94 protein-coding genes, 1 tRNA gene and 2 rRNA genes (1 of these 97 running past the window's edge) are annotated in these 115,343 nt (G+C 54.7%); 49 read left to right on the top strand and 48 right to left on the bottom strand.

Going from position 1 to position 115,343, the window contains the following annotated elements; genetic code table 11:
- The 3 genes from PYL13_RS24910 to PYL13_RS24900 all read right to left on the bottom strand — a co-directional run.
- Window positions 1-1,109: the 5' portion of an amino acid ABC transporter permease gene (locus PYL13_RS24910; RefSeq protein WP_275642654.1), read on the bottom strand. Its footprint begins 40 nt before the window's first position; the window shows 1,109 of its 1,149 coding nt (coding positions 1-1,109); it begins with the start codon at window positions 1,107-1,109; its stop codon lies off the left edge, out of view.
- Between the two features lie 68 nt (window positions 1,110-1,177).
- Window positions 1,178-2,206 carry an amino acid ABC transporter substrate-binding protein gene (locus PYL13_RS24905; protein ID WP_275642653.1) on the bottom strand — a complete coding sequence of 343 codons (1,029 nt, stop codon included), beginning with the start codon at window positions 2,204-2,206 and terminating at the stop codon, window positions 1,178-1,180.
- 231 nt (window positions 2,207-2,437) lie between these two features.
- On the bottom strand, window positions 2,438-3,115 hold the full coding sequence (locus PYL13_RS24900) for a GntR family transcriptional regulator (protein WP_275642652.1): 678 nt from the start codon (window positions 3,113-3,115) through the stop codon (window positions 2,438-2,440).
- 131 nt (window positions 3,116-3,246) lie between these two features.
- Between PYL13_RS24900 and PYL13_RS24895 the strand changes: the two genes are divergently transcribed.
- From PYL13_RS24895 to PYL13_RS24885, 3 genes are all read left to right on the top strand, one after another.
- Complete coding sequence (locus PYL13_RS24895) at window positions 3,247-3,876, top strand: flavin reductase family protein (protein ID WP_275642651.1); 630 nt, start codon at window positions 3,247-3,249, stop codon at window positions 3,874-3,876.
- Window positions 3,877-3,896: 20 nt separating this feature from the next.
- Window positions 3,897-4,598 (top strand): aspartate/glutamate racemase family protein, encoded by a 702-nt coding sequence (locus tag PYL13_RS24890; RefSeq protein WP_275642650.1) that lies wholly within the window; start codon window positions 3,897-3,899, stop codon window positions 4,596-4,598.
- A 332-nt stretch (window positions 4,599-4,930) separates the two neighbouring features.
- Window positions 4,931-5,722 carry an endo alpha-1,4 polygalactosaminidase gene (locus tag PYL13_RS24885; RefSeq protein WP_303299151.1) on the top strand — a complete coding sequence of 264 codons (792 nt, stop codon included), beginning with the start codon at window positions 4,931-4,933 and terminating at the stop codon, window positions 5,720-5,722.
- A 49-nt stretch (window positions 5,723-5,771) separates the two neighbouring features.
- Here the strand turns inward: PYL13_RS24885 and PYL13_RS24880 are convergent, their stop codons facing one another.
- Entirely contained in the window at window positions 5,772-7,091 is a 1,320-nt protein-coding gene (locus PYL13_RS24880; RefSeq protein ID WP_275642648.1) for an LLM class flavin-dependent oxidoreductase, read from the bottom strand.
- 386 nt (window positions 7,092-7,477) lie between these two features.
- Between PYL13_RS24880 and PYL13_RS24875 the strand changes: the two genes are divergently transcribed.
- The 7 genes from PYL13_RS24875 (at window position 7,478) to PYL13_RS24845 (ending at window position 15,618) form a co-directional block, all read left to right on the top strand.
- A complete protein-coding gene (locus tag PYL13_RS24875) occupies window positions 7,478-7,666 on the top strand; it encodes a hypothetical protein (RefSeq protein ID WP_275642647.1) in 189 nt (62 codons plus the stop codon).
- Window positions 7,667-8,447: 781 nt separating this feature from the next.
- Window positions 8,448-9,434 (top strand): substrate-binding domain-containing protein, encoded by a 987-nt coding sequence (locus tag PYL13_RS24870; RefSeq protein WP_275642646.1) that lies wholly within the window; start codon window positions 8,448-8,450, stop codon window positions 9,432-9,434.
- A gap of 111 nt (window positions 9,435-9,545) precedes the next feature.
- Window positions 9,546-10,568 carry a galactitol-1-phosphate 5-dehydrogenase gene (locus PYL13_RS24865; protein ID WP_275642645.1) on the top strand — a complete coding sequence of 341 codons (1,023 nt, stop codon included), beginning with the start codon at window positions 9,546-9,548 and terminating at the stop codon, window positions 10,566-10,568.
- Between the two features lie 62 nt (window positions 10,569-10,630).
- Window positions 10,631-12,142, top strand: coding sequence for an FGGY-family carbohydrate kinase (locus PYL13_RS24860; protein WP_275642644.1), 1,512 nt, complete (start codon window positions 10,631-10,633; stop codon window positions 12,140-12,142).
- 2 nt (window positions 12,143-12,144) lie between these two features.
- Entirely contained in the window at window positions 12,145-13,131 is a 987-nt protein-coding gene (locus PYL13_RS24855; protein ID WP_275642643.1) for a sugar-binding transcriptional regulator, read from the top strand.
- Complete coding sequence (locus PYL13_RS24850) at window positions 13,131-14,621, top strand: sugar ABC transporter ATP-binding protein (protein WP_275642642.1); 1,491 nt, start codon at window positions 13,131-13,133, stop codon at window positions 14,619-14,621. Before PYL13_RS24855 ends, PYL13_RS24850 begins: the two co-directional genes overlap by 1 nt.
- Window positions 14,614-15,618: an ABC transporter permease gene (locus PYL13_RS24845; RefSeq protein WP_275642641.1), complete on the top strand. Its 1,005-nt coding sequence runs from the start codon at window positions 14,614-14,616 to the stop codon at window positions 15,616-15,618. The genes PYL13_RS24850 and PYL13_RS24845 overlap by 8 nt, the downstream gene beginning before the upstream one ends.
- A gap of 145 nt (window positions 15,619-15,763) precedes the next feature.
- Here the strand turns inward: PYL13_RS24845 and PYL13_RS24840 are convergent, their stop codons facing one another.
- Window positions 15,764-22,243 carry a type I polyketide synthase gene (locus PYL13_RS24840; protein ID WP_275642640.1) on the bottom strand — a complete coding sequence of 2,160 codons (6,480 nt, stop codon included), beginning with the start codon at window positions 22,241-22,243 and terminating at the stop codon, window positions 15,764-15,766.
- A 241-nt stretch (window positions 22,244-22,484) separates the two neighbouring features.
- Here PYL13_RS24840 and PYL13_RS24835 point away from each other — a divergent pair, with 241 nt between their 5' ends.
- Window positions 22,485-23,687 (top strand): glycosyltransferase family 2 protein, encoded by a 1,203-nt coding sequence (locus PYL13_RS24835; RefSeq protein WP_275642639.1) that lies wholly within the window; start codon window positions 22,485-22,487, stop codon window positions 23,685-23,687.
- A gap of 5 nt (window positions 23,688-23,692) precedes the next feature.
- On the opposite strand, the gene PYL13_RS24830 is transcribed toward PYL13_RS24835, so the two are convergent.
- The 3 genes from PYL13_RS24830 to PYL13_RS24820 are packed head-to-tail and all read right to left on the bottom strand — an operon-like array spanning window position 23,693 to window position 27,441.
- Complete coding sequence (locus PYL13_RS24830; protein WP_275642638.1) at window positions 23,693-24,691, bottom strand: glycosyltransferase; 999 nt, start codon at window positions 24,689-24,691, stop codon at window positions 23,693-23,695.
- A gap of 1 nt (window position 24,692) precedes the next feature.
- On the bottom strand, window positions 24,693-26,054 hold the full coding sequence (locus PYL13_RS24825; protein WP_275642637.1) for an oligosaccharide flippase family protein: 1,362 nt from the start codon (window positions 26,052-26,054) through the stop codon (window positions 24,693-24,695).
- 58 nt (window positions 26,055-26,112) lie between these two features.
- On the bottom strand, window positions 26,113-27,441 hold the full coding sequence (locus PYL13_RS24820; protein WP_275642636.1) for a glycosyltransferase family 4 protein: 1,329 nt from the start codon (window positions 27,439-27,441) through the stop codon (window positions 26,113-26,115).
- A 288-nt stretch (window positions 27,442-27,729) separates the two neighbouring features.
- On the opposite strand from PYL13_RS24820, the gene PYL13_RS24815 reads away from it, so the two are divergent.
- From PYL13_RS24815 to PYL13_RS24800, 4 genes are read left to right on the top strand one after another with little or no spacing between them, the layout of a single operon-like run.
- Window positions 27,730-32,280: a MupA/Atu3671 family FMN-dependent luciferase-like monooxygenase gene (locus PYL13_RS24815; RefSeq protein WP_275642635.1), complete on the top strand. Its 4,551-nt coding sequence runs from the start codon at window positions 27,730-27,732 to the stop codon at window positions 32,278-32,280.
- Complete coding sequence (locus PYL13_RS24810) at window positions 32,281-32,958, top strand: 4'-phosphopantetheinyl transferase family protein (RefSeq protein WP_275642634.1); 678 nt, start codon at window positions 32,281-32,283, stop codon at window positions 32,956-32,958.
- Window positions 32,959-32,962: 4 nt separating this feature from the next.
- Window positions 32,963-34,234: a glycosyltransferase gene (locus PYL13_RS24805; RefSeq protein ID WP_259148547.1), complete on the top strand. Its 1,272-nt coding sequence runs from the start codon at window positions 32,963-32,965 to the stop codon at window positions 34,232-34,234.
- Window positions 34,231-35,355, top strand: a complete 1,125-nt coding sequence (locus PYL13_RS24800) for a hypothetical protein (RefSeq protein ID WP_275642633.1) — start codon at window positions 34,231-34,233, stop codon at window positions 35,353-35,355. The genes PYL13_RS24805 and PYL13_RS24800 overlap by 4 nt, the downstream gene beginning before the upstream one ends.
- A 59-nt stretch (window positions 35,356-35,414) precedes the next feature.
- Here PYL13_RS24800 and PYL13_RS24795 read toward each other — a convergent pair whose 3' ends face one another.
- From PYL13_RS24795 to PYL13_RS24785, 3 genes are all read right to left on the bottom strand, one after another.
- A complete protein-coding gene (locus PYL13_RS24795) occupies window positions 35,415-36,992 on the bottom strand; it encodes a nucleotide-binding protein (RefSeq protein ID WP_275642632.1) in 1,578 nt (525 codons plus the stop codon).
- Window positions 36,993-37,108: 116 nt separating this feature from the next.
- On the bottom strand, window positions 37,109-38,242 hold the full coding sequence (locus PYL13_RS24790) for a polysaccharide biosynthesis/export family protein (protein WP_275642631.1): 1,134 nt from the start codon (window positions 38,240-38,242) through the stop codon (window positions 37,109-37,111).
- A gap of 244 nt (window positions 38,243-38,486) precedes the next feature.
- Window positions 38,487-39,638 carry an O-antigen ligase family protein gene (locus tag PYL13_RS24785; protein WP_275642630.1) on the bottom strand — a complete coding sequence of 384 codons (1,152 nt, stop codon included), beginning with the start codon at window positions 39,636-39,638 and terminating at the stop codon, window positions 38,487-38,489.
- A 374-nt stretch (window positions 39,639-40,012) separates the two neighbouring features.
- Here PYL13_RS24785 and PYL13_RS24780 point away from each other — a divergent pair, with 374 nt between their 5' ends.
- The 4 genes from PYL13_RS24780 (at window position 40,013) to PYL13_RS24765 (ending at window position 46,231) form a co-directional block, all read left to right on the top strand.
- Window positions 40,013-42,634, top strand: coding sequence for a glycoside hydrolase family 9 protein (locus PYL13_RS24780; RefSeq protein WP_275642629.1), 2,622 nt, complete (start codon window positions 40,013-40,015; stop codon window positions 42,632-42,634).
- Between the two features lie 50 nt (window positions 42,635-42,684).
- Entirely contained in the window at window positions 42,685-43,770 is a 1,086-nt protein-coding gene (locus tag PYL13_RS24775; protein ID WP_275642628.1) for a polysaccharide deacetylase family protein, read from the top strand.
- Between the two features lie 138 nt (window positions 43,771-43,908).
- On the top strand, window positions 43,909-45,105 hold the full coding sequence (locus PYL13_RS24770) for a glycosyltransferase family 2 protein (RefSeq protein WP_275642627.1): 1,197 nt from the start codon (window positions 43,909-43,911) through the stop codon (window positions 45,103-45,105).
- Between the two features lie 289 nt (window positions 45,106-45,394).
- Entirely contained in the window at window positions 45,395-46,231 is an 837-nt protein-coding gene (locus PYL13_RS24765; protein WP_275642626.1) for a WecB/TagA/CpsF family glycosyltransferase, read from the top strand.
- A 739-nt stretch (window positions 46,232-46,970) separates the two neighbouring features.
- Here PYL13_RS24765 and PYL13_RS24760 read toward each other — a convergent pair.
- Window positions 46,971-47,327 carry a hypothetical protein gene (locus PYL13_RS24760; RefSeq protein ID WP_250984094.1) on the bottom strand — a complete coding sequence of 119 codons (357 nt, stop codon included), beginning with the start codon at window positions 47,325-47,327 and terminating at the stop codon, window positions 46,971-46,973.
- Between the two features lie 556 nt (window positions 47,328-47,883).
- Window positions 47,884-48,657, bottom strand: coding sequence for an SDR family oxidoreductase (locus PYL13_RS24755; protein WP_250984023.1), 774 nt, complete (start codon window positions 48,655-48,657; stop codon window positions 47,884-47,886).
- A gap of 87 nt (window positions 48,658-48,744) precedes the next feature.
- Between PYL13_RS24755 and PYL13_RS24750 the strand changes: the two genes are divergently transcribed.
- Window positions 48,745-49,356: a TetR/AcrR family transcriptional regulator gene (locus tag PYL13_RS24750; protein WP_275642625.1), complete on the top strand. Its 612-nt coding sequence runs from the start codon at window positions 48,745-48,747 to the stop codon at window positions 49,354-49,356.
- Window positions 49,357-49,394: 38 nt separating this feature from the next.
- On the opposite strand, the gene PYL13_RS24745 is transcribed toward PYL13_RS24750, so the two are convergent.
- The 6 genes from PYL13_RS24745 to PYL13_RS24720 all read right to left on the bottom strand — a co-directional run bounded on the left by PYL13_RS24745 (window position 49,395) and on the right by PYL13_RS24720 (window position 55,475).
- Window positions 49,395-50,357, bottom strand: a complete 963-nt coding sequence (locus tag PYL13_RS24745) for a YihY/virulence factor BrkB family protein (protein WP_275642624.1) — start codon at window positions 50,355-50,357, stop codon at window positions 49,395-49,397.
- Window positions 50,358-50,460: 103 nt separating this feature from the next.
- Window positions 50,461-50,703, bottom strand: a complete 243-nt coding sequence (locus PYL13_RS24740) for a DUF2934 domain-containing protein (protein WP_275642623.1) — start codon at window positions 50,701-50,703, stop codon at window positions 50,461-50,463.
- 81 nt (window positions 50,704-50,784) lie between these two features.
- Entirely contained in the window at window positions 50,785-51,852 is a 1,068-nt protein-coding gene (locus PYL13_RS24735; RefSeq protein ID WP_275642622.1) for a lipocalin-like domain-containing protein, read from the bottom strand.
- Window positions 51,842-54,250, bottom strand: coding sequence for an ABC transporter permease (locus PYL13_RS24730; RefSeq protein WP_275642621.1), 2,409 nt, complete (start codon window positions 54,248-54,250; stop codon window positions 51,842-51,844). The genes PYL13_RS24735 and PYL13_RS24730 overlap by 11 nt, the downstream gene beginning before the upstream one ends.
- Window positions 54,247-54,906, bottom strand: coding sequence for an ABC transporter ATP-binding protein (locus PYL13_RS24725; RefSeq protein WP_250984029.1), 660 nt, complete (start codon window positions 54,904-54,906; stop codon window positions 54,247-54,249). The genes PYL13_RS24730 and PYL13_RS24725 overlap by 4 nt, the downstream gene beginning before the upstream one ends.
- 179 nt (window positions 54,907-55,085) lie before the next feature.
- A complete protein-coding gene (locus PYL13_RS24720) occupies window positions 55,086-55,475 on the bottom strand; it encodes a response regulator (RefSeq protein WP_275642620.1) in 390 nt (129 codons plus the stop codon).
- Between the two features lie 159 nt (window positions 55,476-55,634).
- On the opposite strand from PYL13_RS24720, the gene PYL13_RS24715 reads away from it, so the two are divergent.
- The gene (locus PYL13_RS24715) at window positions 55,635-56,348 is read left to right on the top strand and encodes a Crp/Fnr family transcriptional regulator (protein WP_275642619.1); all 714 of its coding nucleotides are present in this window, start codon (window positions 55,635-55,637) and stop codon (window positions 56,346-56,348) included.
- Window positions 56,349-56,352: 4 nt separating this feature from the next.
- Here PYL13_RS24715 and PYL13_RS24710 read toward each other — a convergent pair whose 3' ends face one another.
- Both PYL13_RS24710 and PYL13_RS24705 read right to left on the bottom strand, forming a co-directional pair.
- Window positions 56,353-56,598: a DUF6894 family protein gene (locus PYL13_RS24710; RefSeq protein WP_250984031.1), complete on the bottom strand. Its 246-nt coding sequence runs from the start codon at window positions 56,596-56,598 to the stop codon at window positions 56,353-56,355.
- Between the two features lie 52 nt (window positions 56,599-56,650).
- Window positions 56,651-57,367, bottom strand: a complete 717-nt coding sequence (locus PYL13_RS24705; protein ID WP_275642618.1) for a Crp/Fnr family transcriptional regulator — start codon at window positions 57,365-57,367, stop codon at window positions 56,651-56,653.
- Between the two features lie 207 nt (window positions 57,368-57,574).
- On the opposite strand from PYL13_RS24705, the gene PYL13_RS24700 reads away from it, so the two are divergent.
- From PYL13_RS24700 to PYL13_RS24680, 5 genes are all read left to right on the top strand, one after another.
- Window positions 57,575-58,024, top strand: a complete 450-nt coding sequence (locus PYL13_RS24700; RefSeq protein ID WP_275642617.1) for a hypothetical protein — start codon at window positions 57,575-57,577, stop codon at window positions 58,022-58,024.
- A gap of 148 nt (window positions 58,025-58,172) precedes the next feature.
- Window positions 58,173-59,399 carry a PQQ-dependent sugar dehydrogenase gene (locus tag PYL13_RS24695; RefSeq protein WP_275642616.1) on the top strand — a complete coding sequence of 409 codons (1,227 nt, stop codon included), beginning with the start codon at window positions 58,173-58,175 and terminating at the stop codon, window positions 59,397-59,399.
- Between the two features lie 247 nt (window positions 59,400-59,646).
- Complete coding sequence (locus PYL13_RS24690) at window positions 59,647-61,716, top strand: ATP-dependent helicase (RefSeq protein ID WP_275642615.1); 2,070 nt, start codon at window positions 59,647-59,649, stop codon at window positions 61,714-61,716.
- Window positions 61,717-61,728: 12 nt separating this feature from the next.
- Complete coding sequence (gene dinB / locus PYL13_RS24685) at window positions 61,729-62,817, top strand: DNA polymerase IV (protein WP_275642614.1); 1,089 nt, start codon at window positions 61,729-61,731, stop codon at window positions 62,815-62,817.
- Between the two features lie 41 nt (window positions 62,818-62,858).
- Window positions 62,859-63,077 (top strand): DUF6500 family protein, encoded by a 219-nt coding sequence (locus PYL13_RS24680; RefSeq protein WP_275642613.1) that lies wholly within the window; start codon window positions 62,859-62,861, stop codon window positions 63,075-63,077.
- A gap of 98 nt (window positions 63,078-63,175) precedes the next feature.
- Here PYL13_RS24680 and PYL13_RS24675 read toward each other — a convergent pair whose 3' ends face one another.
- On the bottom strand, window positions 63,176-63,745 hold the full coding sequence (locus tag PYL13_RS24675) for a hypothetical protein (protein WP_275642612.1): 570 nt from the start codon (window positions 63,743-63,745) through the stop codon (window positions 63,176-63,178).
- Window positions 63,746-63,883: 138 nt separating this feature from the next.
- The gene (locus PYL13_RS24670) at window positions 63,884-64,639 is read right to left on the bottom strand and encodes a FadR/GntR family transcriptional regulator (RefSeq protein WP_275642611.1); all 756 of its coding nucleotides are present in this window, start codon (window positions 64,637-64,639) and stop codon (window positions 63,884-63,886) included.
- Between the two features lie 453 nt (window positions 64,640-65,092).
- Between PYL13_RS24670 and PYL13_RS24665 the strand changes: the two genes are divergently transcribed.
- From PYL13_RS24665 to PYL13_RS24625, 9 genes are all read left to right on the top strand, one after another.
- Window positions 65,093-66,241, top strand: a complete 1,149-nt coding sequence (locus tag PYL13_RS24665) for a mandelate racemase family protein (RefSeq protein ID WP_275642610.1) — start codon at window positions 65,093-65,095, stop codon at window positions 66,239-66,241.
- A gap of 47 nt (window positions 66,242-66,288) precedes the next feature.
- A complete protein-coding gene (locus PYL13_RS24660; protein WP_275642609.1) occupies window positions 66,289-67,893 on the top strand; it encodes an ABC transporter substrate-binding protein in 1,605 nt (534 codons plus the stop codon).
- An 84-nt stretch (window positions 67,894-67,977) separates the two neighbouring features.
- Complete coding sequence (locus PYL13_RS24655; protein ID WP_250984041.1) at window positions 67,978-69,009, top strand: ABC transporter permease; 1,032 nt, start codon at window positions 67,978-67,980, stop codon at window positions 69,007-69,009.
- 83 nt (window positions 69,010-69,092) lie between these two features.
- A complete protein-coding gene (locus PYL13_RS24650) occupies window positions 69,093-69,929 on the top strand; it encodes an ABC transporter permease (protein WP_275643061.1) in 837 nt (278 codons plus the stop codon).
- Window positions 69,904-70,785: an ABC transporter ATP-binding protein gene (locus PYL13_RS24645; protein ID WP_275643060.1), complete on the top strand. Its 882-nt coding sequence runs from the start codon at window positions 69,904-69,906 to the stop codon at window positions 70,783-70,785. The genes PYL13_RS24650 and PYL13_RS24645 overlap by 26 nt, the downstream gene beginning before the upstream one ends.
- Entirely contained in the window at window positions 70,782-71,576 is a 795-nt protein-coding gene (locus PYL13_RS24640) for an ABC transporter ATP-binding protein (protein WP_275642608.1), read from the top strand. Before PYL13_RS24645 ends, PYL13_RS24640 begins: the two co-directional genes overlap by 4 nt.
- Window positions 71,573-72,637, top strand: coding sequence for an Ldh family oxidoreductase (locus PYL13_RS24635; protein ID WP_275642607.1), 1,065 nt, complete (start codon window positions 71,573-71,575; stop codon window positions 72,635-72,637). The genes PYL13_RS24640 and PYL13_RS24635 overlap by 4 nt, the downstream gene beginning before the upstream one ends.
- Before the next feature lie 36 nt (window positions 72,638-72,673).
- A complete protein-coding gene (locus tag PYL13_RS24630; RefSeq protein ID WP_275642606.1) occupies window positions 72,674-73,504 on the top strand; it encodes an NAD-dependent epimerase/dehydratase family protein in 831 nt (276 codons plus the stop codon).
- A gap of 77 nt (window positions 73,505-73,581) precedes the next feature.
- Window positions 73,582-74,493: a lactonase family protein gene (locus PYL13_RS24625; protein WP_303299149.1), complete on the top strand. Its 912-nt coding sequence runs from the start codon at window positions 73,582-73,584 to the stop codon at window positions 74,491-74,493.
- Window positions 74,494-74,499: 6 nt separating this feature from the next.
- Here PYL13_RS24625 and PYL13_RS24620 read toward each other — a convergent pair whose 3' ends face one another.
- Entirely contained in the window at window positions 74,500-75,333 is an 834-nt protein-coding gene (locus PYL13_RS24620; RefSeq protein WP_275642604.1) for a PhzF family phenazine biosynthesis protein, read from the bottom strand.
- Between the two features lie 117 nt (window positions 75,334-75,450).
- On the opposite strand from PYL13_RS24620, the gene PYL13_RS24615 reads away from it, so the two are divergent.
- On the top strand, window positions 75,451-75,915 hold the full coding sequence (locus PYL13_RS24615; RefSeq protein ID WP_275642603.1) for an Lrp/AsnC family transcriptional regulator: 465 nt from the start codon (window positions 75,451-75,453) through the stop codon (window positions 75,913-75,915).
- Window positions 75,916-76,079: 164 nt separating this feature from the next.
- Entirely contained in the window at window positions 76,080-76,997 is a 918-nt protein-coding gene (locus PYL13_RS24610; protein ID WP_275642602.1) for a LysR substrate-binding domain-containing protein, read from the top strand.
- Here the strand turns inward: PYL13_RS24610 and PYL13_RS24605 are convergent, their stop codons facing one another.
- The 7 genes from PYL13_RS24605 to PYL13_RS24575 form a co-directional block, all read right to left on the bottom strand.
- Complete coding sequence (locus PYL13_RS24605; RefSeq protein WP_275642601.1) at window positions 76,998-77,516, bottom strand: gluconokinase; 519 nt, start codon at window positions 77,514-77,516, stop codon at window positions 76,998-77,000.
- Window positions 77,516-78,796: a TRAP transporter large permease gene (locus PYL13_RS24600; RefSeq protein WP_275642600.1), complete on the bottom strand. Its 1,281-nt coding sequence runs from the start codon at window positions 78,794-78,796 to the stop codon at window positions 77,516-77,518. The genes PYL13_RS24605 and PYL13_RS24600 overlap by 1 nt, the downstream gene beginning before the upstream one ends.
- Window positions 78,793-79,341 (bottom strand): TRAP transporter small permease, encoded by a 549-nt coding sequence (locus PYL13_RS24595; protein WP_275642599.1) that lies wholly within the window; start codon window positions 79,339-79,341, stop codon window positions 78,793-78,795. The genes PYL13_RS24600 and PYL13_RS24595 overlap by 4 nt, the downstream gene beginning before the upstream one ends.
- A 145-nt stretch (window positions 79,342-79,486) precedes the next feature.
- The gene (locus PYL13_RS24590) at window positions 79,487-80,485 is read right to left on the bottom strand and encodes a DctP family TRAP transporter solute-binding subunit (protein WP_275642598.1); all 999 of its coding nucleotides are present in this window, start codon (window positions 80,483-80,485) and stop codon (window positions 79,487-79,489) included.
- Between the two features lie 53 nt (window positions 80,486-80,538).
- Window positions 80,539-81,405: an NAD(P)-dependent oxidoreductase gene (locus PYL13_RS24585; RefSeq protein ID WP_275642597.1), complete on the bottom strand. Its 867-nt coding sequence runs from the start codon at window positions 81,403-81,405 to the stop codon at window positions 80,539-80,541.
- 17 nt (window positions 81,406-81,422) lie between these two features.
- Window positions 81,423-81,728, bottom strand: coding sequence for a putative quinol monooxygenase (locus tag PYL13_RS24580; RefSeq protein ID WP_275642596.1), 306 nt, complete (start codon window positions 81,726-81,728; stop codon window positions 81,423-81,425).
- Window positions 81,729-81,738: 10 nt separating this feature from the next.
- Complete coding sequence (locus PYL13_RS24575; RefSeq protein WP_275642595.1) at window positions 81,739-83,091, bottom strand: NAD(P)H-dependent oxidoreductase; 1,353 nt, start codon at window positions 83,089-83,091, stop codon at window positions 81,739-81,741.
- 588 nt (window positions 83,092-83,679) lie between these two features.
- Between PYL13_RS24575 and PYL13_RS24570 the strand changes: the two genes are divergently transcribed.
- Together PYL13_RS24570 and PYL13_RS24565 are read left to right on the top strand one after the other, a co-directional pair.
- The gene (locus PYL13_RS24570; protein ID WP_275642594.1) at window positions 83,680-84,063 is read left to right on the top strand and encodes a pore-forming ESAT-6 family protein; all 384 of its coding nucleotides are present in this window, start codon (window positions 83,680-83,682) and stop codon (window positions 84,061-84,063) included.
- A gap of 297 nt (window positions 84,064-84,360) precedes the next feature.
- Window positions 84,361-85,533, top strand: coding sequence for a pyridoxal phosphate-dependent aminotransferase (locus PYL13_RS24565; RefSeq protein ID WP_275642593.1), 1,173 nt, complete (start codon window positions 84,361-84,363; stop codon window positions 85,531-85,533).
- 69 nt (window positions 85,534-85,602) lie between these two features.
- Here the strand turns inward: PYL13_RS24565 and PYL13_RS24560 are convergent, their stop codons facing one another.
- Entirely contained in the window at window positions 85,603-85,884 is a 282-nt protein-coding gene (locus tag PYL13_RS24560; protein ID WP_275642592.1) for a hypothetical protein, read from the bottom strand.
- Between the two features lie 245 nt (window positions 85,885-86,129).
- Between PYL13_RS24560 and PYL13_RS24555 the strand changes: the two genes are divergently transcribed.
- Window positions 86,130-87,455, top strand: a complete 1,326-nt coding sequence (locus PYL13_RS24555) for a DUF882 domain-containing protein (RefSeq protein ID WP_441296704.1) — start codon at window positions 86,130-86,132, stop codon at window positions 87,453-87,455.
- A gap of 102 nt (window positions 87,456-87,557) precedes the next feature.
- Here PYL13_RS24555 and PYL13_RS24550 read toward each other — a convergent pair whose 3' ends face one another.
- On the bottom strand, window positions 87,558-88,661 hold the full coding sequence (locus PYL13_RS24550) for an NADH:flavin oxidoreductase/NADH oxidase (protein WP_250984059.1): 1,104 nt from the start codon (window positions 88,659-88,661) through the stop codon (window positions 87,558-87,560).
- A gap of 201 nt (window positions 88,662-88,862) precedes the next feature.
- On the opposite strand from PYL13_RS24550, the gene PYL13_RS24545 reads away from it, so the two are divergent.
- On the top strand, window positions 88,863-89,222 hold the full coding sequence (locus PYL13_RS24545; RefSeq protein ID WP_250984060.1) for an ArsR/SmtB family transcription factor: 360 nt from the start codon (window positions 88,863-88,865) through the stop codon (window positions 89,220-89,222).
- A 33-nt stretch (window positions 89,223-89,255) separates the two neighbouring features.
- Here PYL13_RS24545 and PYL13_RS24540 read toward each other — a convergent pair whose 3' ends face one another.
- Both PYL13_RS24540 and PYL13_RS24535 read right to left on the bottom strand, forming a co-directional pair.
- Window positions 89,256-91,325: an FAD-binding oxidoreductase gene (locus tag PYL13_RS24540; protein WP_275642591.1), complete on the bottom strand. Its 2,070-nt coding sequence runs from the start codon at window positions 91,323-91,325 to the stop codon at window positions 89,256-89,258.
- Between the two features lie 65 nt (window positions 91,326-91,390).
- Window positions 91,391-92,002, bottom strand: coding sequence for a glutathione S-transferase family protein (locus tag PYL13_RS24535; RefSeq protein WP_250984062.1), 612 nt, complete (start codon window positions 92,000-92,002; stop codon window positions 91,391-91,393).
- A gap of 121 nt (window positions 92,003-92,123) precedes the next feature.
- Here PYL13_RS24535 and PYL13_RS24530 point away from each other — a divergent pair, with 121 nt between their 5' ends.
- Window positions 92,124-93,023 (top strand): LysR substrate-binding domain-containing protein, encoded by a 900-nt coding sequence (locus tag PYL13_RS24530; RefSeq protein WP_250984063.1) that lies wholly within the window; start codon window positions 92,124-92,126, stop codon window positions 93,021-93,023.
- A 641-nt stretch (window positions 93,024-93,664) separates the two neighbouring features.
- Here the strand turns inward: PYL13_RS24530 and purU are convergent.
- Genes purU through PYL13_RS24500 form a run of 6 tightly spaced genes read right to left on the bottom strand, consistent with a single transcriptional unit; the run spans window position 93,665 to window position 101,000 of the window.
- On the bottom strand, window positions 93,665-94,549 hold the full coding sequence (gene purU / locus PYL13_RS24525; protein ID WP_250984064.1) for a formyltetrahydrofolate deformylase: 885 nt from the start codon (window positions 94,547-94,549) through the stop codon (window positions 93,665-93,667).
- Window positions 94,550-94,587: 38 nt separating this feature from the next.
- Complete coding sequence (locus PYL13_RS24520; RefSeq protein ID WP_250984065.1) at window positions 94,588-95,121, bottom strand: sarcosine oxidase subunit gamma; 534 nt, start codon at window positions 95,119-95,121, stop codon at window positions 94,588-94,590.
- Window positions 95,114-98,074, bottom strand: a complete 2,961-nt coding sequence (locus PYL13_RS24515) for a sarcosine oxidase subunit alpha family protein (protein WP_275642590.1) — start codon at window positions 98,072-98,074, stop codon at window positions 95,114-95,116. Before PYL13_RS24515 ends, PYL13_RS24520 begins: the two co-directional genes overlap by 8 nt.
- Window positions 98,071-98,337, bottom strand: a complete 267-nt coding sequence (locus PYL13_RS24510; protein ID WP_275642589.1) for a sarcosine oxidase subunit delta — start codon at window positions 98,335-98,337, stop codon at window positions 98,071-98,073. The genes PYL13_RS24515 and PYL13_RS24510 overlap by 4 nt, the downstream gene beginning before the upstream one ends.
- Window positions 98,338-98,346: 9 nt before the next feature.
- Complete coding sequence (locus tag PYL13_RS24505; protein ID WP_275642588.1) at window positions 98,347-99,603, bottom strand: sarcosine oxidase subunit beta family protein; 1,257 nt, start codon at window positions 99,601-99,603, stop codon at window positions 98,347-98,349.
- Window positions 99,600-101,000 carry an aspartate ammonia-lyase gene (locus tag PYL13_RS24500; protein WP_275642587.1) on the bottom strand — a complete coding sequence of 467 codons (1,401 nt, stop codon included), beginning with the start codon at window positions 100,998-101,000 and terminating at the stop codon, window positions 99,600-99,602. The genes PYL13_RS24505 and PYL13_RS24500 overlap by 4 nt, the downstream gene beginning before the upstream one ends.
- A gap of 186 nt (window positions 101,001-101,186) precedes the next feature.
- On the opposite strand from PYL13_RS24500, the gene PYL13_RS24495 reads away from it, so the two are divergent.
- Window positions 101,187-102,167, top strand: a complete 981-nt coding sequence (locus PYL13_RS24495) for an asparaginase (RefSeq protein WP_250984070.1) — start codon at window positions 101,187-101,189, stop codon at window positions 102,165-102,167.
- Here the strand turns inward: PYL13_RS24495 and PYL13_RS24490 are convergent.
- Window positions 102,155-103,156 (bottom strand): LysR family transcriptional regulator, encoded by a 1,002-nt coding sequence (locus PYL13_RS24490; RefSeq protein ID WP_275642586.1) that lies wholly within the window; start codon window positions 103,154-103,156, stop codon window positions 102,155-102,157. The genes PYL13_RS24495 and PYL13_RS24490 overlap by 13 nt on opposite strands.
- Before the next feature lie 185 nt (window positions 103,157-103,341).
- On the opposite strand from PYL13_RS24490, the gene PYL13_RS24485 reads away from it, so the two are divergent.
- The 5 genes from PYL13_RS24485 to folD are packed head-to-tail and all read left to right on the top strand — an operon-like array spanning window position 103,342 to window position 107,442.
- Window positions 103,342-104,172, top strand: a complete 831-nt coding sequence (locus tag PYL13_RS24485) for a transporter substrate-binding domain-containing protein (protein ID WP_275642585.1) — start codon at window positions 103,342-103,344, stop codon at window positions 104,170-104,172.
- Between the two features lie 59 nt (window positions 104,173-104,231).
- Entirely contained in the window at window positions 104,232-104,990 is a 759-nt protein-coding gene (locus PYL13_RS24480; protein WP_275642584.1) for an amino acid ABC transporter permease, read from the top strand.
- A complete protein-coding gene (locus PYL13_RS24475; RefSeq protein ID WP_192490911.1) occupies window positions 104,987-105,673 on the top strand; it encodes an amino acid ABC transporter permease in 687 nt (228 codons plus the stop codon). The genes PYL13_RS24480 and PYL13_RS24475 overlap by 4 nt, the downstream gene beginning before the upstream one ends.
- 9 nt (window positions 105,674-105,682) lie before the next feature.
- Window positions 105,683-106,432 (top strand): amino acid ABC transporter ATP-binding protein, encoded by a 750-nt coding sequence (locus PYL13_RS24470; RefSeq protein WP_275642583.1) that lies wholly within the window; start codon window positions 105,683-105,685, stop codon window positions 106,430-106,432.
- Window positions 106,432-107,442, top strand: a complete 1,011-nt coding sequence (folD, locus tag PYL13_RS24465; protein WP_275642582.1) for a bifunctional methylenetetrahydrofolate dehydrogenase/methenyltetrahydrofolate cyclohydrolase FolD — start codon at window positions 106,432-106,434, stop codon at window positions 107,440-107,442. Before PYL13_RS24470 ends, folD begins: the two co-directional genes overlap by 1 nt.
- Window positions 107,443-107,537: 95 nt before the next feature.
- Here the strand turns inward: folD and PYL13_RS24460 are convergent, their stop codons facing one another.
- Entirely contained in the window at window positions 107,538-108,404 is an 867-nt protein-coding gene (locus PYL13_RS24460; protein WP_275642581.1) for an aldo/keto reductase family oxidoreductase, read from the bottom strand.
- A gap of 129 nt (window positions 108,405-108,533) precedes the next feature.
- Here PYL13_RS24460 and PYL13_RS24455 point away from each other — a divergent pair, with 129 nt between their 5' ends.
- Window positions 108,534-109,424, top strand: a complete 891-nt coding sequence (locus tag PYL13_RS24455) for a LysR substrate-binding domain-containing protein (protein ID WP_441296703.1) — start codon at window positions 108,534-108,536, stop codon at window positions 109,422-109,424.
- Window positions 109,425-109,449: 25 nt separating this feature from the next.
- On the opposite strand, the gene PYL13_RS24450 is transcribed toward PYL13_RS24455, so the two are convergent.
- From PYL13_RS24450 to PYL13_RS24430, 5 genes are all read right to left on the bottom strand, one after another.
- A complete protein-coding gene (locus PYL13_RS24450) occupies window positions 109,450-109,935 on the bottom strand; it encodes a hypothetical protein (RefSeq protein WP_275642579.1) in 486 nt (161 codons plus the stop codon).
- 136 nt (window positions 109,936-110,071) lie between these two features.
- Entirely contained in the window at window positions 110,072-110,656 is a 585-nt protein-coding gene (locus tag PYL13_RS24445; RefSeq protein ID WP_275642578.1) for a TetR/AcrR family transcriptional regulator, read from the bottom strand.
- Window positions 110,657-111,339: 683 nt separating this feature from the next.
- Window positions 111,340-111,416, bottom strand: a tRNA-Met gene (locus PYL13_RS24440).
- Window positions 111,417-111,880: 464 nt separating this feature from the next.
- Window positions 111,881-111,995: ribosomal RNA gene (gene rrf / locus PYL13_RS24435) — 5S ribosomal RNA — on the bottom strand.
- Window positions 111,996-112,090: 95 nt separating this feature from the next.
- A 23S ribosomal RNA gene (locus PYL13_RS24430) occupies window positions 112,091-114,891 on the bottom strand.
- Window positions 114,892-115,343: the final 452 nt, after the last annotated feature.

Below are 115,343 nucleotides of genomic sequence, written 5' to 3'. Positions count from 1 at the left end.
ATGAACAGCGAAATTATGATCGACAGGGTGAGATAAGCCCCCATGAAGATCGCAATCGTTTCCATGGCCTGCCCGGTCTGGTTCATCACGGTGTTTGAGACCATGACAAGATCGGGATAACCGATGGCAATCGCCAGTGAACTGTTTTTGAAGACGGTGAGGTATGTATTGGTCAACGGTGGGATCATCAAGCGAGATGCCTGTGGCAGAATAACAAGCCGCATGGTGCGGCGGCGCGGTAGGCCAAGCGCCATCGCCGCTTCCCACTGGCCCTTGTTTACAGCCTGAATGCCCGCGCGAACAATTTCCGCTACATTGGCCGATACGCTGAGAGACAAGCCGAACAGCAAGGCGACAAATTCTGGCTTGATCTGCACGCCGCCCGTGAGGCGAAAGCGGCCTTTCTCTGGCAAGTCGAAAGTCATGTCTATGCCGTGCAGCAGCAGGACCAGCGCAACAGGCAGGAAACCGAACATCACGGCAACCAAAGCCCCGTTATTGGAAACGCCGGTCGCTAATCGCCTGCGCAGTGCAAAACGCCTGATGACCACTGCACCTATGATGCCAACAACAATGGCCGCAAAAACAAAGGCAAAACCACGTTCAAAGGTGACGGAGGGAATGACGAGGCCGCTATTGGAAAGATAGACATGGGGCGCTAGTGCCAGGGCTTCCCGCACCGGTGGCAGCACATTGATGATCACCGCGTACCAGAACAGCAAATAGAGCAGCAGCGGCACGTTTCGAAGCGCCTCGACATAGCCCAGCATGAGCCGCTGCAACATCGGATTGCGCGACATGCGACCAATCCCGACCAGAAGCCCGATGATGGTGCCGAAAATGGCGGCCAACAGCGACACCTTGACGGTGTTGGCAAGACCAACCAGCAGCGCATGGGCCACTGTGTCGCTCGGCCCATAAGGAATTGCCGCTTCACTGATGACAAAACCAGCCTGTCGCGACAGGTAGCTGAACCCGGTCGCAATATCGTGTTTGGCAAGGTTTTGGCTTGCAGTCGTAAACATCGACCAGGCAATCAAGGCGATGACACCGATTGCCAGCCATTGGTAAAAAAGCGCGCGAAAGCGCACATTGCTCAGCAAAGCCATCGGAACCCTCCGTCGAGACGGCCGCAAGAGGTATTCGCGCCCGCAGGAGCGGGCGCGACGATCTCGATCTAGCGGATTGGCGGAGCGTAAAGCAGGCCGCCCTGGTTCCATTGAGTGTTCGGGCCACGGGTCATGCCAAGCCGGGTCTTTTCACCAAGCGCACGGTCAAAAACTTCACCGTAATTGCCGACCGACTTGATGATGTTGTAGCCCCACTTGTTGTCGAGCTTCAGCATCTCGCCGAGATTGTCAGTGACGCCAAGCATACGCTGGATTTCCTGGTCGTCGCTTTTGACCTTTTCATCGACATTGGCCTGGGTGATGCCCTTTTCTTCTGCCGCCATCAGCGTCCAGATCGACCAGGATACGATATCGCGCCAGTTGGAATCGTTCTGGCGAACGCCAACTGCCAGTGGTTCTTTGGAGATGGTTTCCGGCAGAACGACATAGTCGTCGGGATTGTTGGCAACGGCGCGGATCGAGGCAAGGTCGGAACGGTCAGACGAGATTGCATCGCAACGACCGCTGAAAAACGCTGCACGGTTTTCGTCGGGGCTTTCAAACACAACAAGTTCAAAATTGGCGCCAAGCTTGCCGAAGAAGTCGCTGAGGTTCTGTGCCGTCGTAGTGCCGGGCAGGGTGCAGATGGCTGCATCCTTCAGTTCCTCGGCGCTGGTTACGCCAAGCGATTTCTGCACCATCAGGCCCTGACCGTCATAAAACACGACAGGCCCGAAATCGATACCGAGAGAGGCATCGCGGGTAAATGTATGGGTTGTCTGACGCGACAGCACATCGATTTCGCCGGACTGAAGTGCTTGGAAACGGGTATTGATGTTGGTCGGGACATATTCGACCTTTTCACCATCCCCAAAAACGGCGGCGGCAATGGCGCGGCAGATATCCGCATCAAAACCTTCCATGCGACCCTTGTCATCAGGTGCAGCAAAACCGGGTGTGGAGAGAGAAACGCCGCAAACCAGCTTCCCGCGCTGCTTTACCGTGTCGAGTGTATCGGCGTTGGCAACGCCTGCTGTGACGACTGTCAGAATTCCGAGGGCTGCACCGATGCAGTTCCCAACTGTCCATCTATTCATTTCAGTTCCCCTTTTGATTGGATGCACTTCCCTAGAATTTTGTTATTTTTGGTGGAGATAATGCGTACAGCATTGTCTACAATATCTTCCCATGATTGACAACACCCATCTCTGTCGCTGCGCTGAATTTTCCGAAGCAGGCAGGCGCAGCTGATCGCCACCACGAACGACAGACGCATTCGTGCGTGATGCCAAGCCAGCGGGATTTCACAGCCGATACCACAGCAAATATCAGGCGAGGGCGGCGCGCAGATCGTGGGAGAGATCGCGGATTTCGCTCAGGTCGAGTTCGGATTCGACATGCTCGAGATGATGCGCCATCAGACGAATTGCCTTTTCGGCATCGTTGGCGGCAACCGCCTCAACGATCTCGGCATGTTCATCCGGCCCACAATTGAAGCGGTTGGTATTGCGGTAGACGGCTGTTATCAGCGATGAGCGGGCAATCAGGTCCCGCATTGTCGTGAACAGGAAGTCCGAACCCAGAGTTTCCGCCAAAAGCAGGTGAAAACCACCAGAAAGCTTGATGATTTCACTCGTAATATCTTCCGTATTAGCGACACGTTCTTTGGCGACATGATCACGCAATCGCTTCAGATCCGCCTTGGAAATCGACTTGCACAGACGTTCGATCACACAGCGCTCAACCGTTCGGCGCACGAAAAATACGTCCCGCGCTTCTTCTACCGATGGCTTGGAAACAAAGGCGCCGCGGTTGGGAATGATGGTGACAAGGCCATCGCGCTCCAGTGCGGTGAGAGCCTGGCGAACCTTGGCGCGACTGACATTAAAGATCGTCGCCAGTTGCTCTTCCTTGAGCTGCACGCCGGGACGAAGCCGGCGCTCAGCGATGGACAACCAGACTTTTTCGACAATGTGTTGTGTGGACGGTCCGGCCTGCGCGGTCATCAAATCTGTTCCCTATTGCCGTTATAAAAACGCGATGACACGAGAAAAGTCAATGATATTGTCATGATTTTCATTGCTATATTGTCGACAATATGAGACATCATTGTAAATTATGAAATTGAGATCTCACCATGGAATTCGACTTCACCGAACTTGAGCCACAAAGCCGCTACCGCCTGCTCACGAATTTCATCGGCCCGCGACCGATAGCGCTGGTGACGACCCGTTCGGCAGCAGGCCATAACAACGCGGCGCCCATGAGCTTCTTCAACGTGTTTTCACACGACCCCCCACTTGTTGTGCTTGGCATCCAGCCGCAATCTTCGGGTGAAGAAAAAGACACGATGGTCAATATTCGCCGCACCGGTGAGTTCGCCATCAACATGGTCGACATGACCTTGTCGCAGCAAATGCTGGTCTGCGGACTAGGCTTTGATAATGAAGTCGATGAACTCTCCATGGCTGGACTAACAGCCAGGCCATGCGCCAAGATCGACGCAAGTTATGCCGCGCAATCGCCCTGTGTCTTTGAGTGCCGGGTGGAACGTCTGATCGATTATCCCCGCCGCACCCTGGTGATTGGCGAAGTCCTCCACATGCATGTTCACCGAGAGTGCCTTGATGCCGAGGGACGTTATGTCGATCCAGAACGGTATCAGCCGATCGCGCGTTTGCATGCCGACAATTACATCACTTCGGATCGCCAGTTTGAACTGAGCGCACCACCGATCGCAGATTTCATCAAACCGCAGGACAAATAGGCCCTGAGAGATTCACGACGATGCATATTCGCCTGATCAACCCAAACTCCACGGCTTCGATGACCAGCCAGGCGCTGGCAAGTGCGTTGCGGGTAAAACAATCGGGCACCGAGGTTTCTGCCGTTAATCCGGCAAACACCCCCATCAGCATCGAGGGTGGCGCGGACGAGGCAATGGCTGTGCCAGGCATGCTGGAGGAAATTCGCAAGGGCGAACGTCTGGGCATTGAGGCCTATGTCATCGCCTGCTTCGATGATCCCGGCTTGCACGCGGCCAGAGAAGTTGCGCGCGGCCCCGTCATCGGCATCTGCCAGGCGGCGATACAGGTGGCGATGACCATCAGTCGCCGCTTTTCGATCATCACCACATTGCCCCGGTCCATCCCGATCATCGAAGATCTGGTGAGTGATTACGGCGCAGATCATCACTGCCGTAAAGTCAGGGCAATCAATTTGCCTGTCCTTGGACTGGAGGAAGACCCAGCCATGGCAGAGCAGTTGCTGATCCGTGAAATTGAAACGGCCAAACAGCAAGACCGCGCCGAGGCCATCATTCTCGGTTGCGCTGGCATGTCGGCGCTCTGCGATCGTCTGCGCGAGGCGACCGGTGTTCCGGTGATTGATGGCGTGACGGCAGCAATCAAGATAGCCGAAGCCCTCGTCGGTGCTGGTTACGTCACATCAAAGGTCAATGCCTACGACTATCCGCGCGTCAAGGGGTGACGGGCAGATCTCCGGCTGACACCGGGCCGTCTTACGACTGAATTCATCTGGTCAACATTCTTCCCATCATTTGCTCGCGAGAGACTTGTGGCGGCGGATCATTATCTTCCAGCCGAGAAAGCGACCGCCTGTCGTGCTTGGCACCAGATCATCACAGATACAGACAATAAAAAGGCAACACATTAGGTTGTCACTTCCCCCATGCTTTTCGAACGAACGTCCGTACTCTACTCGGCATCGAGCCTGCCGTTTCAACTCGCCACGACAACGGCTAAAGTCTTGCGCACACGTCTGATTAGGCCAAGGGATATTGAAAATTGAAGCGATTTTTTTTGGCAACAACTCTTGTTCTGCTCCCACAAGTCGCGTTCAGCCTTGAGCAAAATCAGCGTGTTAAGCCCATACCAAGTAGGGCAATTCCAGACTATCAACTGGGCGGCAGTTATGAACCTCCCCTTGGCGTTACTGTTGTGGCGCGAGACAGCACGGCGATGCCAGCCGAAGGCCTTTACAATATTTGTTACGTGAATGGTTTTCAGACCCAGCCGGACAGCCAGTGGCCAAATGAGCTTTTGGTTATTGGCAAAAACGGCAAAGCATTTGCCGATCCCGGCTGGCCAGATGAGTATCTTCTGAACATCTCGTCTGCAGCGCTCAGAGAACAGATCGCAAAACGGCTTAGCACCGGCATAGCGCACTGCGCAGAGGCCGGCTTTGACGCCGTCGAATTCGATAATCTCGATTCCTTTAGCCGCTCTAAAGGGGCGTTGACGCAGGAAGATGCGGTGGCATTCGCGCGCCTGCTTGTCGAGATCGCACACAGCAGTGGATTGGCCGCAGGTCAGAAGAACACACCGCAGCTTTCCCACGACGAGCGCCGCACAATCGGATTTGATTTCGCCGTTGCAGAAGAATGCCATCGTTTCGATGAGTGTTCCGAATACACACGCTTCTACGGAGATCAGGTCATCAACATTGAATATACCGATGACCTGCGCGGAAAATTCTCCGCTGTCTGCCGTGACAAGAACACGCCCAAAGCCACGATCCTGCGTGATCGTATGCTGAAAGCGCCGGGACAAAAAGGCTATTACTACGCCCATTGCCCGGCAGCATCTCGCTGACACCTCCGCTTGTCGCGGCAACTTCTGGCATCAACCGAACCACAAAGCGTCACGCAAAAAACCGGTTGGTGGGACGTGGCAACCCGAGATGGTCTCGCAACGTTGTTCCTTCGTAATCCTGGCGGAACAGACCTCGCCGTTGCAGTTCCGGAACCAGCCGAAGTACCACATCGTCCAGCCCTTGCGGAAGATATGGTAACACAACTGTAAAGCCGTCACTGGCGTCCACGGCCAACCATTTTTCCATCTCATCAGCGATGGTTTGTGGCGTGCCCACAAAGGCGAGGCCAGCATAACCACCATATCGCTGTGCCAACTGACGCACCGTCAGCGCGTCCTCTCTTGCAAGCCTTATCGCTTGCTCGCGACCGGTCTTGCTTGCATTCGTATCGGGTATGTCAGGCAGCGGGCCATCCGGATCAAAACCGGACGCATCATGGCCAAGAGCAATCGACAGTGACGCGATAGCGCTGTCATAGTGCACCAGACTATCAAGCTTGGCGCGCTTAGCCTTGGCTTCTTCCACCGTGTCCGCAATCACGATGAGAGCAGCGGGCAGTATTTTGAGCTGTTCCGGACGACGGCCGAAGGCTGGCATCCTGCCTTTGATATCGGTATAAAGAAGCTTTGCAGCGGCGAGATCGCGAGGCGAGCAAAACACCACCTCTGCGGTTTCAGCCGCCAGTTGACGACCGGGCTCTGATTGTCCGGCCTGCACGATGACGGGCCAGCCCTGGACAGGCCGGGCTATGTTCAAAGGCCCCTTGACCTGCAGGGCAGGGCCTTTGTGATCAAGCACGTGCATTTTATCGGGATCAAAGAAGATGCCGCTTTCCTGATCGCGAATAAATGCATCATCAGCAAAGCTGTCCCACAGGCCCGTGACGACATCAAAAAACTCACGCGCTCTCGCATATCGATCACCATGATCAACATGGTTATCCAGACCAAAGTTGAGCGCGGAGTCAGGGTTTGCCGTTGTAACAATATTCCATGCAGCGCGTCCGTCGCTGATATGATCGAGCGAGGCAAACCGGCGAGCAACGTGATACGGCTCGTCAAAAGTCGTCGACGCCGTTGCGGCAAGGCCAATCTTTTCAGTCACGGCAGCCAGCGCCGAAAGCAAAGTGAACGGCTCAAAGGATGTAACAGTGTGGCTGCGTCTCAGCGCCTCCACTGGCATGTTCAGAACCGCCAGATGATCCGCCATAAAAAAAGCGTCAAATTTCGCAGCTTCGAGCTTTTGAATGAATGACTTCAAATGGGAAAAGTTGAAGTTCGCATCGGCATAGGAACCCGGATATCGCCACGCGCCGGTATGCAGACTGACGGGACGCATGAACGCGGTGAGATGCATCGACTTTGCCATGGCGCGGCTCTCCTTGGAGCATGTTGGGAATATATTGGCGATAGAAATAGGGACAACCTCCCGAATATTTATTCCCTAATTTTAACCGAGATAAGATAAATAACTCTATATCCAACCACATCATTGAAAATTTAGATTTTTCTTCCGAAAATTCGAACTTTCGACATTACATCATGATCTGAATAGTATATATATTTTATAGACAATAGCCGGGTGAGGATAAATCATGGTTCACGTTTCATTTGATCGTAAATATGACGCAACCCGCAATATGACCGACATCACGCAAAACCGTTGTTGCCGTTTTCCATTACGAATGCACGCACCTGTGAAATCGCAGAGGTGGATTAGTTCGAGGTCAAAAAACGCGCTGAAAAGAGACGGATATGCAGAGACACGTTATTGAACACGCCGGACTGCCGGTCGGAATAGCAATCCCTGAAGACAACAAGTTGCGGTTCATTGCCGTGAAGTTCCATGTGATTGATCTCGACAATCGCAGATATGCGAACTTGCACGATCTGACGGCAGACATCCGCAGCCATCTGGCAACACCCAGCGCTTTTGCGGCGTGATCCTTGGCGGACCATGATTTTTCAAAGACGAGCGGATGTGCGGCGAAACTTACGGATGCGCGCAGAGAATATTTGTCCTTGCTTCGACGATATGCGCAGACATATGGTTTCCCGTAGCCAGACTGTTGCGGTCCTTGAGGCCATTAAGGTTTGATTTTTTGCCGATGTCGTTTTTCATCCGCTCCGCGATTAGGGACACTTCGCCATCCGTCGCCAGAGATTTCCCGCTTGGTCGTCGTTATCAAGCCAATCTGCAATCTCCCAAGCATCAATCAGACCCCGGCGAGTGTGACATTCCAACTTTGCAGAAACCACGGGCATTATCATCTTCGCTGCATTTGAAAATGGAATCTGCCCGGCTACAAACATAAATCGCATAAGGTTTGTTATGGAACTTATGTATTCCATGTCCTTATGTTCAGACGGTATCAGCTGTTCGGCCGGTCTTGCTCAAAAGCGCTGCGGACAAATAACTAAAAACAAAATCATCCCTCGCAAAGAACCCTCAATTCCGTCATTTGTTGTTTTTAGCGATTTTTGTTGCAATGCACAGACTTTGAAAATGCCAGCGCTGAAGTCATAAATTTTGGACTTCCGTCAATTTAGGCCGTAAAATATATATTAATTACAATAGGATAGATTTTAGTTTAACAAAAATTATCCTTCCCGTTGACAACTACAGACGAGAAATGTTGCCCTTAAATCAGCAGAAGTGAATAAATATCACATATGCTGATTGCCGGGAGGGCAATCGTCACGTTCACGATCATGGGAGGATCATATGAACAGTCGTCGTCATTTCCTGGTTACCTTATCGGTAGCCGCTTCCACTGTCGCAATTCTCGCATTTGGCGGCCAGGCCGCCTACGCCAAAGATCTCAAAATCGGTTTTAGCCAGGTTACCCTGCAATCTCCATTTTATGTTCAGTTGAAGAATGGTGCAGAGTCAGCAGCAGCGGCATCAGGTGACACGTTGGTGTTTCTGGATGCCAACGGCGATGTGTCGAAGCAGAACAATGATATTCAGGATCTCATTACACAGGGCGTCAACGCCATCATTATCAATCCGGTCAACCCGGATGCCGTGGCACCGTCTTTGGATGCAGCAGCAGCGGCAGGTATTCCTGTCATAACGGTCGACCGACCTGTGCGTGGTGGCACCGTGGCGGCCCATGTCGGGCGCGACAACAAGGCTATGGGCAAACTGGTTGGAGAAGCCGTCGTTGCGAAACTGAAGGCAGATGGCATCAGCGATGCCAAAATCATCGAAATCCAGGGTGACGCAGGTGGCGCCGTGATGATGGACCGTCGAGACGGCTTCCACGATGCGATCAAGGATAGTGGCCACAAAATCGTCGAAGGGCCTTACGCTGAGTACATCCGCGCCAATGCGGTCACCGCAATGCAGGACCTTTTGCAAGCCCATCCTGATGTCAAGGTTATCTACGCCCATAATGATGACATGGCACTTGGTGCTATGCAGGTCTTGAAGGAAAACAACCGGGACGATGTTCTGGTTGCAGGTGTCGATGGGCTGTCTGAAGCGCTGCAGACCATGAGCTCCGGCGGCAAATATGTGGCGACCGCTCTCAACGATCCGCAATATCTCGGTGACGTCACCATTCAAGTCGCACTTGAAGCCGCCGCCAAGAAAACGGTTCCGGCCTTTGTCGATGCCGGCACGGCGCTGGTAACACCAGAAAATGTGGGCAAGTTCCCGCATTCTGCACTGTTTGCGGAATACCGTCCGCAGGTTCTCAACCAATAACTCCCAAGCAGACAGGAGGGGCTTTGCCCCTCCTGATTGATCTTATCTGTCAATGAGCGTCGGCGCCCCAGCCCGACGATTGCCTCAGTGTATCTGAAGGATAGCAAAATCATGCGTGCAGCCGTACTCCACACGCCCGGAGATATCCGCCTCGAAGACGTTGCCAAACCCGTGCCGGGACAAGGAGAAGCCCTCCTACGCGTCGCGGCCGTCGGCGTTTGTGGTTCGGATTTGCCTCGAATGCTCACCAAAGGTGCCCACAAGATGCCGATTATCTGTGGTCATGAATTTTCTGGCGTTATCGAAGAACTCGGTCCGGGCGTTCCCGATTTCAAGGTTGGTGAACTGGTCACGGTTCCTCCAATGCTTCCGTGCAATAGTTGTGACCAGTGCGCCACCGGCAACTTCTCTCGCTGCCGCAATTACGACTATTTCGGCTCTCGTCGCGATGGAGCCTACGCGCAATATGTCTGCGCTCCGGCCAGCAACCTTATGAAGGTTCCGGCAAACTGCGACCCCCGTGCGGCCGCAATGGTCGATCCGGCGTCGATCGCGCTACATGCCATTTGGAAGGCGGGCGGCGTGACGATGGGTGATCGCGGAGCGGTTATTGGCTGTGGTCCAATCGGGCTTTTTGCCATTCAGTGGATGTTGTTGATGGGAGCAACCGAGGTTGTTGCGATCGACATTTCCAAAGAAAAGCTTGAGTTGGCTCGTCAGGCCGGCGCGACACATACGTTGCTTTCAACTGACGATATCCCGAAAGATATGCTGTGCAATATCATCATCGAAGCGGCCGGGCATCCAAGTTCAATCGGGACAGCGGTCCAGCTTGCGGCACCAGGCGGTCACGTTGCCTTTATCGGCATTCCGGTTGGCGAAGTGCCTCTTTCCAATGCCACCTTCCAACACTTCCTTCGTCAGGAAGTCTCGCTGCATGGTTCTTGGAATTCGTTTGGCGCTCCCTACCCCGGCCCACAATGGACGGTTGCGCTTGACAAGCTTGCCTCCGGAGCCCTCAAATGGGAGTTCATGATAACCCACGATCTTGCACTCAATGAATTACCCGCAATTTTCGAGCGGCTTCGCAACGACCGTGGCTTCTTTTTCTCGAAGATCATGTTTCGCCCGTGACGGACAAAACCCGGTTGGAGGCCGGGCCGTCATAACTGGCAGTTTGGGGAGGACAATCGAACATGGCTCATATTCTGAGCTTCGATTTTGGCACCGGTGGCGTACGAGCAGGTGTTTACGACGTCGACCGCCGTCAGATGCTTGGTCAGGCCGACGCAGCCTACGCGACACATTATCCGAGAGCCGGGTGGGCTGAACAATCTCCGACTGATTGGCGTAAAGCCCTTCGTCATGCTGGCCGTGCCGCCCTTGAAAAAGCAGGGCGAAAGACGGTTGATGCTGTCTGCTGCGCGACAACCGCATCCACTGTCGCGGTGTGTCGGCGTGATGGTACCCCGCTTTCGCCAGCAATATTGTGGATGGACTGTCGCGCCGATGCTGAGGCACGACAGACGGCATCGCTAGATCATGAGGTCATGCGGTTTTGCGGCGGCTCGGACGCTGTCGAGTGGCTTGTACCCAAATCGATGTGGTTGAAAAGCCATATACCTGAACTCTGGTCAAAGGCCGAAGTGATTTGCGAAGCGCTCGACTATGTCAACTTCGACCTGACGGGTGAATGGGTCGGTTCGCGCATGAATGCGGCCTGCAAGTGGAATTACGACAGCCAGAACCATCGTTTTGTTCCGGAAATTTATGAAGCCTTCGGTATTCCAGATCTTCTGGAGCGTTTGCCGCAGCGCATCGTTCCTGTCGGCGGAGTTATCGGCACGATGCGCAGCGAAATGGCCGCTGAACTTGGTCTTGATAACCTGCCGGTCGTAGCGCAGGGCGGCATCGACGCTCATATCGGCATTCTCGGCGCAGACACGGTCGAACCCGGCGGCATGCTGTTCATCGGTGGCACGTCTATCGTCCAGCTGGTGCAACTTGCCCAGGAGGAAGACGTTTCCGGTTTCTGGGGCCCCTACCCGAATGCACTGAACGATGGCCGTTGGCTGGTGGAATGTGGTCAGGTTGCCGCCGGGTCAATGCTCAATTGGCTGACCGATGAAATTTTCGGCCTCGACAAAAATGGACATGCGGCGATGATTGCCGATGTTGCCGCAACGCCGCACCGCTCCGAAGGCCTGCTTGCGCTGGACTATATGATGGGTAATCGTACACCCTATCGTGACGCCTCCTTGCGTGGCGTGCTGATGGGGCTGACGCTGGGCCACACACGCGCTGACATTTACGCGGCGGCGATCGATTCCGTTGCGCTCGGGTCCGCCAATATCCTGTCGGTGCTCAAAGCACGGGGTGTGGCGGTCGAGCGGGTGATGATGGCAGGCGGCATCGTCAAGAATGCCGCCTGGCTGCAAGCCACGGTCGATGCGCTCGGACTTCCGGTCCAGGTCGCCCGTGAAGACAATCTTTCTCTTGTCGGCACGGCGGTCGCAGCCGCCTCCGCGATTGGCGTGTTTCCTGATCTGAAGACCGCCGCAAAAGCCTGTGTTGCACCCGCAAGCGAGCTACTGCCCAATCCCGGCCGCGCCGAATGGTTCGAACGTATGCTTCCCCTTTATCAAGACGCAACCGAACAGTTGCGCCCGACATTACACCAGCTTGCCCGTCGGCAGATGGGAGCGTGAACATGGCAGAACGTAACCCCTACTCCGCCCGCCTGCCCGTCAATGAACAGCGCGACCATCTGATGGTGCAGGTGGCCAAACTCTACTATGATTTGGATCGCACCCAGTCAGACATTGCCAACGAACTCGGCCTAACCCGCTGGCAAGTTGGCCGCCTGCTGGTTGAGGCCAAGGAAAACGGTGTCGTCCGGATCGAAATCACGCCTCGCGCTGGTCGGCGAACATCAATGGAAGTCGAATTGCAGCGCCATTTTGGCGTTAGAGAAGCAATCGTCGTCCCGACGGTCGATATCGAAGAGCCCAGCCTGATCATTGACAGCGTTGCGCAAGCTGCAGCAAGCCATCTTGTGAGCCTCAATCCCAGACCATCTCTCATGGGGGTCAGCTGGGGACGCACGATGGCAGCGGTTGCCCGCGCCTTGCCAAAAGACTGGTGCCCTGGCCTCAATGTGGTTCTTGTCAACGGCTCGACCGCTCTGACGACGACCACCAGCCGAAATTCAGCAGTTGCCGAGGAGTTTGCACAGTCAGCACCGGGGCGCGCCACGCTTTTGCCTGTGCCGGCGATAATGGGATCACGTTCGACGCGGGAGGCTCTTGAACATGACCCGATAATCGGGCGTGTCCTCAGACTTGCCGATGAGGCGCCCGTTGTCTGTTTCGGTCTTGGAGGCCTTACCCATCAGTCCGTTTTGCTTGGCTCGGGCTATCTCGATGACCACGATATTGCGCGCTTGAAAACGCTGAACTCTGTTGGCGATATCATGGGGCGTTTCGTCGACCGGAATGGCAAGATTGCCGATCGCCAGCTTGATGATCGAACTATCGGCCTGAGGCTGGAGGCACTAGCGCACAAGGAAAGAGTAATCGGTGTCGCGGCCGGTGAGGACAAGCACCTGATCACCGCAGCCTGCCTTCGGGCCGGCTACGTCACAGATCTGGTGACCGATGAAGGAACAGCACGCAAAATTCTGGAGGAAGCTGCCTGATGGAAGACGTACTCCGGATAGAACAACTCTCCAAGAAATTCCCGCCACATATCGTGGCCCTCGCCGAAGCAAATATTTCGGTCAGAAAAGGTGAAGTTCATTGTCTTTTGGGTGCGAACGGTGCCGGGAAGTCCACCTTTCTCAAATTGATCGCTGGCGCTCTTTCGCCTTCCGGCGGGGACATCTGGGTCGAAGGCAAAAAGGTCAATTTCAAGACACCGGCTGAGGCCGCAGCAGCCGGAATTTCAATGATCTACCAGGAACTTGATCTTGTTCCGCAGCTCACGGTCGCTGAAAATCTGTTTCTTGGCCATCCACCAGCCAGTTTCGGTTTTCTGAACAAACGAGAACGGCGTGCCCGCGCCCTTGAAGCATTGGCCAGGATAAAGGCGACCTTCTCTCCAGAAGACCGGGTTGGCAATTTGTCAATTGCCAACCAGCAACTGACGGCAATTGCGCGCTCGCTAACGCGGGACGCCAAGGTCATCATCATGGATGAACCGTCGGCAGCGTTGAACGAAACAGAACTGAAGGCAGTCTTCCGCGTCATCCGGGAACTGACGGCGCGCGGCGTCGCAATCCTTTATGTCAGCCACCGGTTAGGCGAACTTCGCGAGATCGGAGACCGTGTCACGGTGCTGCGGGGTGGCCAGACGATCGAAACCTTCGATGTCGCAGGCACGCCGGACAGTGCGCTGGTCGAAGCGATCTTGGGTCGTAACCGCATGCTGATTGAGCGGCAGGAGCGCGCGCCCGTGACCGGCGATGTCGTGCTTAGGGTTGACCGACTTGTGGGAGCACACAAGCTGGAAATCCGCGATTTTGAATTGCGACGTGGTGAAATTGCTGGATTAACCGGACTGAACGGTTCGGGCCGAACGTCATTTCTGAAGGCTCTATTTGGTGCAGACCCGGCTCAATCGCAAATGTCGCTGTATGGCAAATCGTTCAATCCCAAGTCGCCACGCGACGCGATCCGGGCGGGCCTTGGCTTGGTGCCCGAAAACCGTAAGACGGAAGGGCTCATTCTCGACGCACCGATCTATCGCAATGCCACTCTCCCGGCCATGCAAGGTAAATTTCTCGCTCGCCATGGAGAGCTGAAAGCGCAGACCGTTTCCGTTTTGAAACAGCTGACAACCAAATACGGCGCGCCGGAACAGAAGGTTTTGCAATTGTCCGGCGGGAACCAGCAAAAGGTCGTTCTCGCCAAATGGATCATCAAGGGTGCAAAGCTGCTGTTGCTTGATGAGCCTTCGCGCGGCCTCGATATCGGAGCCAAGGCAGATCTATACAAGCTGGTTGATAAGCTTGCCTCCGAGGGCGCGGCCGTCATCGTCGCCTCGTCCGAGCTGGATGAGCTTTACGCTGCGTGCGACACAATCTGGGTCTTCCACGAAGGGCGGAACATCGCACGGTTCAACCCGGCCAGCACAGATCACGACACGATCCTGCGTCACCAGATCCTGGGAGAACATCATCATGACTGATACCGTAACGGGAACAACGCCATTGCAACGCTCCTCCTCTCGCCGCCTCGTGGATCTGGCGATCGAATATAACTTCATCGTTATCTTCCTTGTCGTGGTCGCTATCGCGGCAATACTGTCGCCGAACTTCCTCACGCCGACCAATATCTCCAATCTGTTTCAGCAGGCAGCGGTCGTTGGCGTTGTCGCCATTGGCATGACATTTGTCATTCTCACGGGAAATATTGACCTTTCTGTCGGTTCGGTTACCGCGCTTTGCGGCATGCTGGTTGCCGTTCTGTTGGCAGGGGGCATGCCCATCGTCCCTGCTCTGGCGATCACCATCTTCACCGGTGCCGTCGCTGGCGCATCGATCGGTTCGATCACCGCTTTTGCTGCCGTCCCAAGTTTTATCGTCTCGCTGGCAGGTCTCGTATCATTTCGCGGTGTAACCTATCTGCTGACCAACGGCACGCCGGTTGCCGGTCTGCCGCCAGAGTTCGCAGCCATCTCGTCAACGATGGTGCCCCTGCTACCTGGAATCCAGGTCAGCACCATGGGGATAATTTTCGTGGCACTGTGTGTTGCCGCCGGTGCTCTTTTGCGACTGACCGTTTTTGGTGAATCTGTCTATGCAACGGGCGGAAATCCGGAAGCGGCCCGTCTGTCTGGATTGCCAACCACGCGTATCCTTATCCTTGTCTTTACGGCATCAGGTGTCATGAGCGCGCTTGCTGGAATTTTGCTGACATCACGCCTGCGTATAGGTCAACCGACTGCCGCACAGGGCCTTGAGCTCGATGCAATCGCGGCCGTTGTGCTCGGCGGAACCTCACTTTTTGGTGGTCGCGGAGGCGTGCTCGGCACCTTTTTCGCCGTGATGTTACTGCAGGTGCTGCGCAATATCTTCAACCTGCTCGGTCTCGGCTCTTTCTATCAGATGACTGTCACCGGCCTGATTATTGTTGCCGCCATTCTGCTCAACCGCTTCATCGATATCCGCCGCGGTCGTGCCTGAAACTTCTTGCAAAGATACGAAGACGTCACGGTAAATCTTCTCCACCGTGACGTCCAAAGGCATCAACAATACCGGAAAAAATCGTCGCCAAGATGAGAGACCTTCTTGGCGACGACCTCTCACACAGGGGCGTCCAAATCGCAGATCACTCGGCCGCTATCGGTCTGCTTCTCGATACGACACGTTGGTCACATAGCTTGAGATGCTGTCGAATCTTGTCTGAGAGAACGCGGACATTTGGATTGAGAACCATGGAATCGTGGTCGCCCGGCACCTCGATAACGTCAAGATTTGGGGCGAGCGGTGACCATCCGTTGTCGTGACGAACAAAATCGCGATCGGCATTGAGCTGTCTGCCACCCGTGACCAGATAGCGCGGTTCAAGTTTTGGCCTTAACAGCAAAACCTGTCCGTCATAAGGTTTGACCTCATAACGATCCAAAGCACGCAAGAAGGCTGAGTGAACGCGTTCGTTGTGCAACTCGACCGTTTTTGCCGGTGCCTGCAATGCATCTGATCGCGCTCTCTGATAGTTTGCCCAATTACGCTTATGCTCTATCCAGTTGCGGATAAAAGCACCTCTTTCTCGCTTGATGTCCTGCGCCTTGATCAGAACTTTGTCTGCCATCGACAAAACGGGATAGCCGGGAAGCGGCGTATCAAGCATGATGATGATCTCGACGGTTTCTCCGGCAGCTTCCAGTTGCTTTGCCATTTCATAGGCCACAAGCCCACCGCCCGAAAAACCTCCCAAAAGATAAGGGCCAGACGGCTGTACTGTGCGTATCTCGCGGAGGTAGTCGCGCGCCATCTCGGTGAATGTCTCGTGCGGCTCCTGATTTGCGTAGAGCCCGCGTGCCTGCAAGCAGTAGACCGGCCGGTCATTGCCGATCTGCAATGCAATATGGCGCAGGTTGAGCACATTGCCGAACATGCCAGCGCAAAGGAACAGCGGCGTAGCCGTAGCTTTGGCAGATGTCGTGGTCATCGATACCAGATGTATCCGCTGCGTATCTGCCTCTTCAGGTGCTTCAGCATTATCCGCACTTTCGGCGGGCGCTGCATTCTTGCCAATGAGGTCTGCGCATTCGGAAATAGTGGGCGCCTGAAACAAAACTGAAATGGGCAGATCGATCCCATAGGTTTTGTGGATCATCCGGAACAGGCGCACCGCGATGAGCGAATGTCCACCGACGTCGAAGAAGTTGTCGCTGACACCGATCTTCTCAACCCCCAGCAACTCACTCCAATAACCGGCAAGTGTTCGCTCAACATCGTTCCGTGGCGCAATATAGTCGTTCTCAAGGTCTGGCCGCTCGAAAAGCTGGGCAGACGGACTTGCCTGCGCATCAACTCGCCGAGCAGCCCTTTCGCGCAACTTGTCGAGTGGTAGACTGGAGACGATTGCCTGAGGTCGGCGTGTTGCCAGCACCCGAGACAGCAGGTTGAACCCTTCAGAAGGCATGATGCCCTGGCGAACCTGCGCAGCAAGTTCAAGTGTTGCGGCCGAAGGCGGTGCTCCGACTTCGCCATGACTTGCCGCTCCGGCAGACGTCACACTCAAACTGAGATCATTAGCCAAGCGTTTGATCGTAAAACGTTCGATCTCCAGAATGACTGAACCGTCCAGCGCCGTAATGGTCACATCGAAAGCGGAATAATCTGGACCGGAATTCCCGCCCTTTGACAGCCTGACATGACTGAGAACCTGTTGCGGCAGATTTTCATAGATCCGAATGGAGCCGTAAGACATCGGTGCCCACAGCACTCCAGACGACGCATACCCCTCAATAAGCTCCATTGCGTAGCCGGTTGCAATATCGAGAAGCGCCGGGTGAAAACGTAATCCTGTCTCAATGTCGCCAGCATAGTCGTCGGAGAGCGACAGTTGCGCAAGCGCCTCACCTTTTCCGATCGAAAGGGCGCGCAGAACCGACCAGCGTGACCCGAAGCGGATATTATCCTCTTGTGCGGAACGTAATACCGCGCCGTCTGCGGCGCGACGTCTGGTTGTCCAATGACTGTCGCCCAGCGAAAGCTGCACTGGCGGCAAGACCGACGGAGGGGTAAGTCGCACCGACGCTTCCGCATGGAGGCGAATGGAATTGGAACCGCCATTCTGATCTGCCGCACAAATGAAGGCGCGATAGTCATTGCCATCCTGTTCAAACCGAACCCGGATCGACTTCGTTGCCTCATCCTCAATGCTGAGTGGCGAAACGAAGATCAGATCCTCGATTTCAAAGCCTCCGGCGAAGCCATATTCATTGGCGGCCTGCGCCAGCAGTTCGATATAACCGGTTCCCGGCAGAATGGCCTCACCTGAAACAAGCCGATGTTCATTCCACATCCAGTGGGTCGCGGGGCTCGCCGTAAATTCGAGCCACTGGGTTTGATCCGCATCTTCAACCCAACGTTCGAACACGGGACCTTTTGCGGCGAACAGCTCTTTGGATGGCGCCGAGGCTGATCCAGGATTAAGGGACGCACGAGCCGCGATGCCGACCTCGTTCCAGACGCCCCAATGCACGGCGACTGTCTGACGTTTTTGATCGCCACTACGGCTCTCCGCATAGGCATTGAGATAGGCATTGGCTGCGACGTAGTCCACTTGGCCGACGGGCGCGGTATCGGTACTGGTCGAAGAAAACAGCACCAGGAAATCAATATCTTCCTTTTCCAGCACACGGGCGAGAACGGATGTGCCATAGACTTTCGGCGACAACACATCTTCAATTTCATCAAATGATTTCAGCTGGATAAGATTGTCTCTGACGATACCGGCGGTATGCAACACACCGTTGAGACTACCAAATCGGTTCTTTGCGGCCTCAACCGCTGCGGTCATCTGCTCGACGTTGCGCACATCGGCGACGCGGTAGATGACCTCGGCTCCGAGCACTTCAAGCTCTTCTATTGCTGCAATCGCCCGGCTTACCTTGTCCGTGCCAGAATGCATACGCCGATAAGACGTCCATTGCGACCGCTCAGGCAACTCGGTTCGGCCCAGCAGCACCAGACGCGCGGAAAACTGTGTTGCCAGTTCTCTCGCCACAACAAGCGAAAGATCTCCTAAACCACCTGTCAGCAAATATGTGCCCTTATGGCGGAATTGCTGTGTCGGATCGGACGGTTTGAGCGGCAGGCGTTCATGACTTGCAACCCAGCGGCGCCCTTTGCGATAGGCAACCGTTTCGGAGGCCGGAAAAACGCAGAGGTCCTCCCACAACTGGTCGAGGACATCAGCGGTCTGGCTGCTCGGAACATCGCCGACAAGTTTGAGCAGCTTTTGCAGGCCCGGTCTGTCGTTGTGTTTGGGCTTTGCGAGAAGCTCGATATCGACCATCCGTACGGTTGTACGCTCAAGCTCCTTGGGTATCACCAGACCGGGGCCAAGCACAGTCGCCTTGCCGGGATAGGCAAGCGTCTCATCGCCCACGCGCTGCATGCCGTTGGTCAGCACGGTCAGGTGACTGCCCGCCACGCCAGCATCGCCCATGGCCTGTGCCAGATGCAGAAGGCTGTAGAAACCCTGTTCCTGTATTCTGTCGAAGAAGCTGGACGCGCGTCGGTGATTTTCGTCGCCGGTCACCAGCCACATGTGGACGATATTGGCGGGCACCTCACCATCTTCACTGAGGCTGGTGAACAGTGCGTCATAGCCCCCACGCCCCTCTTCAGGACACAGACTATAGGACGAAGCATCAATCCGGCTGAAACCATCGCCCGCCGTCACGGTCACAACGTAGTGGCCTGAAGACCGCAAGCGGTCGACCAGTCGCTCTCCAAGCCCGGTGTCATCAATGAAAATCAGCCATGAACGCGGCTCCATGCTCGCATCTATCGCGACATCGCAAGGTACCTGCTTCCAGACCGGTCGATAACCCCAGTCGGACATGTCTTCCTGCCGCAATAAGGGTGCATCATCACTGGCAATCGGGGCCGAGCTGTCCACGACCCGCTCGATGAAGTAGCGCTGATGCTGAAACGCATAGGTAGGCAACTGAACGCGGCGCGGATCACGTCCCTTCCAGGATCGCGAGATTTCAACCTCAATCCCGGTCGCCCAGGCGCGACCGATTGCCGAAAGGAAGTGTAGACGATCGTCCGCATCGTCATCGGCATGCGGCAAAGTGTTGATCACCTGGTTCGCGTCGATATTCGTCTGCATTTTTGCCAGCGATGACAAGGTTCGGCCCGGCCCTATTTCAATGTAGACCTGACCCGGCTGCAACGATAGCCGCGCCATACCATCGTTGAACAGGACGGTGGATCGCAGATGCCTGACCCAGTAGGTCGGGTCACAGGCATCGGCATTCGTCAGCCAATGTCCGGCAAGGTTGGACATGATCGGGATAGTCGGCGGATTGAGACGGATACTGCGCACAAACGCTTCGAACCTTGGCAATATGCCGTCCAGCATGCGCGAATGTGCCGCGATATCAATCGCAACACGGGACGCATCAATACCTTTTTCCACCAACTCGGCTTGAAACAGGGCGAGGTCTTCATCCCGTCCGGACACGACGCAAAGTTCCGGGGCGTTGACCGACGCGATATCCAGCGACGCTGGCAGCAGGGACTTTAGTGTTTCAACCGAAACCGGTACGCTCAACATGCCACCGGGCTCGACAATATCGAACAATTCGCCGCGCAAACGCACGAGATTGACCGCGTCACGGTAGCTCATCACGCCCGAAATGCAGGCTGCTGCATATTCGCCCATCGAGTGACCGATCAGCGCCTTGGGGCTGACACCCCAATCCTTCCAAAGCCGTGCAATGGCGACCTCAACGATCAATATGGCAGGCAGTTGCAGAGACGGGCGCAGGAACGTTTTACCTTCAGCCGTTTTGTCACCGCCAGTGGCAAACCATACTGCACGGATTTCATCGGCGATCGCCGGCTCAAGATAGGAAAAACCTTCTTCTACAAAACTGCGGAAGCGCGCATCTTCCTCGCAGAGACGACGTGCCATGCCAACATGCTGGGCACCTCCGCCGGGAAGCAGAAAGACAGCTCCCACGGGGTTTTCAATCGCCGAATGTGTGAACATCCGTTTTGGGTTGTCGCCAGACAGCACGGCGACAGCATCTGCGCGGTCACGAACCACCGCAACGCGCCGATGCTCGAACTGTACCCGTCCCTGATGCAAGGTGAACGCTGCGTCTACAGTCCTCAACCCCGAATTTGTCGCAAACGCTGTACCGAGACGTTTGGTAGCTCCATCGAGAGCCTTGCGGTGTTTTGCGCTGAAAAGCAGGATGGCCGGGTCATCATTGGCGATGTCATCAACAGGCGCGATACGTGGAGCCTGCTCCAAAACGATATGTGCGTTTGTTCCGCCAACCCCAAGCGAGTTGACCGCGGCGCGACGCGGTCCGTCTGTATCAGGCCAGCTGGTCAGCTGGCTTGCGACAACAAACGGACTACTGGCGAAATCGATTGACGGATTTGGTTTCTCGAAGCCGAGAGTGGGCGGTATTTCAGCGTTCTTGAGCGCAAGGGTCGTCTTGATCAGGCTGACAACGCCAGCGGCAGTGTCGAGGTGACCAATATTGGATTTCACCGACCCGACGTGACAAAAACCTTTCTGGTTTGTTGTCTGACGGAACGCCTGGGTCAGAGCCTCGATCTCGATAGGATCTCCGAGTGCCGTGCCAGTGCCGTGGCATTCGACGTACTGGATCGTCTCGGCACTGATGCCCGCAAGCCCTTGCGCCTCAATGATCGCCTCTGCCTGACCCGTAACGCTTGGCGCGAGATAACCCGCCTTGCTGGCACCATCATTGTTGATTGCCGAGGCTTTTATGACTGCGTGAATGATGTCGCCATCAGCCAAGGCGTCGGACAGCCTTCGAAGCACAACCACCCCTGCCCCGCTGCCAAACACAGTGCCAGCGGCGCGATGGTCGAACGGTCTGCAACGGCCATCGGGAGAGAGGATTTCACCGTCATGATAAATATAGCCGCGCCGATGCGGCAACTCAATCGTGACGCCGCCCGCAAGAGCCATGTCGCACTCGCCGCTCAAAAGGCTCTGGCAGGCATAGTGGACAGCGACAAGCGAGGTGGAACAGGCCGTCTGCACATTCACACTCGGCCCGCGCAGATCAAAGGAGAACGACGCCCGCGTAGACAGAAAGTCCTTGTCATTGCCGGTATGGCGAAGCAGGAACATGCCCGTCTGCTCGAGCAACTGCCTGTTGCTGCAGACGTTGAAATAGAAATAGCTGCCCATGCCGCAGCCGGCAAATACACCGACTGGCCCAGGCATTGTGTTTGGAGTACGCCCCGCGTCCTCCATTGCTTCCCAGGTGCATTCCAAAAACTGCCTGTGCTGCGGATCCATGATCGCAGCCTCTTTCGGGCTCAGCCCGAAAAAATCAGCATCGAACATCTCCATGTCGGGCATATCAGATGTCCGCGCAACATATTTGGGATCGAGCATTCGAGCCTGGCTCTCACCAGCGGCAATCAGCTCGTCTTCCGAAAGATTGCGAATGGATTCAGTGCCTGATCGAAGGTTTTGCCAGAACTCATCTGGTGTTCTGGCGCCCGGCACTCTTAAAGCCATGCCGATGATTGCGATGTCGTTTGGTGAGGCGGTATCCTGATCTTGCATGCGACGCTCTTTACTCTCTCACACGCGGCCCCGATCGAAATTGCTGACAGCAAAATAGAAAACGTGCCTATATTTATTTCATAGCTGCTCTTGGTAAGTAACCGTATGAATTCTATTGAGTTTGTCTTATAAGCAATTTCTATAATTTATGAATATAAATAATATTTAACTGTTTGCAAGCACCTGAAGCCAGTGTATTCAATTTCGAGTAGCCAAACAAATTGGGCACAGAGTATTGCTTATGACTCAGTCTCTTTTCTTCTGGTGTTTATCGCTTCTCAATATTGCACTATTTTCTTTGGCAATCATCTATTCAGCGCAGTTGTTGGCAGCACTGCCATCGCTACGGGCGAAGATACAGCCATCGACTGCACCAAGACCAAAAATCGCCATTCTTGTTCCAGCGCATAATGAAGAAGCAGGACTGGGCGCCTCCCTGACCGCCATTCGCGCAGCGATGGCAGTGGACGATCGCTTGCTTGTCGTTGCCGACAATTGTTCGGACAGGACGGCAATCATTGCACAAACGGCTGGTGCGGAAGTACTCGAGCGAAACGATACGACTCGAAGGGGCAAAGGATATGCGCTGGATGCTGGCGTAAAATATCTGTCCTCTTGCCCGCCGGATATCGTCGTGCTGATAGATGCGGACTGCTTTCCCTCCCCTGACGCAATCGGCTTCCTCGCCGAAGCGACCGTACAGACAGAAAGACCCGTTCAGGCACTTTATCTGATGACAAACAAGGCAGGCGCCGGGCTCAGCCTGAAGATTGCCGAACTCGCATTCATGCTGAAAAACCGTCTTCGGCAGAGAGGACTCAATCGCCTTGGCATTCCCTGTCATCTGACGGGAAGCGGAATGGCTTTCCGCTGGGAGGTTATCAGCGACCTTGATCTCGCCCACGGACACCTCGTCGAAGACATGAAGATGGGTCTGGATCTTGCCATTGCCGGATCAGGACCGGTGTTCTGCGAAGACGCCGTGGTGCTGAGCCCGTTTCCGGACACCGTGCAAGGATTAAGCACACAGCGGCAAAGATGGATCGGCGGTCACTTCGAATTGATAAGCACGGCGCTTACCGGCGTTGCAAGGGCATTGCGCAGAGGCAGGATCGCTGCCGCATTGAGTGCATTGTCGACGGCCATACCGCCACTTACGTTTCTTCTGCCGTTGCTTGCCATAGTCTTGCTGATGACTGCAGGTTTTACCTGGGCGTTAAAGCTTGCCCCTCTCCCGCTCTTTATTGCAGTAGCCAATCTGGCCTTGGTCTGCGGCACGACGTTAATCGCGTGGGTTAAATATGGACGCTTGATTTTGACGCCGTCGGACGCCCTTCGTGCCGTGTCGATCATTGGTCTGCAAATGATACGATCCCCGCAGATGTTGCTCAGCGCACATCGAAATGGATGGGTGCGGACGGATCGCGGACAGCCAGGCGAATGAGTCGCTTATTTGTATTCGATCAGCCTGTGGCGACGACTGGTCAAAACGTTGCTGTAGTAAGTCGCCACGCCTCTCATTTCCGCGAACTTCCCAACTACCGACAATGCTGCCTCCACCCATCTGTTCTGACCTTTGGAGGCAGTTTTCCCTGCCAATCGCAATACCTGAAGTGGATAAAGCGCAAGCAGCGCCAGAAACGCGGGATGGACGACAGCGCCACCGATCAAGGACGCAGCAGGCAGCACACCACCCCAAAAGAGGCTGCGCCTGACATTGCGAACCCAGATGCGTTTATCGGACGTTCTGTGACGGGCCGCGACCTGCGCATAGGCATGGCCGGCACGAACCGAACGTCGCCACCACTGCGAGAATTTTTTGATATTGGCATCGTGAAGCGTCATGTCCGCGTCGATACGCCAGATTGTCCAGCCGATCTCACGCATTCGCAGGCACATTTCCGGCTCCTCACCGGCAATCAGATCAGCAGAGTAACCATTGACATCCCGAAATGCCTTAACGCGGATAAGGCAGTCTCCGCCGCAGGCTTCCGCCTCGCCAACCGGTGTATTCCACTCATCGTCACAAATGCGGTTATAGATCGAAACGTCAGGGAAGATTTCCCTCCGGCGCCCGCATACGATCGCCAGCCGGTCCTTGTCGCGGAAAAAGTCGCGGGCTTTCCTTATCCACCCATCAACGATCCGGCAGTCACCGTCTACGAACTGGACAAATTCGATATCGGAAGCAATGCGCAGCAACGCGGCAAAACCTTCGTTACGTGCCCGTGCAGCGGTAAACGGAACGTCTGGCGCCAACTCCACGACGGTAAGCCCCATGCTGCGCGCCGCCTCGATACTGCCGTCGGTTGAACCGGAATCGACATAGACCGATCGGACAGCAAGTTCGCCGAGCGAAGCCATGCAATCGATGAGCCTCTGACCTTCATTACGACCGATAAGGACGACACCAACATCATGTGGCGAGGGTTGCGTGAGTGTTTCCATCTCACGAATGTCCAATTGCCATCGATACGGTGGCAAATGGAGTTCCGTAGCCGAGCTCTATGCGAATGAACAACAAAAGCGCGATCAATGCCAGGAAGATGGCGTTGATCAGCAGGTCCTGGTTCAGAAACGAAATTCTCTCGCGTCGCTGACCAAAAGCGATTGGGAAATAGCGGAGCAATTCACTTGCAATGACCGCAAGGATAACGCCGGCCAGACCTAGCCATGCCTGCCCGGCATAGGACAACACCACAAGGGACAGGAGTTTCAGCAGATTGCCCGCCACCCCGTAGGCGGGCTTGCCAACTCCCAGCATGGTATATTCGTTTACAGTGCTCAGTATGCCAAACCACGCGCCGACAAGCAGCATGGACAGCATCCATCCGGCATCATGGTAGCGTGCATCATAGACAATTGAGATCGCAAAATCCGCAGTCGCAATGCCGATCGCAATCGAGGTTGCGGCAAGCAACAACAGCTTGAAGCGAAGCGGGCTGACCTGCTGAATAAGTGCTGGCCGTGCTTCACTGGCACTGGCAGAAATCAGCGGAAAAACAAGCTGGAAGCTGATGCGACCGATCAGGGTCCCCGGCAGATCGGCAATGATGCGCGCAATCGAATAGACGCCGACCAAAGCCAGCGGAACGGCCTGCGCCAGAAACAGCTTGTCGAAATTTCCGCACAGGAATGCCAGCAGTGACGACAGGAAAATCCATTTACCGAAGGACAGGACCTCACGAACATAGGCCGTGTTCCACTCGAACCAGTTGACGGCGTGAGGCAGCATGTAGCTGGCAGTCGCACGGATGATTGCAGAGATCAGGTTTGCCACCATGATCGCCCACACGCTTGGGTGAATTAGCGCGAGCGTGACAGTGACGATGATGGTCGTGACGTCGAGAACAACCTCAAAAAGGTTGGCCTGCTTCAGCATCATATGCCGCTGCATGTAATAGAACGAGGTGGACGCCGCGCCCAGGATCAGGATGTTCAATGCCGTCACTTGCAGCAGGCTTGGAGAAATGTCGTACAGTGCGCTGAGCGGATATGCAGCAATGGAAAATATGCAGCAGAGAATGAAACTGCGAACAAATTGCAGCGTCCAGACCGTATTTTTGAACGATCGGTTTTCAGCATTCGGATTGCGGACTACCGACTGGCCGATGCCGACATCCGTAACAAGTTCCATGCCGTTTTTCAGCGTAAAAACGATCATCAATACGCCGAACACTTCTGGCGCCACGATGCGTGACAGAATGACATTCGACACAAACCGCAAGCACACCGACAGGCCATAGGCACCGACAGTCCACATCGCTCCGGTGACAACACGCTTTTGGGAGAAATTCACAGTTTCGCTCATTTCTCAGCCTTTTGAGGGACGACGAACCCGTTTGCATGCCTCTGTTTTCGAGCGGTCGTCATGATTTACGTCCGAAAAGCCGGGAAAGATCTGATGCAAGCGACTTGATATCGTGCATGCGTTCAACGCGCATTCGGCCCTCTTGCCCCATTTCCGCCAGTCGTTCCGGCGAAGCGGATAAAGCGTCACGCAAGGCGGAGACGAGCGCGACATGGTCGCCCGGTGGAACAAGCCAACCACATTTGTCATCCACCAATTCGGGAATGGCAGCGATGGTGGTCGTGATCACCGGCCGTTGAAGCGCCATGCCCTCCATCAACACGATCGGCAGGCCTTCATGGTAGCTTGGTAACAACAATGCGCGACTGGTCGCAATGAAGGTCCTCACTTCTTCGTTGGAAGCCCAACCTTTAAGGATCACCTGCTCGCGAACGCCGTGACGGGCGATTTCCGCTTCGATCTCCGCCCGGCTCTCGCCATCGCCGATCAAGGTTATGCGAAGCGAAGGAAACTCATCGCGCAAGGCGGCGGCAGCGGCAGGAATGTGGACCTGCCCCTTCTGGGGACACAGGCGGCCGACGCAGACAATGTTGAAATTGTCGGCGGTGATTGGTGCAGACGGCTTGAAATCCTCGAGATTCAGGCCGCAACGCGCAATCTCAATCTTTTTCCGGTCCTCTTCGGTCTGGCTAAGGTCACGCAGGACGGATCGGCAGTAATTGGAAATGGCGACGACGAAAGATGCATGCCTGATCTTGAGCGCATAGCTGTTTGCAGACGTGTCAATGAACTCATCGGGACCATGGGCTGTGAAACTGTATTGGGGGCCGCCCATGAGCCGGGCGAGCATGACTACGGCTGCGGCGTTGGTACCATAATGGGCATGGGCGTGGTCAATGCCTGCACGAGAGGCTTTTTGGCGAAAACTTGCGGCCTGCATCAGATATGCAGCATGGCGCGCAAACCCTCCTCCGGAGTTCGTGACCAATTTCCGCCAGGTCGGCAGCGCCTTGATAATTCCAACGGGATTGAGAAGTAGTTCTCGTATCGTCGCTATCGTCAGGTCTGACAGCTTGCCTTCAAGTATATAGACCGTCTTTTCGGCTTCAGCGATGTCCTTTTGATCGACAAGTTTGTCTGAAAATCGTCGTGCCGCGAAGCGCAATACCGTTTGCCCTTGAACTTCAAGGGCTTCGATCTCGCGACGAATGAAAGTGGCGCTCGGCACCGGGTAAGTATTCAGGAAATAACCTACTTTCATTACGCCACTCCAAACACACACAAAACTCAAGTTACAAATCGCGCTGCTCAAGCACTGTAAAAGCGGGAGAGATGATTTTTTGAAAATGCACAATAAATGGATACGTAGCGCCCAAACAACGCTCACGACAACAAATATATTTCGCAAAATACTGAATATCTCTATTGAATTATCAGGGAAAATAATTCAACCTGATACAAATTATGCGGGCAACAAGCTTATTTTGCAACACGATTTCGTTTTGCGAAATCTATTTTTTATAATCTGCCCAGCGAAATATTACCTATATTCAGTGGCGTTTGTTGTTTCGGAGTATACGTCTAGATGTTCAGCGGTATTTTGATTGGCAATGAAGCTTTACTTGTGCAGTGCGGCATTTTGCTCCGAGATAAAGGCTTTGCGATAACTGCAGTTGTGTCAAGCAACGATGCGGCAAAAGACTGGGCAACACAACAGTCTATTCCAGTGATCGAATGGGGTGACGACCTCGAGAAAGCCGTTGGGCACCTCGATTACGACTGGCTGTTCAGCATCGCCAATCTGCGAATGATACCGCAGACGGTCTGGCAGAAAGCGCGACGGGGCGCCATCAATTTCCATGATGGCCCACTTCCAAGACTGGCAGGTCTAAACGCACCGACATGGGCTATTCTAGAAGGTGAGACAACATTCGGCGTTACATGGCACGAAATCACTGAAGGCGCAGATGAAGGTAAAATCTACCGCCAGACACATTTCGACATCAACCCTGACGAAATCAGTCTCACGCTGAACACCAAATGTCTGGCGGCTGGCGTTGAGACTTTTGCCAAGCTTGTCGACGACATCAACAACAACGCACTGACCGGGGTAGCACAAGACTTCTCCCAGCGTAGCTATTTTGCAAAATCCAAACGACCTGACGCCGCCGGCACCCTGCCGTTTGAAAAATCAGCTGAGGATCTATCTCGACTCCATCGCGCGCTGAATTTCGGCGCAGGTTACACCAACAGGATGGTGCATCCAAAAATCCGTCATGCTGAAGGCATATTCCTGCTGACAACATTCACAGTGTTGGGACTACCTGATGACCCCAAGCCTGCGGGCTTCATTCGCTCTGTCGGCCCGGGCGGCGTGGTTGTGGCGACAGCGACCGACGATGTTCTGATCAATGGTACGATGCAGAGGAATGGTCATGAGGTCCTGCTTTCCGACCACGTAAGGCAGGGTGACAGTCTTCCGCAATTTGCAACTGGCGATCTCGAGGAACTGAATACCGCAGTTGCCGATGTCGTTCGTTACGAAGATCGGGCGAAGGCCAGATTGCTGGCCGCCGAGGACGTCAAACTTTTTGACGTGTCGGAAAGTCCGTCTCACGCGGCTGGTGTTGCCAGCATTTCCATTAACCTGCCAGACGCGTTGACGACGAATTTACGGATTGCAGTAATTGCAGCCTTCCTGGCACGGTTTTCGGGTCAGGACAGGCTCGATATTGCCTATTCCTCGCCTAAGGCAGCAGATTATAACAGTCGGTTCCCGGGTTACTTCGCCCCCGATGTCCCTCTGCACGTTGAACTGCCATCAGATTTTCTGGTGTCCGAGTTTGCTGAAGGCCTGGCATCACAGCTGACTGTTTTGCGGCGGGAAGCCACCTATCTCAGCGATCTGCACTTCCGTGAACCGGGTCTGTCCAACAATCGTTTGACAACCTGCATCGTCGAGACCGACAACGGCTCGCTATGGTCCAGCAGCATTGACCATCCGCTGACATTTGTCCTCGACACAGCAACGTCAAGCGCACGATTGGCGTATGACCAATCAAGGGTTCCGGATGCAATCGCGGCGCAATATTGTCGCCACATCGAACTGCTTGCGTCTGCTTTCCTGCAGGATGGCCGCGTCGTTGATCTGCCTTTGATGTCCGCCGACGAAATCAAGAACGTTGTCTACGGCTGGAACGATACGGCCCGGGATTATGACACCGCCGCATGCGTTCACACACTCATCGAACAGCAGGTGCAATCGACCCCCAACGCCATTGCAGTCGCCTGGCGCAATGAGGAACTGACATACAAGGAGCTCGATGAACGGGCGAACCTGATCGCGAATGTTCTTGTCGACCTCGGCGTGAAACCTGATTTCATGGTTGGTCTCAACCTCCCCCGCTGCAGCAATCTTGTGGTTGGTGCCTTGGCGATCCAGAAGGCTGGCGGAGCATATGTTCCGCTTGATCCTCATTTTCCGGCAGATCGCCTTGCCTACATGGTGGAAGACAGCGGTGCGGCCGTCATCTTGACAAGCCGCATGACCGAAACACCGCTCTTCGCGACCGGCGTCAAAACCGTCTTCATCGAAGATATACTCGAGCGATCCGTCACGACAGACAGACCGGTTACAGAGGTATCGCCTGCCAATCTCGCCTACGTCATCTATACGTCAGGCTCGACCGGTCGCCCCAAGGGCGTGATGGTTGAACATCGCAATGTGGTCAACTTCTTTGCCGGGATGGATGAACGCATTCAGTACGACAAGTCGAGCCAGCCAGTCTGGCTTGCGGTTACCAGCCTATCCTTCGATATTTCGGTCCTGGAGCTTTTCTGGACCTTGGCGAGAGGTTTCAAGGTCGTACTCCATTCTGCCCAGACCCAAAGCCACAAAGGCGGTGATGGTGCCGTCAAATCCGCCCGCGCTGGCAAAGCGCCGATAGATTTCGGTCTATTCTATTGGGGCAATGATGATGGCGCGGGACCGGCAAAATACCAGTTGTTGCTCGAAGGCGCGAAATTTGCAGATGCGAATGGCTTCCAAGCTATCTGGACGCCCGAACGGCATTTTCACGCATTCGGCGGCCCCTACCCGAACCCTGCCGTAACAGGTGCAGCCATCGCTGCCGTCACCAAGAACCTGGCAATTCGTGCCGGCAGCTGCGTCCTTCCGCTCCATCATCCTATCCGTGTCGTAGAAGAATGGGCGGTTCTCGACAATCTCAGTAATGGGCGGGTGGGCCTTGCCTTTGCCTCCGGCTGGATGCCGGAAGACTTTGTTCTCAGACCCGAAAACGCACCGCCGCACAACAAGACTGCGCTGTTGCGCGATATCGAAACCGTGCGAAGGCTGTGGCGCGGCGAACGCATGGAATTCGATTATGGCGGCGGCAAAGCCAGTGTCGTCACACAGCCGCGACCAGTTCAGCCGGAAGTGCCAGTCTGGCTGACGACTGCAGGCAATCCCGAAACATACAGAGAAGCCGCGAGAAACGGCGCACATGTGCTGACTCATCTGCTCGGCCAGTCCGTTGATGAGCTTGCTGAAAAGATCAGCATTTACCGGCAAACACTGGTCGAATGCGGTCGCGATCCCGATGCCTACAAGGTGACGCTGATGCTGCACACGTTGCTCGGTGAGGACCGGGAAGAAGTGCGTGATGCCGCCCGTGGCCCAATGAAAGCCTATCTGCAAAGTGCCACGGCGCTGATCAAACAATATGCCTGGGCATTTCCCGCTTTCAAGAAACCACAAGGCCTGTCCAACGCTCTCGACATTGATCTGCAGTCTCTTGCGGCAGACGAGCTGGATGCCATCCTTGAATTTGCATTCCTGCGTTACTTCGAAGACAGCGGTCTGTTTGGCACCGTCGACGACGCCATGAAGCGTATTGATCAGGTTGCTGGCATCGGCGTGGACGAGATTGCCTGCCTGATAGACTTCGGCGTGCCATCTGAGCTTGTGCTGGAGAGACTGGAGCCGCTGGCCCGGGTGGTAGCACAGGCGCGTGCTGAAACGACTGTTACGGTTGAGGATGTTGCAAACGACAATAGCTTTGATCAGGACGTGCACCGGCACGGGGTAACACATCTTCAGTGCACCCCTTCAATGGCACGTATGTTCCTGATCAACGAAACAGATCGCGCTGCTTTCGCGCAAATCCGTCACCTGTTTATCGGTGGCGAGGCACTTCAAAACTCTCTGCTTGGCGACATCCAAAAACTGACCAATGCCAGTGTCGAGAACATGTACGGCCCGACAGAAACAACGATATGGTCATCCACAATGACCGCCGACATGTCGGAGATTGTTGTGCCGCTTGGGCAACCGATTGCCAATACACAACTCTACGTGCTGGACGCGTCTGGCGGCGTGGCGGCACCGGGACAGCCCGGTGAACTTTATATCGGTGGCGACGGGGTAACGCGCGGTTATCTGAACCGCGAGGAATTGACGCGGGAACGTTTCGTTCCAAACCCCTTTGCGCCAGGTCGTATATACCGTACCGGAGATCTGGTTTGCCGCAAGACGGACGGCACCTTGAGATTTCTCGGGCGCACGGATTATCAGGTCAAGGTCCGCGGTTATCGTATCGAACTGGGTGAGATCGAGGCACGGATCGCGTCCTTCCCCGGCGTGGCCGAAGCTGTCGTTGTTGCAAGAGAAGACAGGGCTTCCGACGTTCGCATCGTCGCTTATCTGAGGCTGACCGGTCAGCCATTGAACGAGGAGGCACTCAGACAACATCTTGGTGAAGCCCTGCCTGACTATATGATACCGGCACATTTCGTGACGCTCAAAGCGTTTCCACTGACGCCGAATGCGAAAGTCGACCGAAAAGCGCTGCCAAAACCGGATACGGGACCCATTATCGTCTCCGCTCAGGTCTTCGTGGCGCCGGAAAACAAACTGCAATCGGATCTGGCTGAAGCCTACAGCCGAACCCTTGGCATTGAACGCGTCGGTTTAAACGACAACTTCTTTGCTCTTGGCGGACACTCACTTCTCGCTGTGCAATTGCACCGTGACCTGAAAGTCGTCATCGCCCCTGACCTGACAATAACCGATGTTTTCCGTTTCCCGACCGTGCGAGCGCTTGCCGAGCATCTTGCCGACCGCGGAAAGGCAGAAGAACGTCTGAGCCAGGTGGCGGACAGAGCGGCCAATCGACGGGCCGCTCTTGGAGATCGGCGTGCGGCACTGACACGTTCGCGGCTCTGAATGGTGGTGGATGCGCTAAAGACCCTGTTTCCAGATGACGTGGCCATCGCGCACGGCGATCCACGCGCAGCTCGCAGTGGTTTTCTGGACGAAGAAGAGCGGTATATCGCGCATGCCATTCCGCGCCGCAAACGGGAATTCCATGCTGGCCGCGCCTGCGCGGGAACCGCCATGAGTGCCTTGGGCCTGAAACGCGTTCCCATACCCGCTGCAAACGATCGCTCTCCCGTTTGGCCGGACGGTGTTGTCGGAAGCATCAGCCACTGCGATACGCTGTGTGTCGCGGCCGTCGGCCTCGCGGCGCATGGGTACCTGTCGATGGGTCTCGACGTCGAGCCTGCTGAAGCACTACCTGCTGACTTGTTCGATGCAATATGTACACGTCAAGAGCAAGACTGGCTCGAGGATCGCCCATCAAGCGAGCGTGCTCTTCTGGTGCGGACGATCTTCAGCGCAAAGGAAGCAACCTACAAGTGCCAGTACCCTTTAACTGGCATGATGATGGATTTTCAGGATCTGGAAATCTCGCTTGGCACCGATTCATTTGATGCCACCTTCTGCAAAGACATCAAAGACTTCACCAAGGGAACCGTTCTTCCAGGCAGCCTTGCAGTTCAAGACGGCTACATTTTCGCCGCCATGGTGATGACCACGCAAAGCAGATGGAACTCAAGGTGACAAAATGCTCCAGAAAGCAACGCTGACAGTCCACGAGCCAATCTCTGACCAAGCCACAGGCAGTGTGCTGTTTGTCACTGCGGTTCGTCTGCGGCGGGGACCTCGCGGTTTGCAGCTTGATGACCAGACCAGTGCCGGTCTGGTTCGCCACGCCGAAAACTTCCGGCAGGTAAAATTCGCGGGCATCGTTCTGGAAGGTGATCGCGAAGAGAATACGTCGACGACATGGATCGATGTCGTGGACCTGCCTTGTTATGACCAACTCAAGTTCATCGAACTGCCCTTTGCTTACAAGGCAAAGGATTTTGCGCGGACCTATCGCAAGACAAGAGCGTTGCTGAAAGAAGAGATCCGTAGCGCCGATCATCTCTGCTTTACCGTCGGTTACCTCATCGGTGACTGGGGCGCCATTGCTGCACTGGAAGCCAATGCGCAGGGGCGCAAATTCGCCATCTGGTTTGACCGCGTCGAGCATGATGTCATTCTGCGCACATTATCAGCGCATCGGTTACGCAGACGCATCAAAGAACGCGCAACCCTGCCATTGATGAAATGGTACCATCGTTATCTGATCGGGCGAAGCACACTCGGGCTTTTCCAGGGACGTGATACCTACGACACCTATTCTGGGGCGTCTTCCAATCCCCATTGCATGTACGACGTTCATACCCAGGAAACGGACCAGATCAACGAGCACACGCTGGACCAAAAAATCGAGAGAATTCTATCTCTTGCACCGATACGTGTTTCCTATGTCGGTCGCGCAGCTCCGATGAAAGGCCCGGAAGACTGGGTATCGGCACTGGCAATTGCCGCTCAGGGCAACCCGTCGATAGAAGCCTGCTGGACCGGTGACGGACCATTGCTCGATGTGATGGAAGGCATGATCCAGAAAAATCATTTGCAGGACAAGGTGAAGCTTGCCGGTTACGTCGGTGATCGGGAGGCTTTGTTGCACGCTCTGCGCGACAGCGATATTTTTGTGTTCTGCCACAAGACTGCCGAGTCACCGCGCTGCCTTATCGAAGCACTGGTTTGCGGCAGCGCCCTTGTCGGATATCACTCCCCCTATGCGGAGGATCTGGTCTCTGAACATGGCGGCGGCGCCCTTGTCCCTCGTGATGACATCGAGGCTCTGGGCCGTCAAATAACCGAGTTGAACAATGATCGCGCCAAACTCGCGCAACTCGTGAGCGCGGCTGCCATTTCCGGAAAACGCTTCGATGAAAGGTCAATCTATCAGCGTCGGGCAACCCTGCTGAAGAGCTATGCATGAGGCGGCTTGCGCTCTTGTCGACTGCCGTCGTTGTGGTGTGCGTCACAGGTCTGATGGTCATGACATCTGCAATTTCGACATCTTCCAGCAGCGAGGAGCCGACGGTGTATCCAGTACTGCCAGCGCCCGGCGAAATGGACGCAAAACGCCATATCTTCGTTTCCGGGCATAGTTTGACCCCTCGCCCGATGCTGGAATTCATGAGCCAGATCTCTGCGGCAGTGGAAATGCCAATCGTCTGGAACAGCCAAAATCTCAACGGATCCTCCATCAAGGACAGGTCTTTCGGACGTGACGAAAGTCGCGCCTGGAGTGGATTTGATACAGGGACAGATGCAAATGGCGAAACGATAGACGCCCTTGCAGAAATGCAATCTTCGTCAAAGGCAGATGCCGGCAAGTACGATATTCTGCTGATCACCGAGCAACATCGGCTGCTGGATTCACTCCTCTGGCAACAGACCGAGACCTATCTGCGCGCCTATCAGGAACGGTTCATACAATCCAACCCTGAGGGAGAGGTCTTCTTCTTTACGCCCTGGATCAGCCTTTCCGACAAGAACAATGCAAGCGACTGGATTGAATACGAACGCGCCGCCATGCCGGTGTGGCAGTGTGTGGTTGCTAAGGTCAACGACCAGCCATTAAATCAAGGCCACGCCCATCCTATTCGCATCGTGCCAGCGTCGCTAGCTCTGGCAGATCTTGTCGGTCATCTCATTGCAAACCCATCGACATCAGGCTTTGCAAATGAGAGCCCCCGCAAGATTGTCGACACCTTTTTCGAAGACGATGTGCACCTCACTGCGGCTGGCAACTATTTCATCGCCGCACTGACCTTTCAGGCAATCTACGGCGAATTGAAAGCTGACGACATCCCGTCTAGCCTTGCAGACGACAAGGCACGCACTCTCCGTAAACTTGCAGCAGATTTTCTGGCGCGATACCGCACTGACAACCCGACTTTCGACAGCAAGGCCTGCGGTGACGGACCCAGCCTGTCGTTTATCTTCAAATACACAAGCTACATAGAACGGACCTATGCCCGGCCAGAAAAGGGATATGTCGCGGCGAACGTGAAGAGATTTCGCGACATGTTGCGCTTCATGCGTCAACTCTAGACCAGATCACACTTGATAACATGTGAGCCTGCACCCGGCAGGCTCACATCAAAGCTCTTCTAGCGCCTCTTGGCACCAACCAGCAGAGACTGCTTGCCAAGCAAAGCTGCGAAGGGTGAAAAGACCTTCTTCATCCGCGAACGGTCGGCTCTGTTCAAGACAACGCCTGCGATCTTCTCATGAACCGTCGGATTCATAACCATTGCCGTCTGAAGCATCACACCTGTCAGTTTGCCCCAATCGACGATGAGGATAAATTTATCGACGACCTGCGCGGCATTTTGAAGATCGCCAAGTGCCACAAGTGGCGGCAGATCGAAGATCACCAGATCGTAGTCTTTGAAAATTGCCGAGAGTTTCGGCATTGTCTCAGACCAGAAAAGCTGTGTCGTCACATCCATATCACTCTGATCGCCAAGACGCAGAAATGCGAAGCCCGCCGTCTGATCTTTCTCAATGAGGGACGCAATGTCAGCGTCTGCACCGTTGGCCAGATCCAGTTTTTCCGTTTTGTCTACAGAAGAAACGAGAAGATGGGAGAGCGACTTGCGGTAGGGATCAGCATCAATGAGAAGAACTTTTTTCCCAGCTCTTGCTTTCATGACGGCGAAATTACCGGCGATGGTCGTCTTGCCCTCTTCGGAAATGGTCGAGGTAAAACCGACAATATTCGGGCCTTTTGCCTCTACGCTCGTAACAACAGTGTCGAGGTGGCGTAAAGTATGCCAAAGCCCACTCGAAGGCTGGTTGGCAACCGAGTACAACAGATCAACCTTGTTTTTGCGACGTTTTCTCGGCAGCGTCGGCACGAGACCCATGCAGGGCTTGCCCACGATTTCCATAATCTGTTCAGGGCTACGGATCCGCTTGTCAAAAAACGCCAGCACAAGAGAAATAACCGCTCCGAGCGAAACCCCGATAATGGCAGCCAGGACGATGATGAAGATGCCACGAATGTCGCTTTTGTGGACTGGCGGCAATGCCTCGGAAACGACCTGTGCCTTTGGCCCGACTTCCTGCAAACGCTCACGCAGCCAGCTACTTGCCGTTTCTGCGGCCTCAAGCCGGTCCTGCTCCAGCTTTGCCAGATAGGTTTCCGTAACGGTGTTTGCGACTGTCGCGGCGCGCTCTGCTGTTTCGGCCGTATATCTGATGCTGACCAGGTTGCTCATGCCCAGCCGTTGAACGTCCAAGGCCCTTCTGAAATCGTCGAGGGCCTCCGCCTCCTGGATAAGCTTGGCAGTCCGCTCTGCCGATGGCGGATTTTCTGCGGTGGCGGGTGAGCTGTCGATGATCTGCAATTTTGAGAGAACGTTCATCAGCACGGAGTCCGACGAGATTATCCGCATCTGCGTTTCGAGAAATGTCGGATCAAACTGCAACTCGGCAAAAAACGCGTCATCTCGGCTCATTGTCAATCGCAGATTGGTAATGTTCAGCGTCGATGATGCCGTATAGGCCGCGGGTCGATATTGAACGAATGCGACAGCGGCTGCAGACAACAATGCCGCAATCAAGATGATCAAAAAGATACGGTTGCGTATCGCTTTCACCATCCAGCGCCAGTCATATGTATTGTCCGTCGATATCGGAAGTGACGGGATAGAATGGGTCTGCATGTTACGCGATAACATCATGTTTGCACCTGTCTGAAGACATCAAGACTGCAGCTGCCATCCCCGCCACATCGCCTAAACACGCACGAATTGATCGTATTATGTCAGGTCTTGTCGGCGAAACCGGCGCGCTTCCCCTACATCGATTTATTACCTGAAAGCTCCACCTTGATTATGTCTCCAGGCAGGATTGGAGTAACCTCGGTCGCCGAGATTTGCTGCATCTGCGCATCCCGGCCCCTGATGATTGTAAACTGCAAGCGCGGCAGCTCTTCCCGCTGTCTTGCTGTCTTGAATTGCTCCGTCTGCAGCGCCGCACCGGTTACCAATTGGCTCAATGAAGTGAGCTGTTCATCAATCTCACGCATCATCGATCTTGCCCGCTGAAGACCTTCCTGAGCCGCCGTTTTACGGGTGCTGCCCAGCGTCTCAATGCGCAGCAATGCTTCCTGCACAGCGCGCTCGGCTCTGACTTTTTCGAACTCTAATAGGCGCTGTTCTCGCTGAATATCGAACAGATCCCGCTGCAACGGCAAGCGACGGTTCGTAGCCAGGCCGGAATTCTCTAGTCTGGTCGCTTTTTCGACTTCGACCTGATACTCGGCAAGCTTGCTCGAGACAGTTTCAAGCTGCATCGCAATCGATGCTATTTCCGTTTTATGCAACTCGACCATCGCGCCCAGGGTTTTGGCCTGGTTTTCGTAGCTGTTGTTATTGGCTGTGAATAACTCTCGTTGTTCATCCAAGGCGCGCGCATAGGATGGCGCTGCATCAGGGGGCGTTGGAGGAAAACCACGTTCGCCGACTTCAGCTTCGTATCGAACCTGTTCGGCCAGCAGCGTAGCTTTTCTCAATTCAGCAACATTCAGCTCTCCAACCCCGTTGATCGAGGTGCGTGCAAGATCCCACTCTGAATAGCCAACAGCGCGATAAGCTCCACCTGCGATGCTCATGGCATTCAACACCAGCATTTCGGGCCTGAATGCATATTCGCCGGGGGATGTGACCGATCCCAGAATATAAAATGGTCTGTAACCAACCACATCAATGGAAACGTCTGGAAGTTGGCGCTGATTTGCTTTCAGCTTCAGTTTTTCCGCAACTGCAGCTGCCAGCTGTGCTGGCTCTAGGCCACGCGCCTGGACTTCACCGATCAGTGGCAGCGCTACACTGCCGTTTGCGCCAACCGACAGTTCAACATTGAGTATAGGCCATTCCGCTACGTAAACACGCAACTTGTCCTGAACATCGAGCTTGTATTCCGTTGCCATGGACGGCGCTAACGACAGAAAATATACCACCAGCCAAGATAATATAAATTTTAATGTATTCGCGGGTGTTCGAAAAAATAAGATTGCATGTTCGAATTTTACACAATTACACATTCGAACTCCTGTTAGCACATATTTTTATGTAATCTCGTACGCGGAATTTCGGTAGAATTTTCAGACCATGAGAATTAATACATAATGTATTACGCATGTTTGTTGAGTAAATACAAAACGAATCAGAAAATCAACGAAAGTATTGATAATTCGACGTGTCAATATTGAAATATTCGCTTTGGCGCGCGCGTTGACGTGTTGCCACACCAATCACCAAGCCAAATGTCATTGCCAGCAAATACTGGATTTCCTTGGTGAATATGATCCATTCGAATCCAGAGTGGACGTAGGCGACGAACATCGCGATCGCGCACCCCAGCAGAATCTGGCCTTCTGTTTTGTCGTGATTTCGAAAGCCGGCTACAAATGCAAGCAGCATCGGCGTGAACACCATCAGACAAAAAGCAACCATACCAAGGTAGCCGGTCTCGGCGCCGGCCAACATGTAGGCGTTGTGCACGATGGCGCGCCGGTTTCCTTCAGATGGGTCCACGCCAGCACGGTCGGAGTAGCCCATGGATTGGGCTGCATAGACGTAATGGTTTGCGCCAACCCCCATCGGGAAATCGTGAAGCATGAAAAGAGCCGCCTGATTAAAGGCCGCACGCTCGTCATAGGCGTCTTCATGGAGCGGACTTGCTTCAAAGCGTTTTTCGAATGTCGACACAGCGACCGGCAGCAGCATGACTGCCACCAGAACCGCACCACCGACGACGGCGATCTTGCGTCTGGTCAGTCCGATAAGCGCCATTAGCGCGAACGTCAGGGCAATTCCAAAACCGGCCATTCCCAACGAGGCGCGCGACGCGGTGAAGATCAATATCGTCAACATGACGAGCACCGACCCAACCAGATAGAGCAGGTTCTTGCGGCCCGACAACAGCATGACAAGGTGCGGGAAAAGCACGAAGTGCACCGACATGCCCAAAGTGTTCTGATGCACAAAAAGCCCGGTATTCTGTGGAAGGCCCAACCCGAAACGCTGCCAGACAACTGCGATGAACTGGCCGACAATCCCGATCATCATGCCTTTGTAAATCAGCGACGGAACTTCCTCGTAGGCGCTGGCCCTGGCAACAACAACGACGATCAGGAACATCCTGAGATATTGCCAGACGCCGAAAAATGCAGCCATTGGCTCAGGCGCCTGCGTGACCGAAAGCATCAGAACACATATATAGATAAGCATCGGCACATAATAAGCTTTGGGCGAATGCTGCGTTGGCAAGATCAGCAAAGCTATGAGGGCCATGAAATCGAGAATGGAAACTTCCATTCCCATGACAAAACCGCTCCACTCCTCCCAGGATACTATGCCAATATCCAGAAGAGGTACCGCAGTCAGGTAAAATGGAAAACTTCCGAATGATATCCAGAATATTCTTGACACAAAAGCGTATCGTCTCACCAATAAACTTATTGGAAAAATGCTGAGTAACAGAAGAGCGGCAAATGCAAACTTCAAAACTGTATCTCTGACGATTAACAATGTTGCTATCAGTCAATACAATTAACACATAGCTTGCGACATGAAAGGTCTTTGGTGCCGTGAGATTATTTTATTTGATAATTGTCTTAACGTGCATTTTAACAGCACCTTTTTCTGCTTCATCTAAAGCATTGGCGAGCAGCGGAATTCGTATTCACGAAATTACCATGGCTGCCCCGGATATCATCGCAGTCGAAATTCGAGACATGGATTTTCGTGTTGGCCGTATCATTGAACTTGATGCGCCTGCATCTGCATCCGTCGGCTCCTGGATTTCTTACAAAGACGAATGGGGCATGGTTATCGGGCCAGATCGTCGACATCTGCGCATCTCCGACACCCCACCCGACCAATTTCTTGATCGCGCGAAGTTTCTGAAGCAAAGCAATTATCAGCTGGACGGCGCATCACGCGTTGTGGCCGTCTACCGAAAATCCGTGCCCTACAGTTCTGGTTTTTATCGCGGCGACACCGGCGCAACGGAAACAGGCGCCTCGTTCAAACACACATTTTATCTCAAACTGGATCAGCCACTCAGCGAAGGGAAACATACGATAACGTGGCCCGAGGGTGTATTTCCACCAACGGATTTTGTCTTCGACACGCTCCAGACACGCGCAATTGCTTTGCGTTCCACCTTTGTGGGACACAGGCCGGAAGACCCTTCCAAAATTGCCTATCTGGCATTGTGGCTGCCGGAAGGACCAGAGCACGGCGCAGTGGACTTCCGCAAATACGGCATCGATACTTTCTCGCTCATTGATGAGACCGGCCTAGAGGTTTTCACGGCTCCGGTCAGTCTTCGCAGCCAGCCCGACGATCCCGAGCCGTCAAACGGGCTTCCTCAGCCACTCATCGATTACGCAGAAGGCGTACCCTTTCCGGTTACGGCCATTCGTCCGGGAGCAGAACCCTACATTATGGCGCCGGGCCACGAACTGCAGACCGGGCAACGCGTCGCGCTTCAGCGACTGCGTGGCGAACAGGATGCAAAAGCCGTGTTTGCAACAATTGCAAGCACTGACGCCGACGGCTTCACTTTAAGCGATGTCAGCGAACCGCTGCCTGATGTGATCGAACCCGGAGCAAATGTCTCACTGACCTATAAATCGAACCGCGCCGGAACGTTCGTGTTTGAGCTGGATTATTCCGCATGGAACAATCCGGGCAAATACCGCCTGCGCCTGCCTGGCATTGGTGTGAGTGACACATTCGAGATTGCTGACGACCGCTGGATGGCGTTGGCCCGCAATGGCATTGGCGGGCTTTACAATCATCGCAGCGGCATCCCGCTCGATAACCGTTTTGGGTTTGAACGTCCGGAGGCTTTCCGCCCCGGCCCAAAACTGCAGATATTAGAAAGTAACCTGCCACTTGTCTGGACGCCGAACTGGTACAACGGTTTTGTGCCGTTTGAGGAGGGTTCAAATGCCTCCTGGGTTACGACCAATGTTGCGCCCGATGACTATTGGGGCGGTTACATGGATGCAGGAGACTGGGACAGGCGCATTCAGCATCTGTCAGTTTCAGATGCATTCCTTGAACTTGACGAGTTTCTTCCCGCGAACAAACGCGCAAAACCGCTCGGGATTCCAAAATCAAGTGAACTTTTGCCGGGTTATGAGAGCCTCGACGGCGCACCAGACCTTCTACACGAAGCGGTCTGGAACATTGATTTTTACCGACGCCTTCAACTGCCGGACGGAAGTGTACGCGGCGGCATTGAAAGTACCGGGCATCCATTATCCGGTTCGACGAGCTTTCTGGAGCACCTGAAGATATTCACCTATGCGCCGGACCATATCTCTACTTACAGATATGCGGCATCGGCTGCGCGACTTGCCCGCTTGCTGCGAGAAGCCGGTCAGCAAGACCTGTCGGAAACCTATCGCCAGAGCGCGCTGAAAGCCTGGGATGCCGCAGAACGAGGCTTCGAGAACCCGGACGAATTCTACGCCAGATCGATCGAGGCAGGAACGAAGGCCGGCGCGTTTTCTGCCATATCGTGGGAAGACCGCAAGGCCGCGTTGCAGAAAGATGCAGAAGGACCGCGCATTGCGGCAGCGGCTTCGCTGTTCAGGCTCGACAACAATCCATCCTTCGCCACCTTGGTCGAAACCGCGTGGAAAAAAGAGGGAGACGTTTATTTCCAGAAAGGCGATGGCGCCTGGGACTATCACCAAAGCGGTCATGCCGACCCAACATTGCGTGACCAGATTGAAAAAGCCTTTGTCCGCGAGGCCGGCACGCTTCTTTCTGTGCAATCGTCACTGGCCTATCCAAGCATGAAACATCCTTATGCGCCAGCAGGCTGGGGACAAGGCGGCCCGCCCGATTTCGGTCAAACCCTGCTCCTGTTCCGCGCCTATCAGATCAGCGGTGATGTCCAGATCATTCGCCTGTTGCAGCAAACCATGCATGGCCTGCACGGCGCAAACCAGCTTGGTATCAGCTTTACGACCGGGATCGGCCCTAGACAGATCGAGCATCCTTTGCACGAAGATCATCGCGCCATGGGCGTGGCGCCGCCACCTGGGATAACCATCTATGGCTGGGCGCCACAAAACGCCTCTGCATATGGCTGGGTTTTTGGGCCCTCATGGTCGCCTCTGGCAGAAGTGGGACGCCCCGACGCGGTTGCGCAGCGCAAGGTGGAGCCAGATCGCTTTGCCCTGCCCTTCTTCGAATACCTGATCGAACATCCAGCCATCGTTATTCAGCAGGAATACACTGTCGATCAAACCATCGGTCCGGTGACATTCATAGCGCTGTTTCTGGATGCAATTTAGGACGGTCACCCACTGGAATTCAACAGAGCTTGGGATTGTAGAATAAACGGATGACACACTTCGTAAAAACCAAGCTTCAAGATTCTGCCGCCTCCATCAAGCTAAAGGCGCTAATAAAGACAGCGATCCTTGAAGCCTCCTCTTTATGGACAGCCAGTGGCCTATACAAAAAATCAACAATGCACGGAGTCATTTTTACGCTGCACCATGTCCGACCAAGCCAGCCCGGCAGCAATCCATCGCAGAAAAACCTGGAAATCACGCCTGATTTTCTTGATCTGGTGATCAGCACACTCCGCGATTTGGGATATCGATTTATACGGCTTGAGGAGCTTGAAACGGCAGCGAAAGATCCCTCTGCCCAACCATTCGCTGTGTTCACATTGGACGATGGATATCGCGACAACGTGACATACGCGCTTCCAGTGTTCGCCCGACATCAGGTTCCCTTTACAATATTTGCATGCTCAGGCTTCATTCAACGGACCCACAGCATGTGGTGGGAAACGGCCTTTGAACTCACGCAACAAGGGCATTCTTTGCAGTTCGATTTCGGTGACGGCCGCGAGCAGGTAAGTTTGGCATCGCCAGACGCCAGAGACGCCGCATATCAACGCCTGTCGCGTTTCATTATGAACTCTGATGAAGCAAACGCCATCGACAGGCTCAATCAGGCGGCATCAGATTGCGGTATTGATCCTATGAAGCCCGTTGACGAGACGATCCTCGATGAGGCCGAACTCATAGCACTTTCTCGCCACCCACTGGCCACGATCGGCGCGCACTCCGTCAGTCATCGGGCAATGGCCAGGTTGACCCACGATGAACTGACAGAAGAACTAACATCATCGCGCCATTACCTGGAAACTTTATTGTCTCAGGAAATCTGTACTTTCGCATTTCCCTACGGTCATCGTGCTGAGGCAGGACCAAGAGAGTTTGCGGCCGCAGGTGCCTCAGGCTTTAAATTGGCGGTTACCACAGTGCAGGCGCCAGTTTGCAATGAGGAGGTGACGTCGGCATTGCAACTTCCGAGAGTCAACATAGATGGTCGCTGGCAACGCCGCAGATATGTGGCCGCACTCGCATCGGGATTGCCGTTCCGGGTATTGGGAACCTTCGCCAACAGTCGATGACTGGATCTTGTTGGCAACAGTAGGTGTAATTATGAACACCTTAAATATTTCAGAGAGATAATACTGCTTGCCGCTCGTAATTATTTTACATATTGAATAACACACCACCATTAGACGCTTGGGTTGAGGCCGAAGTTTATGAGCATGATTTCACCGGTGCTTTGGCTTTTCTCTATATGTACTGCGATCCCCACGGCTCTGTATGGAATAGAAGTTTCCATGTCTTTCCTGAGACGGCAAGTTGCACCAACTCCTGCCGAACGCCTCCCAGCCGTCATCATTATTCCAGCCCATGATGAAGAAGAGGGAATTGCAAGAACGGTGGTCAGCGTAACTTCGCAAAGGCGCCCATTCGACCGGCTTTTGGTTGTCGCCGACAATTGCACTGATGCCACGGCTGAAATAGCAAGAGCCGCTGGCGCCGAGGTGCTGGAGCGAACTGATCTTAAGCTTCGTGGCAAGGGTTATGCACTGGATGCGGGATTGCAGGCCATTGCGCAAAATCCACTACCCTTCGTGGTTTTTATTGATGCGGACTGCATAATCGAGGCGGGTGGGCTCGACGCGCTCGTCAGGGCATCAAATGCCCAGAGTGGAGCAGTTCAGGCCGTCAATCTGATGCTTGCGCCGACCGGTGCGAGCATCGGGACCAAAGTTGCCGAGTTTGCTTTTCTGATCAAAAACAAAGTACGGCCAAAGGGGCTGGCGCGCATGGGCGTCGGATGCCAGCTCACCGGGACCGCCATGGCGTTCCCGTGGGCCCTTATTCGCGGTGTGAACGTCGCGAGCGGAAACCTCGTTGAAGATATGAAGCTGGGACTTGATCTCACGCTGGTCGGAAAGCCACCGACACTCTGCGAGACATCATATATCTATAGCTTTTTTCCGCAATCCAAGACTGGAGCGGCAACCCAACGGCAACGTTGGGAAAGTGGGCATATTGCGACCATCTCAGAAGCGTTTCGCGCTTTGCCCAAGGCTCAAATCCTCAAAGAGCCGAAACTGGCGCTTTGGATGCTGGATCTACTTATCCCACCTTTGAGCCTGCTTCTTTTGAGCTTGGTCATTGTCGGCATGACTGAAATCGGCCTGATCATTTCATTCGATATGCCCGCTGGCCCATTCACAGTGACAATGCTTGCACTTATGTGGCTGCTCGGAACAACAAGTTTGGCGTGGCTAAAGTACGGAATGACAGCTTTACCGCCTAAAGACCTTATCCAGGTCCTGCCCTACGTCTTCAGTAAAATACCTCTCTATCTTACCATAATTGGTGGTCGGCAGAACAAAAGCTGGATCAGAACAGACCGTTCCAACGGCAGCGAACCTTTTTAATATAGTCATGCTTACTAACTACACGCGCGGTTCGACGACAAACGTAATTATCATTAGTAATACTAAGTACATCAAAAGACGTCGATAAATTTATTATTTAGTAGCCTCCCCTCTCTCCGAGTAGCGATGAGATAGCATCATGCATCTCAAATAAGAAATTCCAGACGACAAACAATTTCTTTCACAACGAAATTGTATTGACTCGCTTCACAACAATACTGCATTATTAATAATTGCTTAACTAAATATAAAATTACAAAACGCATAATTTTTTTCGGGGGGAACGACGATGGAAAATGTGTCGATTAATGCCGACGCGTGGGAAGTCAAACAACGGTTTCTGGATGTTCCGTACAACACTTTACGGTTTCATGAGGTTATTGCCGCAATTGAGGGCGTCAAACACACCGACGGTTTTTTTTACATCGTTACTCCGAACGTCGATCATGCCGTTAGATTACGCGGCGATAACATCCTGCAGAACATTTACGAACAGTCCTGGCTTTCTCTATGCGATAGCAAGCCTATTTCCTGGATGGCGAAATCCCTGTCTTTTCCGTTGCCGCTCGTTACCGGCTCAGATCTGACGGCATGTCTTTTTCATGAGGTAATTCAGCCAGGGGACCGCGTTACTTTGATCGCTCCTTACGAGGAGGTCGCACAGCGCATGATTGAACGGTTCCCGGACGTCCACATTACCTACCACGTGCCGCCACGTAATGTGATCACCAATGAAGAGGCGATGCGTGCCTGTGCAGAATTTGCCGCCCGGGACAAGCCAAACTTCATATTCATTGCTGTTGGCTCACCACAGTCTGAGCTGATCGCTTACGAAATATCACACACAGCAGGCTCAACCGGCGTTTGCATCTGTTGTGGGGCATCTTTGGAATTCATCACAAACCTTCAGACAAGGGCGCCATTCGTCATGCAGAAATTCGGGTTTGAATGGCTCTATCGACTGATGTCCGATCCCCGCAGGCTCTGGCGCCGCTATGTCTATGCGGTCCCGCCGCTTGTTCGGATGTTTGCCGCGGAAGCCATGATGCGCTCAAAATCCCGGCAGCGGGCAAGATCGGAAAAGAATATCGTCGAAAAACAGCTTGAAAAGCACAAGACCGCTTGAAAGCGATCATTTCCTGAACGCGAAGGCCGAGACGCCTCAGCGCCTCTATTATGGCTGCCGTTTTATCATCGAGAAAAACCGCTGATCCTCGAAGCGTCGCACGCTCGCGCGATGGATCAACTGAGCGGCGACAACAACAAACGGAACTGGCCAAACCAGGCACAGAAGCAGCCCCACAACATACCTGCCCCAGGGCAGTCTTCGCCGTGCAGATTCAACTGAGTTTGCGATGGCAAAAATAGATGCGATCATCAAATACAGGATCCCAGCTATCGTCATACCAATACCTTCCCGTCACAGCCAGAATGACAACGCCCCCGCGTCAAGTACTCACCTAGCCAAAGTAGCTAAAGCACGATTCGGCATCTGTTAGAAATACCAGCCGTGCCTTTCGCGAAGCTTGGTAATTACGCACTGTGGCTTTTTCATTGCGAAATTTTTGCTTTTTCAGTGGAGAGCCTCCCCTTTTTTAGGGGGCTGGAGATAGGCAAGAGGCTTCGCCAGGGATCGCCGGCAAGCATCCAGATGCCACCAACGCCTGATGATCGCAGGTGGATGGGATGAAGCGGCGCGCGCGGATCTAACTGGCGCTGCTCGATCTGGTTACGGACATTGTGTGCTCGACGCACACAGTAAAACCCCGATCTGACCAGTTGATAGCAGTTAAACAATCAGATCGGGATGAGTGATAAGCGGCAACGCGTGGTTAGACGACGCTGCTGGAAATCAAATCCGCTTATCAGGCGGCCACGCTCACATCATCAAGCAGAAAATGCACGATGACGTATTTGGATTGGCTCACATTTCCACTTTCTGATTTTTCTTCAACGGTACCGCCATCGGCTGGATGCCAACGCTGATAATGCGGGTTGTTCGCGATGAGCGTAATTGCCTTTCCTGCCGACTTGCCGTCGAGACGATAACGCGCCTCTGCAAGAGGCCAGATGCGCTCATAATCCTGTTGCAGCATTCGAACTTTTAAAGCCTTACGAAGAGCTTCCGGGTGAGAGGTCGGGTCATCTGAGGCATCTCCTGTGACATCAAGCGTCACCTCCTCAGCCCCCTGTAACAAGGAATTGTATTCTTCCGGCCACATTCGTTTCATGAAACTGCTCCTCCAAGCTTACTCCACACCATGAATGTAGCGCGTTTGAAACGGTAAGCAACGGCGATTTATCGTTGTTTTGCGGACAAAAAGTCGCGATCTGTTTCCGTTGGAAATAACCGTTCTGGACGACGGTCACATGTATTACGCGGCGACTTCTCAGGCGGTTCGACCAACGCATGCTACGTGAAAGTGCCGTCAGTCAGCCGCCACTGCGGCGGCGATGATGTCACGCAACCAGCGATGTGCGGGCTGAGAATCCGGCCTTTTATGCTAGCGCAGGCAGGTGGCGATGCGTGATGATGAGAAGGGCAGTTCGCGGATAACAAGACGGCCATCCGTGCTGATTGCCTCGGCGATAGGCCGCCGCATGACCACAAGCATTTTTTGTTGTTGCAAAGCGGTCGTGTAACCAAGCAATGGAATGCTGTGCCGAACGTCACGTCTAACCAAATGTTCTGCCAACCACATGAGGGTCGATCATCGTTCGACGCTATGCAGACCTAGAAGTATGCGTGGGCAAAGTTTGCCCACGCCGCCACGAGGATCACAATCGTGCGCCACCTGTTGCGTCAATCATCTGTCCTGTCGTCCAGCGGGCCTCTTCCGACGCAAGGAATGTGATGACATCAGCAATGTCATCGGCACGTCCCAGACGATTGAAGACCGACATCGCCTCGGCACCCGCACGTGCCTCCGGCATTGCCAGCCATTCGGCATTCATGTCTGTCTCAGTCACGCCGGGTCTGACCACATTGACGGTAATTCCGCGCTTGCCGAACTCCGGCGCAAGAGCAAGAGTAAGCGTTTCGAGAGCACCTTTTGATGCCGCATAGGCAGGGTGAGTTGGTGCTGCAACACGCGCAAAACCGGTCGAAACATTGATGATACGCCCATTGTCGCTGATATCATCAGCCACAGCCTGTATCAGGAAGAAGGGCGCTTTGAAGTTGATGGTCATCAACTCATCGAATGCAGCTTCGGTCGTGTCACCTATCGATGTTGCCGTTGCAATCCCGGCATTATTGACGAGAATATCAAGCACCGGTTTACCAGAAAACGCGATCGCAGCCTCCTTGAACTGCTGCCAGAGGCTGTCTGTCGCTTGCTTGCCCTTGCGCAGATCGGCGCCGATGGCCACCGCTTTTGCGCCCAGAGCTTCAATTTCACGCACAGTCGCCTGTGCGGCATCTGCATTGGCAGCATAGTGGACAGCGATAAGACCCGCACCTTGCCTGGCAAATGCCAGAGCGGCAGCCCGGCCGATGCCGCGGGAACTTCCTGTAATCAGGGCGGTTTTATTGGATAGCTTCTTGGACATAAATCACTCCGTTGCGATTTAACTAGCGAACGATATAATAAAACCGCTGAATGGCATGTCAATATTTATGTAGGGATCGATATAATAATGTCTGAAACGGTGCGGAAACGCGGCAGACCCCGCGTGCTCAATCGGGAAACCGGACTTGAGGTTGCAGCCAATCTGTTCTGGGAACGTGGCTACGAAGGCACATCGATTGCCGATCTCACCGCCGCCATGGGCATCACACCGCCATCGCTCTATGCAACCTTCGGCTCCAAGGAAGAACTGTTCCGCATGGCGCTCAACCACAGCATCAGCCAGCAAAACAGCCAACGCCTACAACTGCTTGACGCAAAAAGGCCCGTTTATGAGACGCTCAAATTATTCCTTTATGACATCGCCGAAGGAGACACCCAGCCAGACAAGCCGCGGGGCTGTATCGTCTCAACGGCCGTTTTGCAGCACTCGGAAGAAAACGCCTCAGTGGCCCGGACAACGGCAGCACTGCGCGAAGCCTCGATACAGGTTCTGAAGAGCAGATTTGACCGCGCAGTTAGCGAAGGTGAACTACCGGCCGGAACGGATACGGACACACTGGCCCGTTTCTATGGCGCTGTCATTCAGGGCATGTCCGCTCAGGCCTGCGACGGCGCATGTACGATAAGATTGAAGGCACTTGTCGATATCGCCCTGAATGCATGGCCCGGCAAGCGCTGACATTCGCCAAAGCCATCCTTTTCGCGAAGAGCGCGTTGTCATTCGAGTGTTTCGCCCAGAGTATCGGCAACAAAGGCGCCGCGCTGACCCATGGGTTTGGGCGAGCCGGTCGTCGTGTCGCGCGCAGTCTGGTGTTCCAGCTCTGCGTTTATCTGGGCACCGACGATCAGGATGATGACGGAAATCCACACCCACACCATCAGACCTATCAGGGCGCCAAGTGTTCCATATGTCGCATTATAATTCGCGAAATTTTCAAGGTAATAGGAGAAAAGCAGCGATGCGACGAACCATAGAGATGTACTGAACAAGACCCCCCAGTTGATCCACCTTAGTTTGGCTTGCTCACGGCTGGGGCCGAAGCGGTAAACTACGGTAATTCCGAAGCCGACGAACAGAATAAGGAACGGCCAGCGCACGAACCGGGCAAGCATTTCCTGCCACCGGTCAAGCCACAGATAGGTAAGAGCCGCCGGCAGAACGCCAATCGCCGCAATGATCACGATAACGACGATTAGGGCACCAAAAGTAAATGTCAGGGATAGCAGGTTGAGGCGAAAAAAATTACGCTTCTCGCTTTCCTGATAGGCCACATTCATCGCTTCGAATAGCGCTTTCATGCCACTATTGGCACTCCACAGGGCAATGATGAGACCGCTGACGAAAGCGATGCTCAGCGTTGAACTCTTTTGCTGGGCAAGCGCGTGCAACTGGCCAAGCAAGATGTCAAAGGACCCAGGCGGCAGGATCCGCGCCAGAAAGCTGATATGATCAACGATCGTCACCGGATCAGCGATAAAGCCGTAAAGCGCCACCAGTGCACCGAGGGCAGGAAACAGCGATAGAAGCAGGAAATAGGTAACGCCAGCTGCGATCAACGTGACGCGATCGACCATAAGCGCTTTGACGATACGCCAGAACACATCGCGCATGCCCTTTGCAGGGATTTCGTTGGGCGCATCTGCATCCCGTCCTATGGCCTTGTCGAGATCACGTTCCAAATATCTGCCTATCCATCATTCAAATGTTTCTCATCCACACCAACTGCCTCCAATGCGTTCCACATCAGCACCACCGCCCCCATTGATGGTGCACGCCCATGCATTAATCCGGGCTGGAAATCGACGGTGGGCGAATGTCCACCTCAGATTTTTTGCCGCTGTTGTCCTTGGCAAATTCCTCATCGGCGTGTTGATTGGCTTTGGTCGCCTCTTCGGCCTGCTGGTCGGTCATTTGGTGCTCTTTTTCAGCACGCAGCCAATGATCGTTGTGAAAACCGCTTTCGCGGCCCTCCTCCTCCCAGATTTTATAGGCCAGTTGGCGGATTTTTTCTTCCCTGTCGGTCATGACACTTCCTCCCTTATTATTACGTCCAACCCCGTCGAAACCGAGTTGTTCCGTATTCCAGAAGAGAAAAATGCAAGACGCTTAATATCCTGTCATTTCAAGGTATCCGCGACCCGACGTACTGCCTTCAAACGTGATCGGACCTTCCCAATAAGGCGTGGATGTCGCCATCCATGCCTGATCGTTGAGTGCCTTCGTTGTGATGTCTAGACCGCGACTTGGAATTCGTACCCGCCACTCCACGGGGATCGACTTGCCGTTGACATCCGCAGATCTCAGCGGTTCAAAAGACACATCGCCGGAAGCGAGCGGCGACGGCGTGCCATCAGCGCTGATCCAGTTTGCGGATGTGTAACCTTCACCGCTGTCACGCAGCCTGAAAGCCATGACTTTTTCCCCGCTATCCAGATGCAGTGAAAACCAGTCCCATCCGGTCTGGTCGGCAGCAAGCGGCTGCGATGACCATTCACGGTCAAGCCAGGCCTTTCCCTTCACTTCGACAGATTGCCCGTCAAGCTCCACCCGACCGGTGACGGCGTAGAACGGCTGCGAATAATAATAGCTCGCCTGCCCAGCCAGTGATTTTACCGAATACCCGTGGTCGCCCTGCAGTGTCAGCGGCCCCTGTGCTTTCAGGGTCAGATCATAGGAAAAATCCTTGCCACTGGCCTTGAGCGATACGCCATCTAGACCGTCCTGCTCGGCCGTAACGACACTCTTCATCTGCCAATCATCAATCCACGCAGCAAATGGCTCAGCTGCTACTCCCGCCTGCCCCACACCACCTCGGCCAAATTTTTCGGCGACATGATGGCTGGTTGCGGTCGTAAGGGCCGCGTGACCAATCCATATTTGCGGGTCGGACCAGCCTGCCCGTTCTTGCGGGGCAAGTGCCGAACGGAATAATGTCCATTGAGCACCCAGCGGACGACCATCAACCGTCTCCAGATTGGCCGTGACATACCACCATTCGATCCTGAAATCGGGATGCGCAGCGTGGTCACGTGGAAACTGCAACGCCACGCCTTTTTGCGGCACGGTAAACCCCTCGGCATTTGAACCGAGCCCGGCGAAACCCTGCGCAACAGCGGCGACCGGTGCAGCCGTGATTAATGCGAAGACGATAAAAAACGCCGTTCTAACGTTCATTGGCAAACACCCTCAGTAGATCGGCAGGATCGGTTGTGGCCAGTCGCCGCACCGGGATCAGAACCGAAATCAAAGCCGCCAGCAGCGCAACAACGCCGAGCTTCAGCCAGTCGAATGGAAACAGGATCAGGGGCAACCGCCAGCCAAAAGCTTCGACATTGACGATTGCAAGCAAAACCCACGCAAGCGCCAGTCCGACGGGAACCGCCGCGACAAAGGTCGCCAGCCACAAGGCGATCGTTCGGACGATTTCCAGTAGCGCGAGATCACGGCGGCGAAGCCCCATCGCCCATACGGGAGCAAGCTGCGGCAGTCGAAGTGCTGACAATGTCAGCAGACTGGAAAACATTGCAAATCCGGCGACCGCAAGCGTGAGAATGTTAAGCGCGCCGGTTACCGCAAATGTCTGCTCAAAGATCGCCGTCGACTGCCGTTTCAGGGCGGCCTGATCGATGACGTTGCTCTCTGGCAGGCCAAACTCTTCTGACAGCTTTTTTCTGAATTCCGGCACCTGTTGCGGTTTCATACGCAAACCATACCGAAGTTTCGCCACATCGGGATAATGCCGGACAAGTGCATCGAGCCCGATCATGACCTGGCCACTTGGATTGCCGTAGTCAGAGAACACGCCGACAATCTCTGCCGACCAACCACCGGGCAGGTTAATCCGTTCACCAAGGTTTGCCTTGCCGGTTCGCCAAAGCTGCTCATTGACAAGCGCGCCTTGTCCCTTGGCAATCTCATCCCAGGTCGAGGTGGAGCGAGCAATCAAGGGCCAGTGGTCGCGGTAGGTGACATCATCTGCAACGCCTGAAATCTGTATGTGCCTGCCAAGCACCTCACCTTCCGTGCTCCAGATCGGCAGAATCGCCGTGACATGTCCGGGCAGCCAGCCACGTAGCCTCTCGGCTTCCGCCTCATTGCGCGCCGTAACATACACCTCTGCGGCAAGACGCTGATCCAGCCAGCCCAGAAAGGTCTGCCTAAAACTGGACACCATTGTTCCGACACCGACATTGGCCGAAAGCGCCAGAAGCAGCGCCATCAGTGCCAAGGAAAGGCCGGGCAATTGCTGGCGCGTGTCAGCCCAGAACCACTGCATGAGAACCTGTCGGGACATGTATTGTCCAGCAGCCATCACCAGTGCCAACAGGGCTGGCAAAATAAGCGCTGCACCAAGCAGCAGCGCCCCAAGCACGGCAAAACCGGAGTAAAGTCCCTCGCCGGCGACTGCGATAATCGCAGAGACAAACAGCAAGGCAACGCCAATGCCTGACTGAACCATCAGCCTTTTGGTCGACACGCGCGCCCAGGCTCTTTGTTGGGCAGCCGCTAGTATCGGCATTTTCCAGACATGCAGCAGATGTTGCACCGACGACAAGGCTGTGCCAGCCAACGCCATGGCCAGCCCTGCCAGCCACCATTGCGGTCTGATCGAAAGTCCACCTGCGACACTTGCCCCGTAGAGACCGCTCAATGTCGCCGCGACACCAGGCAGGAGAGCAGATGCTACGAGGTAACCCAGCACGACGCCCAGCACACCTGCGAGAATGGCAAAGGCAATGGTTTCGATGGCAAGCATTGTCGTGAGCGAGCGCAGCGATACTCCAAGCGACCGCAATGTTCTAAAGGTCGCGCGGCGTTGCTCAAAAGACAGACCTGTCGCTGAGTAGACGATGAAAAGGCCGACTACGAATGCCAGAAAACCGAAGGCTGTCAGATTAAGATGAAAACTGTCGGTCAGATGGGCAACATCAGGTCGCCCGCCGGCATCGCGCACCATCAGCTCCGGCGCTATCGTTGTGATGGCTTCAAGCCCTGCTTTCTGGTCAGGCGAGATCACGATCCTGCTCAGTTCGCCATTGCGGTTCAGCAGCCGGTCGGCAACACTAATGTCAACAAAAGCTGCGCCATCAGGAAGATCCGCCGCTATTTTGACCGATAGACCAGCGGTATCGGTCAGGCGGGCGGCAGTCGCAGCCGACACGATCAACTGGCCGGGAGAACGGACAAATTCGGTAAGACCCGCGGCGCTTGAAACTGGGGTAAACTGTGCTTGCGAGGGCATGCTCAGTGGATCGATGCCAATCAGCCGGAGGCGCGTCTGACCAAACCTGTAGTCACCCTCGATAACCGGTGAAACGGACCAGCCCGAGCGGCGTAATTTTGCATATGTCTCGGTGGCGATAGTGCTTCCGTTTCGCGGTACCAATTGATCGAGAGCATTCTGGTCGAAGACGGCAGCCGCACGTCCGTAACTTGCCCTCGCCTCCGCATTGATTGCCTGCACGCCAGACCACAGCGCCGTCGCAAGCGCCACACCCAGAATGAGTGTGGTCAACTGCAGTGGTCTGTAACGCCAGTGGGACAGCAGCGCCCAGAAGGCAATCATCCTCATGTGACAACCCTTCCGCCACTCAGAGTGATCCGGCGGTCCAGCTTGTCGGCCAGTCTGTTGGAATGTGTTACCAGAAGAAGGGCAATATCCGCCGATTTGGTCAGTCGCAGCATGATATTAAGCACGATGTCGGCTGTGGCTTCGTCCAGATTGCCGGTGGGTTCATCCGCAAGAATGAGCGACGGTCTGGCCGCCAGTGTCCGCCCGATCGCCACCCTTTGCTGTTGACCGCCGGAAAGCTGTTCGGGGTAGCGATGAAGAAGCTGACCGATGCCAAGTTCTTCAACGAGTTGCGTTTCCCACGCCTGATCGAAACGATCCGCGAGCTTGGCGTGAAACGAGATATTGGCTTTCACATCCAGACTTGGAATGAGATTGAACTGCTGGAAGATGACCCCGACATCGCGCCTGCGAAAGCCTGCACGACCCGCATCATCGAGATTGGTGATGTCGCGCCCGTTGACAGTGATAGTGCCACTATCTGGCTTGTCCAACCCGCCTGCCAGGTGCAGAAGGGTGCTTTTGCCACTACCGGATTCACCCGTCAGCGCAAGGCTCTCGCCTTTTGCCAGATCAAGCGTCACACCTTTCAGGACCGGGATTTGCCCTTCGGCTGACGGGTATGATTTGGTGATATCAGAAAGCGAAAGGATCATGGCAGTCTCACTAAGGAATATCAGGTGGAGCCACCCGCGCGTCGTTGCCGACGTCGCCAGTTTGCGACGCGGCATGCGTCATCTTTAATTCCACAGGCCAAACGATACCACCCATTGATCACCACATGGGAGGGAAATGGCGTTGATTTGATGGGGAATGACGAATACAGGACCGTCTGCTAAGCGACGCGACAATCCTGAACGGCCTTCAAAAAGGCATCCGGCAAGCATGGTTTGTTGATCCAGAAACGGCTCGCCCAAGTAATTTCCGCAGTGGTATCAACCTGCGCATCATCAGCAGAATGCACAATGATGGGGACATTGCGGGATGAGAGGATTCCAGCGACCTCGTCCGATGCACCGTCACGCAGACGTGTCTCTATAACCGCCAGTTGTGGTGTGTTGGTGTTAAGCCAATTTTGCGCTTCGGCACAGGAGGTAAAGGTGACAATGTTTGAAAAACCGGCGCTCGTGAGCAAATCTTCGACCTCAAGGGCGATGAGCGGCTGGTCGTCCAGCACCAGAACGGTGTCATATGTACGCGTTACCAGTGTAACTTCTCCTTGCAAGAAACCTCAGCTTAGCAGTTTCTGACGCGCATAGGTGGAAGGTATGCCAGCGTACATAAAATCCGTCGAATTTCCGGAATGCTATAGAATCACCAACCGTTTGAAATAGCTCAGGGCTTAACGGCTGTGGGTTCGGACTCACGCCCGTCAACGAGTGCCATGAACGTTTCGGACCACCCCGCCTCTCGCAGTCGACTCCTAGCTCTTTTGCCTCCCCATGAATTCGCAAGTGTGACCGATGCGTTGACGCCGGTTGACCTCCCGAAAGGCGAAGTCATCGCGAGTGCCAACGGCAACATCGAGTATGTCTATTTTCTTTGCAGTGGCATCGGGTCGGTGGTCACCGCATCAAAGGATGGTCAACGGTCCGAAGCTGGCATGGTCGGGCGTGAGGGGTTTTGCCCGACTTCGGCAGGCGTGGGCGGAACCATCAGTGTTCACGAGGTGCTAATGCAGGTGTCGGGCGAAGCCTACCGCATGCCGATCGACGCGGTGAATGACAAGCTGTCGGCCAATCCGATCTTTGCAAACCTGCTAGCAAGATTCATCCAGACATTTGCCGCACAAATATCATACACGGCCCTCTGCAACGCCAATTATCAGGTCGACCAACGCCTGGCCCGATGGTTACTGATGTGTCACGATCGGCTGGACGACGATGAAATAAGCCTCACCCACGACTTCGTTTCCCTGATGCTCGCGGTTCGACGACCCAGTATCACCAACGCGTTCCATGTTCTGGAAGGCATGAAGCTTGTTGTGGCAGAGCGCGGCAGGGTGACGATCCGTGACCGGAAAGGACTTGAGGAATTTGCCGGGGGCGCCTACGGCGAACCAGAAGCGGAGTATCGTCGACTGATCGGTCCGTTTTGATCAGTTATTTTTTTAAATGATTTTGCACGACGTCGTGAAAGGATACGCTGAACAGAAGCTTGCCAGCGTCATCCGATACATCCACATATTCATCAGCCACGACGCGCCCGCTCTTGATAAGAGCAGCAACCATTTCTCGGACCGCACCAATGGCACTCACTCGAGCAGCATCATCATTCAAAAAGTCATCGCCCTCGACATCGGAAACAATTTCTCCGTCACGGCGTAGATGAAAGAAATATCGGCTCATATCGACAACATCAGTCTGAGGGCGTTGTCATGTTTGGCTTCGTTTGCAACGTTCATGGGAAAAGGTCCTTCATAAGACGCCGGTACTCTGCCTCCGGCTTTCCGTAAGCGTCATGTGCAAACTCTTCAAGCGCAGCCCTGTTCCTTATTGTAATCATGCCACGTTGTGATTTGAGGAAACCGTTACCTTCCAGCACGTGAAGTGAGGTGGTGACGCTTGGTCTACGTACGGCCAGCATTCGCGCAATAAACTCATGGGTCAGTGCGATCTCGTTTCCCGTCACACGGTCGTGGCACATCAAAAGCCAGCGTGCGAGCCGCTCATTGACATCGTGGACAGCGTTGGAAACTGCTGTCTGAGCAAGTTGGACTGAAAAAGCCTCGATTGACCGAATAACAATCTTTGAAAAGCTACTGTTTTCCATAGCAGCGCGGAAGTTATTGTAGTCAACGCGATATGCATCGCCGGAAAGCTGCATCGTTACATCGTGCGAACTGGTTTCCACTTCGGCAATGGCAGTTGTTGGCACATAACCTTCAAAGCCGAAAATTCCTGCCTCTGCACTGTTTCCGTCAGGCGTCGTAGTCACAAGCGAGCCTATGCCCGACGCCAGAAAGTATACATGATCGATCGGTTCACCTACCCGGGCGAGAACTGTGCCACGAGGCAAGTCGACATATTCCAGGTGCTTTGCAATCAACGAAAAATCGTCGGGCGGAAGAATGGATAGTAGTTTGTTCCGAATGGAATCCTGATTGGCTGAAACCATGACGTTCGCTTCCGTCTTGAGGCAAGAGTTGGCACCCCTCATCGTCTGCGCCTTCGAACACCCTGCAAACGACTACGGAAAGCTTATACGCAGGTAATCTGTTCAGCAACCCGACTTGCAGTCTTGCTTACCACCCAAATTTATTGGCTCGCACGGAACATCTGAGCCCTCTTGATGATTTAAAAGGACTAGCTCAGGAGAAAAATCATGAAAAATCCAGTATCGCCCGCCGTCCAGTCGCTCCGCAAGGAGCAGGCTGCCGTCAAAGACAAGAGCGCAAATGACGACCTGCAGAACGCGATTGAAGATACGTTTCCCGCATCCGATCCTTTGTCGATTACACAAACCTCCGTGCCTTCGGGACGGACCGATGTTGACGCCGCAGAGCAGATTGAAAACAGCGCTGACCTCATAACACCCAAAACTGCCGTCCGTGACGACGACGCTACACGTCAGGAACTGCGAGATCTCAGCAGCGAGATTACAAAACTTTCCGACGCCATTCGTTCTGTCGGCACATCATCTGCCAGATTGGCGAAAGCGGAAGTTCGCGACCAGATGGAAACGATTGAGGAGAAGGTGCGCGCCCAACCTTTATTGTGGGTATCAATGGCGGCAGCAGCGGGGTTTCTGTGGGGATCTGTCAGAGGCCGTTAACGCCCCAGCTGAAATGCCTGGCAGTCACCTCTCGAGGCGATAAATTTTTGTTGAACTGGTGTGTTGCAACAAATTTAGCCCGCATGTGTTCCTGAAACGAAGCGTGGCATCAATCTGCCCCGCCAGCACTCAAGGGAGCCAACTGTCGATGTTCAGGAAAAACTACATTCTCGCCACCACGATGCTTGCATGCAGCCTTGTTGCGGTTCCCGTTTCGGCCCAAGACAGCAACACCGCAGAAACAGGAAAAGCAAATGCGCCGCAGCAGGCACCGGCGTTTGAAAACCAGACGCGGGCACCGTTGCCTGAAAACCAGCCACGTGTCGAAATGAAGGTGATTGCCAAGGACTTGCCACACCTGTGGGCAATGGAGTTCCTGCCGGATGGCCGCATGCTGGTCACGGCAAAGGAAGGTGCCATGCACATTGTTTCGCAAGATGGCAGTGCAGTCAGCGAGCCTGTTGAAGGCGTTCCGGAAGTAGCCTCTGCTGGTCAGGGCGGCCTGCTGGACGTTGCGCTCGCACCGGACTTTGAAACATCCGGCATGATCTATTTCTCGTTTTCAGAACCCCGCCAAGATGGCAACGGCACTTCCGTGGCCGCAGCAAAATTAGTCGAGGTCGACGGTGGTGCAAAACTCGAAGGTGTAACGACCATATTCCAGCAAACACCGAGTTACGACGGTGACAAACATTTCGGTTCACGCCTGGTATTTGGACCGCAGGGTGAGTTGTATGTCACGGTCGGCGAGCGTTCAGATGCGGAAGTGCGCACCGGTGCGCAGGATCTGGCAAGCGGTTTTGGCAAGGTTTTCCGCATCGACACATCAGGCAAGGCAATTGAAGGCAATCCATTCGTCGCCACGGACGGCGCTCTCGACGAGATCTGGAGCTTGGGACACCGCAATGTTCAGGCAGCAGCCCTCGATGGACAGGGACGCTTGTGGCTGGTCGAACACGGCCCAAAGGGCGGCGATGAGCTCAATCGACCGGAAGCCGGGAAAAATTACGGTTGGCCAGAGGTAACCTACGGCATTGAATACAGCGGTCGCGCAGTGGGAGATGGTATTACCTCACAGCAAGGTACCGAGCAGCCGGTCTATTACTGGGATCCCGTTATCGCGCCCTCTGGCATGGCTTATTATGATCATGACCTGATCCCCGAATGGAAAGGTGCTTTCCTGATTGGCGGGCTTGTCAGCCAGGGCATCGTAGCAGTCCATATGGATGGTGATCGCGTCTCGCATGAGGGACGGCTCGATCTCGAAGCACGTATCCGCGATGTGAAAGTTGCACCAGACGGTTCTGTCTTTGCAGTGACCGAACAACGCGGTGGTGGAAACTCGACAATCATCAAAATTACCAATGCAACCTGACTGACACTGCGCGCTGTTTAACTGCCGCCCGCCATATCAAAGCACTGCGCGCAACTGCCAAGCGGCGCGCGCGGTGCGAAATACATACACCGGCATCTTACGCCAGCATGTTCCTTTTTTGTTCCTTTCATGTTATGCAGACGCCAATATTTTCGGGCTTTCGGAATCGTCTGGGCCTGAACGCCATCACAGCAATGGCGTGACGGACTATGTAGCAGCGCGAAATGAGAGCATTTACAGGCATCAAATGACGGCGACCTATCTGGAAAAACTGAATGACCAGCAACGAAGTGCTGTCGTGCATGGCATCGGCGCATTGGATGGGCAGATCGGCGGACCACTGCTGATTATTGCCGGTGCTGGTTCTGGCAAGACCAATACGCTTGCGCATCGCGTCACACATCTGATTGTCAATGGCGCCGATCCCCGCCGCATTCTGCTGATGACCTTCTCCAGACGGGCAGCTTCGGAAATGACCCGGCGCGTTCAACGCATTTGTCGGCAGGTTCTGGGCGAAAATTCCGCCGTCATGACGGATGCGCTTGCATGGGCGGGCACATTTCACGGCATCGGCGCGCGGCTTTTGCGGATCTATGCCGAACAGATCGGACTGAACATCGATTTCACAATCCATGATCGCGAAGATAGCGCCGATCTGATGAATATCGTCCGGCATGATCTCGGTTTTTCCAAAACCCGGGACCGGTTTCCGACCAAGGGAACGTGCCTTGCCATCTATTCCCGCGTGGTGAATTCGGAATGTTCGATTGCCGAAGCGCTTAAAACCTCCTGGCCTTGGGTCACGGAATGGGAAAATGAGTTGAAGGAGTTGTTTGGCGCCTATGTCGAGGCCAAGCAGGCACAAAACGTACTCGACTACGACGACCTTCTTCTCTACTGGGCTCAAATGGTGTCAGATCCGGAACTTGCGGGAGATATCGGCAATCGTTTCGACCATATTCTCGTTGATGAATATCAGGACACCAACCGTCTGCAGGCATCAATTCTCAGATCGCTCAAGCCAAATGGTCAGGGCCTGACGGTGGTTGGCGATGACGCACAGTCGATCTATTCCTTTCGCGCCGCTACCATTCGCAACATTCTCGATTTTCCGAAGGAATTTTCGCCGCAACCGGCTGATGTCATTACCCTTGACCGGAACTATCGATCCACACAGCCGATCCTTGCCGCCGCAAATGGTGTGATCGATCTTGCCCGGGAGCGCTTTACCAAGAATCTGTGGACCGACCGCGAATCCGAACAGCGGCCAATGCTGGTCACCGTAAAAGATGAAACGGACCAGGCCGCCTATATTGTCGAAAAGGTCCTTGCCAATCGCGAGATCGGTATATCGCTCAAACAGCAAGCAGTGCTTTTCCGCTCATCCAACCACAGTGGTGCTTTGGAAGTAGAGCTGACCAGGCGCAATATTCCATTCGTGAAGTTCGGCGGTTTGAAGTTTCTCGACAGCGCTCATGTCAAGGACCTGCTGGCCGTACTGCGGTTTGCCCAGAACCCGCGTGACCGCGTGGCGGGTTTCAGGCTGCTGCAGATGTTACCGGGTATTGGTCCACAAACGGCAGGTAAAATCCTCGATACGATAACAGCAGAACCGGAGCCGCTGATCTCGCTCGCGGAGATTCCGCCTCCACCCAAAAGTGGTGAAGACTGGGCAAAGTTTGTCACTCTGATGGTAGGCCTGAGGAAGATGGGGGCGAGCTGGCCTGCCGAGATTGGCCTGGCTCGCCTGTGGTATGAGTCCTATCTTGATCGCATTCATGAGGATGCTGACACGCGCAAGGCCGATCTCATCCAGCTTGAGCAGATCGCAGCAGGTTATGCCAACCGGGAAAGATTTCTTACTGAGCTGACCCTTGATCCGCCCGACGCAACCAGTGATCAGGCCGGGGTCCCGTTGCTTGATGAGGATTACCTGATCCTGTCAACCATCCATTCTTCCAAAGGTCAGGAATGGCGCTCCGTTTTTATGCTCAATGTGGTTGATGGCTGCATTCCTTCTGACCTCGGGGTTGGTACGACGGCCGAGGTCGAAGAAGAGCGACGTTTGCTTTACGTTGGAATGACTAGGGCGCGTGACAGCCTTTCGCTCATTACCCCGCAACGCTTTTTTACCCATGGCCAAAACACGCAAGGTGACCGTCATGTCTACGCCTCGCGCACCCGCTTCATTCCCGCGACATTGCTGCAATTCTTCGAGTCAACAAGCTGGCCGAAGATAAGCCCTAACGCCAGCGAGCGCAGTGCCACCCAGATACGCATGGATGTCGGTGCGCGGATGCGCTCCATGTGGAAGTGATGGTGAACAGCCATGCCTGACGAGAGCCCCCGTCCGATGCGCAAGATCATTCACGTGGACATGGATGCTTTCTACGCTTCAGTGGAACAGCGCGACAATCCCGAGCTAAGGGGCAAACCCGTTGCCGTTGGTGGAGCCGCAGCACGTGGGGTGGTGGCTGCGGCAAGTTACGAGGCAAGAGAATTTGGCGTTCGCTCGGCTATGCCTTCAGTCACCGCAGCGCGCAAATGCCCCCAGCTGATTTTTGTGAAACCGCGGTTTGAGATTTACCGCGCGGTATCCCGGCAAATTCGCGAGATTTTTGCGGAATATACACCGCTCATCGAGCCTTTGTCGCTTGATGAAGCCTATCTCGACGTGACGGAAAACCTGAGAGATATGCCGGTTGCGACTGAGATTGCCCTGGAAATCAGGGGGAAAATCAAGGCAGTGACCGGGCTTAACGCCTCTGCCGGCATTTCCTACAACAAGTTTCTTGCCAAGATGGCCTCTGATCTCAACAAGCCGAACGGACAAGCAGTCATTACGCCAAAAAATGGTGCGGCTTTTGTCGAGGGATTGGCCGTCAAGAAGTTTCACGGCGTCGGCCCTGCAACCGCAGAAAAGATGCACCGGCTTGGCATTGAAACGGGGGCCGATCTCAAAGCGAAATCGCTGGAGTTTCTGGCCCAGCACTTTGGCAAGTCGGGCCCATATTTTTACGGCATTTCGCGTGGCATTGATAACCGTCAGGTACAACCCGATCGTGAGCGCAAATCGGTCGGCGCCGAAGATACCTTTATTGAAGATATCGTAGAGCTTGATCTGGCAAAGGCCGAACTGGTGCCGCTTGTCGCGAAAATCTGGCGTCATTGCGAGGCAAACGGATATTCCGGAAAAACGGTGACGGTTAAGGTCAAATATTCCGATTTCCAGCAGATCACACGCAGCCGGACAGTTTCGCATTTTTTCGGTGGCGAAGCCGAACTGGTCGAAAACGCCGCTCAATTGCTGGCCAGCGCATTTCCATTTCGCAAACCCGTAAGGTTACTTGGTGTCACGATCTCCAATCTCGGAGAAACATCTGCAGCCCACGAGCATCAACTGGATCTGGCGATCTGATACGTCGACAATAAAAATCTCTCAACCACTCAGGCATACCAATGCGCGCAAGTCTCAGAGCAAAAGCCATCGCCATTTGTGACGACAAGATCGCAAAGAAAGGCGATGCCGTCGGCATTTCTTTCTATGCCTTTTTTGCCAACAAAAACGATGACTCGGACCTTCTGATGGAAGCCGCCGAGTGGTGGATCAAGACCCATAGGCTCAATCATTTTGAAAAGGCGCTGAAAGTTCGCGAGATGATAAAATCTGGCGAGTAAAACCGTGTGATTTGCATTCAGCGGCGTAACAGAAACGAACGACAGATCGCCCCGCCTACCGGGTGGTCGTCCGCGTTACATCAAGCAGAAAACATCTATTAGGGACGAATGTTGTCCTTGTTCGCAATGACCGAAGCGGGATCGCACTGCAGCCGTAGCTGTTCATTGTTTTTTGTATCGTTGCTGAATGCGTCTATCGACTTGTAAACGCGGATTTCGGCATCACGGACAGGCCCGTCATCGTTCTTATCTTCAGTGACAAAAAACGAATAGACGTAGTTCTTGTTGGCGAGACCGACCCCCATGGTCAGGTCGCTGGGATGACCAGCAATCGTATCTTTGGTGGAGAAATAATAACCGTCCGCTTCAAAATAAAGCTCTGCCGGCTTCGTTCCCACAACATAGGTATAGTAGTGGCTTTTGAGGCTCTTGTGGCTTTCCTGATCTGCAATTTCGCAAAACTCTGCCCTGGCCTCTGAACCTTTGATGTTACAGGCAAACAGCGTCTGCCAAGGAGGCATACAGTTGGCGCTGGCGGTCCAGGGAAAGAGGGCAACAAAAATCGTCAGCAAACTGCGTCTCATATGCGGTCCTGTAAACTCGGCCCGGAACGCAGGCCTACTGAAAATGCCATCGCGCCCGGAGATGGAATCGCGATAGCTCACCATAGGGGAACTCTACTCTGAGGAGTATCAAAACTTGAGTTCCACCAGAATACCGGGGGCAACATACAATGCGCCGTGACAACTTCGGTCGGCCTGCGCCGCTGTAACAACAACCAAATGCCATGTACACACGGCGGACGTTTATCCCGATTTGGTCGTGATGTCGCTGTTTTGCCGTTGCAACAAACGGTAACGAGCCTGACTTCCATTTAGGTGCGCACGCATTGCTTCACGCGCTGCATATTCGTCGCCAGCCGAAATGGCATCGACAATCCGGCCATGCTCCTCGTGCAATTGCGCTAGATATTCAGTTTCGCCGGCTTCGCTTCTTTTGTTCAGGATAATTCTCGGCACCAAGGCTTCGCCGATCAGTGTCATGAAGGCCACAAATTTTGGAGAATTGGCCGCCTTCGCCACAGCAAGATGCAGCGCATATTCCGCCTCAGCGGTTGGTAGACCGGCCTGTATCTGCCTCATATGGGCGTGATGACATTCGATAATATGTTCTTCCTGTTGCGGCGAACGTCTCAAGGCAGCAAGGGCAGCCGCTTCCGATTCAACCGCAACACGGATTTCAAGCATCTCCAGTACGGAGGAAATCCGGTTTTGGTCCATGTCCTGAAGGCGTGGCGTTGCCGGATCAATCGGGCTGGAGGTCAGGATAAACACCCCTGCCCCCTGCCTGGCCTCAACAAGCCCGTCAGCACGAAGAGAGGCGATTGCTTCTCGCACGACTGTGCGACTAACCCCATGTGCTTCCGTCAGTTGGGTTTCACTCGGCAACTTGTCCCCGGCGCGAAACATGCCATCCCGAATTTGCTGACGCAGTTCACCGCTTAAGTGGAAGGCAAGCGTCCCACCTTTTTTCCGACCGTGTGTCTGGCGCTCAAGCCCCAAAGAATGTCCTCTCCGTTAGGAAACGTGTTGAACAACCTTTGCCAACATTCACTTGTATGTCAAGTGTTCGAAATTTTTATCCAGGACACAATAACCAATCTCATAACACGCGAAATTTACACGAGCTTCGCGCAGCATATTGATAACTTGTATGATGTGTAAGTTCGATATTTCTGAAACTATTTTTAACTTACCTCGCACGAAAACCATCATAAACATCTGATATAGATAAATTAAAATCGAACTTCATATCTCGCATCTATAGAAAAGCATATCCAACGTAATACTTACGGTTGAAAAATAGACAAATTTATATAACACGTACTTTTTTTACGATAAGTCATCACACAACTATTGACGCCCATTCTCTTTTGCGAATAAAAACATCCCGTCATCTCACTGACGCGCCCTGAAGGAAGAGGGCGCATGAGGCGATGACTGAGGAGGCATTTCATGAAGATCACCGACGTCATTGTGACGAAGTTTGTGCACAAGACCCGCAAGCATCAGGACAGCCACGGGCACTCCCATCCCGGGCCAGAAAAGGATGCCACGCAGGCAATGCTTACCGTCCGGGCAGACGACGGGTCCGAAGGTTACGCGTTTCAAAGCCCGGACGCCCTACGTCCCGGTATCGTCGATAAATATTTCCGCCCCATGCTTATCGGCGAAGACCCGATGGCACGCGAACGTCTCTGGCAGCGGATCGAACATCAGCAACGGGGGTCGGGTGGACATCTGGCCGACCGGTCCATCGGCGCCGTCGATCAGGCTCTGTGGGATTTGGCCGGACGTGCCTTGGGCCTGCCAATGCACCGGTTGATTGGAACCTATCGCAACAAGATCCTGGCCTATGGCTCAATCATGTGTGGAGATGAGCTGGAAGGCGGCCTGTCGACGCCGGAGGACTATGGCCGTTTCGCCAAAACTCTGGTCGCGCGCGGTTACAAAGCCATCAAGCTGCATACCTGGATGCCGCCGGCAAAGGGTGCGCCTAACGTAAAGCTCGATATCGCAGCCTGTGCTGCCGTGCGCGATGCCGTTGGCCCCGATATCGCTTTGATGCTGGATGGATATCACTGGTACAGCCGCAGCAACGCTTTGAAAATTGGCAAAGCATTGGAAGAATTGGACTTCCATTGGTTTGAGGAACCCATGGATGAAACCAGCATGTCATCCTATCGCTGGCTGTCACAAAACCTGTCTATACCCGTCATTGGACCGGAATCCGCGCCAGGCAAACATCACACCAGAGCAGAATGGATCCGCAATGATGCAAGCGACATCATGCGGTGTGGCGTGCTGAATGCGGGTGGCATCACCCCAATGATCAAGGTTGCGCACCTTGCGGAATCCCACGGGCTGGATTGCGAGCTTCACGGAAACGGCGCTGCCAATCTGTCGCTCTGCATGACCGTGCCGAACTGCACATATTACGAACGTGGACTGCTGCACCCGTTCCTCGATTATGAGGTTCCTGCCCTTTATCTCAACACCATCTGCGACCCGATGGATGAAGAGGGCTATGTGCATGCCCCTGATATCCCGGGGATCGGTGACGATATCAACTTCGACTACATCCGGGATCATCAGGTCCCCTGAAATACATAATCCATCTGCAACTATGCCTTTGAGGAGGAAGGTATTCGATGCGTATAGGAACATTTCTCAAATCCGCCAGCCTTGTAGCGTTACTCGCATGCGCAGGCATGCCCGCTCTGGCAGAAACGCCACCGGACCAGCTGATCGTTGGCGTTAGTTTGGTCAACATGTTGTCGCTCGACCCCTCTGCAATGAGCGGCCGGGAATCGACAGAGGTCAATAGCAACATCTATGACAGTCTCCTCGAGACAGATCCGGTCGAAAAAGGTGTGTTTCACCCACGCCTTGCGTCCAGCTGGGAGGTAAACGACGCCCGTGACACCATCACTTTCAAATTGCGTGACGACGTCAAATTCCACTCCGGAAATCCTTTGACTGCCAAAGACTTCGTGTGGTCGGTGACCCGTGCATTTGCTCTTGGCATCGGTGGCTCCAACATTCGTGTCTTCGGCTACAACGAGAAGAACATTGCGGAAATGATAACCGCGCCTGACGATCATACGGTCGTTGTCCGATTGCCTAAAGCAAGCGATCCGGACCTGATACTCGGCGTCATCGCCGGTTCCGGCATAGGCATGGTCATCGACAGCAAGCTTGCCATGGAGCACGAGAAGAATGGTGACTTCGGTCAAGCCTGGCTGACGACCAACAGTGCAGGCTCCGGCCCATTTAAATTAGTGCGCTGGCAGGCCAATGACACCGTCGTGCTGCAGCGGGTCGACGACCATTGGTCCGGGCCCGCGAAGATGCGCCGCATCATCTACCGCCATATGCCAGAAAGCCAGTCACAGCGTCTGGCGCTGCAGCGCGATGATATCGACATTGCGATGGGCATGTCTGTCGCCGACGTCAAAGCATTGCAGACCGATGAAAAGCTGGCCACCGCCGAAGTGCCAAGTGGTAACGTTTATTATCTCGCCGTCAGCATGAAAGACGAGAAGTTTAAGGATCAACGGGTACGCTTGGCATTACGCCATCTGATCGATTACGAAGGCATCAACGAAACAATCCTGCCCTTTTACGGTAAATTGCATCAGCGACCGTTGTCTCCCGGCCTGCCCGGCAGCCTGCCTGATCCGGGCTACAAGCTCGATCCGGCATTCGCCAAGGAGCAGCTTGCCGCCGCAGGTTATCCCAACGGCTTCAAGACAACGATCCGGGTTCTGGCAGACTCGCCTTTTGTAAATGTGGCAACTGCCATTCAGGCGTCACTCGCACAAGGCGGCATCACAGCCGAGATCATCACGGGCAATGGCGACCAGACATACGGGGCCATGCGTGATCGCAAGTTTGAAATGGTTGTTGGCCGCGGCGGTGATCGCAACGGCTCGCATCCATACACCAGCCTGCTGTCGCTTGTTTACAACCCTGACAACACCGACGAAGCTAAGCTCTATACGCTTCAGGCATGGCGAACCTCTTTCCAATCCAAGGAGATCAACGAGTTGCTGGACGCAGCGCTGATCGAACCGGACGCGGAAAAACAGCGCGCGAGCTATGAAAAGATCCAGGCGCTCTATGAGGAGCTGGTACCATCTATCCAGGTCATCTCCCAGAGCTACGACACGGTTGTCTATCAGGCAGATCTGAAGAATTACATCGCCCATCCCTACCAGACGACGCGATACCGCAACCTCGAAAAGGACCGCTAGGTATTTCTTGGGGTCATCTGATCGCCATCACCCAGAAGATCGGCGGAACAAGGACGTTCCGCCGGACAAACTCGGGAAATTTCCATGTTTCGTAAATTGCTGCCAAGGCGTGCGGACGGTATCGTCCAGCTGCTTTCCTCGGTCATCGTCACTCTTTTCCTGCTGGTGACCCTGACCTTCTTTCTCGGCCAAGTCATGCCGGTCGATATCGTGTCACGACTGGTTGGTCCGGATGCGGATTCCCAGACCTATGAGGCGATGACCAGACGTCTGGGACTGGACCAACCCATCTGGGAACAGTTCCGCCTTTATATCGGCCGTATTATCACTGGGGACTTTGGTACCGCCCTACTGACCGGGAACCAAGTCCGCGACGATATCCTCAGGGTGTTCCCTGCGACGATTGAACTTGGCAGCCTGGCGCTGCTGATCGGAGCAGGTATCGGCATCCCCCTTGGCGTTCTTGCTGCCGTCAAGCGCAATACACTGGTTGATCACTTCATTCGTGTCATCACGCTCCTTGGCCATTCGGTGCCGATTTTCTGGTTGGGCATGGTCGGGTTGTTGATCTTTTATGCCTGGCTCGGCGTGGTCGGCGGATCGGGTCGTGTCGCCAGCTATTATGATGATCTTGTTCAACCGGTCACCGGCATTATCCTGATTGATTCCGCCGTTGCTGGTGAATGGGACGTGTTCTGGAGCGCAATAAGGCACATCATCCTTCCCGCATCGATCCTTGGGTATGCCTCCATGGCATCTTTATGCCGGCTCACCCGCAGCTTCATGCTCGATCAGTTGGGGCAGGAATACATCATCACCGCGCAGGTAAAAGGCCTTTCGCCTTCACGGGTTGTCTGGGGCCATGCATTTCGCAACATCCGAGTGCAGCTTCTGACTGTTGTGGCACTGGCCTATGGATCGATGCTCGAAGGTGCATTGCTGATCGAAACGATCTTTGCATGGCCAGGCTTTGGCCAGTACCTGACCAACAACCTGTTACTGGGCGATATGAACGCCATTATGGTCTGTGTTTTGCTGGTCGGTGTGATCTTTATCACTCTGAATATGTTCACCGATTTTCTCTACAAGATATTTGATCCGAGGACGACGCGATGAGCGATATCATCCCTCTCAAAGGTACCACGTCGCCGGAACGGCCGTTTCTTCTGCGTGACGCAAAGTCCCCTCGCGAAGCGCTGATGCAGCGTGTGGCCTTGGGCTGTCTGGAATTGCTTGGAAACCGGCTTGCGCTCATCGGTCTAGTCATCATCGCGCTGCTGGTCTTTATGGCAATATTTGCGCCGCTGATTGCCACCCACGATCCAACCATACAAAATCTTCGCACCGCTCTGCAGCCACCATCCCTGGCAAACTGGTTCGGGACGGATGAATACGGTCGCGATATCTGGAGCCGTATCGTCTATGGTTCGCGCGTCACCCTCTACATTGTGGCACTGGTGACCATCACGGTTGCCCCGATCGGCCTGATCGTTGGCGCTGTCTCCGGTTACTTCGGTGGCATCGTTGATCTGGTTGTGATGCGTATAACGGACCTGTTTCTCGCATTTCCCAGCCTGATCCTGACACTGGCCTTCGTAGCAGTGCTCGGACCGGGTCTGGAACAGGCCGTGTTGGCTATTGCCCTTACAGGCTGGCCCAGCATCGCTCGCCTCGCACGCGCAGAAACCATGACTGTGCGGGATGCCGACTACATAGCGGCCATGAGGCTTCAAGGCGCCACTGACCTGCGCATCATATTCGGCTCTATTCTGCCGATGTGCCTGCCATCTGTCATCGTGCGCCAGACACTTGCAATGGCATCTGTGATCCTGACTGCAGCCGGCCTCGGTTTTCTCGGCCTCGGCGCCCAGCCTCCGGCCCCTGAGTGGGGTGCCATGACCTCAACCGGTCGGCAATATATGCTCGACAGCTGGTGGGTCATCACCTTCCCCGGACTTGCGATCATGATCGTCAGTCTCGCTTTCAACCTTTTTGGAGATGGCCTGCGTGATGTCCTCGATCCCAAACGTAAATGATGATGCCGAACCTCTGATCGAAGTTGAAGATCTTTGGGTGAAGTTCCGGCTACGGGCTGGTGACATGACCGCCGTGCGCGGCCTGTCCTTCACACTTGGACGCGAAAAACTTGCGATTGTCGGTGAGAGCGGCTCGGGAAAGTCAACAGTTGGTCGCGCCCTGCTGGGACTGTTGTCACCAAACGCAGTTGTCGAAGCCAAGGCACTACGTTTCCGTGGCACAGATATTCTCAGCGCAAGCCCGCGCGAAATGCGCCAAATCCGCGGCGCACGCATCTCAATGATCCTGCAAGATCCGAAGTTCTCGCTCAACCCGGTCATCACCGTCGGTGAGCAGATCGCGGAGGCCTATCGCGCGCATCACAAGGTCGGCCGTCATGTGGCCAAAAAAAATGCCCTTGAGATGCTCGAAGCGGTGCAAATTCGTTCACCCGAACGGGTCTATGGCCTCTACCCGCATCAGGTGTCCGGGGGCATGGGTCAACGCATCATGATTGCCATGATGTTGATTTCGGATCCTGACGTGATTATCGCCGATGAACCGACGTCGGCGCTTGATGTGACTGTCAGGCTACAAATTCTGGCCATTCTTGATGATCTCGTGCGCAAGCGCGGCATGGGCCTGATTTTTATCAGCCATGACCTCAATCTCGTGCGATCGTTCTGCGACCGGGTTGTCATCATGTATGGCGGCCAGGTCATGGAAACCATTGCTGCCAAGGACCTCGACAAAGTCCAACATCCATACAGCCGAGGCCTGCTGGATTCCCTGCCGTCACTGGAAACACGTCGACCGGCTTTGCCTGTCTTGCGCCGTGATCCGGCATGGCTTGCACAAAAGGAGCAACATCCATGATCAGGGTTGAAGAACTGAACCTTTCCTTCGGCGCGGGGCATGACGACCATCAGGTACTGTTCGACGTGAATTTTGATGTGCCGAAGGGTGAGATATTCGGACTGGTGGGCGAAAGCGGTTCGGGAAAATCGACTGTCCTGCGGTGCATTGCAGGTCTTTACACACACTGGACCGGAAAGATCGATGTGAACGGACATCCGATCGGCGGAAAAATCCAAAAGAGCCATTATCGGCAAATTCAGATGGTGTTTCAGGATCCCTATGGCTCCCTGCACCCGCGGCACACGATTGACAGCACTCTTTCTTCCCCACTGAAGATACACGGCATTGGTGATATCAACCGGCGTGTTAACACAATCCTTGAGCAAGTCGGCTTACCGCTTGCGGCGCGGTATCGTTATCCGCATCAGCTATCTGGTGGTCAGAGGCAACGTGTCGCAATTGCCCGCGCGCTGATCCTGGAGCCTTCGGTACTTCTACTTGATGAACCGACATCCGCGCTCGACGTATCAGTGCAGGCAGAAATCCTCAACCTGCTGTCGGATGTCCGCAAGGAACGTGGTCTGACCTACATCATGGTCAGCCATGACCTGTCGGTCATCGCCCATCTCTGCGACCGGCTTGCGGTGATGCAGGGCGGCCGGATCGAGGAAATTTTGCCCGTCAGCCAACTGATGTCAGGTGATGCGCAACAGGACTATACCCGCACCCTTTATGAGGCCAGCCGCAGTTACGACCGCGCCATGGCCGATGATCTGACCCGCGGGCGTGTGAGGACAGAGGCGACATGATGGAAAGAACCAGTCTTCATGACGCCGCAGGTTTGCGCGATTTTGCCACATCCGCATTGTGTGCTGCGGGCCTTGCCTCCAGCATGGCGCCAACGGTTGCGGAAGTGCTTGTTGAGGGTGACTTGATGGGGCACGACACGCACGGCTTGGCCCTGCTACCTGCCTATCTTTCAGCCTTGGAGAACGGCGGCATGGCCCGCTCGGGACAGCCCGAAGTCCTCAGGGATTGTCCTGCCGCCATGTTGTGGGACGGATGTTTTCTGCCCGGCCCATGGTTACTGACGGAAGGTTTCAGGCAGGGCGTTAAGCGCGCTCATGAAAACGGCACGTTCACGCTTGCCATTGCAAGAAGCCATCACACGGCAAGTCTTGTTGCCTATTTGCGACCAGTCGTTGAACAGGGCATGGTTGCAATGATCACCGTTTCGGACCCAACGGAAGCCTGTGTGTTGCCATTCGGTGGCACGGCCCCGCTGCTGTCGACCAATCCGCTCGCTTGGGGTTTCCCAGGCTCCGAAGGTGCAATCCTGGTTGACGTCAGCACCTCAACGACCACCAATGGCATGGTCCGGCGTCTGTCGGAGCAAAACCGGCTTTTCCGCGACGAATTGCTGGCTGACAATGCTGGCCGCGCCAGTCGCGACCCCGCTGTGCGCTTGACCGATCCGCCGGGCTCAATCCTGCCGCTGGGCGGCATGGCCTCCGGTCATAAAGGCACAGGGCTTGGCATTGTGGTCGAGGCGTTAACCCACGGTCTTTCTGGCAACGGTCGTCACACCGGTCCGCAAGGCTGGCAGGCCAATGTGTTCCTGCAGGTTTTTGACCCAGAGATTTTTGGCGGGCGCTCGGCATTGGAAACGGAACTTGGCCATCTCGCGCGCAATATCAGGGCCAACAAACCGGCTGATCCCGACAACGCCGTAAGACTGCCCGGTGATAGGGCACTGAACAACCGCGCCAGACACCTGTCGCAGGGTGTGCCGTTGATTGCGCCAATCTACCAGAAACTGGAAGAGTGGGCGGTGAAGTTGAAAATCGACATGCCCGTGTTGGTCTCATGACGACCTGGCGCAAACATCCCGAACGGATATGATAATATGCGGAAAATACTACTGACCGGTGCTGCCGGCGTCATCGGAACTGACGTTGCACGTCTTTTGCCACATCATGGAGAGTTCTGGCGGTTAACCGACATCCGCCCGGCTAGTCCATCGGCAACATCCAGGTCTGGAAACGTTGAGTGGGTTCAGGCTGATTTGACCGACCCCGAACAGGCAAAACGGCTCTGTGACGGTGTCGACGCGGTCATACATCTGGCTGGTCAACCGCGTGAACGCGAATGGTCCGAGCTGCTCGGCCCAAACATTGTCACCTGCACAAATCTGTGGGAGGCAATGCGGCAACAGGGCGTCAAACGTGTCATCTTTGGAAGCTCAAATCATGCCAGTGGCATGTATCCTGCGACACAGACGCTAAGCGGGACGGAAGCTGCACGACCTGACTCGCGTTACGGCATCACAAAAGTCTTCGGTGAGGCATTGGGCAGCTGCTACGCCGACAAATTCAACATCAAGTGTTTTTCCATTCGTATCGGCACATACCGCGAAACACCGTCCATTGAACGGGAACTGGCGACCTGGGTTTCGTCACGTGATCTCGCCTCACTGATCCGGGTCGGACTGCAGGCTGAATATCACAATGAAATCGTCTATGGTGTTTCCAACAATAGTCGAAGCTGGTGGCGTAACGACCGTGCCTATCAACTCGGCTATGCACCGCAAGACAATGCGGAGACATATGCACCAGAGATTGCCATGACCACGCCTGATAAGAACGATGTCGCCACGGTGTTGCAGGGTGCCAATCATGCCGGGCGGGATTTTACCGGCAATCTGGAGTGGCTCGCAAACCGACGGGTTGGAGAATGAGCCGACATCTGATTGCCATCTGCAATGCCCGATCTGCAAATATTCAGTTCCACGTACTGGATACGACTGACTGGTCGTTGATTGATCTGGAGGCCGTCGCTGTGCCCGGAGCAATCGGGCCGGGAGATGCAGCCCCCATGGCTGTTTCTCGTTCCGGCGATCGGTTCTGGCTAGCATGGCGGGGTGACAGTCGTGCCATTCACAGTTTTGCAATTGACCGGAGCCGACCCGGTGCAGTGTTACTGGGCAGCTTTCCAATTGAGCAGAACATTTGCCATTTGTCCCTTACCGATGATGAAAAACATCTTCTCGCCGCCGGAGGAGAGGATGGCGCGGTGTTTTCACTCGATGATGACGGGCGGGTCATGCGGTCAACAGATCGGGTTACGGCAGGCCCGATGGCGCACTGCCTCATGGTTTCAGGCCATCTCGCATTAGCAACTTCCTGTCGAGGCGATCTGGTCAGGCGCTTTGACTTCGATCCCGAAAACGGCGCGCTGACTTTCCACGACCAGATATCCATGGAGAACAACTCCGGTCCACGCCATCTGGCCATCAGCGCGGATCGCTGTTTTGCCTATGTACTGCTGCAAGAGGGCGGCAAGGTTGTCACAATCTCGCTCGGAGCTAAGATGGAGATTGTTCATACCCTTTCCATCATCGACGACAATATCCCCGCCATGTCCGGCGAAATTGCGCTTTTTGATGAAGGCAGAAGCCTTTTGGTGACCGAGCGCAACACCAACCGACTCATATGTCTGGATATTGACCCCGACACTAGACACCCTGCCCTTCGAACTGAAGTGACCACCCCCGATTATCCTCGCGCTTTTTTTATCGACTTGCAGGGCCAGTTTGTCACCACTCTTGGTTTTCGCGGCAATCGTGCTGCAATCCACAGCCTGACGTCTGACGGCGGCATAGTTCGCCGACTGGACTTTGCAACCGGAGAGCGTCCCAGCTGGGTCTTTTCCGTTGCGTTGGATTGAAGCCTGTCAAACAATGACGGACGAGCGGCCTCTTACCGAGACGGGGGCGCCAGGGGTTTCTGTGAGCGTAACCTCAATCCGGCTCGGCTGCCTCATATCCTCGCCTTGATGAATGACAAAGGTGCCATCGCTGAGTATTTGCAGGTCACGCAACATTCCTGCAAAAGCGGCCGCTGCTGCACCTGTTGCAGGGTCTTCCAGCACCCCGCCAGTTGCAAATGCGTTTCGCGCCTGGAAACGCCTTTCCTCTTCACGGAAGATAAAGGCCACTGTCCCGATCCGATGCTTTTCCATAAAACGACGACCTTCTTCGAGATCGTAGTCCATCCGCTTCAATGCGTCGCGAGTGTTGAGAGGCAGGACAAGATGTTCGGTGCCCGCATTGGCGCGACGCGGCGGCAAAAGAGGATCAAGCTCGTCCACTGTATAGCCAAACAACGACAAAGCCTCATCAACCAGATCAGGATCGGCCGGACTGCTGCGGGTTGGCGGCGATAGAAGAGTGCTTACCCACGTCCCGTCGATCTGTTCGGCAGACACTTCGATCTCAGCCTTAGAAAGACTGAGGGCATAACGGCCCGGTCCTTGTGTATCACCGAGAACCGCTCCCAGCGCGATTGTTGCGTGACCGCAGAAAGGCACTTCTGTTTCAGGTGCGAAATAACGAACCCGCCAAGACCCGTCCGGGTTCGGACTTGCAAATACCGTCTCGGAATAACCGACCTCGGCGGCGATGGCCTGCATTTGCTCGACTGAAATGGGCCCTTGCGTCAACAGAACACCGGCCGGATTTCCTCCCAAACCGTTGTTGGTGAACGCCGAAATTCGTTTAACCTGCACAGCACTACTCCTAATATTTTGCGCCAACAAATTAGCAGCAGTTTCGTCGCAAGTACTTTTATTATGAAAAATCAAGGAGAATATCGCTTTCTATTTGAGAAGGAAATCAGCTAATGTATGACGATGAAGAAAATCAGTCTCGACTCGAAAGATCGTAGTATCATCGACGAACTTTTGGCGGATAGCCGCAAGAGTTCACAGGCGATTGGCTCAACTGTCGGCCTGTCACCGCCGACCGTGCGGGAGCGCGTCAGACGTCTTGAAGATGAAGGGGTAATCGAGTGTTTCACAATCGAGGTCCCCTCGAAAATGCTGGGATACAGCCTTGAAGCCATCGTGCGGGTCGAGCCGCTTCCGGGAAAACTGCACATCGTTGAGAAAATTCTTCAAGACACCTCTGAAATCACACAATGTGACACGGTCACAGGCGACGATTGCTTCATCGCGCGTATGGTGTTGAGAGATATTCAGGACCTCAATCGACTACTAGACCCGCTTCATGACAAGGCGCGCACCAATACGAGCATCATCAAGGGAACCCCCGTACCAAGACGACGCGCACCTTTTGCGGACAATGAATAGTTTGTTGCCATCAGGGTTCTGCGGATCGCAGGAAAACCGACCAGGCTTCCAATCCAGCCAATCCCCGCTTTTACTGCGGTTCAATTATGCTTTAGAATCAATTTCGTCCGAGGCGAGATTCCCATCCAGCACGCGACCGAAACACAAACCGGAAGTAACTCGCGATGCAGGTTCCTATACGCGCCATTACCGTGTTTCACGCCGTCGCACGGGCAGGCAGTATTTCACGCGCCGCCGATGAACTGGGTGTGACACCCTCTGCCGTCACACAGCAGATACAGGTACTGGAGGTTCAGCTTGGCATATCGCTGCTGAGCAAGGTTGGCCGTCGCATCACGCTGACAGAGGCAGGCGAACGTTACTTTGCCAGCGTGACCGATGAAATTGACCGTATTGTCGAGGCGACCAACACCATACGTGGTTATCGTTCGGTCACCACACTGACGATCCGCGCCACGCCGACCGTTTCCAACAAATGGCTGTTGCCGCGTCTTGGCGCATTTCTCGACAATCACCCCGAACTGGAAGTGCGGCTGGACGGTACCAACGAGCCGACCGATTTCAACCGCGAAATGGTCGACGTGGAAATTCGCCACGGCGATGGTCGCTGGCCGGGCCTTTTCGTGGAAGGACTGACGGAAGAGTACTTTTTTCCTGTCTGCGCACCAGGTTACGCGCCCCAAGACGGATTGCACCCGTCGGAAGTTCTCAATTATCGCCTCATCCATTCGGTAAAATCGCAGGCGCAATGGCCGCGCTGGTTCACTCTTGCCAACATCGAAGCGCCGGACCGCTGGAAACGCGTGTTCTTTGACCGCAGCCATATGGCAATCGATGCGGCCTGTGACGGTTTCGGCATTGCACTTGAAAGCAATCTGATGATGTGGCGCGAATTGCGTGATGGGCGCTTGATTTGCCCGGTAGAGGCCCCGCCACAGATCAGGCTAACCACCCAGTGGATCGTTTGCCCGAGAGATCATCTCAGGCAAAAGAAAGTACGTGCGTTCCTTGAATGGTTGCGCACGGAAAGCGCTCTGTGGCGGGAGAAAGAGGCGATCTCCGTCTGGCCCTCCGACATCTGATTATGCCTTTTTTGCCCGCACCTGCGTCAGGCTGTTAACGGCGGCGCGCACGATATCTGCAGGCATCAACCCTATCGATAAATGAAGTGCCTGCTCGTCCGGTTCAGGTGGTTCCAGCGCCTCAAGCTGGCTGTCCAGCAAAGATACACCAGCATAGTGCCCCTTACGGTTGGCAAGCCGCGCCGCGATGATTTCCGCGGCACCATCGAGAAAAATGAAACGGACCTGCCCTAGTCTTTCCCTGATAAAATCACGGTAACGCCGCTTCAGTGCCGAGCAGGCAATCACGACAGGGCGCTGCGACAGGGCAACTGCCTCATCGCAAACGCTGGCAAGCCACGGCCAGCGCGCCTCATCGGAAAGCCCTTGCCCGGAACGCATCCGTGCAATGTTTTCAGCGCTGTGCAACTGGTCGGCCTCCAGCCACGGACAATCCAATTCACGGGCAAGGCCACTGGCAATTTCTGTCTTGCCAGCGCCCGAGACGCCCATCACCACAATGAACGTATCGCCTGCCATCAGTACAATCCAAGCAACCGGATCGGGCCAAGCGTCAGGATCGGGAACAGCACCAGCGCCAGGATCGCCGCCATCATGATGCTGATTGGCAGGATCGATCCCTTGATGACATCCTCGATCGACATTTTCGCCACCTGCGCCACCGCAAACAGGCACACACCGACTGGCGGCGTAATCAGGCCAAGCGTCAGCGTAATCACCGTCACGATCAGGAAGTGCATGGGATCGATACCGAGCTGGATGGCCGGTGGCATCAGAACCGGGATCAGAATGAACATGGCGGCAATAGCGTCCATGAACATGCCGATGACGATGAGGAACAGGAAGATCAGGAACAGTGCCATCGTCGGGCCGGTGCTGATGCTGCCGAGGAATTCGGCAACCTGCTGTGGCAGCCCATCATAGGTGAAGACCCATGCCGCCAGTTTGGCTGTCGCGGCAATAAAAAGAATGGTGCCTGTTGTGCGTGCCGTTTCAATAAAGATCGATGGCAGTTCCTTCGGGCGGATGGTGCGATAAAGCACAATCGACAGGAACATGGTGTAAAGCACGGCAATGGCGGCAGCTTCCGTCGGTGTAAAATAACCATCGACGATACCAACAAGCAGAATGACCGGCGTCAGCATCGGCAATATCGCGGCAATGCCTGTTGTGACCACAAGTCGGACATTAAAAGGCTTGGGGGGATTATAGCCGTGATAGACCGAATAGAAGTGGTTGAAAACCATGAACATGAAGGCCAGGAAAAGGCCAGGCACCAGACCCGCAACCAGCAACGTGCCGATGGACACATTAGCGATGGAACCGGCGATCACGATGAGGATCGACGGTGGAATGATCGATGACAAGGTCGATGTCACCAGTGTCATGCCGACAGCATAGCCCTTGGGGAAACCGTGGCGCTGCATGGCGTTGATCTCAATTGCGCCGATCGAGGCGATATCGGCAACGGACGAGCCCGAAACACCACCGAAGATCACCGACGATGCCACATTGACGTGCCCCAACCCACCGGGAAGCCAGCCGACCAATGCCTCGGCAAAGTCAAACAGCCTTTCAGCCACGCGCCCACGCTCCATGAGCACACCGACGAGAATGAACAGCGGCACAGCCACCAGTAGGAAGGAATTCATGGCCGAGAACATGCTCTGTGACAGCAAATCAAGCGGCGTCGATGTATAGATGAGGATTGCAGCGATGCTGGAAAGGCCAAGCGAGACCGCGAGCGGTACGCCAAGTGCGCTGAGCACCAGAAACAGAACCAGAAGAAAAATGCTCATAGCGCCTTCTCCGTATTGGATGCGGATATGTCGGTTTCGGTTTGGGCAATGCCGATCTCCGGCAACGCAATCTGGTTGCGGCGGTTGCGCAGGGAATCGACGATGCCAAGAATGGCAAGAAGAGCCGAAAGCGGCATGATGATGCCAATTGCCCACATGGGAACGGCAAGGGTTGCGGCGGTTTCATTCATCATGAACTGCTGGCGCACCAGACTTGCGCCCGTCCAGAACATCAGTCCAAAAAACAGCACGGAAAAACCGACATAGATTGGCACGGCCAGATATTTGAAAACGGACCGCAGCGAGGCGATAAACACGACAACACGGGCTGCCTCCACGGTGCGAAAGCCTGCGGCAACTCCCAAGAACACCATCCAGACGAACAGAAACCGTGTGGCTTCCTCTGTCCAGGAAACCGGTATATTTGCAAGGCGGCTGCCCACCTGAAGAAGCACGACAAGAAAGATTCCCATGGCAGCGAGGCCTGCCGAAACATCGGCGAAGATCCTGATCATGCGGCTGGGAATAGAGGTATTGCTAGACATTAAAGCGATCCTTCAGAACGGGTCGGGACAGGCCAGGCTGTCAGTCATTCATGCGGATAAAGGCGTGGTGGCACAGGGCTGATGCGCTGTACCCGGAGGGTCATGCCGCCCGAGAAAAAGCCCCGAGCGGCCGTGACACGAGACGTTAGTTCTTGCCGACGGAAGCCACGCTGCGATCGAAGAACGACTGGTCCTTCACGAGACCGGCAAAGACCGGAAACAGGCTTTTCGACACTTCCACGAAGGCCTGTTTCTGTTCAGGCGTCAAAGTGTTGACTTCCATGCCGCTTTTTTTGAGCTCGGCCAGCGCCTTGTCAGCTTCTGCCGCGTCGTTTTCAGCCTTCCAGTTCTCGGTTTCTGCCGAGGCCTCGGTGATGATCTTCTTTTCATCATCAGTGAGCGCTGCGAACTTGGCAGGATTGATAGCCATGACCCAGCCGTCGCCCATGTGGTCGGTCATGGAAACGTATTTCTGGACTTCATAGAGCTTGGCGCTGAGCGGTACGTTGATCGGGTTTTCCTGCCCGTCAACGACCTTGAGCTGGAGGGCATTATAGACTTCCGCAAAGGCCATGGGGGTCGGAACAGCGCCGAGTTTCTTAAAGAACTCGACGTAAAGGGGGTTGTTCGGCACACGCAGTTTCACCCCGGCAAGATCGGCCGGAGAGGTGATCGGCAAACGTGAATTGGTGATCTGGCGGAATGGACGTGTCCACATGCCAAGCCCCTTGATGCCGATCTTGTCTAGATCTGCAATCAGCTCCTGCCCCAGTTCGCCGCTCAGATAACCGCGAAGCTGCGCCATGTCGTCATAGAGATAGGGGATGGAAATGGCTGTAAACTTCGGATTGAAGTTCGAATAAAGCGATGTGGACAGCAACAGCATATCCAGCGAACCGCCAGCCAGCTGTTTGACGGCCGCCGATGGATCAGCGCCATAAAGCGTACCGTTCGGAAACACTTTGACAGTGATGTCACCGTTGCTTTTCGCCGTGACAATTTCAGCGAATTTTTTGGCGGCGATGGTGATTTCCGACGTGTCGGTATCGGGTGTCGACAGCGTTAGCGTTGTCGCAGCTTGCGCTGCAGTTGTCGCCAGCATGGACGCGGCAACCAGAAGTCCGCGCATAAAAGTCATGTTCATGTGTTCTCCTCCACACAGTGTTTTTAATCACGATACTTCCCTCCCTGGAAGCATCAGGCATTCATGCGCCGCAACTCTTCTATGACGGCGCTATGATCAAGATCGCCATCGCCATTTTCGACCATGGCGGCAAAAAGCCGGTCGGCCCCGATGGCGATGGGAAGCTGCAGTCCAAGCCCTGCCGCAAGCGACAGAGCGGTGTTGGTATCTTTGAGTTGGTACCGGGCTGGGCCACCGGGAACGAAATCATTCGTCACCATGCGTAAGCCGTGCTGTCGCAGGATCGTCGAGTCGGCAAAACCGCCAAGCAGTGCCTCGCGCACGCGGCCGGGATCTGCCCCACCACGTTCAGCCAAAAGCAATGCCTCGGCCACCGTGCAGATGGAACTGGCAACGATCATCTGGTTGGCAAGTTTGGCAAGTTGGCCACTGCCAACCGGTCCCACAGGCGTCAGTCTGCCCATAGCGGCAAAAACCCGCTGCATGGCGGCCACGTCATCGGCCTCACCGCCAGCCATGATAGCAAGCGTGCCTTCACGGGCACCCTTCTCACCGCCCGACACAGGAGCATCAATATAATAAATGCCCTTCTCTCGGCAGATTTCTGCCTGTTTCCTCGCGGTTTCGACCGGAATGGAACTCATGACGATGAGTGTAGACCCCGTCTGCATGACATCAATGACGCCGCCTTCCCCAAGCAAAACCTCATCGCAAACTGGGCCTGAGCTCAACATGCAAATGACGAAATCCTTGGCCGTTGCGGCGGCAACGGCGCTACTTGCCACCTCGATACCCAGATCTTTCAAAGGTGCGGTTTTCTCCGGTGAGCGGTTCCAGGCCGCCATGTCGAAACCCGCCTCGGAAAGCCTGCGAACCATGTGGCCGCCCATGATGCCAGTGCCGATAAATCCACCTCTCATCGTCAGTCCCATCCCCTTCAGAACAGCTTGCCGAATCGCACGGGGTGCTCGGCAATGATTAGTGCCGGGAAGGCTTCACGAAACCGCGCCAGATGCGGTGTTTCGAGATGCGCATCGAAGGCAGCGCGGCTGTCATAGACCTCGTAGAAGACAACCGTATCGTCCTCATCGTCGATCGTGACGACATCGAACTGGCGGCAACCCGGCTCATCGGCAACGGAATGTTTGGCATCGTCATGCGCCGCTGCAAGAAAGGCTTCCATACAGCCGGGCTTCACATGAAATCCGGCAAACACGACGAATGGCTTGTCGTTATCAGGCATATCGGCCTCCTTATGCCTGGCTGCCAGGACGGAAACGGTTTTCCATGTCGCGACGCAGGTTGACGACATCGAGATCGTTGACCAGTTCGACGTCGTCGAAGCTGACGATCGTGTCCTTGGCAATCGGGCGGATAACCTTGACGTTGTGGGCAAGACCGATTGGCAGGGCTTTCAGGGAAAGGCTGCGCTCTGCCGGAATTGCATTGGCCCAGACCGCGAAACCGCCTTCACCATCCAGCATTTCGCCAGGCTTCAGGTCTTTTTTGGCAACTGCTACGGCATCGCCGCGGAACTCCTTGGAGCAACCCGTTGCCTCGCCACGCAGCACTGCCGACAGCACGCTGATGGAGGTTTCAAGACCAATAATGTGGAACGGACGCCACATGGATGCATACCAGCCCGAAGGATCGGTCAGCAGGCCATATTGCTTAAAGCAGGCCTTGGCATATTCATTATGCGCCTTGAAGGTAACAAAGACGCCGTAACGGATGTTGTTGAACACTTCACGGCCATCCGGCTCCTGGCTGGCAGCGATATCGACAAGACCCGAGCGCGCCATGCGACCACCATCGGCCGTTGGACGGAAGACCCGCGCCAGATCGTGCAGTCCAGCTGGCGGGAAGGCAAGACCATCATCCGGACAATCCAGACCGGTGCCATTGGCAACCGCTGCCATTTCGATTGCCGCCTTGGTACCATCGGTGAAGGAGTTATACATTTTTGGATTAAAATCACCCTTGGCAACTTCCTCATCGGTCCAGCCAAAGAAACCCCAGACGGTTTCAGGCGTCGAGTAGCGGTAGCGCGGCTCGAAATTCATGCCCTTGCCGGCAGCGGTGACTTCAAAACCGGTAGCACGCGCCCAATCGACCAGTTCGCAGATCAGAGCTGGCTGATCCCCGTAGGCCATGGAGTAGATCACACCCTTCTGGCGGGCTTTTTCAGCCAGGATCGGCCCAACCATGACGTCGGCTTCAACATTGACCATCACAACGTGCTTGCCGGCCTCAATGGCTTTGAGAGCATGGCGTGTTCCAAAAATCGGATGGCCGGTTGCCTCGATGATGCAGTCAATCTCGTCGCAGGCCAGCATGGCATCGACATCATCAAGCACGCAGGTCGTGCCGGACAGCATGGCTTCACCGACCGTTTTTGCGCTGTAGCGGTTGTCGGACCAACCGACGCGATTGAGAGATTCCCGTGCCTTGGAGACATTGAGGTCAACGACCGCAACCATATGCAGACCGTCGATGCGTTGCGCCTGGGCGAGAACCATGGAACCGAATTTACCGGCGCCAATCAGGCCAACACGAACGGGGCGCCCCTTGGCGGCACTGGCGGACAGAAGACTGTAGAGATTCATGAAATGATCCTTGGATGATGTTGAGCATCATCGATGGGCGCAGTGCAGCGTTTTCGCCTTCCGGGAAGAGGGCAAATACCGGAAACCGTTCCGACGATGAGATTGCAGTTAGTGCGACAGACAATGCGAACGGCTGCGCCGCTGCATCAACCTGGTGTCAGATAGTGCGCATCAGGCAAACGGTAACGCCCACCGCTTTCGGGTGCTGAATGACATGTATTGATCTCCTCCTTCGGCTCGCAGAACTCCTCCCCGCGAGCAATGCAGCCATTTCCCTTTGGCTGTTAATGGGAGATTAAACGTGCGGCGACGTTAGCTCAATTTAGAACAAAAGAAATTTTGTTTAGTTTTTCTAACAAATTGAGACATCGAGATTAGGAGAAGTTTGCATCTTCCTGCCACAGCCGCACCGCAATTTTCCGCTCAAGTACTGCGCCTTATACACTTGAGAAATTATGACCGTTTCGAAAGGGAAAACCTGGGCTTCGGCAAACAACAGAAGAATAATGTTCTAGAAACCTGCAGTTGCTGGAACCATTCAGAAGCAATAACAATTGGTTGCATGATGTTTTGTAAGGAGACAGAAATATGAAAATTCTTGCTTTAACGGCTATATTGACTGGCGCCACAATCACGGCTGCATTTGCACAGCAACCGACGCCTGAACAGGTGGAAATGGCATATACTGCGGCGAGAAACCAGCTCGGCGTACTGACCTATTGCCAGGGAAAAGGTCATATTGACGGTACCGCAGCCGAAGTTCAGACCAAGCTTCTTGCCCTAGTGCCCGCCCCTGCCGATGTTTCCAAGGGCGATGCTGCAGAAGAGGTTGGCAAGCAAGGAAAGGTCTCCGTCATGGGTATGGAACAAGACCTGGCAACCGCCGCAAAAGCGCAGGGCGTTGATGAAGCCAAGCTTTGCGAGACCATGTCAAATGCCTTGAAACAGGCTGCTGCAAACCTGCCCCAGTAACCATTCTGGTCGCATGGCCTTATCGGCAATAAATTATGCGCTTTAGACACCATGCCTGTTCAGTTCACCAACTGGACGGGCAATTATTAGGCGGGATGCCCGCCTCGCCTTTTCAAAACAGCAAATCCGAATACCGGGATGCCGACGATAACGTCGACGCGCGGTGTTACATCGAGTTTTTGATAGGTTGGTGGGCTGGAACTGGCAGGCAAAAAACGGACCGTGCAAGGCTTATCCTAAGCTCTATCATGCATGGAGCAGGTTGATACTCCCAAATATATGTGAAATTCAGGAACGATGATTGATACTGTTGTCGAAGCGCGGCCCGCTGTCCGGGCACTCTCCAATTCGCTTATCCGTGAGGTCGCAAATGCGGCGATGGGCAAGTCAAATGTTTTGCCCTTCTGGTTCGGCGAGGCCGATACGGCCACTCCCGATTTCGTTCGGAAAGCAGCGGCAGAATCCCTGCTGTCGGGTGAAACATTTTATTCCCAGAATCTCGGGCGTCCCTATCTGAGAGAAACCATCGCGGCCTATCAGAGCGAACTGCTCGGCTGCGCCATTCCGGTCGAACAGGTACTGGCTGTCGGCTCCGGCATGAGTGGTTTGCAGATCGCAATGCAGCTCGTACTATCGCCCGGTGACCGGGTTGTGGCGGTAACCCCGCTGTGGCCAAATATCAGCGAAGCACCACTTATTCTCGGCGCGAATGTTGAACGGGTTTCTTTGTCCATCAATGACGGTCGCTGGTCGCTCGATCTCGACAAACTTATCGATGCGCTGACGCCCGACACTCGCATGGTTATCATCAACTCGCCAAACAATCCGACTGGCTGGACGATTGATGACGAAAGCGTTCAGGCCATTTTGAAGCATTGCCGAAAGCACGGTATCTGGATCCTGGCCGACGAGGTTTATCAGCGGTTGGTATATGACCCTGCCGTCCGTTACGCCCCGTCATTTCTGCGCCACTATCAAACCGGCGATCGCATCATTTCAGTCAACAGCCTCTCCAAGGCTTGGTCGATGACCGGCTGGCGTATTGGCTGGATGGTCATTCCGGAGACGCTGTCACAGGATGCCACCAAGCTCGTGGAGTATAATTTCTCCTGCATCTTTGAACCGACCCAACGCGCTGCAGCCGTGGCGATCAAGGAAGGAGAAAGTGAAGTGCTGCGTCTGCGCGCCAATCTTACCAAGACCCGTGCATTGCTGGTTGACGGGCTACGCAGCATGGGCGGCGTCAGTGTGCCGGAGGCTGGCGGAGCCATGTATGCGTTTCTGCGCATTGATGGCTACGGCAAATCTCTCGAGTTGGCGCAGCGTCTCGTCCGCGAAGTCGGTCTTGGTCTCGCGCCGGGAGCCGCTTTCGGTCCCGAGGGTGAAGGTTGGCTGCGGTGGTGCCACGCCGTTTCCGAAGACAAGATTTCCGAAGGCCTGAACAGGCTGTCAGACTTCCTTCGCCGATGAGGTCTGCAATCGTTCTTTCGATACCGACATCCTCTCCTAAGGATGGCCCCGTCCCGAAACACAACAGGATCAGCCAAACTGTTCAACGACTTTACTGCAAACAGCAACCCGCAGGTGCGCAACCGGCATCTGCGGAAATGCTGGAGCAGGCACTGCATGAACAGAAGCTCTCCCATCATTCAACGTCTGCGGGCACGCAGCCGCAAGATGGCCGCCGTCTTCTTTCCGCACAGCAATTTTGCCTTCCGCCTGCGCAATTTCATCATGCGGAACATGCCAAAACGTCTGCTTGGATGGTATTTTAGCAGTGCAATCAAAGCGGAAATGAAGCTCCTGGAGAAATAGGCTCAAGTGTCTATGTCGTTTAAGAAAATTGGCGTTGGCGTCGACACTTCCGCCTGTGCATATCTGGTTTCCAACCCACCTTATAACGTCGTTGTGATGAATTGCGGGCGGCAACTGTCTCATCGTAAATCACCCGTTAACACCTTGTTGACCATAATTGCCCTCAGTTGTTCGAGGGCATGGGTGTACTGACTGCCGCCTGCCCTTTGTGGAGTTTGTCAGCCAAGCGGGTGTTCAAGTTGTCGATTATTATGTCTCCCGACATGACGTCGGTTGGCCTTTCCGGCCTTCTCAACCGTTTCGCCAAGGCGATCCGCGTTGTGACAATCGCTGCGGTCGCGCTGCTTGGAGTGGTGTCATTCGCCCAGGCACAAGACCGCTCACTCAAGCTGTATTTTGTACATACCGGAGAAAAGGCCACCATTACCTACAAGCGGAATGGCCGTTTCGATCCGGCAGGTCTGCAGAAGGTCAATCGTTTCCTTCGTGACTGGCGACGTAATGAGAGCGGACGGATGGACCCGAGGCTGCTCGACATTGTCTGGGAAATCTACCAACGCGCCAACACTTCGAACTACATCCATGTCGTTTCCGGCTACCGGTCTCCCACCACCAACGCCATGTTGCGTGGCCGGTCGAGAAACACCGGTGTTGGAGAAAAAAGCTTGCATATGCAGGGCAAGGCGATGGATTTCTATATTCCCGGTGTGAAGCTGTCGACGCTGCGTGCACTCGCCATGCAGATGCAGGCAGGAGGCGTTGGCTATTACCCAACGTCTGGTTCGCCGTTCTTGCATGTTGACGTCGGTGGAGTACGCGCTTGGCCGCGCATGTCGCGGCAGGAACTGGTCAGACTTTTCCCGGATGGCAAAACACTGCATCTGCCGCCAGATGGCAGACGCTTTGCCGGCTATAACGTTGCGCTTGCCGACTACAGACGTCGCGTCAACGGTCAGTCAATTCAGGTTGCGTCGGTTGCCAGACCAACCAACGCTGCTTCGCAGGCAAAAGCCGCCGCCGCCCCATCCCGTGTTGCACCGGTTGCGGATAGCCAGAGCACACTGGTGACTGCAATGCTGCCGGTGCCCACAAGCCGGCCGACCACAGCCTTTGACATCGCCGACAGAACCGATGACGGACGCGTTGATGTCGCGAAGTTCGCGATACCAATGCCCACTATGAGGCCCGAGGCAGAAATTGGCGAAGTTGCTGCAGCGACCGATCCAATCGTGACCGCTTCGCTGGGGGCCATCCCCTCTGTTCGTCCCTCGCCCACACCTGGCGACCCGGCAACCGCGGCCACTGTCCTGACACCGTCGTTCACCACGGGTTTTAGTGCGGTCACACCGGATTTCGATACAGCCTTCAAGGAGCCGAAATCGTCTATCGCGTCCTTGCGTTTCGAACCTGTCGATCTTGACGATGAAGAGGAGCTTGATAGCCAGGACATCTTGATCGGCTGGGCGATCTCTCCGCGCAACAGTCAGGTCGCGATGTTCGCTCCTGAGCTGACAAGACGTGTCCTGATGGATCATACGACCGATACCGGCACGAGCAGGGATCTGTCCGACATATAAAAGCGGGGAACATTTAAGGTGCTCCGCTTTCGTTGCCTTGCCGACTTTTGAAACGATAAAGGCTCCGGTCTTTCAAAACCGGAGCCTTATTGTCAGTGACTGTTACATCTTGAAAAGCGACTTCAGTGTGGAGGGTTGGCTGCGATGATATTGCGGTGCAGCCGACACCTCTCCGCCGAGTGCGGCAGCCGCGTGCCAAGGCCAACGCGGATCATAGAGGATCGTACGGGCAAGGCCGACAAGATCGGCATCGCCAGTCGCAATGATTGCCTCGGCCTGTGCAGGCTCGGTAATCAATCCAACAGCAACAACCGGCATCTTCACCGCAGCCTTGACGGCACGAGCGAACGGTACCTGATAGCTCGGGGACAGCGGAATCGCTTGATCGACATGCAGACCGCCCGTCGATACGTTGATGGCATCGCAGCCACGAAGCTCCAGAGCCTTCGCAAACTCTATGGTCTGTTCAATATCCCAGCCATTGTCGTGCCAGTCGGTGGCCGAAACACGAACCGTCACCACCTTGTCCGCAGGGAATGCAGATCTGACCGCATCAAAGACCTCAAGCGGAAAACGCATCCGGTTTTCCAGGCTGCCGCCATATTCATCAGTTCGATGATTGGAAAGCGGCGAGAGAAATGAATGCAGCAAGTAACCGTGCGCCGCATGAATTTGTACCGCATCAATCCCGATACGGGCAGCGCGTTTGGCAGCCTCTGCAAAGGCATCGCGGATCGCGTTCATTCGTTCACGGGTCAGCGCGGTCGGCACCGTATCCGTGGATTTGAACGGCACCGCGGAAGGTGCTTCGGTTTGCCAGCCATTCTTCTGGTCTGCCGCAATCTGTGCGCCACCCAGCCAAGGCAAGTCCGAAGACGCCTTCCGGCCGGCATGGGCAAGCTGTATCGCGATCGGTATGTTTGACCACTTGCGAATGCCATCCAGCGTGCGTTGCATGGCCTGTTCTGTTGCGTCGTCATAGAGGCCGACATCCGCGTAGCTGATGCGTCCCTCGGGAACGACTGCGGTTGCTTCGATGGTCAACAGGCCGGCGCCAGACAGCGCAAGTTGCCCGAGATGGATCAGGTGCCAGTCCGTCATGCAACCATCGACGGCTGAATAGGTGCACATCGGGGCGATGGTGATACGGTTCTCTAGTTCGAGATTGCGGATCTTGAACGGCGTGAATAGCTGCGGCTGAGGCATTGGGCATACTCTTAACGTGACGGGTTTGTCACCATACCGATGACCTGATGAGGTTCCCAGAATGATGCGCGATCTTGACCAGTCAATCAATCTGACAAAGATCAATTGGTATGGACAATACCATACCTAAGCCTGTCGAAGGTATACGTCAAGGCGTACCTTGCGCTTGCGCATCATCGTCCGACCCGGTAAAATGTCTTCATGCCAGATTTGCTTCCCCAACCCGCACGTGACGAGATCGACCTCGGTGTCGTCCTGTCCACATTGTCTGATCCTCTGCGTCGCACCACCGTTGCCATTCTCGCAACATTGCCTGAGTGCACGGAGCGCAACTGTGTGTCCTTCGGATTTCCGGTCGCGAAAGCTTCCCTCACCCATCACTTCAAGGTTCTGCGTGAGTCCGGCCTGATCAGCCAGATCGACTACGGAAATCGGCGTTCGTCGTCGCTGCGGAAGCAAGATATCGAAGCCCGCTTTCCCGGTCTTCTGGCACTTCTGGTCGATGAGTTAGAGCGGGATGGCGGTGCCGAAAAGGCGGTGGCGTTGGCAGGTCAACGCTAAGACCAACGCCCCCAAGTCGGTATTGACAGACTATCAGATGTCCAGGTGCAGATCGCTGCCAGTTGCCGGGACGGAGCAGCAGATTAACGCATGGCCCACACCAGGATCATAGGCTGGCTGCGAGAAATAGCTGACCTGCCCTTTGATGATAGCGGCTTTACAATCTCCGCAGTGCCCTGCCCGACAACCGAAGGCTGGTGACAGGCCACGCTGTTCCGCAAGTTCGAGCAAAGACCCGTCACCGGGTTTCCACCGCGCCTCCTTTGTCGACCCTGCAAAAATCACCCTGACAGGCTCGGACGCAGGCTGTGCAGAGTTGACCTTAATAGAACCGTCTTTGACATCGCGTTTCAGCCCCGACGGTCCAAAAGCCTCGGCATGTATGCGTTCATCTGCGACATTGAGCTTGAGCAAGCCATCATAAACCGACTGCATAAAGGATGGCGGCCCACAGAGATAAAAATCATAATCGTCAAAGGGCAGATGCGCCTTCAACAGATCCATATTGATGCGGCCTAAAGTCTCGCGACTTTCCAACCCGTCTTCCTCCGACTGCCCAACGACTCTGATATCCCGGACGCTGCCGTTGCCGCGCGCGACCAATTCATCAATCTCTTGGTCGAACGCCCGCTCCTGACGTCTATGGGATGATCTGAAAAACCAGACCGGGCGGCGATGTCGTGTCCTATCGCCCTCATGAACGAGATGACGCAGCATTGACAATAAGGGTGTGACACCAATACCGGCGGCAATAAACACCGCATGCCTGCTCCGCTCCATCGGATCGATAGTGAAGGCACCGGTTGGCGCAAGCGCTGAAATTTCGTCACCGATCTGCATGCCATGCAGCAGGTTTGATGCCTTCCCCTCGCGTTTGACGCTTATGCGGTAATAACCGTCCGACGGTGCACTTGAGATCGTGTAGCTGCGTCGGATGAACACCCCACCATCGGCAATTTTGACCGGCAGATGCTGACCTGACAGATGCGGGATTAAAGCTTCACCGTCAGCCGGCTCAAGGTGGAGTGAGCGGATCGTCGTGCTTTCATCGACGATCCGTCCAATACGAAAATTGCGCCAGGTCTTTGCTTTTGCTGCGGCCTGCAGCCGGGCCTCGGCGTCTGTCCAACTGCCGGTCATCAGACTACTGGGCGACATTCCATCGTCGGCAAACGTCCACCGCAAGGGCAGTGCATCCCGACGCCGGACAACCTTCGTCGGCATGACCCGCCAAAGCCGCTCTGCACCTTCGAAAGCCGTAATTTCGGGTGATTCAAGAATAAGCTCAACAGTCCCTGCGATCTGCAGGACATCACCTGTTACTGCATCAAAGAACACCAAACCGGCAAGCGGATTAACGAGAAAATTTCCGAGCGTGTTGAAGAACAGATTGCCGTTAAAATCAGGGACAGTCAGACCGCCATCATCGTCAATGCGCACGAAACCGGCCCGGCCGCCACGGTGCGAGATATCAACCTGCCGCTTTTCGTCGGGTCGATCGACATAGGATGCGACAAAAAATGTATCTGCTGTGGAGATGATACGCCGTGCATCGGCGTCAAGTCTGTCGCTGACATCAACTGCAGAACTCGTCTGTTGCAACGGGTCACGCACGAACGCGAAATGCCGGTTCTGGATGTAACGCGGACAGTTTCCAAAACTGTCCTCCACCGAAACCGAAAAGCCTTCGTTTGACTGACGGGTGATCAAGCCGTTCATACGGTTGCGCCTGCGGGTTACAAGATCAATTCCCAGCAGGCCGACAGGGTCTCCCTCCTTCATTCCGGCTTGCGCAGGATCGCTGGTATCACTCACCGCATTGATGTCCAGTGTGAGCGGATCAGGTGAATGCAGAAAACCCGGTTGACCGCTCCGGATTGTAGCCCATGGCATACCCTCGCCATCCACCGCACCTATAACGATAAACGGCAGAAGCGGATAGAATTCGCGGTGCTGATCCAGCAGAAAATGACGCACGAATTTTCGACCAACCGTATCCATCTGGTCGGCGACACCGGCGTGTCGTTGCAATTCCAGCTCACCTTCATGCCAGGGTGATGACAAGGCCGAAACATTTTCGAGTTGCGCATTTCGATCGGACATTCGCACCTCCAAGGGAAACATGGAAAAAGTGGATGCGGCCCAATTTGCCGACCGCATCCTCACAATCAGGCAGCAAGGCCTGCTGCGGTTTTGGGGAAAGCCACAAAGCCGGGCAGCGCTTCTATGCGGGCAAGCCACCGGCGGACGTTTTCATGCGGTACGAGGTTCACATTTCCTTCTGGCGCACTGACGATATAGCTGTAGAGCGCAATATCAGCGATGGTCGGTTTTTCATCGATGATGAACTGATGCTGCTCCAACTCCGCATTGATCAGCCCGAGAATGCGATGGGCGCGCGCGATAACTTCATCGGCACGAAAATCCGCACCGAACACGGTAATCAGCCGGGCGGCAGCCGGCCCATAGGCGATTTCGCCAGCGGCGACAGACAACCATTTCTGGACTTTTGCTGTCGACTGCAGGTCGTCAGGCAGCCAGTCCTTCCGGCCCAGTTTAGTGGCGAGATAAACGAGGATTGCGTTGGAATCATTGACGATGATGTCTCCGTCCTCAAGCACGGGCACCTGACCGAACGGATTGAGTTTGAGGAATGGCGCCGATTTGTGCTCGCCGTTTGCCAGATCGACGTCGATGACTTCGGCTTTCACACCGAGCAGCGAAAGACCGAGCAGGGCACGATGCGCATGGCCGGAAAGCGGAAAATGGTACAGTTTCATGAGAGGCTCCGTTGAGATGTGGAGCAAAAGCTCCGATGGCACGAAGGAGGCTATCGGCATCCACATTTCTGCAGTAGACAGATATTTATAGAGTTACCCTCTCACTTTTTGGAAGGCTGATATGGACCGGCTGGATGCCATGGCTGTTTTGTTGTCTGTCGTGGAAAACGGCAGTCTGTCGGCAGCGTCCCGGGCACTTCATTCACCTCTGCCGACGGTCAGCCGCAAGATATCGGAGCTTGAGGCTCAGCTTGGGGTTCAGCTATTGGTGCGCACCAGCCGCAAGGCCCTGTTGACAGAAGCCGGAGAAAATTATGTCATTGCCGCGCGCGAGATCCTCGGCCGCGTTGAGGAAGCGGAACGCCGCGCATCCGGTGAATATGTTTCGCCACGCGGCGACCTGACAATCACAGCGCCGATCGTGTTTGGCCGCCTGCATGTGTTGCCGATCATCACCGAATTTCTGAAAGTGTTTCCCGACATCAATATCCGGCTTGCGATGAGTGACCGGTCCGTCAGCCTCGCAGACGAACATATCGATGTCGCTCTGCGTATCTCAGCGCTGTCAGAAAACAATCTGATTGCAACACGTCTCGGTGCGATCCGCACATGTGTTTACGCCAATCCGGATTATCTGCGCCGACACGGTCAGCCACTCCATCCGCGCGACCTTGAAAACCACAGATGTATCGCGTTTGAAGGCGTGCTTTCAAACCGGTTCTGGACATTCAAAGACACCGGTTCGGAGATTACAGTGCCGGTACGGCCCCGTTTATCGGTCAATACGGCAGAGGCAGCTGTGGATGCTGCAGCCGATGGGTTGGGCATCACAAGGGTGATGTCCTATCAGGCGAAACGGGCCGTGGAAGCCGGCCTGCTCGTGCCGCTTCTGGAGGATTTCGAGTTGGACGCCTCACCCGTACATCTGGTTTATCTGTCGCAAGGGCTGATGACGCTGAAGCTCAGAACGTTTCTCGACTTTGCTGCTCCAAGACTTCGAGCCGTCCTGCAGCAGATCTAAGAGCGCCAAGGCTAATTTCGGTACATCAGCTTACTGCTTCACGCGGGTCTAAACGATATGCAATGCCCTGCCGCTCACAGGTTTGTTCGCCTGGTTCCAGCCACCATTGAGAACCGCGGAAAGTGACCCAATTGCTTTCTTTATCGTCAAGGGTCGCCACTGGCAGGCATGCCGGATTGATACCCTAGAATGATCTTTGGTGTGGATTGATTGCTCAGTACAAAACGAACATTCTGCGCCAGCCGAAAACACTGACAGATTTAGGTATGGGGAACGGACACATGAACCTAAGAAATTTTACCTGACGACAGCAATCGATTGCGCCCCCATATCCACGCTGAAACCAAAACCGCTGGATATTGCTCTAACTACGGGCAAGCCGCACACCAAGTTTGCTGACCGAAAACGTTAAAGTCATGTCCGGGCATCACCGGTTTAACCATGCAGAAAACGATTATTGCCATGGGGGATATCTCTCTCGGTAATCTGTCATTCGGCTTAAAAGCTGCAAACTTTTGCCTGCGGCAGGTCACTTCGCGAAGAAAATCGTTGCCGAAATACGCCGGACCAGTGGCTATCCGACGGATGAGGTTGAGGGCGCTTGAGGCGCCCTTTTCAAAATGTCTTGGATAGGGGCGTGATCACCCCATTCTTTCCGAGGCATAACTGCCGGGGCTTGCAGGAAAGACGACGGTTTTGTGGCCGTTCAGGAATACCCGCTGGTGGATATGCGCGTGCACTGCTCTGGCCAAAACATGCGCTTCCACATCGCGTCCAATCGATACGTAGTCGTCGGGCGATTGCGCATGCGTGATGCGAGCAACGTCCTGCTCGATAATTGGACCTTCGTCCAGATCGGCAGTCACGTAATGCGCCGTCGCCCCAATCAGCTTAACCCCCCGCTCAAATGCCTGTTTGTAAGGATTGGCACCCTTGAAGGATGGCAAAAACGAGTGGTGAATGTTTATGATGCGTCCGGACATTTTTTTGCACACCCCGTCCGACAGGATTTGCATATAACGCGCCAGCACCACCAATTCAGCACCTGAATCCTCGACAATCGACATCAGCCTCGCTTCCGCTTCAGGCTTGTTTTCCTTGGTCACCTTGATGTGGTGAAACGGAATATCATTGTTCACAATAAGCTTCTGATAAGTGAGATGATTGGACACCACGCCGACAATATCGATCGGCAACGCACCGATTTTCCAGCGATACAACAGGTCGTTCAGGCAGTGGCCAAAATTGGACACCATCAGCAAAACCTTGGTGCGCTGGGCAGCATCATGGAAAGCAAACGCCATGTCGAAAGGCTTTGAGACCGGTTCGAAACTGCTGCGCAGTGTCTCGAGGTCCGTTCCAAGTTCCGAACGAAATGTGGTGCGCATAAAGAAGTTTTCGGTCTGCGGATCATCAAATTGCGCAGAATCCGTGATGTTGCAGCCATGCTCCGCCAGAAAGGTTGCGATGGCAGCGACGATCCCACGACGGGACTGGCATTGAACGGTAAGGACAAAATTCTCCACGCGGGAACTCCATGAAGTCGTGATGGGATGGCCAGCCGTCAGGCCGCAACAGTGAGGTGGGTAACAAGCAGGTCGGTCAATGACCGCTCCCAGGTGGTCGGCACCATGACCAGAAATCTGTCCCGCTCCAGACGTTCAACCAGCACACCGACATGGTGCAAAGACGTCTGTACGAAGGTCCCTGCCGGGAAGGCAGCTTCCGAAAAATCCAGGGCGATCACGCGACCCAGCAAGCCTGCCGCCCCCTCTCCTTCGAGGATCAGGCAGACACGAGCATCGGAAAGATCAAGTGCCACAAGATCTTCCGGCACCGACATGTTAACCGGTGTTTCGGAGCGAAGGAGCACACGGTCCGGCGCAATCCGCCACACTGTCATCCTGGCACTATGAACAGGAGAACGATAGTCTGGCGGCAGCGACAGGCCTTGCGTCTTTAACACCGCGTCGGTGGCATCTGCGAAGGTTTCCCATCCCGCTAATTGTGTGAGGTGGCCAAGCGCGATCTCGGAGACCGACACGGTTCGCCCGTCACTGTTCAGACCACCAAGCGGAAGGTTATGTTTTTTAGCCATTTTGACGATACCCTTCCGGATCGAAGAAGTGAGGAGAGACGACCTTGGCGCGCAGTGTTTGGTTGCCAACAAAATCAACGACCTGAATTGTTTCACCTATGCGTTCCGGTCCCTTGGACAACAAGGCCAGCGCGATGTTCTTTTTCAGAGCCGGTGAATAGGTTGTCGATGACACCCAGCCTTCGCCATGACCTTTCGCAGGGACATTCAATCCGAACAGCAGCGACCCAGCTCTTGCACCGTCGTCGCCGACGATCTCCAAGCCAACCAATGACGGGCGTGTTGCATCTTCCAGCACCACACGTTTGCGCAACACCGATCCGATGAAGGGTTTCTTGCTCGACGCGAAAACTTCGAGACCAAGATCCTTCATGGTCGTACGGCCCTCGATCTCAGCGCCAGCCACGTGGCCCTTTTCAATACGAAGGGCGCCCATCGCCTCGGTACCATAGGGTTTGAGATGATGCGGAACACCCGCTTCGATCAGCGCGCGCCAGACCTTCGGGCCGGATTTGGCCGGGATGTAGATTTCATAGGCCAGCTCGCCGGAATAGCTCATCCGATGGAGACGGCACGGCACACCTGCAATCGTCACATAGGTCAGGTGGTTGTTCGGCAAAGCCTCCTTGCTCAAATCCGCGTCCGTCAGTGCCGTTAGTACTGTTCGCGATTTGGGACCGGCAATGGCAATGGCTGCCCATTGATCCGTCACGGTTGTCACATGCACCTTGAGATCACGCCATGCCGTTTGCAGCAGGAACTCCGCCTGAGCCAGAACCTTGGCGGCGTTGGCTGTTGTGGTCGACATGAAATAGTCGTTCTCGCCCAGACGCGCCGTTGCACCATCATCAAGGACAAAACCGTCTTCCCGCAGCATAACGCCGTAGCGCAAGCGACCGATCGGCAGTGTCTTGAAACCGTTTGCGTAGACGCGGTTGAGAAACTCCGCCGCATCAGGGCCCTGCACGGCAATCTTGCCAAGCGTCGACACGTCGACAATGCCGACATGTTCACGCACATGGGCCGCTTCACGGATATAGGTATCACGCAATGTCTCACCCTTGGCCGGGTAATACCACGGACGAAGCCACGCCCCCGCCTCAATCATCTCGGCACCATTTTGCTGGTGCCAGTCATGAATGGTCGACAGACGCGTCGGGCGGAAATGCAGGCCGTGATCGTGAGCAACGATCGCGCCAATGGCAACCGGCGTATAGGGCGGACGGAAGGTCGTTGTTCCGACCTTGGGAATGTCCATGCCTCTCAGCGCCGCCATTCTTGCCAGTGCATTGAGGTTGGAGGTTTTGCCCTGGTCGGCAGCCATGCCCGATGTAGTGTAACGCTTGAGATGTTCGACCGAGACATAACCTTCCAGATGCGCCTGATCGATGTCGGCAAGTTTCACATCGTGCTGGAAATCGATGAAAGCCTTGCCCGGCGTCGTGCCGTCGGCCTTTGTGATGACGGTGGTCGGCAGCAGATCGCGGCCCCAGAAATCACCGCCATTGGCTACCGTATCGACCTTGCCAGCGTCACCGCCGGCGTCGTACCCCTGCGTGATCGCTTCAGCGGTTGAGACAGCGGCAACAAGCGATCCAACGCTGGTGACGGTTGTTTTCTGCATCGGCAGAAATGCATCAAACTCCGGATGATATTGCGGTTTGCCGAAACGCTGGCTCCACAGATGCAGTGCCGGAGCCCAACCGCCGGATGTCGCGATCAGATCGCATTTGACCGCAATCTCCTTACCAGACGCCCGACCATTGGTGTCGACAGGCACGATGCGGGCACCGCGCACTTGGCCACGGCCTTCGGTCTTCAACAGGCCATACCCAAGCCGAAGCTCTACGCCCGCAGCCTTGGCGCGGCTGGACAATGCATCCGGAATGGTTCGGCGAAGATCACAGAGAATGACCTTGGCACCGGCCTTGGCGAGATCGATTGCGGTGCTGTAGGCGCTGTCGTTGTTGGTCGCGACGACGACGGTCTCACCGACCAGAACAGCGTAACGGTTGAGATATTTACGTACGGCCGATGCCAACATCACACCGGGAACGTCATTGCCGGCAAAAACCATCGGCCGTTCAATGGCACCGGTGGCAAGAATTGACCGTTTGGCACGAACCAGCCAGTAGCGCTGGCGCGGTTTGCCCGCTTCCGGAACCAGCAGATGATCCTGAAACCGTTCGACCAGACCAAAGACATCACTGTCATAGGCACCAAACGCCGTTGTGCGGCTGAGTACCTGAACATTGGGCATGTTCTTGAGTTCGGCCACGGCGTTGCGAAGCCATGTATCGCTTTCACCACCGGCACCTTCGCTCAGCAAAGAGCCACCGAGTTCGTGATCCTGTTCAACCAGCATCACCTTGTCGCCCTTTCGGCCTGCAGCCAAGGCTGCAGCAAGTCCGGCAGGACCTGCCCCCACGATCAGCACATCACAAAAAGCATTGATCTTTTCGTAGTGATCCGGATCGTCAAGTGTTGTTGCCTTGCCCATGCCAGCGGCATTGCGGATGATTTTTTCGCAGGCCATCCAGAAGCCGGTGCCTTTGAACGGACCGATAAATGTCTTGTAGTAGAACCCGGCACCAAAGAAGCGCGACAGGGCACCGTTAACCGAACCGATATCAAACTTCAGGCTGGGCCATGCATTTTGCGGCGTCGAGATTAGACCATCGAACACCTCGACCATCGTTGCCTGTGCGTTGGGTTCCTGACGGGCGCCATCACGCAGATGAACCAATGAATTCGGCTCTTCGACACCTGCAGCCATCAGACCGCGTGGGCGATGATATTTGAAACTGCGTGCGGTGATTTTCTGTCCACCGGCCAACAGGGCAGAAGCCAGACTATCGCCGGGATGAGCGACAAACGGTTTGCCATCAAACTGCACGGTAACTTTGCGGCTGCGGTCAATGCGTCCGCCGGTGGGAAGTCTGCGCGCTGTCATGCCGCCACCTCGCGGGCAAGATAGCTTGCCGAAATCTCATGGGTCAGCGTGTCACGCTCAACCACCACCCATTGGCGGCAACCGGTCACATGGTGCCAATATTCCTTATGTGGACCACGCGGATTATCGCGCATGAACACATAATCGAGCCAGGCTTTGGGATCGCTCTCATTCATGTCAGGCCGGCGGATCGTCGCATCGGAACCATAGGTAAACTCCATTTCGTCCCGCAGCCCGCAGACGGGGCAATGAATTCTCAACATGATGGAACCTCAATGGGCGTTGGGTTGCGGGCCTGCGCCCTTTTCGTCGATCTGGTAGCCGCGTTCGAAACGCTCCAGCGTAAATTCGGCGTTGTCGGTGTGCGGTTCGCCCTTGGCGATTGTCCAGGCAAAGCAGTAGCCGGAGGCCGGCGTTGCCTTGAAGCCGCCGTAGCACCAGCCGCCATTCAACCAGAGACCTTCAACCGGCATCTTGCCAATGATCGGAGAGCCATCCATCGACATGTCCATGACCCCGGCCCAATGACGCAGCAGCCGCAGTCGCGACAGCGACGGCATCAGCGCTTTGGCACTATGCAGCGTATATTCGACAATGGGCAGGCCGCCGCGCTGGGCATAGGAGTTGAAACCGTCGAGATCTCCACCAAGCACCAGTCCACCCTTGTCGGACTGGCTGATGTAGAAATGTGCTGCACCGAAGGAGATGACGCTGTCGACCAGCGGCTTCAGCGGTTCGGTGACGAAGGCCTGAAGAACATGGGTTTCGATTGGCAAACGCAGGCCTGCCTTTTCCGCCAGATGGCCGGTATGACCGGCAACGGCAAGTGCCACCTTCTTGGCGCGGATCGGGCCACGGGTTGTTTCCACACCGACAATGGTACCATTATCCCAGATATATCCGGTAACTTCGCATTGCTGGATCAGGTCCACGCCGTGCTGGTCTGCGCCACGCGCAAATCCCCAGGCAACCGCGTCGTGACGTGCCGTCCCTGCCCGCGACTGGTAAATCGCACCATGAATCGGGAAACGGGCATTGGGCGAATAGTCCAGGTAAGGCAAACGGCGCATTACCTCAGCCCGGTCAAAAAGTTCCGCGTCAATGCCATTGGCCCGCATAATGTTGCCACGGCGGCGGGCAGCATCCATCTGCCCCGGAGAGTGGCAGAGATTGTACTGGCCGCGCTGCGAGATCATGACATTGTAGTTCAGGTCCTGGCTCAGGTTCTCCCAGAGCTGCATCGACCGCTCGTAGAACATCGTATTGCCGGGCATCATGTAGTTTGAGCGAACGATCGTGGTGTTACGACCGGTATTGCCACCGCCAAGCCAGCCCTTTTCCAGCACCGCGACATTACGGATGCCGTGCTCCTTGGCAAGGTAATAGGCTGTTGCCAGGCCATGGCCGCCGCCGCCGACAATGATCACGTCGTAGCTTGGCTTCGGCACCGGATCGCGCCAGGCGCGTGTCCAGTTCCGGTTGCCACTCAGGCCGTGGCGTAAAATAGACAGGGCAGAATAATGACTCATGCGATCTCCTCGCGGTAATCGGTACTTTCGCGCACCACCTTGAGCACTTCGTCATTGCTCAGCAGGCCGCGTTCTATGGCTAGGTCTATGAAAGGGCGACGCTCTATTGCTGATGCCTGAACAAGGCGGGACACCTCGGCGTATCCCAGCTTGGGCACGAACACGGTGGCAAGTGCCGATGACTGCATCAGGTTTTTGAGCGATTGTTCTTCGTCGGCTTCCATGCCGGCGATGCATTTATCCGCGAAGATGCGCGACGATTTGGCCAGAAGCTCGATGGAATCGAACAGGCGCGAGGCGATGACTGGTTCAAAATGGTTGATTTCCAACTGGCCCTGAAGGGAGGCCAGCGACACCGCTGCATCATTGCCTACTACGGCAAACGCAACCTGTTGCATCATCATCGGCAGGACAGGATTGACCTTACCTGGCATGATCGAAGAGCCCGGTTGTACCGAGGGTAGCCTCAGTTCACCAACACCGCTGTTGGGACCGGATGACAGGATGATCAGGTCCGATGCAATCTTGCCGATCACCTCGCCACAGATGCGGATTTCTGACGAAACACGCGCGAAAGCATCGGCATTCTGCATGGCATCGAACATGTCATCGCCGGGGCGCACATCCGCGCCGACGATCACCTTCAAATGCCGGTAAACGGCTGAGCGATATCCCGGCGCTGAACCCAGCCCCGTGCCAATCGCCGTGCCACCCAAAGGCAGAACAAGCATATCCTCGCGCGCTTGCGACAGCTTGCTTTCCAGACGCCTGACAGAGGCGGCATACCCGCCAAAGGCCTGCCCCAGCCGCATGGGTTGAGCCGCCTGCATGCAGGTTCGCCCTATCCGCAAAATATCCGCAAATTCAGTGGCTTTGACTTCGAGACACGCAGCGAGATGACCAAGCGCCGAAATCAACGACGAAGCCTTGTCATAGACCGCCAGTTTGACGGCAGCGGGCAAAACATCATTGGTGGATTGCCCGGTATTGACGTGATCATTGGGGTGAATGCGGCGATAATTACCCGGTTCATCACCCAAGATCTGCAAGGCACGATTGGCGATCACTTCATTGACGTTCATGTTGATCGACGTACCACCAGAGCCTTCCAGCAGATCGACGATGAACTGATCGGAATGCAAACCGCATTCGATTTCTTCGGCCGCCTTATCGATCGCCTGCGCCACATCGCGCGGCAATATGCCAATGTCGCGATTGGCCGCAGCGGCAGCCCGCTTGATCTGCGCAAGTGCCTTCAGCAGCTCCGGCGCATCACCCAATTTGTGAAAGGAGATATCGAAGTTCTCCTGTCCACGCAGCGTCGCGACCCCATACAATGCTCCGCAGGGTAACTCGCGCGCTCCCAGGCTGTCTTTGTCGGTTCTGGTATTTGGCATGGAGGTTCCAAGGTCCGTTCGTGTGATGCCGCAGCATCGCAAACTCCAGGAACCATTTGAACCGAATAAGCGAGACTTAAATTAATTCACTTATTGGCATTAATTCATCTAATAGTACGGGTGAACTCGTTGCAAAACCGCTGTGAAGATTTTTATGTCAGACACACTCAAACGGCGGAGCAACACATGCTGGCAAAGATCGCATTCATCGGCACCGGTGGGACAATTGCGTCCATTGGCACAGACCAGTTTGACCTTCTGGATTATAATGCCAGTCAGCAACGGCTCGATGCGGCAGCGCTGATCGAGCGTATTGGCATTCAGGGGACGATCGCCGATATCAGGCCGGTCAATTTTCGCCAGATCGACAGCACGGCAATCACATCGGACGACTGGGCGGATCTGGCAGAAATTTGCTGCCAGTTGGCTGAAGATAGCAGCCTGCGCGGCATCGTGATCGGCCACGGTACGGCGAGCCTCGAAGAAACCGCATGGGTTCTGTCACTGGTTCTGGACCTGAAAATTCCTGTCATTCTCACCGGATCGATGCGGCCACTGACGGGAATTTCGACCGATGCCCATGCAAATCTGGCTGCGGCAATCCGCGCAGCGATCGCACCAACAACCGGACCCGGCGTATTTGTGGTCATCAATGACGAAATCCACGACCCAAAAACGGTCACGAAAACCCACACATTACGACTAGGTGCTTTCCAATCTCCCTGGGCTGCTCCGATCGGATATGTCGATGGAACCGAAGTCAGGTTTCAGCAGGTAAGCAAACGCAGACATGAACCCTTCGCACGCGATCTGCTGCGTGAGATGCCACGGGTGGATATCAGCTATAGTCATGTCGGTGCTGATGGATGTGCGATACAATCCTTTGTTGCGGCAGGCGCAAAAGGAATTGTTTCATCAGGTTTCGGGCCGGGAATGTCAACGCCTGCAGAAACGGCTGCATTACATGAAGCGGTGAATGCTGGCCTTGTTGTTGTGCAATCGTCCCGTACCGGTGCGGGCTTGGTGGTCGATAGTGCGCACCATCAAAGCCTCGGCATTCTTGCCGGTGGCGATATCAATCCCCAGAAAGCGCGCATCCTTTTGTCACTTTGCCTGGCCGCTGGTTACAGTCACGGTGACATTGCTGAAGTGTTTCACTCGCTCTGATCGCCTTCAATGAGCGGCGGTTTCCAGATCATCTCACCCGCCGTTTCGGCGAGCCAGGGAATGTGGCTAACGATCAGTGGCAAAGTGTGCTTTACCAGCATCTGACGGGCGGCTTCGGCCACCCTTGGCCCCAATGTGTCAAACTCACCGCGTCTGGTCACCAGTGTCAATTCGCGGGAAAATCCGGGGCTTGGCAGTGGCAGCACCGAAAGCGCCGGCATGTGAATGGCGCCCTGAACGACGCAAAGAGGCGTGGTGATGGCCACGCCAACGCCACCGGCCACCATTGCCAACAACGAGTCCGAGGTGTCGAACGACAACACCTGCGGGTGTTCGATGCGCAGTCGTCTGAGATGCCGCTCGACCTGCATGCCCATATGCGAACGTGAACTGTAGCGAATGAGCCGGTGCTCAAACAGCAGATCCCTGAGTGGCTGGTTGCGCAGCGTATCCCCCCAGGCAACCGGCGCAACAAGAACGAATGGCTCCCGGTAAAGCGGGAAGCGCATCATCTCATCCAGCTCTTCCATCGGGTCCGAGGTGATCGCTGCATCGATCTCGTGACGCATCAGGGCGTCGGTGTGCGAGTGTGCAAGGCCTGAAAAGGCTGTCACGCGCAAAGCAATCGCGCCCTCCATCAGATCGCGGATCAGCACCGGACCAACGGATGAGGCAAAGGTGTCCACCATGCCCAATCGCAGGTCCTGCCGTTCAGGCCGCCTTGCCGTTGCCCTCACCTCTTCAATCGCCCGCTCGGCGCGATTGGCAATCTCGCGGATATGAGCCGCCAGTACCCGCCCCGCCTCCGTTGCAATAAGCGGACGCCGGTCGCGATGTACAAGCGTCACCTCGACTTGCGCTTCAGCGCGCTTCATGGCTTGAGAGACTGCTGATTGGGTCATGCCCAACTGCGCGGCGGCAGCACTCATGCTGCCTTGCTCGATCACAGTTGCAGCAATCTCCAGAGCGTGCAAATCCGGTAGGGGCATCTGCTTAGTTTACCTGAATTAATCTTTATCAGTAATATGAATACTACTCGCAAATCACCATTGAAGCAACGGCCGCAATTGGAGAGATTCCACTCACATCAGCTTTCCCAGTCGCAACAACAAAAATGCAGACGACACCGATGCCTGAAAGTGATGCAAACAAACTGTTCAAAAAGGGGAACGAAATGTTCAAACTGAAAGCAATTTTTCTGGCGACAGCCTTCGCTTTCGTTGGTTTTTCCGCATCGGCACAGTCCTGCGGTGATGATACATTGTGCAAGGTCAAAGCCTCAGGTGTCCTGAAGGTCGGCACCAAAGACGACTACGTGCCTTGGTCCTACCGCGCCTCCGATGGCAGCTTCAAAGGCATGGAAGTCGATATCGGCAAAAAAATTGCTGAAACCCTCGGCGTCAAAGCCGAATTCGTCAAAGTAACCTCCGCAAATCGTTTCGAATTTCTGGCGCAGGGCCAGATCGATCTGATGATTGCCTCCGCTTCAGATACCGCTGAACGACGCAAAGTGGTCGCTTTTGTTCACCCGAATTATTATTCGTCCGGTTACACACTTCTGCTTCCAAAAGCAGTCACGGCGACAGAGTGGTCGCAGCTTGCTGACCAGACCGTCTGCGCAGTACAGGGTGCCTGGTACAATAAGCCAGCGCAGGAAGAGCTGAAACTGAAGGTGCTGGCTTTTGCCGGCACGGCCGAAACCGAGGCCGCGATGACGCAGGGACGCTGCATTGGCCTGCTTGAAGACGACAACCAGATCAACGTTCGCCTTTCCAATCAGAAATGGGCAGAGTATCAGAAACCGCTATCGAGCCAGGCAGATACCCCATGGGGCATGGCGGTGCGCCAGCGTGACCAGTTCGCTCCGTTCGGCCTGTCAATTTCCGGCATCATCTCCGAAATGCACCGTGACGGCACGTTGCTCGCACTCGAAAAAGAGCATGGTATCGCAAACTCTGCCTTCCTCATCAAAATGCACGATGCTCTGAAAGATCACGTCAACTGATCCTTGAACCGTAAACAGTCCGGAGCACAAATGCTCCGGACAGCACTGAGGATTGGGCTGTGATTACAGAGATCCAGACATTTTTTCGCGATCTGGCGGCATCGGGGATCAATCTTACGATTTTCTATGACACCTTCGACTTCGACCGTTTCACCACCGGTCTTGGCAATACCTTACTACTGATCCTGGTCAGCGCATTTTTCTCCATCGTCATCGGTGCGGCCTGCGCCGCAATCCTGTCCCTGTCCACGGGGTGGCCGACAAAAATTATCCGGGGTTACGTCGCGTTGTTCCGCAACACGCCACTGATCGTGCAGATGTATTTTTTCTATTTTGCGATCGGCAGCATCATGCCGGTGGGTCGCAGTGAGATAGGTCTGCCGCAACCCTTGATCGGCAGTTTCAGCTGGGCGGTGATTTCACTTTCACTCTATTCTGGCGCATTTAATACCGAGACGTTTCGGGCCGGTGTGGGTGCTGTCCATGGCTCCTATCAGGAGGCAGCTTTTGCACTCGGCTATAACAAACGCCAGGCATTCTTTTCTGTCACCGTGCCGTTGGCGTTGCGTTTTTCCTTTGCGTCTCTCGCCAACAATCTGGTCGATCTGACGAAAGCAACAACAGTCGCCTATGCCGTTGGTGTCGCTGAACTCCTTTACGTTTCCAACCAGATCTGGTCGGATTCCCTCAACACCATCGAAATGATGAATGTGATGCTGGTGATCTACCTGATCCTGACCGGAGCCGTCGTCGTCATCATCAACAGCGTCGAAGCCGCCATGCGCCTGCCTGGCTTTGGACTGGGAGACGGACAATGAACCAGACCAGCATTCTCCCCCAGATTCTTGAATGGATGCCATTCGTTCTTCAAGGTTTTGGGCTCAACATTCTCATGAGCCTGATGGCAATCGCCATTGGCACGGCCATCGGTACGTTTCTGGGCTTTGGACAATTGTCGCCCAGCATGGCGGTTGGGGGACCATCAAAGCTTGCAACACAGCTGTTTCGCAACGCGCCCTGGCTGGTTCTGTTATTCTACTGCATCTTTCTCATTCCCTATCAGGTGAATATTGCAGGCATAACCATACAGTTGCCGAGTTGGCTGCGAGCAACCATCGGTTTTTCCTTTCCGGTGGCAGCCAATTTCTCCGAAATCGTACGCGGCTCGGTCAACTCGGTGCCACGTGGACAGTGGGAAGCCGCCGAGGCACTTGGTTACAGCCGTCGCGCAACACTGTTCAGGATCATCCTGCCCCAGTGCATCACACGCATGGTTCCTCCGTGGATGAACCTCTACGCGCTTCTGCTGACAGCCACACCCCTGTCGATGATTGTTGGTGTTGAGGAAGCTCTTGGTCGTACCCAGGCAGCTGTGCAAGCCCAGAGCGACTCCCGGGTTTTGATCCCGATGTATCTCGCTCTTCTCACGATGTTCTTTGTCTACACATGGCCGATCAATCGACTGTCGTTGATGCTCGAACGCCGCTTCCGCACAAAATGAGGTGCTGACATGACTATTAATTCAAATGCGAAGCCATTGATTTCTCTTCGTGGCGTCCGCAAGTCCTTCGGCACGTTTGAGGTACTTCGTGGCATCGACATGGATATTCGCAAAGGCGAAGTTGTGGCGATCATCGGCCCTTCCGGTTCCGGAAAGTCGACGATCCTGCGTACCATCAACGGGCTGACACCGATCAATGAAGGCACCATCCAGGTTGGCGACATCAATGTGAGTGACCCGAAACTCGATCAGGTCAAGTTGCGTCATCGCGTTGGCATGGTGTTCCAACAATACAATCTGTTTCCGCATAAAACCGTTCTGGAAAATGTTGCCATGGCACCAATCCAGGTGCTGAAGCAGCCGCGCAAGCAGGTGGAAGAACGGGCCCGCACGCTCTTGTCCGAAATGCGCCTGCCCGACAAGGCGGCGGCCTACCCCGGCGAACTTTCCGGAGGCCAGCAGCAACGTGTGGCAATCGCCCGGGCGCTTTGTATGGAGCCAGAGGTCATCCTGTTCGATGAAGTGACGGCGGCGCTTGATCCGGAAATGGTCAAGGAAGTGCTCTCGGCCGTGCGTAAAGTGGCCGAAGACGGCATGACATGTATCCTCGTTACCCATGAAATGGGCTTTGCCCGCGAGGCTGCAGACCATGTCTATTTCACCGACAAGGGCGTGATTGTCGAACATGCACCGCCGGCAGATTTTTTCACTAAGGCCAGCGATCCACGTACCAAAGAATTCCTGTCCAAGGTGCTGTAATGTCGAGGATCATTGATGGGAAACTGTTCGCGCAGCGGCTGCGTGAATTTATAGGCCAGCAGGTTGCGATTATCAAAACCGAGCACGGTGTTGTGCCGGGTTTGGCAACCATATTGGTGGGACAGGATGCAGCCTCCGAGGTCTACGTGCGCAACAAGGCGCGCCAAACGATTGAAGCCGGCATGGCATCGTTCAAGCACACACTTGATGCCGCCATATCGGAAGCAGAGCTGCTGGATCTGATTGCGGATCTGAACGCAAATGAAGACGTCCATGGCATTCTCGTTCAATTGCCACTGCCCGCGCATATCACTGCCGAGCGCGTGATCAACGCGATTGATCCGCGCAAGGATGTCGATGGTTTCCATGTGTCCAATGTTGGCTTGCTGGGAACCGGCCAGCCGGCCATGCTGCCCTGCACTCCCTTGGGCAGCATGATGCTGCTGCGCGAGCAGTTCGGTTCGTTGACAGGAAGAAACGCACTGGTGGTTGGTCGCTCGAACATTGTTGGAAAACCGATGGCGCAACTGCTTCTGGCCGATGATTGCACAGTCACCATTGCCCATCGCTACAGTGAAAATCTGGAGGAGCATTGCCGACGCGCCGATATTCTGGTGATGGCTGTCGGCAAACCAGAGATGATCCCGGGTACCTGGATCAAACCCGGCGCGACTGTGATCGATGTTGGCATCAACCGCATTGAACGCAATGGCAAACCAACCCTTGTTGGTGATGTTGATTTTACGTCCGCATCGGAAGTTGCGGGCGCCATCACCCCGGTCCCGGGCGGCGTTGGTCCAATGACGATCGCCTGCCTGCTGTTAAACACACTGACGGCATTCTGCCGCTCTAAGGGTTTGCCTGAACCTGCCAATTCTGGCCTTGAATTGGTCAATGGCATCGGCGTAATTCATGAGCTCAAAAAAGCCAGCCGATTTGAGCGTCTCGGATTACGTTTTGAAGTAAGTGAAAACGCGATTGCTTCAACGATAGGCCAGCTCGTAAGGTAAAGTTCTGTTACCGCAATGTTCGGTTCCGAACCAGGCAGCATAAATACGGCTTTTACCGTATATCCCATGCTGCCCGGTCTTGTTGCACGCCCTATTCAGGCAGCCATTTTTTCCAGTTCGGCAAGAGCATCGCCGGGCAGCTCGATGCTCTCTACCGCAAGATTTTCCCTCAGATGAACTCGCGTGGATGTGCCGGGGATCAACAGAATGTTCGGGGAGCGATGGAGAAGCCAGGCGAGAGCCACTTGCAGTGGTGTCGCGCCAAGCCGAGACGCAACATCCGACAAGGCTGCAGATTGCAGTGGCGAAAAGCCACCGAGCGGGAAGAACGGCACATAGGCAATTCCTTCTGCGCCAAGCTTTTCAATCAACGCATCGTCGCCACGGTGGGCAAGATTGTACTGGTTCTGTACGCAGACAATATCAGTGATCTTTTTTCCGTCGTCGATCTGCTTTGCGGTGACATTGGACAAGCCAATATTTCGGATCAACCCCTGTCGTTTCAGATCTGCCAGCACTTCGAGCGGTTCATCAAGAGAGCCTTCCGCAGGGCCATGGACATCGAACATGGCGCGCAGATTAACCACATCCAGAACGTCCAGACCGAGATTGCGAAGGTTGTCATGCACCGCCTGCGTAAGATCTTCCCGCGAAAAGGCCGGGTTCCATGAAGCGTCCGCGCCGCGCGTTGCACCGATCTTCGTGACGATCACAAGGTCATCGCCATAGGGATGTAGCGCTTCACGAATGATCTGGTTGGTGATGTGCGGTCCGTAAAAGTCGCTAGTGTCAATATGGTTGACACCGCTTTCGATCGCCTCACGCAAAACGGCAATGGCTTCCGCATGATCGCGCGGCGGACCGAACACACCCTTGCCCGCAAGCTGCATTGCCCCGTAACCGAGCCGGTTTACTGAGCGCCCACCGAGGATAAAGGTACCGGATTTTCCAATTGAAGTCATGGCTTTGTCTCCTGTCTCGAGTTCCAAAGTAAGCGCCTGACATAGAGGTCACAATCCGCTAGAATCCGGACATGCTGTCCGCTTTCCCGGACAATCTGCAGTCAGAAACAGGAGAGCCGGATGCGAGAAATGGCCGATGTCGAGGCTTTCCTACTGGTCGCACGTGCGAAAGGCTTTCGTGAGGCATCGCGTGTCAGCGGAACGAGTTCATCCTCCCTAAGCGATGCCGTCAAGCGGCTTGAAGCTGATCTCGGAGTGCGGTTGCTCAACCGCACGACACGCAGCGTGTTGCCAACTGAGGCTGGGCGCACGCTGATGGAACGTTTGGGGCCTGCCTTTTCCGAAATCACATCTGCACTTGACCAGGCAACCAGCCACGGAGACCGCCCGGCTGGTTCGTTGAAGCTTAATGTCCCCGCCAGTGCTGCCAGGCTCGTTCTACCGCGCGTTGTGCCGGCTTTTCTGGCCACCTATCCGGACATCAGGCTGGAGATCGTCACGGAGGAGAGCTTCGTTGACATCATTGAAGGCGGTTATGACGCCGGAATCCGCTTCGATGAGCGGCTGGAACAGGACATGATTGCCGTGCCCATCGGCCCGCGTGTGCAGCGTTATGCCCTCGCAGCATCCCCCTCCTATCTTGCAGCACGCGGCACACCCCAAACCCCGCACGAACTTCTGTCGCATGATTGCATCCGGGGGCGCTTTTCGGGCCGCGCCATACCCGCCTGGGAATTTGAGCGCGATGGAAAGGAGTTGATAATCGAGCCCAGTGGCAATCTGATCGTGCAGTCCGGTGGCGCCACCGATCTTGGCATTGAAGCGGCGAAAGCTGGCCTCGGCATCATGTATCTGTTTGAGGACTGGCTGAGACCACACTTCGCGGACAAGACGCTTTTACCAATCATGGAAGACTGGTGGCTGAGCTTTTCTGGCCCGTTTCTCTACTATCCGGGCCGCCGTCTTGTTCCATCTCCACTGCGTGCCTTTATTGATTTCATCAAGGCAATGCCGCGATGACATCTCGCAGAACGGAATTGTTTCTTCAGCGCGGTTTGTTGGCGTACCGCGCCAGATAAACGAACTGTGTGATGAGCCCAACGACAAATGTTGCGGCCACAGTTCCAAGTGCGACTTTCAAAATGATCGAATCCGGATCAGCCGCAATCGGGTGTCCGTCTGGTACTCGACGCAGGGTCTCGGAGACTGAAGGCACCATGAGCAGAAATACCGAAAGGCTCAACAGGAATGTCTCCAGATACTTTTGCAAACGCCCCAGAATAGTCAGCCGATGCACGGTGTAACCGCCGATCAGACACAGCAGGGTAACGACCGCAATGACCGGACTGACGGGCGCCTTCGCCACGAGGAAAATCGTAAGGCTGCCGATCAGCATACAGATGAAATAAATGCGTCCGGCAAGACTGTCTGGCTTGATGCGCCCAAAGCGAAAAATCATGTAAGCCGCAGCGGGTATCGCTGGAAGGCTGCCCAGAGTGTGGAGCCAGCCAAGTGTTGTTATTCCAAACATCTCAGGTCCTTTCAATCTGAATTCACGCCCATTTGCCGAGGTAGCTTCCCGGATTTAAAATTTAACGTCCTACTAGTTGGTAGGTTGATTTGATGAAATTTGCCGCCCAGTTTCTTAGGGCAACACCCTTTTGGGGTCACTGTTTCGGTTTCAATGCGTCAAACGTCGCCGACATGATCAATGAGAATTTCTTCGCGTCGCCATAGGCGCGCGCGGACAGCATAGCGCCGTGGACAGTGGCCATAAATAGCTCCGCCTCCACCTCAGGTGTCCGCGAAATATCGATTATACCCTGTTGCGACGCGCGATCGAATGCCCGAGCCATCCACCCTGACAGGACTCGAAAATATGCTTTGACCTCAACGGCAACTTCGGGCGGCAGCAGCGGCAGTTCACCTGCCAACAGGGCACAAACGCAAAATGGCCGGCTGCCATCACTGATGCATGTCGCCCAGTGGTCGCTATAGGTGCGCAGTTGCTCGATAGGGTTGGTCACGTTGCGCTCGATATGTGCGATGCCGGTTTCGGCATCCCGTCGGTATCGATTTACGAGTGTGTGAACCAGATCGACTTTGCTGGGAAAATGATGGTGGATACTCGCTTTGCGAATACCGACGATGTCGGAAATATCCGCATAGCTGAAACCATTGTAGCCTCCTGACACGATGAGGCTTTGTGCGCAGTCGAGGATGTGATCGTATGTGGAAACAACATTGGTCATGAGCAACACCTGCCTTCTAGTAGGCAGATTGTCAATTCGTCGAAACACTGTGTTTGTTGCGAAAACTCACAGGCACGTGAAGATAAAGCAAATTTATCCTTGTGAGCGTTGCCTCTAATGCAGCGGCTGAGGTCGAGTCATTCGGCCGCTTCGGACACAGGACGGAAAGGATAACGGATGTCTGCAACACACCACGCCCCATCGATCGAGGCGAACGGACGAGCCTATCGTTGGCCAGTGAGGCCAACTGTCGTGGTCTGCTTTGATGGTTGCGACCCGGTCTTATTGCTGCCTTCCCCGACTGTTGCTTCTAAGTGCTCATGTTGAGCGAGCGTGGCCTTGATTTTCTTGCGGGACGTCTACCATTGGTTATTGAGCGTTTTGTCGCCGGCGGTTTTTCCAGGCTTTGACTTTCGCATTGGGCAGCTTTGGTGTGCCTTGGTCGTTGTGCTTTGAGCAGGGTTATTTTCGCGGGCGCGTAGGTGCCGGCAATGGTCTGCGGTTTCTTTTAGTTTTGAGATTTTGATTTTTTGGGGGATGTTTTGGTGATTTGGTTGCGGGGCAGGATTTGGGATTTTTCTGTCCCGTTGCGTCGGCTGTGCCTCCTTGCGGGCCCCTGAGGAGGCGTTAACTCCTCGACGCGTTACCAACAAAAAAGCCCGCTTGCTGCGGGCTTGTTTTATTGGTTGCGGGGGCAGGATTTGAACCTGCGGCCTTCAGGTTATGAGCCTGACGAGCTACCGGGCTGCTCCACCCCGCGTTACCAGGTTTTTGCCAAAGGCAAAATACCGACTGCGCAAGTTCGCAGAACTTGTCGCGACAGAGCAAACACGATGTGTTTGCATCCCCTAGGCAAACTGTAAAACAGTTTGTCCGTATTTCCAGGTTTTTGCCAAAGGCAAAATACCCCTAGGCAAACTGCATGGCAGTTTGTCCGAACCAGCGCAAGTTCGCAGAACTTGTCGCGACTACGTCGATCGCTCTAGCGATTGACGGATCTGTGCCGAGCAAATTGGGTTGCAATTTGTCTCGCGTTTCCTGAACTTGCCAGTTTTCCCGATCTATCAGCCCTCAAAGAGTTAGCTTTTCGGAATGGCAGGACGGCATTAGTCCAAGAATTGGCCTTAAACGCAAAAAGCCGCTTTGATAGCGGCCTCGTGTTGGGCATCGAGGCCCTTTTTGTGATGAGAAGATGTTTTGTAAGCTTTGAGTTGCGTTTAGCAGACCTGGCAGCGACCTACTCTCCCGCGTCTTAAGACGAAGTACCATTGGCGCTGGGGCGTTTCACGGCCGTGTTCGGAATGGGAACGGGTGCAGCCGCCCCGCAATAACCACCAGGTCGGCAAAACGCAACAACTTACGTTGTTTTCGAGAAGCTGGAGAGCTTGAAGCTCACTTTAATTTAACACGTCTTGATGGACATGAACAATGAGAACGAAGAAGTCGATCGAGCTATTAGTAACGGTAAGCTTCATACATTACTGTACTTCCACACCCGTCCTATCAACGTGGTCGTCTTCCACGGCTCTGATAGGGAATACTCGTTTTCAGGTTGGTTTCCCGCTTAGATGCCTTCAGCGGTTATCCATTCCGTATATAGCTACTCTGCTATGCCCTTGGCAGGACAACAGATCCACCAGAGATACGTCCATCCCGGTCCTCTCGTACTAGGGACAGATCCTGTCAATATTCCTACACCCACGGCAGATAGGGACCGAACTGTCTCACGACGTTCTGAACCCAACTCACGTACCGCTTTAAATGGCGAACAGCCATACCCTTGGGACCTGCTCCAGCCCCAGGATGCGATGAGTCGACATCGAGGTGCCAAACAACCCCGTCGATATGGACTCTTGGGGGTCATCAGCCTGTTATCCCCGGCGTACCTTTTATCCGTTGAGCGATGGCCCTTCCACACGGGACCACCGGATCACTATGACCGACTTTCGTCTCTGCTCGACTTGTCAGTCTCGCAGTCAGGCTAGCTTATGCCATTGCACTCGACGACCGATTTCCGACCGGTCTGAGCTAACCATCGCGCGCCTCCGTTACTCTTTCGGAGGCGACCGCCCCAGTCAAACTACCCACCATACACTGTCCCGGATCCGGATAACGGACCGCGGTTAGACATCCACGAAGATAAGGGTGGTATTTCAAGGATGGCTCCACAAGAACTGGCGTCCCTGCTTCAAAGCCTACCACCTATCCTACACATGCCTTGGCGAATGCCAGTGTAAAGCTATAGTAAAGGTGCACGGGGTCTTTCCGTCTGACCGCAGGAACCCCGCATCTTCACGGGGAATTCAATTTCACTGAGTCTATGTTGGAGACAGCGGGGAAGTCGTTACGCCATTCGTGCAGGTCGGAACTTACCCGACAAGGAATTTCGCTACCTTAGGACCGTTATAGTTACGGCCGCCGTTTACTGGGGCTTCAGTTCAGAGCTTGCACCCCTCCCTTTAACCTTCCAGCACCGGGCAGGCGTCAGACCCTATACGTCGTATTGCTACTTCGCAGAGCCCTGTGTTTTTGATAAACAGTCGCTACCCCCTGGTCTGTGCCACCCCACTATACTTGCGTACAATGGGGTCACGCTTCTTCCGAAGTTACGCGTGCAATTTGCCGAGTTCCTTCAACATAGTTCTCTCAAGCGCCTTGGTATACTCTACCTGACCACCTGTGTCGGTTTCGGGTACGGTCTATACGGTGGAGCTATTTCCTGGAACCTCTTCGCTGCACAACCAATCCAATAAGGGTGTACAACACACGAGATCCGTCACTACCACCAGGCCCACGAATATTAACGTGGTTCCCATCGACTACGCGTGTCCGCCTCGTCTTAGGGGCCGGCTAACCCTGCTCAGATTAACTTTAAGCAGGAACCCTTGGTCTTTCGGCGAGGGAGTCTCTCACTCCCTTTATCGTTACTCATGTCAACATTCGCACTTCCGATATCTCCAGCAGCCCTCACGGGTCCGCCTTCACAGACTTACGGAACGCTCCGCTACCACACGATCATAAGATCGTATCCTCAGCTTCGGTGCATGGCTTTAGCCCCGTTACATTTTCGGCGCAAAGACCCTTATTTAGACCAGTGAGCTGTTACGCTTTCTTTAAATGATGGCTGCTTCTAAGCCAACATCCTGGTTGTTTTGGGATCCTCACATCCTTTCCCACTTAGCCATGACTTGGGGACCTTAGCTGGAGGTCAGGGTTGTTGCCCTCTTCACGACGGACGTTAGCACCCGCCGTGTGTCTGCCGACTAGTACTCCTCGGTATTCGGAGTTTGGTTAGGATCAGTAAGACGGTGAGTCCCCATAGCCCATCCAGTGCTCTACCCCCGAGGGTATTCGGTCGACGCTCTACCTAAATAGATTTCGCGGAGAACCAGCTATTTCCGAGTTTGATTGGCCTTTCACCCCTAGCCACAAGTCATCCCAATCTATTGCAACAGATATGGGTTCGGCCCTCCAGTTGGTGTTACCCAACCTTCAGCCTGCTCATGGCTAGATCACTCGGTTTCGGGTCTAATGCAACTAACTAAATCGCCCTATTCAGACTCGCTTTCGCTGCGCCTACACCTACCGGCTTAAGCTTGCTAGTTACACTAAGTCGTTGACCCATTATACAAAAGGTACGCCGTCACCCTTGCGGGCTCCGACTGTTTGTAGGCATCCGGTTTCAGGTTCTATTTCACTCCCCTCGTCGGGGTGCTTTTCACCTTTCCCTCACGGTACTTGTTCGCTATCGGTCATGCACGAGTACTTAGGCTTGGAGAGTGGTCTCCCCATGTTCAGACAGGATTTCACGTGCCCCGCCTTACTCAAGGACAATGATTGTTCTACGTGTACGGGGCTATCACCCGCTACGGCCGAACTTTCCAGATCGTTCCACTTTATTCATCATTGCCACTGGCCTGGTCCGCGTTCGCTCGCCACTACTTACGGAGTCTCGGTTGATGTCCTTTCCTGCAGGTACTTAGATGTTTCAGTTCCCTGCGTTCGCTTCTTACCCCTATGTATTCGAAGGTAAGATACCTTATATCAATACTTGGAAACCCAAACCGTTCAGAAGAACAGCTTGGATTCTCCAAGTATTTAAGGTGGGTTGCCCCATTCGGAGATCCATGGATCAAAGCTTATTCGCAGCTCCCCACGGCTTATCGCAGCGTATCACGTCCTTCTTCGCCTGTGCATGCCAAGGCATCCACCAAATGCCCTTAAAACACTTGTTCGTTCTCATTGTCTATGCCCATCCATATTTGCAAATTTGGAATTCCTATCCTTCTCGCTTGCGCTCAAAGGGGTTCCAAATCGGCCTCACACAACCCTAAGGTATGCGTAAAACCAGCAAAAACCTGATTACCTTTTACAATCAGATCATTTCATGATGCCATCGACGTGTTCGATACAATCCTCATATGAAGGCACGCCGGTGCACTTCGAGGTCGTATCATTAAGACCAGCTTCTCGAGATATCATCCGGTGATGCGCGGTCAGGCAACACCAATCCAGCATTTCCATCAGATGAACCAAAGTTCAAACAACAAAAATGCCTAGGACAAGCTTTCCTTCCTACCTCCAATCCCTCCACCACGCCCGGCCGACTAAGCCATCAAATGGGTTCACAAGGACTGGGCTCGGACGTCTCAAACCCAATGGGCTCAAAACACCTGGAAGCTTCCAG

The organism is Agrobacterium sp. Azo12, from assembly GCF_029193765.2.
GTDB lineage: Bacteria > Pseudomonadota > Alphaproteobacteria > Rhizobiales > Rhizobiaceae > Agrobacterium.
Note: the sequence above shows the minus strand (reverse complement) of the source record. Positions and strands in the feature narration are given on the sequence as shown.

What these genes read in the sequence shown, in the direction of transcription:
- PYL13_RS24470 (WP_275642583.1), top strand. Translation starts at nt 105,683, where the DNA reads ATGACTATTAATTCAAATGCGAAGCCATTGATTTCTCTTCGTGGCGTC.
- PYL13_RS24840 (WP_275642640.1), bottom strand. Translation starts at nt 22,243, where the DNA reads ATGCAAGATCAGGATACCGCCTCACCAAACGACATCGCAATCATCGGC.
- PYL13_RS24870 (WP_275642646.1), top strand. Translation starts at nt 8,448, where the DNA reads ATGAACAGTCGTCGTCATTTCCTGGTTACCTTATCGGTAGCCGCTTCC.
- PYL13_RS24835 (WP_275642639.1), top strand. Translation starts at nt 22,485, where the DNA reads ATGACTCAGTCTCTTTTCTTCTGGTGTTTATCGCTTCTCAATATTGCA.
- PYL13_RS24540 (WP_275642591.1), bottom strand. Translation starts at nt 91,325, where the DNA reads ATGTCCGATCGAAATGCGCAACTCGAAAATGTTTCGGCCTTGTCATCA.
- PYL13_RS24545 (WP_250984060.1), top strand. Translation starts at nt 88,863, where the DNA reads ATGCCAGATTTGCTTCCCCAACCCGCACGTGACGAGATCGACCTCGGT.
- PYL13_RS24880 (WP_275642648.1), bottom strand. Translation starts at nt 7,091, where the DNA reads ATGGCAAAGTCGATGCATCTCACCGCGTTCATGCGTCCCGTCAGTCTG.
- PYL13_RS24890 (WP_275642650.1), top strand. Translation starts at nt 3,897, where the DNA reads ATGCATATTCGCCTGATCAACCCAAACTCCACGGCTTCGATGACCAGC.
- PYL13_RS24865 (WP_275642645.1), top strand. Translation starts at nt 9,546, where the DNA reads ATGCGTGCAGCCGTACTCCACACGCCCGGAGATATCCGCCTCGAAGAC.
- PYL13_RS24765 (WP_275642626.1), top strand. Translation starts at nt 45,395, where the DNA reads ATGGAAAATGTGTCGATTAATGCCGACGCGTGGGAAGTCAAACAACGG.
- PYL13_RS24860 (WP_275642644.1), top strand. Translation starts at nt 10,631, where the DNA reads ATGGCTCATATTCTGAGCTTCGATTTTGGCACCGGTGGCGTACGAGCA.
- PYL13_RS24850 (WP_275642642.1), top strand. Translation starts at nt 13,131, where the DNA reads ATGGAAGACGTACTCCGGATAGAACAACTCTCCAAGAAATTCCCGCCA.
- PYL13_RS24830 (WP_275642638.1), bottom strand. Translation starts at nt 24,691, where the DNA reads ATGGAAACACTCACGCAACCCTCGCCACATGATGTTGGTGTCGTCCTT.
- PYL13_RS24610 (WP_275642602.1), top strand. Translation starts at nt 76,080, where the DNA reads ATGCAGGTTCCTATACGCGCCATTACCGTGTTTCACGCCGTCGCACGG.
- dinB (WP_275642614.1), top strand. Translation starts at nt 61,729, where the DNA reads ATGCCTGACGAGAGCCCCCGTCCGATGCGCAAGATCATTCACGTGGAC.
- PYL13_RS24665 (WP_275642610.1), top strand. Translation starts at nt 65,093, where the DNA reads ATGAAGATCACCGACGTCATTGTGACGAAGTTTGTGCACAAGACCCGC.
- PYL13_RS24805 (WP_259148547.1), top strand. Translation starts at nt 32,963, where the DNA reads ATGCTCCAGAAAGCAACGCTGACAGTCCACGAGCCAATCTCTGACCAA.
- PYL13_RS24585 (WP_275642597.1), bottom strand. Translation starts at nt 81,405, where the DNA reads ATGAGAGGTGGATTTATCGGCACTGGCATCATGGGCGGCCACATGGTT.
- PYL13_RS24770 (WP_275642627.1), top strand. Translation starts at nt 43,909, where the DNA reads ATGAGCATGATTTCACCGGTGCTTTGGCTTTTCTCTATATGTACTGCG.
- PYL13_RS24740 (WP_275642623.1), bottom strand. Translation starts at nt 50,703, where the DNA reads ATGACCGACAGGGAAGAAAAAATCCGCCAACTGGCCTATAAAATCTGG.
- PYL13_RS24455 (WP_441296703.1), top strand. Translation starts at nt 108,534, where the DNA reads ATGGCCGATGTCGAGGCTTTCCTACTGGTCGCACGTGCGAAAGGCTTT.
- PYL13_RS24710 (WP_250984031.1), bottom strand. Translation starts at nt 56,598, where the DNA reads ATGAGCCGATATTTCTTTCATCTACGCCGTGACGGAGAAATTGTTTCC.
- PYL13_RS24875 (WP_275642647.1), top strand. Translation starts at nt 7,478, where the DNA reads ATGCAGAGACACGTTATTGAACACGCCGGACTGCCGGTCGGAATAGCA.
- PYL13_RS24735 (WP_275642622.1), bottom strand. Translation starts at nt 51,852, where the DNA reads ATGAACGTTAGAACGGCGTTTTTTATCGTCTTCGCATTAATCACGGCT.
- PYL13_RS24530 (WP_250984063.1), top strand. Translation starts at nt 92,124, where the DNA reads ATGGACCGGCTGGATGCCATGGCTGTTTTGTTGTCTGTCGTGGAAAAC.
- PYL13_RS24445 (WP_275642578.1), bottom strand. Translation starts at nt 110,656, where the DNA reads ATGACCAATGTTGTTTCCACATACGATCACATCCTCGACTGCGCACAA.
- PYL13_RS24705 (WP_275642618.1), bottom strand. Translation starts at nt 57,367, where the DNA reads ATGGTTTCAGCCAATCAGGATTCCATTCGGAACAAACTACTATCCATT.
- PYL13_RS24600 (WP_275642600.1), bottom strand. Translation starts at nt 78,796, where the DNA reads ATGAGCATTTTTCTTCTGGTTCTGTTTCTGGTGCTCAGCGCACTTGGC.
- PYL13_RS24660 (WP_275642609.1), top strand. Translation starts at nt 66,289, where the DNA reads ATGCGTATAGGAACATTTCTCAAATCCGCCAGCCTTGTAGCGTTACTC.
- PYL13_RS24605 (WP_275642601.1), bottom strand. Translation starts at nt 77,516, where the DNA reads ATGGCAGGCGATACGTTCATTGTGGTGATGGGCGTCTCGGGCGCTGGC.
- PYL13_RS24655 (WP_250984041.1), top strand. Translation starts at nt 67,978, where the DNA reads ATGTTTCGTAAATTGCTGCCAAGGCGTGCGGACGGTATCGTCCAGCTG.
- PYL13_RS24550 (WP_250984059.1), bottom strand. Translation starts at nt 88,661, where the DNA reads ATGCCTCAGCCGCAGCTATTCACGCCGTTCAAGATCCGCAATCTCGAA.
- PYL13_RS24485 (WP_275642585.1), top strand. Translation starts at nt 103,342, where the DNA reads ATGTTCAAACTGAAAGCAATTTTTCTGGCGACAGCCTTCGCTTTCGTT.
- PYL13_RS24490 (WP_275642586.1), bottom strand. Translation starts at nt 103,156, where the DNA reads ATGCCCCTACCGGATTTGCACGCTCTGGAGATTGCTGCAACTGTGATC.
- PYL13_RS24535 (WP_250984062.1), bottom strand. Translation starts at nt 92,002, where the DNA reads ATGAAACTGTACCATTTTCCGCTTTCCGGCCATGCGCATCGTGCCCTG.
- PYL13_RS24575 (WP_275642595.1), bottom strand. Translation starts at nt 83,091, where the DNA reads ATGAATCTCTACAGTCTTCTGTCCGCCAGTGCCGCCAAGGGGCGCCCC.
- PYL13_RS24695 (WP_275642616.1), top strand. Translation starts at nt 58,173, where the DNA reads ATGTTCAGGAAAAACTACATTCTCGCCACCACGATGCTTGCATGCAGC.
- PYL13_RS24730 (WP_275642621.1), bottom strand. Translation starts at nt 54,250, where the DNA reads ATGAGGATGATTGCCTTCTGGGCGCTGCTGTCCCACTGGCGTTACAGA.
- PYL13_RS24450 (WP_275642579.1), bottom strand. Translation starts at nt 109,935, where the DNA reads ATGTTTGGAATAACAACACTTGGCTGGCTCCACACTCTGGGCAGCCTT.
- PYL13_RS24905 (WP_275642653.1), bottom strand. Translation starts at nt 2,206, where the DNA reads ATGAATAGATGGACAGTTGGGAACTGCATCGGTGCAGCCCTCGGAATT.
- PYL13_RS24855 (WP_275642643.1), top strand. Translation starts at nt 12,145, where the DNA reads ATGGCAGAACGTAACCCCTACTCCGCCCGCCTGCCCGTCAATGAACAG.
- PYL13_RS24715 (WP_275642619.1), top strand. Translation starts at nt 55,635, where the DNA reads ATGAACGTTTCGGACCACCCCGCCTCTCGCAGTCGACTCCTAGCTCTT.
- PYL13_RS24900 (WP_275642652.1), bottom strand. Translation starts at nt 3,115, where the DNA reads ATGACCGCGCAGGCCGGACCGTCCACACAACACATTGTCGAAAAAGTC.
- PYL13_RS24555 (WP_441296704.1), top strand. Translation starts at nt 86,130, where the DNA reads ATGTCTCCCGACATGACGTCGGTTGGCCTTTCCGGCCTTCTCAACCGT.
- PYL13_RS24520 (WP_250984065.1), bottom strand. Translation starts at nt 95,121, where the DNA reads ATGGCTAAAAAACATAACCTTCCGCTTGGTGGTCTGAACAGTGACGGG.
- PYL13_RS24595 (WP_275642599.1), bottom strand. Translation starts at nt 79,341, where the DNA reads ATGTCTAGCAATACCTCTATTCCCAGCCGCATGATCAGGATCTTCGCC.
- PYL13_RS24495 (WP_250984070.1), top strand. Translation starts at nt 101,187, where the DNA reads ATGCTGGCAAAGATCGCATTCATCGGCACCGGTGGGACAATTGCGTCC.
- PYL13_RS24795 (WP_275642632.1), bottom strand. Translation starts at nt 36,992, where the DNA reads ATGATGTTATCGCGTAACATGCAGACCCATTCTATCCCGTCACTTCCG.
- PYL13_RS24675 (WP_275642612.1), bottom strand. Translation starts at nt 63,745, where the DNA reads ATGGTGAGCTATCGCGATTCCATCTCCGGGCGCGATGGCATTTTCAGT.
- PYL13_RS24510 (WP_275642589.1), bottom strand. Translation starts at nt 98,337, where the DNA reads ATGTTGAGAATTCATTGCCCCGTCTGCGGGCTGCGGGACGAAATGGAG.
- PYL13_RS24460 (WP_275642581.1), bottom strand. Translation starts at nt 108,404, where the DNA reads ATGACTTCAATTGGAAAATCCGGTACCTTTATCCTCGGTGGGCGCTCA.
- PYL13_RS24680 (WP_275642613.1), top strand. Translation starts at nt 62,859, where the DNA reads ATGCGCGCAAGTCTCAGAGCAAAAGCCATCGCCATTTGTGACGACAAG.
- PYL13_RS24760 (WP_250984094.1), bottom strand. Translation starts at nt 47,327, where the DNA reads ATGTGGCCGGAAGAATACAATTCCTTGTTACAGGGGGCTGAGGAGGTG.
- PYL13_RS24500 (WP_275642587.1), bottom strand. Translation starts at nt 101,000, where the DNA reads ATGCCAAATACCAGAACCGACAAAGACAGCCTGGGAGCGCGCGAGTTA.
- PYL13_RS24790 (WP_275642631.1), bottom strand. Translation starts at nt 38,242, where the DNA reads ATGGCAACGGAATACAAGCTCGATGTTCAGGACAAGTTGCGTGTTTAC.
- PYL13_RS24800 (WP_275642633.1), top strand. Translation starts at nt 34,231, where the DNA reads ATGAGGCGGCTTGCGCTCTTGTCGACTGCCGTCGTTGTGGTGTGCGTC.
- PYL13_RS24615 (WP_275642603.1), top strand. Translation starts at nt 75,451, where the DNA reads ATGACGATGAAGAAAATCAGTCTCGACTCGAAAGATCGTAGTATCATC.
- PYL13_RS24750 (WP_275642625.1), top strand. Translation starts at nt 48,745, where the DNA reads ATGTCTGAAACGGTGCGGAAACGCGGCAGACCCCGCGTGCTCAATCGG.
- PYL13_RS24505 (WP_275642588.1), bottom strand. Translation starts at nt 99,603, where the DNA reads ATGAGTCATTATTCTGCCCTGTCTATTTTACGCCACGGCCTGAGTGGC.
- PYL13_RS24700 (WP_275642617.1), top strand. Translation starts at nt 57,575, where the DNA reads ATGAAAAATCCAGTATCGCCCGCCGTCCAGTCGCTCCGCAAGGAGCAG.
- PYL13_RS24570 (WP_275642594.1), top strand. Translation starts at nt 83,680, where the DNA reads ATGAAAATTCTTGCTTTAACGGCTATATTGACTGGCGCCACAATCACG.
- PYL13_RS24825 (WP_275642637.1), bottom strand. Translation starts at nt 26,054, where the DNA reads ATGAGCGAAACTGTGAATTTCTCCCAAAAGCGTGTTGTCACCGGAGCG.
- PYL13_RS24810 (WP_275642634.1), top strand. Translation starts at nt 32,281, where the DNA reads ATGGTGGTGGATGCGCTAAAGACCCTGTTTCCAGATGACGTGGCCATC.
- folD (WP_275642582.1), top strand. Translation starts at nt 106,432, where the DNA reads ATGTCGAGGATCATTGATGGGAAACTGTTCGCGCAGCGGCTGCGTGAA.
- PYL13_RS24590 (WP_275642598.1), bottom strand. Translation starts at nt 80,485, where the DNA reads ATGAACATGACTTTTATGCGCGGACTTCTGGTTGCCGCGTCCATGCTG.
- PYL13_RS24515 (WP_275642590.1), bottom strand. Translation starts at nt 98,074, where the DNA reads ATGACAGCGCGCAGACTTCCCACCGGCGGACGCATTGACCGCAGCCGC.
- PYL13_RS24475 (WP_192490911.1), top strand. Translation starts at nt 104,987, where the DNA reads ATGAACCAGACCAGCATTCTCCCCCAGATTCTTGAATGGATGCCATTC.
- PYL13_RS24640 (WP_275642608.1), top strand. Translation starts at nt 70,782, where the DNA reads ATGATCAGGGTTGAAGAACTGAACCTTTCCTTCGGCGCGGGGCATGAC.
- PYL13_RS24690 (WP_275642615.1), top strand. Translation starts at nt 59,647, where the DNA reads ATGACGGCGACCTATCTGGAAAAACTGAATGACCAGCAACGAAGTGCT.
- PYL13_RS24785 (WP_275642630.1), bottom strand. Translation starts at nt 39,638, where the DNA reads ATGGGAATGGAAGTTTCCATTCTCGATTTCATGGCCCTCATAGCTTTG.
- PYL13_RS24845 (WP_275642641.1), top strand. Translation starts at nt 14,614, where the DNA reads ATGACTGATACCGTAACGGGAACAACGCCATTGCAACGCTCCTCCTCT.
- PYL13_RS24780 (WP_275642629.1), top strand. Translation starts at nt 40,013, where the DNA reads ATGGCTGCCCCGGATATCATCGCAGTCGAAATTCGAGACATGGATTTT.
- PYL13_RS24895 (WP_275642651.1), top strand. Translation starts at nt 3,247, where the DNA reads ATGGAATTCGACTTCACCGAACTTGAGCCACAAAGCCGCTACCGCCTG.
- PYL13_RS24650 (WP_275643061.1), top strand. Translation starts at nt 69,093, where the DNA reads ATGCAGCGTGTGGCCTTGGGCTGTCTGGAATTGCTTGGAAACCGGCTT.
- PYL13_RS24580 (WP_275642596.1), bottom strand. Translation starts at nt 81,728, where the DNA reads ATGCCTGATAACGACAAGCCATTCGTCGTGTTTGCCGGATTTCATGTG.
- PYL13_RS24635 (WP_275642607.1), top strand. Translation starts at nt 71,573, where the DNA reads ATGATGGAAAGAACCAGTCTTCATGACGCCGCAGGTTTGCGCGATTTT.
- PYL13_RS24755 (WP_250984023.1), bottom strand. Translation starts at nt 48,657, where the DNA reads ATGTCCAAGAAGCTATCCAATAAAACCGCCCTGATTACAGGAAGTTCC.
- PYL13_RS24645 (WP_275643060.1), top strand. Translation starts at nt 69,904, where the DNA reads ATGTCCTCGATCCCAAACGTAAATGATGATGCCGAACCTCTGATCGAA.
- PYL13_RS24725 (WP_250984029.1), bottom strand. Translation starts at nt 54,906, where the DNA reads ATGATCCTTTCGCTTTCTGATATCACCAAATCATACCCGTCAGCCGAA.
- PYL13_RS24565 (WP_275642593.1), top strand. Translation starts at nt 84,361, where the DNA reads ATGATTGATACTGTTGTCGAAGCGCGGCCCGCTGTCCGGGCACTCTCC.
- PYL13_RS24775 (WP_275642628.1), top strand. Translation starts at nt 42,685, where the DNA reads ATGACACACTTCGTAAAAACCAAGCTTCAAGATTCTGCCGCCTCCATC.
- PYL13_RS24630 (WP_275642606.1), top strand. Translation starts at nt 72,674, where the DNA reads ATGCGGAAAATACTACTGACCGGTGCTGCCGGCGTCATCGGAACTGAC.